We start from the raw sequence: 115,343 nt of genomic DNA on the forward strand, positions 1-115,343 counted from the left end.
GAAAGCGATCACGGCGGGTCTGCTTTTTCTTGCCGGCGTATTCCAGTTCCGAGAAGGTCTTTTGCATGGTTGGCTCTGGGCAATGGCTCTCGGGCTATTTTCGCAATTTGGCTCGGAGGTGGCGAATAAATCAGTGCTTCCTTAAGTAAGAAAGTCCCGCCATCCCCGGTGAAAAATGCTTCGCAGTTTTCCACCCTACACGCATCACAAATGACCCAACTCAAGGTGCAAGGCAAACCTAGGGTGGGCAACGCGCAGCTTGCCCACCAGCTTTTCCCAAGCCATGAGCCTTCGACAAAAGCAAATCCAACCCATAAAAAAACGGGCCTCACGGCCCGTTCCTTTACCAATCCAAAACCCGTCTCAGCGGCTGATCTCAGACCTTGTGGTACAGCTCGCTGCCTTGGGATTTGAACTCCTCGGCTTTGGCCTGCATGCCCAGTTCTACCGCTTCCTTGTCCAAGTCCAACGCGGCGATGCGTTGTTCTTCGGCGTAGACGCGCACTTCCTGGGTGATTTTCATCGAGCAGAATTTCGGGCCGCACATGGAGCAGAAATGCGCGACCTTGCCCGAGTCTTTCGGCAGGGTTTCGTCGTGGTAGCTACGGGCGGTGTCCGGGTCTAGGCCCAGGTTGAACTGGTCGTTCCAGCGGAACTCGAAACGCGCCTTGCTCAAGGCATTGTCGCGAATCTGCGCACCCGGATGGCCCTTGGCCAAGTCGGCCGCGTGGGCGGCGATCTTGTAGGTGATGATGCCGGTCTTGACGTCATCCTTGTTCGGCAAGCCCAGGTGCTCCTTAGGCGTCACGTAGCAGAGCATGGCGCAACCGAACCAGCCGATCATCGCCGCGCCGATGCCGCTGGTGATGTGGTCGTAGCCCGGCGCAATGTCGGTGGTCAGCGGCCCGAGGGTGTAGAACGGCGCCTCGTCGCAGCATTCCAGCTGCTTCTCCATGTTCTCTTTGATCAGCTGCATCGGCACGTGGCCGGGGCCTTCGATCATCACCTGGACATCGTGCTTCCAGGCGATCTTGGTCAGCTCGCCGAGGGTTTCCAGCTCACCGAACTGGGCTTCGTCGTTGGCGTCAGCAATCGAGCCCGGACGCAGGCCATCGCCCAGGGAGAAGCTGACGTCATAGGCCTTCATGATCTGGCAGATTTCGTCGAAGTGGGTGTAAAGGAAGTTCTCTTTATGGTGCGCCAGGCACCACTTGGCCATGATCGAACCGCCACGGCTAACGATGCCGGTGACGCGCTTGGCGGTCATCGGTACATAGCGCAACAACACGCCGGCGTGGATGGTGAAGTAGTCGACGCCCTGCTCGGCTTGCTCGATCAGGGTGTCGCGGAACAGCTCCCAGGTCAGGTCTTCGGCGGCGCCGCCAACCTTCTCCAGTGCCTGGTAGATCGGCACGGTACCGATTGGCACCGGCGAGTTGCGGATGATCCACTCGCGGGTTTCATGGATGTGCTTGCCGGTGGACAGGTCCATGACTGTGTCCGAGCCCCAGCGAATACCCCAGGTCAGCTTGGCGACTTCTTCTTCGATGGAAGAACCCAGCGCCGAGTTGCCGATGTTGCCGTTGATCTTCACCAGGAAGTTGCGGCCGATGATCATCGGCTCCAACTCAACGTGGTTGATGTTGGCCGGGATGATGGCGCGGCCACGGGCAATTTCTTCGCGGACGAATTCGGCGGTGATTTCTTTCGGCACGCTGGCGCCGAAGCTTTGGCCGGCGTGCTGCGCGGTCAACAGACCGGCGGCGCGAGCCTCTTGCAGCTTCATGTTTTCGCGGATGGCGACGTATTCCATCTCGGCGGTGATGATGCCTTGGCGGGCGTAGTGCATCTGGCTGACGTTGGCGCCGGCTTTGGCGCGACGCGGGTTGCGCACGTGGGCGAAGCGCATGGCGGTCAGTTCAGGATCGGCCAGACGTTCGAGGCCGAAATTGGAACTCAGGCCGTCGAGCAATTCGGTGTCGTTACGGTCGCTGATCCAGCTGGAACGCACGTCGCACAGGCCTTTGCGCACGTCGATGGTCGCGGCCGGGTCGGTGTAAGGGCCAGAGGTGTCATAGACGACCACCGGCGCATTCACCTCACCGCCAAATTCGGTCGGGGTGATGTCCAGGCTGATCTGCCTCATCGGCACGCGGATGTCGGGGCGCGAGCCCTGCACATAGATTTTTTCGGAATTGGTAAACGGCTGTACGGACTGCTGATCAACCTGAGCGCTTTCGCTCAAATTGCTGGCACTCGAGCTCTTACGGCTCAGATTTTTTTCTTCGGCACTCATCAGGTGATTCTCCACAACTGCTGCAAGGCGAGAATTGTCGGAGTAAACCTGAAGCGTTTGGGGCACCAGGGCTGGTGCGAGAGGCTCGTTGGGCGAGCACATCTTGTTCCCTACGCAGGCGTTAACCTGATCAGGTTCAACGGGATCCGAAAAAATTCGATCTCAGCCTCAACTCAAGGCACCCCGACAAGAACCTGGCTAGTCTAATCAAGCCGCCCGGATAAAACCAACCCGCCAGTCAAAAAATCATGACCGTCCGGTCGGAAAGTGCCGCAACCCCCGACGACTCAGACTATTTTTAACGCCGCATAATCGAGCGCAGTAGTTTTTACGCAGCCTGAACTGGCAGATTGTTGCGCTAAAGCAACATAGCTTGTTGCAAACTAGAGGCCCGCCACTAATAGTCCCCTTGACCCCTACAGCAACGCCGCTTAGCCTTGCTGACCATTGCCAATTTCAGGATTACCGCATGTTGCGCAGACTCTCTCTGGCTGTTGCCGTGGCCGCCGCTTCCAGCGCAGCCGTCTGGGCAGCAGAAACCCCGCAATCGAGCAAGACCGACCTGGTTTCTGTCTATCAGGAAGCCGTCAATAACAACGCCGCCCTGGCCGCCGCCCGTGCCGATTACCTGGCCCGTGTCGAAGCCGTGCCCCAGGCGCGCTCGGCCTTGCTGCCCAACCTGTCGGCCGAGGGCACCGTGCAAAGCACCCGCACCGCCCTCGACACGCCGTCGACGACCAGCACGCGCAGCGGCAACAGCTATCAAGCCAACCTCAGCCAGCAGCTGTTCAACGCTGCGGCCTGGTTCCAATTGAAGGCCGCCGAAGCCAGCAGCGAACAAGCCTCGCTGGACTTCTCCGCCACCGAGCAAGACCTGATTCTGCAAAGCGCCCAGGCTTACTTCAACGTGCTGCGCGCCCAGGACGGCTTGGCCACCAGCAAAGCCGAAGAAGCGGCCTTCAAGCGCCAGCTCGATCAGTCCAACGAACGCTTTGATGTGGGCCTGTCGGACAAAACCGATGTACTCGAATCGCAAGCCGGTTATGACACCTCGGTGGCGAACCGGATCATCTCCCAGCAGCAAGTGGACGACGCCTTCCAGGCCCTGACCACCCTGACCAACCGTGATTACAGCGCGGTTGACGGCATGCGCCACAGCCTGCCGATTCTGCCGCCGACCCCCAGCGATGCCAAGGCCTGGGTCGACACCGCCTCGCAGCAAAACCTGCGTTTGCTGTCGAGCAACTTCGCCGTCGACGCGGCCGGCGAAGCCCTGCGGCAGAGCAAATCCGGCCATGCACCGACACTGGCTGCAGTCGCCAGCTACGGCAAAGGCGACAACGACAACTTCGGTTTCAACAACAGCACTGGCTCGCCGGTCCAATACGGCAGCGATGTTGAGCAAAGCACTCTCGGCCTCAAGCTTAACGTGCCGATCTACAGCGGCGGCCTGACCAGCTCGCAAGTGCGCCAGTCGTTCGAGCGCCTCAATCAAAGCGAGCAATCGCGCGAAGAACTGCGCCGCCAAGTGGTGCAGAACACCCGCAACCTGTACCGCGCCGTGACCTCCGACGTGCAACAGGTGCAAGCCCGCAAGCAATCGGTAATCTCCAACCAAAGCTCGCTGGAAGCCACGCAAATCGGCTACCAAGTCGGCACCCGCAATATTGTTGACGTACTCAACGCCCAGCGCTCGCTGTACGCCTCGGTGCGCAACTACAACGACGCGCGCTACGGCTACATCCTCAACAACCTCAGCCTCAAGCAAGCCGCCGGCACCTTAAGCCCAGCCGACCTGAGCGCCCTGGCGACCTTCCTCAACAAGAACTACAACCCGGACAAAGACTACCTGCCGCCAGACCTGGCCAAGGCCGCCGAAGCGCAACTGCGCGGCGACCCGAACTACTGATAGCCCGCCCAATAAAAAAACCGCTGCGGCGGTTTTTTTATTGGCTATGTCTGCGTTAGTGGTTGAAATGCTATCTGTAGGAGGGGCTTTAGCCGCGACAGTTTCGTAGGGTGGGCTTCAGCCCACCACCGCTCGACAAGGGGTTTGGTGGGCTGAAGCCCACCCTACGTTTTGCACTCAACAGGTAACGGGTACAGAGCCTTACGAAAGGCGACAAAGCCTTATCACTTTTGGCTGCAACCCAACAACCCCTGCACCCCAGCGAGCAACCGCTGCAGCGCGCCCTGATTGGCTTTTACTACGGCCAGCCCGGCGGCGGCCATGGCCTCGGCGTGCGCCGGTTGCTGCCATAAATCACTCAGCGCGGCCACCAAGGCCGGTGCATCGGCTACCTCTTGCAAGGCTCCCGCATCCCGCAGCAAGGCGGCGATCTCCGTGAAGTTAAACAGGTGCGGGCCGCTGAGTACCGGCACGCCGAGGGCCGCCGGTTCCAGCAGATTGTGGCCACCATTGGCAACCAAGCTGCCGCCGACCAAAGCGGCATCGGCCAGGGCGTAGAGAAACAGCAACTCGCCCATGGTGTCGCCGAGCAACACGCGGGTGTCCGCCGTCGGCGCCTCGGCCAATGAGCGCCGGCAGGTGCTGAAGCCTTGTTTTTGGCACAGCTCAAACACGCTGGCGAAGCGCTCGGGATGGCGCGGCACCAAGATCAACAAGGCTTGCGGATACTGCAGCAAGAGTTGCCGGTGAGCGGCCAGGACGATTTCATCTTCGCCGGCATGGGTGCTGGCGGCGATCCACAGCGGACGCTGCTCGGCCTGCCAGTCAGCGCGCAAGGCTTGGGCCCGCGGTAACAGCTGCGGGTCCAAGTGCAGATCAAACTTGATCGAGCCAGTCACAGTCACGCACTCGGGCCGGGCGCCGAGTTGGCGAAAACGCTGCGCCTCGACTTCGGTCTGCGCCGCGATCAGGCTCAGCTCGGCCAGCATAGGTGCGGTCAATTTGGCAAAGCGCCCATAGCCACGGGCCGAACGCTGCGACAAGCGCGCATTGGCCAACACCACCGGCACGCAGCGCTTGGCGCATTGGTGAATATGGTTAGGCCATAGCTCGGTCTCCATGATCACCGCAAGCTTGGGCTGCAGCCGCCCGATAAAGCGCGCCGCAGCCCACGGCAAGTCGTAGGGCAGATAGCAGTGCTGCACCCGCGCGGCAAACTCGCCCTGGCAGAACAGCGCGCGAATCCGCTCGGAACCGGTCGGGGTCATGCAGGTGATGGTGATCGGCAAGTCTGGGTAGCGCAGCAGCAACTCACGTACCAAGGGCGCTGCGGCGATGCTTTCGCCCACCGACACCGCATGCAGCCAGATGCCGCCGGGCTTGAGCGCCGGCATGCCAAGGGAAAATCGCTCAGCCAGGCGCTGCCGATAAGCCGGCGCCTGCCAGCCGCGCCAGAGAATGCGCAACGCCAGCAACGGCAAACCGAGATGAAACAACAGGCTGTATAGGGTTCTATTCATGCCGCGCAGTTTACTGGGTTGGCAGGCCGTTGAAAAACTACTGCGCTCGGCCATGCGGCGTTAACCCAGCGCCTGCAGATGCTGGCGCAAGCATTCGGCCAGGCAGCGCGCCGCCGGACCCAGCGCTTCGTCGCGGCGCCAGACCAACTCCACCACCAGGGGCGGCGGCGTCCAGTCGCTGGCCAGTTCCAGCAGTTGTTGCTGATAGGCCGGGTACTGCAACACATGGCGCGGCAGCCAGGCCCAGCCGAGGTTGCGCATCAGCAATTCGGCCATCGAATAGAAGCTATCGGCCCGCCACAGTGACGGGCTGATTTGCTCGCCGCCCGGATAGTGGCTGTCGTGGGGTGCCATCAGCAATTGCCGATGCCGGGCCAGCTCACGGCGGTCGACATAGCTGGCGCCCGCCAAGGGGTGGCCGGCGCCGCAGACCGTGACCATCTCGACGCTGCCCAGGCGTTGGCGCTCCAGCGCTTCGGGGATGCGCTCGTGCTGAAACAGCAAACCCAGGTCGGCGCGCCGCTCCAGCAACATGCGCGCCACCTCACCCTGGGCGCCGCTGGCCAGCTGCACCTCCAACAAGGGGAATTGCCGCGCCAGCGCCTCCAAACTGTCGTGCACCGGACGAAACGGCACGGCCTCATCCTGAGCCAAGCGCAGGGTCGCCTCCTCGCCGCGCACCAGGCCTTGGGCGCGCGCTTCCAAGCGCTGACACTGACGCAAAATCTCCCGCGCATCCTCCAGCAGCACCGTGCCGGCGGCGGTCAAACGTGGCTGGCGACCGCTGCTGCGTTCAAACAGCAACATACCCAAGTCCACCTCCAGCAGGGCCATGGCATTGCTCACCGCCGATTGGGCGCGGCGCAGATCACGGGCCACGGCGGAGAAGGACTGTCCTTCGGCGATGCGCACAAACAGCGTTAGTTGCTCAAGGTTCCAGCGCACAACCCATCTCCCCTGCAGATTGCTATCAACTTTACCCCATCGGGGCAGCCCGTAGAATCGCTGCACATTAAAAGGAGTCAGCAACATGTCCGGCTATCTGTTTCTCGGTATTGCCATCGCCGCCGAAGTTATCGCCACCACCTCCATGAAGGCCCTCGACGGTTTCAATAAACCGCTGCCATTAATCCTCGTGGTGGCCGGTTATGGGTTGTCGCTGTGGTTGTTGTCGGTGGTGGTAAAAACCATCCCAATCGGCATCGCCTATGCGGTCTGGGCTGGCCTGGGGATAGTGCTGGTGAGCATTGCCGCGCTGTTTTTGTATCAGCAAAAACTCGACCTGCCGGCGATTGTCGGCATGAGCCTGATTGTCGGCGGCGTGGTGGTGATTCAGCTGTTTTCCAGCACCGCCGGGCACTGAGCCAACCCATCCTGCAACCTTGTAGCTGGCGATATAGCCGTTAGCGGTTGCAGCGGCCGCCGCCTTTTGTAGGATGCGGTTGAGTGCAGCGATACCCATTGTTCATCCCGCTTCGATCAATTCAGCCATGCCCGCCAGCAACCGCCGGCGCCTGGCAACGCGGCGCCGGCGGTGTGATGGGTATCGCTGCGCTCCACCCATCCTACGGTTGTGTAATCTTGTAGCGCGTGGCTTCCCTGTATACTGCCGGCCTGTTTTCCCGAGTAAGGCAGCGCTATGACCCAGGCCCTTTCTACTGACGTGTTGATCGTTGGCGGCGGTATCGCCGGTCTCTGGCTGCACGCGCGCCTGCGCCAACAGGGCTTTGCCAGCCTGCTGGTGGAGAACGCCAGCCTCGGCGGCGGGCAGAGCGTGAAGTCCCAGGGGATCATCCACGGCGGTGCCAAGTACGCGCTGCACGGCGCCCTGAGCGGCGCCTCGGAGGCGATTGCCGATATGCCGCGGCGCTGGCGCGAAGCCTTGAGTGGCGAGGGCGAACTGGACCTGCGCGGCGTGCGCCTGCTGTCCGACGCCCACTATCTATGGTCTCCCGGCACCCTGGGCGGCAATCTCGCTAGTTTTTTCGCCAGCAAGGCGGTGCGCGGCCGGGTCGATCAGGTCAAGGGCGAGCAACTGCCGCCGGCGCTGCAAGACCCCAAGTTCAAGGGCAAAGTTTATCGCCTGGCCGAGCTGGTGCTGGACGTGCCGAGCCTGATCGCCCGCCTGGCCGAACTGGCCGGCGACAGCCTACTGGCCGGGCAAAACATCGAGCCGCTGCACGACAACGGCGCGCTGGCCGGACTGATCATTGATGGCCGTGAGGTTCGCGCCCAACGCATCGTACTGAGTGCCGGCGCCGGCAATGCCGAGTTGCTCGCCAAGCTCGATATTCAGCAACCCACTCAACAGTTGCGACCGCTGCATATGGTGCTGGCCAAAGGGCCGGCGCTCAAGCCGTTGTACGCCCACTGTTTGGGTGGCGGGCCGAAGCCTCGGGTCACGGTCACCACTCATCCGGCCGCCGACGGCCAATGGGTCTGGTATTTGGGTGGCGACTTGGCCGAAGCCGATGGCGTAGCCCGCGATGAAGCGGCGCAAATTCGCGCCGCACAAAAAGAGCTGGCGGATTTACTGCCCTGGGTCGACCAGTCCGCCACCCACTGGGCGACCTTGCGGGTCAACCGCGCCGAGCCGGCGCAATCGGGTCTGCTGCGCCCGGACAACGCCTTTCTCGCCGAACAGGGCCGCTTGCTGGTCGGCTGGCCGACCAAACTGGCGCTGGCCCCGGACTTTGCCGACCGCGTACTAGTCGCCCTGCACCGGGACGGCATAGCGCCCGGCCAACATCTGCCATGGCCTGAACTGCCGCGCCCGGCCCTGGCCCGCGCGCCCTGGGAGGAGTTGCTGCCATGAGTTTTGCCGCCAGCTTGCACGACCTGCACCGACCACTGGGCAGCACAGGTTTACGGGTCTCGCCGCTCGGCTTAGGCACGGTGAAGCTCGGCCGTGACCAGGGGGTGAAATACCCCAACGGCTTCAGCATCCCAGATGACGCCGCCGCCCGCGCCTTGCTCGCGCAAGCCCGCGAACTGGGCATCAACCTGATCGATACGGCGCCGGCCTACGGCATTAGCGAGGAGCGCCTCGGTCCGCTGCTGCGCGGCCAACGCCAGGACTGGGTGATCGTCAGCAAGGTCGGCGAAGAGTACGAGAATGGCCAGTCGCACTACGACTTCAGCCCGGCGCACACGCGCTTGTCGGTGGAGCGCAGCTTGCGCCGGCTGGAGACCGAGCAGATCGACCTGCTGCTGGTGCATTCCGACGGCCATGACCTGGAGATTCTGCAACACAGTGGCATCTACGCAACGCTTGCCGAGCTCAAACGCGAAGGCAAAATCGGCGCCTTCGGCCTCTCCGGCAAAACCGTCGAAGGCGGCCTGCTGGCCCTGCAGCAAGGAGACTGCGCCATGGTCACCTACAACCTCAACGAGCAAGGCGAGAAGCCGGTGCTCGACTACGCCGCCAAACACGGCAAAGCCATTCTGGTGAAAAAAGCCCTGGCCAGCGGCCACGTATGCCTGGCAGCCGGGGTTGACCCGGTGCGCGCCAGCTTTGAGCTGCTGTTCAGCCACCCCGGAGTCTGCAGCGCCATAGTCGGCACCATCAATCCGCTGCACCTGGCCCATAACGTCGCCACGGCGGCAGCGGTTATTCGTAGTCTGCGCTAGTCGGCAGCGACTATGAATCCCCTACATTTGGCCCATAACGTCGCCACGGCGGCGGCGGTTATTCGTAGGGTGGGTTAGGCGCATGCCACGGGCTATCTACTGACGCTTAGTCTGCTGCGCCGTAACCCACCAGATGGAGCCGGCCGATTACTGCTTGGTGGGTTACGTGGCGCACGCATTCCGCAGTCGATGCTCTGATCCCGCCCTGCGCCACTAACCCACCCTACAAAAGCGCTGTGCAACACGTAACTGGGACATAGCTATTAGCCCATCCGCGGCAATTTGCAGGCTGCGGCCGTTGGTCGCAGCGCTTGCCACCCGTCATCTATTGGGTCGCACACTGACAGCCTGCTAGCCTGTAACTGCCTTCCCCTATGCCGTTGACCGGAGCCGACTATGCCGCAGACCCTCGCACGCAAGCCCCCAGAGAACTTCAAGACCCTGGCCTTGCATGTCGAAGCCAATGCCCATCAGCTCTGCTATCAAGGCATCGGTCAGCCGTTAAACTTCAGCCAGATGCAGGCGCGGCGCAAACCGCTGGCCATCGCCGACAGTCAGAAATTTACCGTGGAGCTGGCCAACCTCGGCGTCTCGGTACGCCTGACCCTGCACCTAGACGGCCGCGATTACTGGGTAGTGGTGCGCCAACAGCGCGAAGACCGTGGCGACACCGTGCTCAAGCTGATCTCCGGCTACGTGCCGGCCCACGAACTGCACCTGCCCTTGCTCACCGCCCTGCAGGAAGTGGCCGAGGAATGCCTGGTGGAGAGCGACTCCGGCTGGCTCGGCGGGCGTTTTGCCCAGACATGGCTGCCTACCCCCTACGCCGACTGCCTGCACTATATCGATGAGCTGCACTTCGACCTGCAGGCGCAAGTGGGCTCGACCCATCCGGTATTCAGCGCTGAGTTGCCGCTACTGGAGCGACCGATGGCTTACGTGCACCTGCCAACCGCCTCCTTGCAACTGATCTACAGCCTACGCCTGGAACTGCCCAGCCTGGCCCGCGACCTCAGTCTGTTCCATGCCGACGAACAGCTCGAAGGCCATGAGCTGATTACTCGCCTGGAACGCCAATACCCCGATCTCTACCTGATTGCCTTGCACAACGAGCGCGCCAGCGGCGAGCTCTACACCCTGCAGCAAGGCCAACTGCAGCGCGCCAGCAGCGATAACCTGTGGTTGTCGGAAGGTTTTGCCGAACGTGATGGCTGGCTGGTGCGCGATGAACGCATCAGCTGGGACGACTGGCTCAAACGCCAGCGCGCTTAAACGCCGATACATCCGGCGGACGTAGGATGGGTTGAGCGCAGCGATACCCATGCCGTGCGCGAGACCTTCAAGACCCCATTGATGGGTTACGCCGCTACGCGGCTAACCCATCCTACCCAGCGCGGTGCATGCAGGTGCGCGCCGACCAGCACAACGCTACTTCAACTCGCTGGAACTCTTGCCCAACAAGCGCCGCGCGACGATCAACAACTGGATCTGCTGGGTGCCTTCGAAGATGTCGAGAATCTTCGAGTCCCGCGCCCATTTCTCCAGCAGTTCGTCTTCGCCGTAGCCCAGGGCGCCGGCCAGTTCGACGCATTTAAGGGTCATCTGATTGGCCATCCGCCCGGCCTTGGCCTTGGCAATCGAGGCTTCCTTGGAGTTGGGCAACTTGTTGTCGGCCATCCACGCCGCCTTCAGAGTCAGCAGCCGCGCCGCCTCCCATTCCGCCTCCAGGCGATAGAGGGTCGCCTCGGCATGGGTGACGGCAAATAGCGGTTTGCTGTAGTCCAACTTGCAGTGCTTCTTCAGCAGCTCGCGGGTGCGATCCAGCGCCGCCTTGGCCACGCCGATGGCCATACCGGCGACCAGCGGGCGGGTGTTGTCGAAAGTTTCCATCACCCCGGCAAAGCCTTTTTGCACGTCGATTTCCGGGTTGCCAAGCAAGTTGGCGGCCGGCACCCGGCAATCGACAAAGCTGATCGCAGCGGTATCGGAAGCCTTGATGCCGAGCTTCTTCTCCAGCCGAGTAACGGTCATGCCCTTTGTTCCGTGCTCAACCACGAAGGACTTGATCGCCGCGCGACCGAGGGCTTTGTCCAGCGTCGCCCAGACCACCACCGAATCGGCCCGCGCACCTGAGGTGACGAAAATCTTCTCGCCATTCAGCACGTAGTGATCGCCGTCTTTAGTCGCCGTGGTGCGGATCGCCGCCGAGTCCGAGCCGCAGCCCGGCTCGGTAATCGCCATCGCCGACCAAGTGCCATTGAAGCGCTGCAACTGCTCATCATTGGCCACGGCGGCAATCGCCGCATTGCCCAGGCCCTGGCGCGGCATGGCCAGCAGCAGGCCGACATCGCCCCAGCACAGCTCCATCACCCCGAGCAGGGCAGAGAGGTTGCCGCCATTCTTGTTGCCCGGCGCCAGCTCCAGGGCGGCTCCGCGCTTGCTCGCCGAGGTGGCACCTATGGCATCCGGGGAGCCGGCGTTCATCCCATCCAGCAAAGCCGCCAGCAGGTCCAGCTCCTGTGGATAGGCATGCTCGGCCTTGTCGTATTTACGCGAGATTGGCCGGAAATAATGGGCCGCCACTTGATGGGCCTGAGTGACCAGGCCACGGAATTTTTTTGGAGTTTCCAGATTCATCGGTGTCGTTCCCTTAAAGCTGAAGGCCGCCGGCCATAATTGCCACGCCGCGCAGATCGCGGTACCAGCGTTCGACCGGGTGCTCTTTAGTGAAACCGTGACCGCCGAGCAACTGCACGGCATCGGTGCCGATCTGCATGGCCTTCTCGCTGCACAGCAGGCGCGCCAAATAGGCCTCGCGCTGGAACGGCAGCCCTTGCTCGGCGCGCGCACAGGCGCGCCAGACCAGCAGGCGCATGGCATCCACCTCAATCGCCATATCGGCGACCATAAAGGCCACGCCTTGGCGATGGCTGATCGGTTCGCCGAAGGCCAGGCGCTCGTTGCAGTAAGGGATCACATAGTCCAGCGCCGCCTGGGCGGTGCCAACCGCCAGCGCACACCAAGCCAGGCCGGCGTGGTCGAGAAAGCTCTGGTAGTTGAAGTGCTCGGCGGCCAAGCGATTTTCCGCCGGCACCTTGACCTTGTTCAGCAGCAGCCGCGCGGTGCCGCTCGCCTTCAGGCCCATGGCCGGCTCGGCTCGGCGCTCAACGCCGGCACTGTCGGCATCCAGCAGAAACAACGCCGGGCCCTGCTTGGTCTGCGCCGCGACTATTAGCTGGCTGGCCTCCAGACCGCGCAACACCAAGCACTTCTCACCGGTCAGCAGATAGTGGCCGGCCTTGCGTTTGGCGCGGGTGGTGAGGCGCTGCGGATCAAACATCACCGTCGGCTCACTCACGGCAATCGCCGTCAGCGGCGCGGCCTGCTCGCCAACAAAGGCCGGCAACCAGCGCGCCTGCTGCTCGGCGCTGGCCCAGCGGCGGATGCAGTTGGCCGCCGACAAAGGCACCAGCAAGGCGGCCGCCAGGGACAGGTCACCCTTGCCCAGCGCCTCGGCGATAAGCGCATTGCTTAAGGTGGTGCGCTCGCCGGCCATGCCGCCGTGCTGCTCGCTAACGCCGTAAAAGGTCAGGCCCAGTTCCTGCGCCTGAGTCAGCAAGGCTGCTGGCACGGCAGCCAACCCATCGGCGTCATGGCCCGCCGGGCGCAGTACCTCAGAGGCGAAACTGTCGAGCATCTCCACCAGCATCTGCTGCTCGTCGGACAGCGACAGGTCGAACAGCGCATCTGGGTCGAGCGGACGCGACCCACGACTGCCCTTGGCCGCGCGGCTGGCGGCCAGGCGAAAGCTGGCCCGGCTGCCACGAAAGATCAGCGTCTCAAAAGGTTTTCGCAGCTTCAGCCGGTCCGGCCAAGCGGCTTGCGCCAAGCGATTCAGTACCGCGAGGGCGCGGCCTTGTACGTCGAGTTTCATCGGTGTCTGCTCAGTACATGATCAAGGTGAGTCGATCATGCACCTGCTGCCGCAAACCCGCCTATGACTGCCACGCCAAAACGATGTGGCAGTTTAGCCATTTGGCCACGCTGCCAATTGAAGGCTCAGGAGCCTTCGCGGATTTTTTCCACAATGGCAGTGGTCGAGCTGTTTGCCACCAGCCCCAGCACCCGCACTTCGCCGCCATAGGCGCGGACAATATCGCCACCGACCACGCCGTCGATGCCGTAGTCGCCGCCTTTCACCAGAACGTCGGGTTTGACCGCGCGCAGCAGGTTTTCCGGGGTGTCTTCGCTGAAGCTCACCACCCAATCGACCGCGCCCAAACCGGCCAGCACGGCCATGCGCCGATCCACCGAGTTGATCGGCCGACCTGGGCCTTTCAGGCGGCTGACCGAAGCGTCGTCATTCACCGCCAGCACCAGCCGGTCGCCTTGGGCGCGGGCCTGCTCGAGGTAGCTGACGTGGCCGGCATGCAGGATGTCGAAGCAGCCATTAGTGAAGACAATTTTCTCTCCGTGGGCGCGGGCATCGCCGATGCTGCACAGCAACTGTTCCAGGCTCAATACGCCACGCTCGGAGCCTTGCTCGCGTTGCACGGCGCGACGCAGTTCCGGCGCGCTGATGGCGGCGGTACCGAGTTTACCGACCACTATGCCGGCGGCCAGGTTGGCCAGGGCCACGGCTTGCGGCAGCTCCTCACCGGCGGCCAAGCTGGCAGCCAGGGTGGAGATCACCGTATCGCCGGCACCGGTCACGTCAAACACTTCACGGGCGCGGGCCGGCAAATGCAGCGCCGGATGCTCCGGGCGCAGCAGGGTCATGCCGTGCTCGCCACGGGTCACCAGCAAGGCGCCCAGCTCAAGCTCATGCATAAGCTTGGCGCCCTTGGCGACCAGCTCGGCTTCATCCCCACAGGCACCGACGATGGATTCAAACTCATGCAAGTTCGGGGTGATCAGGCTGGCGCCACGATAGATGGAAAAGTCCTTGCCCTTGGGGTCGGCCAGCACCGGGATGCCGCGCGCACGGGCCGCTTGTACCAGCACCTGATGGTTCTGCAGCGCGCCCTTGCCGTAGTCCGACAACACCAGCACCTTGACCCCGGCCAGCAGACCCTCAACCGTCGCGGCGATGGCCTGCGCATCGGTAGTGAATGGCTGCTCGAAATCCATCCGCAGCAATTGCTGATGACGGCTGATGACCCGTAGCTTGACGATGGTCGGCTGGCCTGGGATCTGCTGAAAGTGCGCCGCCACCCCGGCCGCCGCCAAGCTGTTGCTTAAGCTGGTGGCCGCTTCGTCCACCCCGGTAACCCCGATCAACAAGGCCGGAGCGCCGAGAGCGGCGATGTTCAGCGCGACGTTGGCTGCGCCACCGGGCCTATCTTCGATCTGCTCGACCTTGACCACCGGCACTGGCGCCTCCGGCGAAATCCGCGAGGTGCCGCCATGCCAGTAGCGGTCGAGCATGACATCACCGACCACCAACACGGCGGCCTGATCGAAACGGGGCATGGACAACTTCATGGAGACTCCAGCGTCGGGCGCAGCAAAAAAATGCCGCGAATCATAACATGGCCGGGGAAATGGGGAGTCGTAGGATGGGTTAGCCGCGCAGCGGTGTTACCCATCAAGCCGGTAAAACGGTTGATGGGTATCGCTACGCTCAACGCCATCCTACAGCTCGACCCCGCCTACAAATGCCGAACCCAGAACAGCTCATGGCGGCGTACCGCCTTGCGCATAAATTCGTTATCGCCGGTCGCCGGCCAACGGCGGCCCAGCAACAGTTGCTGGATCAGCCGGCGTAGACGTTTTTTAAAGGGCAGCCGGCCTTGCAAATCATGCTGCATCTGCAGCGCCATGGCCTTATCCAGCTGTTGCTCGGCGCTCAGGCTCGGGCTCCACAGACCATCGGCGGGCAATGCGCTCAGCGCCGGCGGCAGGGCGATGCCATTGCCCGCCGGACCCATCGGCCAGCGGTCGTTGTCGTGCAGGTGATTGGCATACAGCAGCAAGGTGTGCGGCTGCCAAGCGCTGGCCTGGATGGCGTCGAGCAGCGCCCGAGTGGCGGCAACATGGTCGCTGTGCGGGTCTAATTCTGGGTGCGGGGTGACTACCACCTCCGGGCGAAAATGCTCCAGCAGCGCCAGCAGATCGGCGTGTAAGTTACTGCCGCTGGGCCGACCATCGACATCGCCCGGCAAGCGCAGCGAGTTGTGTTGGCGCACGGAGCGAATGTCGCCTTCGCCCGACTCGCGCGAGGCAAATGCCTGCTCGGGCTGATCGAGCATGGCCGGCAACTGCAGACAGTAATAGCCCAGCTGCACGCACTGGCTTTGTGGCACGCCGCCCCAGAGCGGGATGGCCAGACTGTCCCAGCTGCGCAGGCGCCCCTTCAAGCGCGCGGCCTGGGCTTGATCCAACCCAAGCAGCTGATAATTCTCGGCCTCAATCTCGCCCTGGGTCAGGGTGACGATGCTGACCTGCGCCGCCTGACTGTAGAGGCCATAGGCGGCCAGCTCGGCATCATCGGCATGGGGCGCTATCACCAGCAGGCGCTGCTGTGGGTAATCGGGATTCGTGAACGCATGCAGGGTGGCGGTCGCCGCCAACCGACAAAAGCGTCCGTGCAAGCTCAATTGGCCGGCTTTGAGCGCCGCCGCCAGTTGACCGGATAAATTCAAGTAACGCTGGCCGCAGACACCGCGCTCGAAGTCCTGCCGATCAGTACCGATCTGCACATAAGGATCGAGCCAACGGCCCAACCAGGTGCTGCGCAGCTCAAGTTGCAGGATCAGGGTATCGGCAGCGCCAAGCTCGCCCGCCACCTGTAACTGCCCGCCCTGCAGGCGCACCACTAAAACTTGAGTGCCTGTAGGAAAGGCGTATTGATAATCGTCGCTCGGGGCATAGAACAGATGATCGGCAAACCAGGCTTCATGGCCGATCCAACCGAGTATCAGCAGCACCGGCAACCACCACCATGCGACCAGTACGGCGGGGACCAGCAGCATCGCCAACCCCAGCAACAGGGCGATGCGTTTGTGCCGGCGATGCTGCTTAAGGAGTTGCTGCTTGCGTGCGGACATAGATCACACTTGTAGGTTGGGTTAGCGGCGGATACCGACATCTTAAAAGCAACACATTACCCGAACGCCGCGTAACCCAACGCAGCGCCGGCAAAAGCAGCGGCAGTGTCGGGTTACGCTGCGCTAACCCAACCTACGGGTTTGATTGCATGTTGAGCGCTTACACCTGATACACCGGCAGGCGATTGCACCAGCGATCTTTGTATTCGCGATCCGCGCGGCCGAATGAGTAACGCAGCGGCTTGCCCAGGGCGCGAGCGTCTTCCCAGGCAGTCTGGGTATTGACGAAACTCAGCACGCTGCCGGGGCTGAACTCACGGCTCGTAGGGTCGACGCCGCCATTGATGTATTCCAGGCTAATCCACTGCGGCGCCTCGACGCGGTACAGCACCTGGATGGCCACCGGCTCGTCGTTCAGGTAGATCAGCGAACCGCTCATAAATTCGCGCAACAGGCCAAACACCTCGGCCAGATGGGCCTCGCCGGTGGCGGAAAAACCCCAACGACGCTGGAATAAATCCGCATAAATCGTTGCCTGCTCGACGGCAGAAAGCTCCGCCATCGGCCGAATCACGCCGCCGGCCTCCTCCAGCAAACGTTGTTCGCGGCGCTGGTTGTAGCGGAATTTTTTGCTGTACTGCTCGGGCTCGCGGGCCAACGCCAGGCCTTCCGGCTGCGCACTCAGGGTATTGAACTGCCCGGCATGCAAGGGTGAGACATAGCGCGCCCGATGGCGCAGCGGCAGGCTGGCGCCGGGCGCCACCGGCAGGATGATCTCGGCATTACCCAGATCGAGCAGGCCGCGCTTGCCCTGCTGCTTGAGCACGTCTTTAGACAGCGCCAAATGGCGGCCCCAGGTGGGCAGCGCCGCCTGTAACTCGCCATTTTCCAGCCAACCCAGATAACGCACCGGAATGCCCGCCAGCCCGGCCAGGCGCTCGACCACCTGCGGATGGGTGGCCACACTGCCACCAAAACGCTGCCACACGGCGGCATAATCGGCGTCGGATATCGGCGTCCAGCCGCGCTCACGCCAGGCCCGCAGGCGATTAAGCATCAAGCATTGCTCTCGACAGCCACTTCTTCGTCAGCGTCGGCAAATTGCCGCGAGTGCAGGCGACTGTAGTAGCCGTTCTGAGCGAGCAATTCGGCGTGGCTGCCGCGCTCGACGATGCGGCCCTGATCCATTACCAGAATCAGATCGGCCTTCTCGATGGTGCTCAGCCGGTGGGCGATCACCAGCGTGGTGCGACCTTGCATGACCTTATCCAGGGCGCTTTGAATATGCTGCTCGGATTCGGTGTCCAGCGCCGAAGTGGCCTCATCGAGAATCAGCACCGGGGCGTTTTTCAGCAAGGCGCGGGCAATCGCCAAACGCTGACGCTGGCCACCGGACAGCAGCACGCCGTTCTCGCCCACCAGGGTCTGGTAGGCCTGGGGCATCTTCACAATAAATTCATCGGCATAGGCGGCGGCAGCGGCAAGCTGAACATCCGCCAAGGGCGCGCCGGCCAAATCGCCGTAGGCAATATTGTTCGCCACCGTATCGTTGAACAGCGTCACCTGCTGGGTCACCAGGGCAATATGCCGACGCAGATTACGCAGGCTGTATTCCTCGACATCCACCCCATCGAGCAGTATCTGTCCCTGCTCATGGTGATAGAAACGCGGCACCAAGCTGGCCAGGGTCGACTTGCCGCTGCCGGAGCGGCCCACCAACGCGACCATCTGCCCAGGCTCGGCAGTAAAGCTGATGTCATGCAACACCGGTTGTTCGGTGTCTGGGTATTGAAAGCTGAGGTTGCGCACTTCCAGGCGGCCGGTGACTCGCTCCAGTTCGACGCTGCCGTGATCGACCTCGGAGGGTTCATCCAGCTGCTCGAAGATGCTCTCGGCACCGGCCACGCCCTTCTGAATGGTCGAGCTGACCTCCGAAAGCTGACGGATCGGCTTGGGCAGCAAGCCGGCCATGGTGATATAGGCCACCAGATCGCCGGCCGACGAGTCGCCGCGCAGGAACAAGACCAGGAACATCACCAAGGCCAAGGCGCTGTAAGTCACCAGCTGCAGAGTCGGAGTATAAACAGCGCCGGTTTTGACCATCCGCAACTGCTTATCGGTATTACTCTGGCTGGCACTCTGGAAGCGCGTTTGCTCGTAGCTCTCGCCGCCGAAGCTGCGCACCACCCGATAGCCTTGAATGGTCTCGGAGGCCACATGGGTCACATCGCCCATGGCTACCTGGATCTGCTTGCTCTGCTTGCGGAATTTCTTGCTGGTGCTGCTGACCATCAGGCCAATCAGCGGCAGTATCGCCACCATCACCAGGGTCAGCTTCCAGTTCATCCACAGCAGGGAGGCGAACAGGAACACCACCGTCATGCCCTCGCGAATCACCACCTTGATCGCATCGGTGGCAGCCCCCGTGACCATGGTCACGTTGAAGGTGATACGGGAAATCAGATGGCCCGAACTATGATTATCGAAGTAGCGATTCGGCAGGACCAAAAGCTTGTTGAACAGCACCACCCGCAGGTCATGCACCAAGCCCAGCGACACCCGGGCCAGAAAGAAGTTACCCAAAAATGAGCCGATACCTTGCCAAACCGCGATCAGCACAATTAACAGCGGCACCGCCTGCTGCAGGGGCAAATCGGGAAGATAGGCATTGGGGGGAAACAGGCTGGCACCAGGGTTACTTAGACCATCGACAAAATATTTGAGTATGTAAGCGAGCATTGGTTGGGTTGATGCAAAGATCAAAAAGCCCACGATACTCAACAAAAATATACCAATATAGGGACGCAGATAGGTCAACAAACGCAGATAGACTGCCATCGTTGAGGGTGCACTACGATCTGAACTGCTCATGGGAATCCGCATCGAAAAATGTAGCCCTATGCTAACACAGGGCTCTTTTTAACAACTCAAGCGCCGTGCATGGTTCCGCGTGGCTGATTTGGGTGGTCTGCAGGTAAGATAGCCGTTTTCGAAGAGAGGGACGCCCATGCAAGCACTCGAACACAGCGCCTACTTGGCACTTCGCGAAGGCGCTGAAGTCCTTGAGGCGGATAGCCATGGCGATAAAGTTCTGCGACTGCCTGACGGCGCCTATCTAAAGCTGTTCCGCCGAAAACGCCTACTCTCATCTGCGGCAATCTGGCCTTACGCTCAGCGCTTCGCGGACAATACCAAGGCACTCCAAACCAGAGGAATCCCCTGCCCGGAGATCATCGAGCTCTACCGAATAGCATCCATTGAACGTGATGCAGTTCACTATGCACCGTTACCAGGGCAAACCTTACGCCAGCTTATCCAACAGGAGATTGGCATCGAAAGTTTACGCGCCCAACTTGGAGAGTTCGTGGCAAAACTGCATGCATGCGGCATCTACTTCCGCTCGCTGCATTTAGGCAATATTGTTCTCACACCCGAGAACACCTTCGGACTTATTGATATAGCTGACATGAAATTCTTACGTAGGCCACTGCACAAAGGACAGCGCGTACGTAATTTTCAGCACATGCTCCGCTACAGCATCGATAAGCAGTGGCTGCTTTCAGCCCCATTGAAACCTAATGGTTTTTTTGACAGCTATTTAACCCATAGCCAATTGCAAATGGAACTATCTGCCTTAATCCAGATAGTCGATCAGCATGCGTAGCCCCTGACCAGGGAAAACTTCACTTCTGATCAGCTCGAATTTCAGGCAATAGTTTTTCTTTATCGCTACCGAGTGCAAAAACTAAAGCCAGTGGCAACCAGGTTACAAACCACCCCGGATTGGGCTTTACCCATTGAGCAATACCATCAGTCAACACGACGACACTTGAGTAAACCAGCAAAACAAGCGCCGCCTGCCCCAAGCCTGTAGATCGAAACCGATACGCCCTAGCAATAGCCCAACCCCAAAGTGAAAGCCAAGAAAGCAGCCCGACAAGACCAAAGCGCACCATTATATCAATAAACATATTATGTGGATGATAAGAAACCACACCTGCAGACCCTATACTAATCCTAACCTCCTCGAACCCCACACCAATTAGAAGATTATCAAAAGCATGCATTAACCCGCCCTTCCACAACTCAGACCTATATGACCCCCCCCTAGCAAGAAAAACATTCTCATTCAAGAAGTACACAAAGACTAGCATAGCAACACCCGCTCCAAGCAAAAAATACACACGTCGATTACGTAACAATAAAACAGCCACGACAAAAGCCGAAAGCAGAGCAATCCAAACCCCACGGGTTTGATTTGAAATCAAGAACACACAATAGCCTGCCAAAGAAATGATCAGAGAGACGCGTAACAATGGACGAACGGTTTCTCTTAGCCCAAGACATACGGCCAGCAGCATTAATGCGCCGATTGCTTGAGCGGCAGGAATCACCACATTCCACAAGCCAATAGCTGGATGCCGAGACAATAGCGCCTTCCCTTCAACCAAATAGAAAAATATCCAGGAAGCCCAGGCGCCGAAACCACCGACAATAGCGGAAAATAACAAGAGCCGTTTAACTTTATCTATATCTGCTTCTGCAATTGCGAAAAAACCAAGCAGGGTCAATCCGATATAGAATGGAATTTTGAGTTCACGCAAATCGCCCACGCCTCGAAAATGCATGACAACCACAAACAAAAACCACGTCGCAGCCAAAAAATAAAGACTCGCCCCGCTACGACTCAGCGATTTATAACGCGAAGAAAAACAGCACACATGCACCAAAGCAGGAATCCAAACAAATGCAATTATCAATTTCTGATAGGGGGTATTACTAGACAGTATCCATGGTGCACAAAAAAGAATAAAAAATCCGAAATAAATCACATTAATTATGCACGCCTCTTTAGATAACCCACTCAAAATGCAATCTCCAAATCAAAAGAAAATTAAAAAACCATAGCCAAAAAATTAGCAAAAGAAGGGGAAAGAGGGATTCGCGGACAGCTTCCGGCCTTAGAGACCGAAACCATTCACTTACGAAAAATCAATGCCACCACCAGAAAATGGCGGTAATCTTCTCGAAAAAAACTCTGAAATACGCTTCTAAAAATCTAAAACGCCATTTCTTGATCACCGGATATAGTTCGATAAAATCAAAAACACCAGCATCTCGAATGCTATCCATAATTTTCTGCTGCCTAATTTTCCGATCCCGTCGAGCACGCCTACGACCCAGATCAATTAGCGTGTCTTGCAGAAATCCGGTATAAGAATCAGCAGCCCCTTCGTTACCAAGCACACGTAAACGAGCGATTTCAATTCGGACATTCTCGTATACACGCTCCATATATTCAACAAACGCTATATTCCGGGTGGCACTTCCTGAATGCACCCGTATCAAAACCATAGCTGCTGATTCATCCACACCAGCCATACAAGCTCCCCGCAGAATGCAGCGCAAAAAATAATCCCAATCTTCCAGTGCCCGCATGTCCGAGTCAAAATAACCGACCCGCTGCAGCAAGGCGCGCCGAAACATAGCGGCAGGAAGTGGCAAATTATTCTTGCGAATAAACACAGGAAAAGCCTCTTCCCCGTAGCCGGTAATTGAGCGACTCCACTCTCGTAGCGAATCCAGTCGATAATTGGTGAACAACTCATCCGGGTTAGCATCTGAAAAATAACGGAATTTCGAATAAGAAATATCCACGGCCGCGCAACGCCGGAAGTGCTCAATATGGGCATGCAACTTTGAGGGCGAGAGCAGATCATCGGCATCGAGAAACAACACGAACTCGCCCCGCGCCCGCGCTATACCAGCGTTGCGCGCAGTGGATACACCCTGATTGTGCTGGTGTATATAGATAACCCGGGCATCTTGTTGCGCCAAAACTGCTACTTGAGCCGCCGTATCATCGGTAGAACCATCATCAACGACAATCGCTTCCCAGTGTTTATAGTCTTGCGACTGGAGGCTCGCAATGGTATCTGCGAGATAGGCTCCATAGTTGTAGCTAGGGATTATGACCGAAACCAAATCAACCTGACTCAACTCAGCTTCCCCACTTAATGACGCCAGCCCGTGGCCATCCACTCAGGAGCAGGCGTAAAAAACCGCGCAATGTTTTGCCATTCCAGAAGCGCCAAGGAATCTGCCGCAACAGCCCCCACGCTAGCGCTTTGTCTTGCCGCGCGCACTTGAGCAGCATCGAATTGCGAAAGCTATTGCACACCTGCCCGTAAGCCGGATGATCGCTGAACTGCGCATAGGTGCGCAGGACGTTGTCGACCATAAAGCGGTAGTTCTTGTAGGTGTTGCTGCCATGCACCCGGTACTGCGCCAGCACCTCGCCGAGGATATCGACGAAGTAGCCGGCACGGGTAATCTTCAGCTGAATCAGCAAGTCTTCCAAACGAATCTGCGGATCGAAACCGCCAACTTTCGCCAGGGCCTCGCGGCGAAACATCAGGGTCGGTGCCGGCGCTCCGGCTTTACGATTGAGAAACACATCGTCGAAATCCAGGCGCCGCAGTTGCAGCTCCCGAGGCGCACCTCGGGAGTTACCGGCCGCGTCAATCTCCTCGATATTGCCGGCGCAAATACCCACCTCCGGCTTGCCCTGCAGATAGGCCACTTGCAATGCCAAGCGCTGCGGCAACATCACATCGTCCGAGCCAAAGGACACAATCAGATCACCGCGAACCCGAGCGATACTGTCATTCAAGGTGCGCGACAGCCCCTGGTTTTTCTGCACGATAAAGTCAAAACCATGCAGCTGCTGCAGACGCTGAATGCGTTCGACGCTGTCATCGCTGGAGCCGTCATCCACCACCAGCAACTCGATATTGCCGTAGGTTTGCGCCAGTACGCTGGCGATGCTGGCCTCGATATAGGGCCCGTGATTGTAGGAGGCGATAATCACGCTGACCAAAGGTTGCTCGCCGCTGCCAGCACCCATATTCGACTCGCTCATAACAACCCTTTCAAATAAATCCAAGACGCTGGCATAAGGCGCGCCAGCCAGTGAGCGGCGCGACTAGCGGCCAAGGTTCAGCCAACAGCGCGGCCATCCGCACGGCTAGATGCGGATAACTTAACCGGGCTTCGACAAAGGCGCGGCCGGCATCGGCAATCCGCTGCGCCCGCGCAGGATCGCTGCGCAACGAAGCTATATGCCCACGCAACTCGGCCAGGTTGCTGTACAGCAGCAGATGTTCGCCATCGCGCAGGCCAATGGCCGACTCTTCGCAGCCTTGACGCCAGGCCAGCAGCACACAGCCACAGGCCATGGCCTCGAAATTCTTGGCCATGTACTCGCCCAGTCCAACATCAGCGCTGATAAACAGCCGAATCCGATTGAGCATCTGCCGGTAGGCCTCGCCCGGCTCGGTGCGCAGCAATTGCAATGGCTCGCTGGCGGCCAGCTGCTCCAGCAGCGCTTTGCGCCCGGCATAGGCGGCGCTGGCGGTGCGGCCGATAAACCCCAGCTCAATCTCGCGCCGCTGGAGATCAGCCGCCTCTGGCTGCAAAAACTGCCGCGCCGGGTCGTAGCCCTTGGGCGCAAAGCTCACGGCAAAACCTTCCGCCCGCAGCTGCGCGGCCACGCTGGCGCCTGTCACCAAGATCCGCGCCTGGGGCAAGCGCCGATAGAACTGGCTGAAGGCGCCGTGCCAGCGCGAGTTGCTCAGGTAGTTCTGGCAGGCATCTTCTTCGTAAATCAACAATCCACTGAGCCGCGCCAGATAGCGAGTCTGGCGGTAGATATTCTTGAACGGCAGATCCAGGACTATCCGCTCGAAACTGGCCAGATTTAGATGGGCCAGGGATTTGCACAAATTGCGCTGCGGTTTCTTCTCCAGCCGCAGCACTTCGAGGCTGTGGTGCTGGGCCAGCTCGGCATACAGGGTGCTCAGATCCGGTAGGCGCTGCGCCGCGGTCAGCAATAGCACCCGCATCAGGCCAGCCCCAAACCGAGACGCAGGGCTTTTTTCAGATAACTCCAGCGCAGCGCCTGCAATGGGCTGAGCCTCAATGCATGGCGATAGTAACGCCGCGCACAGGCCTGATCGCCATCCAGCAAGGCCGCGCGAAACAGCGACAGATAACGCTGCGCCTCATAGCGCTGGCGCAGCGGCTGGCATTCGGCCGGCAAGCTGGCGAACACTTCACGCAACATGCCCTGGGCCACCGCCTCTTCGTCGGCGCGGTTATGCCGCAGGCTGTCGGCGTGTTTGTAGATGCGTGCCAGCGGCTGATTGGTCAGGGCCACCGGGGCGCTGACCAGTAGGTAGGCAAATACCGCTATATCTTCACCGCTGCGCAAGCTTTCCGGGTACGGCCGTTGCAGCAGCAGATCGCGGCGAAACAGCGTGCAGCAGTGCGAAATGGAGATTTTCTTGTCCAGCAGATAGCGCTGGATCAGCTGCCGTGGCGTGCCGCTGGCCGGGGTGGGCAAGCGCAGGCGCTCGCGGCCATCTGTAGAGACCGACAGCTGCGCCCCTAGCACCAGGCCAGCCTGCGGGTTGCTCGTCACTACCTCGCGCAGGGTATCCAACGCCGTGGGTAGCAATTCATCATCGGCGTCCAGCAGCAAGGCGTAGCGCCCGCGGGCCAGGCGAATGCCGTGGTTGCGCGCCGCGGCTGCGCCGGCATTGGCCTGATGCACCACCTGCAGCTGTGGATGGTGCGCCTGCTGCGCTAGCTGATAAGTGGCCAAGACCTCGGCGGTGTTATCTCGCGAGCCATCATTGACCACCAGCAGCTCAATATCTTCCGCCCACTGCGCCAGCACCGAGCTCAGTACTCGCGGCAACAGTTGGGCGTAGTTATAGGCCGGAATGATGATGGAAATAAGGGGCTCGGCGGCAACGGGCGTATCGCTCATCAGATAGCCACTTCGTGCAGGGCAACAAACTTTTTGAACGCCCTCTCGACGCGGGAAACGCTGAGAAAAACCATCCAGGCATGCTTGATTGCACCCATCGAGATATATGGCCGCACGACTTTATTGCGACCCCAACCCGGCCGCCAGCAGAAACCATCTCGGCGCTTGCGATAGATCGTCAGCACCGGCACCCCCAAGGCCGAGGCCAAATGCCCCACCCCAGAATCATTGCCAATCACGTAGCCCGACTCATAGAGATAGGCGGCCAACTCTTGGGCATTGGCGAATTGTGGGACGGCGAACTCCGCCTCGAAACGCGGTGCCCATTCAGCCCTTTCCTTGGGTGATAATACGAACTGCGGATCAAACCCTTGCTGTTTCAAGCGGCGCGCGAGGCGCAGGTATTTTTCATAGGGCCAGTTCTTCTTCACGTTGTAAGAGGTCGGATGCAGCATGACGCGCTGCCGATGTCGTCGCGCCACTAAGGTTGGCGGTGCCACGAAACCGACCTCTGCCACCGCATTGGCGATAGCTAACTTGCTTTGGCAAAACACGACAGCCTGCTCAACCATGCTCAGGCTATCGTCATTGAGGGTACGAATCGGCCCGGCGCAGCTGGCCAGTTCGCGTAGCAGCCCGGCCTTAGCAGGACCTAAGCGCGCGGCTAGGCGCTCGCGGTGATCCTGCAGGTAGTCCGGATGGACGCGTAAGGTGCCGACAAAGACAAAGTGTTGAGCTAAATCGGCTGGATCCTGCTTGAGGCTCGCGACTATCCCACCACAATCTGACAGCACCAGATCATAGGTGTCGGCCAGCGCTTGCGTCTGCTCGGGCCGGGGGAAAGGCAAGACGCGAATATTCGGCAACCACTGCGCGAAATGCGCCAAGTGGTTGCTCAGCAGCGTGACGCTATAGCCCGCTCGCGCCAGATTATTCGCCACTATCAGATAGATCAGGCTATCGCCCAAGCCAAGCGACGGCACTACGGCGACATGGCAGTCGGATCGATCGACCACGGCCGTTGTAATTGGATGCAATGTTCCTTCATTCGCTCCGACCGTCATGCCCGTGTTACTCCTTGACCACCAGGATATCCTGCATGATCAGGTACTCAAGGTCCGAGCCGAAGAACATGTCCAGCGCATCGGTTGGTGAGCAGATCATCGCTTCGCCACGGCGGTTCAGCGAGGTGTTGAGCGACACGCCGTTGCCGGTGAGTTTCTCCAGCTCCAGCATCATGTCGTAGTAGCGCGGGTTGTATTCGCGCTTGAGCACCTGGGCGCGGGAGGTGCCGTCTTCGTGCACTACTTCGCCGACGCGTTGCTTCCACTCGTCATTCACCTCGAAGGTGAAGGTCATAAACGGGCTCGGGTGATCGATCTTGAACATCTGCGGCGCGACTGTGTCGAGCATCGACGGGCAGAAGGGCCTCCAGCGCTCGCGGAACTTGATCTGCGCGTTGATCCGATCAGCCACGCCCGGCACGCTTGGGCAGCCGATAATCGAACGACCACCCAGCGCCCGCGGGCCGAACTCCATACGCCCCTGGAACCAGGCCACCGGATTGCCGGCGACCATGATTTGGGCGATGCGTTGCGGCATGTTGTCGATCTGCGTCCACTGCGGCTTATGGGCGTGGCGGGCGCAGGCGGCGATCACGTCTTCGTTGCTGTATTCAGGGCCGAGATAGACGTGCTCCATCTTCTCCACCGGCACGCCGCGCTTGTGCGAAATAAAAGCGGCGGCGCCGACTGCGGTACCGGCGTCACCGGAGGCCGGCTGGACGAACAGCTCTTTGACTTCCGGGCGGGCAATGATCTTCTGGTTAAGCTTGACGTTCAGCGCGCAACCGCCGGCGAACACCAGCTTGCCGGTTTCCTTGAGGATGTCACCGAGGTAGTAATCCATCATCTGCAGCGCCAACTTTTCGAACAGCGCTTGCATGCTGGCGGCGTAATGAATGTACGGATCGTCGGCAATATCGCCTTCGCGCTTCGGCCCCAGCCACTCGATCAGCTTGGGCGTGAAGTAGAAGCCTTTGCCTTTCTCTTTGTAGCGGCGCAGGCCGATGACGTTGGCGTATTCGGTGTTGATCACCAGCTCGCCGTTTTCAAACTTGGCCAAACGCGAGAAATCGTACTTGCTGGCGTCGCCGTAGGGCGCCATGCCCATGACCTTGAACTCGCCATCGAGCATCTCGAAACCGAGGAACTCGGTGATCGCGCCGTACAGACCGCCGAGGGAATCGGGATCGAAGAATTCCTTAATCTTGTGGATCTTGCCGTTCTCGCCGTAGCCGAAGAAGGTGGTGGCGTACTCACCCTTGCCGTCGATGCCGAGGATCGCGGTTTTCTCTTTAAAACCGGAGCAATGGTAGGCGCTGGCGGCGTGCGCCAGATGGTGCTCGACCGCCTCGATCTTGACCTTTTTCAGGTCGAAACCTAGCTGCTCCAGGCACCAGTTGATCTTGGTGCGGTAGCGCTTGTAGCGGCGGTTGCCCATCAGGATCGCATCCAGGGCGCGATCCGGGGCGTACCAGTAGCGCTTGGCGTAGTGCCAACGGGCCTTATCAAAAATGCTGATCGGCGCGAACGGGATCGCCACCACATCGACATCGCTCGGCTTGATCCCGGCTTGCTCCAGGCAGAACTTGGCCGACTCGTAGGGCATGCGATGCTTGGCATGCTTGTCGCGCACGAAGCGCTCTTCTTCCACTGCAGCAACCAGTTTGCCGTCGATGTACAGGGCCGCAGACGGGTCATGGCTCAAGGCGCCGGACAGGCCGAGAATGATCAATGCCACAGGGTTTAGCCTCTTTCAGGGCAGGTGCTGGGCACCTGCGGTAAACGTTGGTCGAGCAGCTGGTGCAATGCCGAATCGGCCGGCCAGTTGCGCAAAAATCGGGTGCGATCCCGTGCATAAGCACGCTTGAAACTGCTGTCATGCCGGTGTTGGCGCATGGCATCCAAATCAATCAACGCCCAGCGGCCGCAGTCGCCGGTGGTCTGCCAGAGCAGGTTATGGCCCTTGAAGTCGCCATGGCTGATGCGCTCGCGCAGCAAGGCGGCAAACAGCTTATCCAGCGCCAGCAGCTCTGTTTCTGGCGGCTGACTGGCGAGATAAGGCGCAAAGCGGGCGATTATATCTTGCCCGGGCAGATATTCGGTAATCAGGTACGCCGGGCCGCGCAACCAGCACCAGCGCCGCTCCAAGACGGCCAGCGGCTTGGGCGTGGCGATGCCAAGCAACTCCAGCCGATTGGCCTCGCGCCAGCTGTGCCAGGCCCGGCTCGGGCGCCAAAAACGCTTAAACCAATGGGCCAGGTCTTTGATGTTGTAGCGTTTGACCAGCAGCGGCTGGCCATTCAGTTCGACCCGCGCCACGGTCGCCGCGCCACCACCTTTAAATTGATAACCTTGCTCGATATAGGCATCCGGGGCGGCCAGCAATGGCTGCAACTGCGGCTCGGTTTCGCGGCGCACCACCCGCAGGCCGAAGGCGCCGACTTTGGCGCTGAACAGGCTGCAATCGCGGCCGACTTTTTTCAGGTAATCGCGCAGGCGCCAGCGCCGTACCTTGGCCACTTCCTTGAGCAGCAACTCCAGCGGCAGGGCGTGCTCGCTGTTGGCCAGCAGGTAATGCACCAGCAATTGTTCCAGCTCGGCCTCCGGCATCGGCGGCAACTGGGCAAACAATACCCCGAGGTTTTCCAGCACCTTATCCAGCGCCAATGGCTGGCCTGGGGTTTGCGCAAACACGCCGCCACCATCGATCAGGTACAGCTGGCCCTGATGCTGCAGCAGGTTGTCCAGATGCAAATCGGCCTGCCACAGGCCACGGCTGTGCAGCCGCGCCACCATCGCCAGGGCGCTGCCCAGCAGCTCCTCGCGCGGCGCGGTCAACTGCTCGCCGGCGCCCAGTTCACGCCAGGCCTGGGCCAGGCTTTGCGAACCGTCTAGGTAGTCAAACAGCAGCCAGCCGCCCTCGCTCTCTTGCAGGCCGTCGGCGAGCAACTGCGGGGTAGCCAGGCCTTGCTCGGCCAACAGTTTGGCGCCGTCACGCTCACGCTGAAAATGTCGCGCGGCCTTGCTGCCCACCAGCAACTTGGCCAGCACGGTACGACCGCGCCACTGCGCCACACCGACATAGCGCTGACCGGGCAGCACCCGCAGCAGGGTCTGCAGGGTCAAAATGGCCGGACCGGCGCCATCTTCCAGTTGCACGTGCAGCGGCAACTTTGGGGTGCGGCCCGCATGGGTCAGCTGGCCAAGAGGCATCGAAGAACTAAGCTTCATCGCCGCGCAACCTTGTGTTGCTGGCGCGCGTCCAGCCGCTGCCGCCAGCCCGGTACATCGCCGCCCGCGCCGACATAAGCCAGCAGCAACTGACTTACTTCCGCCTCACTCCAATTGCCCGCGCGGCGCAGCAGCGGCTCCAGATCCTTGATCCGGTCACGCTTACCGAACAGCAGCGAGTGGGTCTTTTCCAGGTCGATCAACTGCGCACTGAAGCCGCTAGCCTCTTCACGCAAGAAAATATGCTTGGGGTAAAAGCAACCATGTACCTGCCGCGCAGCGTGCAGCCGCCGGGCCAGCTGGCCACACGCCTGCACAATGGCTAGGCGCTGGCCTTCACTGTGTTCACTCCAGTCCTGCAGCCAGTGCTCCAGGTCCTGCCAGCCGTCTAGCGCGCGGGTGAGCAAAATGGCGCACTGCTTGCCGGCTATTTTGCGCTGGGCAAAAAATGCCGCCTGCAGGGCCGGGATGCCGAGCTGCCGGTAATGCTCGATATTGCGCAGCTCACGAGCAAAGGTCGGCTCGCCAAACGGATGGCGCAGGCTGCGAATCAAGTGATTGGTCTGGCGCTTGAGGTAGTAGCCGTGTTCGCCCAGCTGCAGCCGCGACACCGTGCTGTAGCCGCCGCGCTCGGTGTTGGGCTCGTCCACTGCTGGAAGCGTAAGCGCCCACAGGGCCTCGAAGCTGTCGAGTTGGTACTCGGCCAACAGGGCCCGATCTTCGGCGGCAATAAAGTCGCTCATTCGCGGCCCTCAAAAAAACCAATGATCTTGCGCAGACGCTTCTTGTCCGAGTCATTCAAGCGCGCACGGCCGCGGTACTGCAGATAAAAGCGCAAGCGCTGGGTGCGCGACAATTGCTGCTTGGCGACTTTATCCAGGCAGGCCAGATCCTTGATGATCCGATAACTGAGCGCCGGCCCCCACCAGAAACTGCCGGACGGGCAATCGATCAGAAACACCTTGCCGGCCTCATCGACCAGCAAGTTGCGCCACTTCAAATCGTTGTGGGTGAAGTGATGGTCATGCAGGCAGCGGGTCAGCTCGGCCACTTGCTGGCTGACCCCACGCACCCACTCGGCCTGGCGCAAGCGTGGATCATGCCGATCCACCAGCGCGGCCAGGTCTTGGGTGCCGACCAACTCACGGGTAATCAGCGCGCCACGGACGAAGGCGCCTTTGCTGCGCTCCAATCCGGCGGCCACCACCTGCGGGGTCGGCACGTCCCATTTGGCAAAACGTTTGAGGTTGCGGCACTCGCTGGTGACCCGGGTACGCGCCAGGTAACGGCGCAAGCCCTTGCCGGCACTGCGGTAGCGCTTGACGTAATAACGCACGCCGTCGCGCTCGACCCGAATCACTTCGGAGATGGCATCCTTGGTGATACGCGCGCCCTGCAAGGCAAACACCGCCTCCAAATTGCCGAAGTCCGCCGCCAGCTCGCTGTAATTGGCAGCCAGTTTCCACGCCGCCATCAGAGCGCATCCCCGTAACGCTGTTTGCGTTCATAGAGTTTCGCTGCCTTGGCTTCCAGCCAGGCCAGCAGGCGCGCCTCATCGCGCAGAATCTGCCGCAACGAGGACGAGCCTTGAGCAGCGGCAAAATAACCTTTAACAAAGCGCAACTTGTCGCGCTGGGTCAGGCCGATATCCAGCGCCGAGAAATACAGCGCCGCCAGATCCTTGTCGCGCCAGCGGCGGCTGATGCTCGGGCGGCTTTGGGCGCGGTGCAGATCGATCAGCGACAACTTGAAATCGTCCGCCGTCACCGGCTTATCGGTGTGCAGCAGGAAGTGGCAGATATAACAGTCGCGGTGATTGACCCCGGCGCGGTGCATGCTGCCGGTCATCTTCGCCACTTCGGCGATCAGCGCATGCTTGAGTTTTACCGGCGGCGGTTGCTTGACCCAGTCGAGGCTAAAGTCTTCCAGACTGACGGTGGGCGCCAGTTCTTCGGTGACAATAAACGAATGCTGCGCCGCCGGATTGCGCCCGCGCGCGCCGAAGGCCACCGCCGTCATGCTCGGCACGCCGACTTCGCGCAAGCGCTCGATGGCGATCAATTCCTGCTCGGCGCCGAGTACCGGCAGCTTGGCGGTGAGCAGATTCTTGATGATCTCGCCCCAGCCGATGCCGCGGTGGATCTTGACGAAATAGCCACGGCCAGCGACCTCGGTGCGCAGCGTGCGGCGACCTTCCAGCTCGCGATAGACCTGGCCTTGCAAAGCCTCCACGGCGACAAAGGCATCGCGCCCGGCCCACAGGCTTTTAAACGGCTCGCTCAACTTCAACTTCATGGCCGCTCCGCCAAAATCACATCGGCCGCGTGCTGCGGCATGGAATACAGATCGGCCACGTCTGCGAACGCCAGGCCATTCGCCCCCCATTGGGCACGGACAGCATCGTCGGCGAGCATCGCCGCCAGCTGCTGATTAAGCTCAGCCTGGGTAAAAGGCTCGGCCAGCACCCGACCGCAGTCGGCCTCGGCAACATAATGGGCGTAGCCGCACACGGCGCTGACCAGCACTGGCAAGCCGGACACCAGAGCCTCCAGCAGCACGGTGCCGGTGTTTTCGTTATAGGCCGGATGAATCAGCAAATCGGCGCCCAGCAAGAAGCGCGGAATATCGCTGCGACCCTTGAGAATTTCGACCCTATCGCTAATCCCCAGCGCCGCCATTTGCAGCAGAAACGATTTAGGGTCGTCCTGGCCGATGGCGATCAGCCGGGTGCGCTGCTTGAGTTCGCGCGGCAAGGCAGCAAGCGCCTTGAGGCTGCGATCCAGGCCCTTGGTCTTGAAGCCCGAGCCGATCTGCACCAGCAGCAAATCCTCATCACCGAGCTTGAACTCACGGCGGAACTCGGCGCGAATCTCGGCGGCATTGGCCGGCGCGCGGCGGTCCTGGGTGATGCCCGGCGGCAGCAGATGGAAGCGCTCGGCCTGGGTACCGTAGTGTTTGACGAACAGCGGCTGCTGCACCTCGGAGATCATCAGGATGGAGGTAGCAGACTCGTGGGCAAACACCGCCCGCTCGTAGTCGGCGAAATGCTTGTAGCGGCCCCAACGGCGATACAGGCTATTGCGCAGGGTTTGCGCCTTGTCTTCGAAGCAGCCGTCGGCGGCGTAATAGACATCCAGCCCCGGCATCTTGTTAAAACCTATCACCCGATCCACCGGGCGCTTGGCCAAGTCGAGTTTGATCCAGGCGCTGAGCTTTTCATTGCGGCGGTGATTGAACAGCGCCTTGACCGGCACCACCACCACCTCGAAACCGGCCGGCACTTCACCTTCCCAGATCGGCGTATAGACGCGAATGCCGTGGCCACGCTGCTGGCACTCCAAGGCGATGCGCATAAAGTCGCGCTGCAGGCCGCCGTAGGGAAAATATTTGTAGAGGATAAAAGCCAGTTGCATCAGTGCTTCTCCAAACTGGCCAGCAAGCGGTCTAGCTCGGGCGCCACGCGGGCGGCATCCAAACCGTCGAAACAGGCTTGGTTGCGATCACCGCCGCCGGCCAACGGGCCTGTGGCGCACAGGTGCACCTGGCCGCGACCGTAGGCGCCGACCTTGATCGGCAGGGTGGGTCCGTACAACGAGATGCTCGGCACATCCAGAGCCGCGGCCAGATGACCGAGGCCGGTATCCACCGCCACGCAGGCACTGGCGCCGGCGATCACCACTGCCACGCCACGCAGATTCAGTTTGGGCAGCACGGCCGCGTGCTGGAGACCGGCAACGATGCGCTCGGCCCGGGCCTTTTCAGGCTCGCTGCCCCACGGCAGGCGCACGGCTAGGCCACGGCTATCGAGGTGTTCGGCCAGGGCGCGCCAGTCGGCTTCCGGCCAGTGTTTGCTGGCCCAGGTGGTGCCATGTAAAAACAACACATAGGGCTGCCCAGGCGAACCGTCCAGCAAACGCTCACGACTCAAACCGTAATCACCGACACCCGACGGCAGCGGATAACCGAGCGCCTGGGCGAACAACTGTCGCACCCGCTCGACCGCGTGTTGGCCCCAGGCCACCGCTTGCGGGCGATCATAGAAACGGCTGGCCAAGGGCTCGCGGGCGGATTGAGCATCCAGCCCGGCCACCGGCGCCTTGACGTAGCGGGTCAACAGGGCGCTTTTCAGCAAACCCTGGGCGTCGATCACCAGGTCGTATTCGGTCGTTTGCAGGCGCTGTTTGAAGCGCTGCCATTCACCGCTGCGAATCGTCTGCCAGAGGTTCTTGCGCCAGCGCCGCAACGCCACGGGAATCACCTGGGCCACGGCCGGGTGCCAGGCGGGAATCTCGGCGAAGCCTTCTTCCACCACCCAGTCGAACTGAATACCGGGGATCGCCCGCGCCGCGTCAGTCAGGGCCGGCAGGCTGTGAATCACATCGCCGAGAGAGGAGGTCTTGATTAGCAGTACCCGCAAACTACTGCACCTCAACCGGATCGCTGACCAGGCGGTCCAGCGCTTCCATTACCGGGCGCGGCTTCAGTTCGCGCAGGCAGTTGTAGTGCCCGAAGCGGCAGGTGCGATCAAAACAGGGGCTGCATTCGATGCCGAGGCGGACGATTTCCACCTGATCGGCCAGGGGCGGGGTGAACTGCGGCGAAGTCGAGCCATACACCGCCACCAGCGGCCGGTTCAAGGCGGCGGCCACGTGCATCAGGCCGGAATCGTTGGCGACCACCGCCGTGGCGCAGGACATCAGGTCGATGGCCTCGGCCAGCGAAGTAGCGCCAGACAGATTTACGCACTCCTCGCGCAGGCCCGGAATCAGCCGCATGCGGATGTCTTCACCGCCGGGATGATCGTTCTGCGAGCCAAACAACCAGACCTGCCAGCCGGCGCGAATCTTCAGCTCGGCGACCTTGGCATAATGCTCGGCCGGCCAGCGCTTGGCCTCGCCAAACTCGGCGCCCGGGCACAGGGCTAACACCGGCCGATCCAGACCCAGCTCAAATTTGGCCAGGGCCGCGTCACGACTCAGCGGATCGATGCTCAGGGCGGGGCGGGGATAGGGTTTGGGCAGCTCGGCGCCCGGTTCGAAGGCCAGCGCCATAAAGCGCTCGATCATCAGCGGGTAACGCTCTTTGTCCAGGCTGCGCAGGTCATTAAGCAGGCCGTAGCGCATCTCCCCCTTCCAGCCGGTGCGTTTGGCGATGCCGGCGAACCAGGGCAGCAAGGCGGATTTCAGCGAGTTGGGCAGTAAAATCGCCTGATCATACTGACCGGCCAGACCTTTGCCGATGCGCCGGCGGCTGGCGATATCGAGCACGCCATGGCCGAGCGGAAAGCTCAGGGTCTGGCGCACTTCGGGCATCCGCTCGAGAATCGGCCGACTCCATTCAGGCGCCAGCACATCGATCTCGCAACCGGGATGGCGCTGTTGCAGGCACTGAAACAGTGTCTGCGCCATCACCATGTCACCGACCCAGCTTGGGCCTACGATCAGAATGTTCATGTCGAATCCGTAGGGTGGGCAACCGCGAAGCGTTGCCCACCGCAGATATTCAGGCCAATGGGGATTCCGGCCAATCGGTGGACAAGCTGCGCGTTGTCCACCCTACGCCAGCGGAGAATTTATTTAACCAGGGTGCGCCATTCAGAGTGGGCGCTGGTCTGGCCGGTGACCAGATCGAAGTAAGCCTTCTGCAGCTTCTCGGTCACCGGGCCACGGCTGCCGCTGCCGATCTGCCGGCCATCGACTTCGCGAATCGGCGTGACTTCGGCGGCGGTGCCGGTGAAGAAGGCCTCGTCGGCGATATACACCTCGTCGCGGGTAATGCGCTTCTCGATCACCTGAATGCCCAGCTCGGCGGCCAACGTCAAAATGGTGTTACGGGTGATGCCGTTCAGGCAGGAGGTCACTTCCGGGGTGTAAACCACGCCATTGCGCACCAGGAAAATGTTCTCGCCCGAACCCTCGGCCACATAGCCTTCGGTATCCAGCAGCATGGCCTCATCGGCGCCGCCGGAGATGGCTTCTTGCAGCGCCAACATCGAGTTGATGTAGTTGCCGTTGGCCTTGGCGCGGGTCATGGAAATATTCACATGATGGCGGGTAAAGGAGCTGGTGCGCACTTTAATCCCGGTTTTCAGCGCCTCTTCACCCATGTAGGCGCCCCAATGCCAGGCCGCGACTATCACGCGGACTTTCAGGCCGGTGGCGCGCAGGCCCATGGCTTCCGATCCGTAGAACACCATCGGGCGGATATAGGCGCTTTCCAGGTTGTTCTCACGCACGGCGGCGCGGGTGGCTTCGTTGAGCTCTTCCTTGGTGAAAGGAATCTTCATGTTCATGATGTGCGCCGAGTCGAACAACCGATCAGTGTGCGCTTCGAGGCGGAAAATAGCCGTGCCTTCTGGGGTGTTGTAGGCGCGCACGCCTTCAAACACGCCCATGCCGTAATGCAGGGTATGGGTTAAGACGTGGGTGGTGGCATCGCGCCACGGCACCAGTTCACCGTCATACCAGATAACGCCATCACGATCGGCCATCGACATAGTTGCCTGCTCCTCAAGTATTCAATTGGTTGATCAAACGTAGGGTGTACACGCCGCATCGCGGCAGCCCGCCGAATCAATCAGTTCAAGCCCAACTCGTGCCAGATACGCATTACCGCGCGGCGCTCTGGTTGAAACTGTTCGGCGCTCACCAGCCCCGGCTGTTTTTGCAACGCTTGCCGATGGGCCGCCGCGCGATAGGCTTTATAAGCCTCTTGCAGCAGCGCTACATCCGCCGCGGGGAGCAAACCAACCAGCTGTAAACCATCCAGAATGCGCATGTTATCGGTATAACGCAGCAGTTCTGGGTGCTCGCACGACCAGGCCAGGGCCGCGTATTGCACCATAAATTCGATATCAACGATACCGCCGGCGTCCTGCTTGAGATCGAAGGTTGCCGTGGCTTCGAAGGCATTGGCAGCGGTGCCGGCGGCGGTTGACTGGCTGCCGAGGGCGGCGCGCATCTTGGCGCGCATCTCGCTGACCTCCAGGCGCAGCTGATCGAGGTCGCGCTTACGGCCCAACACCTGGGCGCGAATCGCCTCAAAACCGGCACCGACCCGTGGACAACCGACCAATACCCGCGCCCGCACCAAAGCCTGATGCTCCCAGGTCCAGGCCTCGCCCTCCTGATAGCGGGCAAAGGCGCCCAGCGAGCTGACCAGCAAGCCCGCTGCGCCGGACGGGCGCAGGCGCATATCCACTTCATAGAGCTGCCCGGAGTTGGTCTGCGCAGTCAGCAGGTGAATGATGCGCTGGCCCAGGCGAGTGAAAAACTGCGCGCCGTCGATGGATTTGGCGCCATCGGTCTCGGCCTGCGGGTCGCCGTCGTGGATAAACACCAGATCCAGGTCCGAGCCATGGCCCAGCTCGATGCCGCCGACCTTGCCGTAGCCGACGATGATGAAATCCGGATCGCACTGACTGCCATCGATACGCTTGGGCGCACCGTACTTGCTCACCGTCTGGCGCCAAGACAGGGCCAGCACCTGTTCGAGAATGGCTTCGGCCAGCCAGGTCAGGTAGTCGCTGACCTTCATCAGCGGCAGCGTGCCGGCAATTTCCGAGGCAGCCACGCGCAAGCGGTGGGCCAGCTTGAAATTGCGCAGCGCCTCCATCTGCTGCTCCAGATCCTCCTCGGGGATGCGCATCAGCCGCTCGCGCAATTCGGCGGCCAACTCGGGCGCCAAGGGCGGCTTGAACAAGCGGCCCTCGTTAAGCAGCTCATCGAGCAATAAAGGAAAGCGGGTGATCTGCTCGGCAATCCACGGGCTGGCCGCACAGAGGCGCAATAAGCGTTGCAGGGCGGTGGGGTTTTCCGTCAGCAACAATAAATACGCCGAACGGCGCACCACCGCCTCGACCAAGGGCAGCACCCGCTCGAGCACCAGATCCGGCTGATCGTGCTCCACCGCCTGCGCTAGCAGCCGTGGAATAAAAGCGTCCAAGCGTTCGCGGCCGAGGCGCTGCATGGCCCGCACATGGCCGCCATTGCGCAACCCCACCAGCCGCTGCAAGGTGCTCTGCGGATCAATAAAGCCGGCCTCACTGAGCTGATGGCAAGCTGCCTCGTCATCCAGCGAGCTTTCCCACAGCGGCAACCATTCGGCGCCGACGCAGACCACCGCCTCCTCCCCCTCGACTTCATCGGGGTCGGCAATCACCTGGCGAAAGTGCCAATCGACCCGGCCACGCCAGTACAGCAACTGCTGATGGAAACTCGGCCAGTCGGCAAAGCCCATGATAAAGGCCACCCGCTCGCGCTCAGCCGTGCCATCCGGCAGCATCTGGGTCTGGCGGTCGGCCAGCGCCTGCAGGGCGTGCTCGGTGTAGCGCAAAAACTCGTAACCTTCGCGCAACTCGCCGACCACCGCCGGCGGCAAGTAGCCCTGACCTTCCAGCACGCTCAAGACCTTGAGCAGCGGCCGATGCTGCAAGCTGAGGTCGCGACCGCCGTGGATCAGCTGGAACGCCTGGGCGATAAATTCCACTTCGCGAATGCCGCCGGAACCCAGCTTGATATTGTCGGCCATGCCTTTGCGCCGCACTTCCTGCTGAATCAGCTGCTTCATCGCCCGCAGCGCTTCGATCGCGGAGAAGTCCAGATAACGCCGGTAGACAAAGGGCATTAGCATCTCCAGCAACAGCTTGCCGGCCTGCTGGTCGCCGGCCACCACCCGCGCCTTGATCATCGCGTAGCGTTCCCAGTCACGACCCTGATCCTGGTAGTACTGCTCCAGCGCGTTAAAGCTCAGCACCAGCGCGCCGCCGGTGCCGTATGGGCGCAGGCGCATATCGACGCGGAACACAAAACCATCGACGGTAATCGCATCCAGGGCCTTGATCAGCCGCTGACCGAGGCGAATGAAAAACTCCTGGTTATCCAGCGGGCGCTTGATCCCCTGGGTTTCGCCGCCTTCGGGGTAGGCAAAAATCAGGTCGATGTCGGAAGACAGGTTCAACTCATGGGCGCCGAGCTTGCCCATGCCCAGCACCACCATCTGCTGCGGCGTACCGCTACGGGCACCGATGGGTGTGCCGAACTGCTGGCAATGGCGGGGGTACAGCCAGGCGTAGGCCAGATCGATGCAGGCCTCGGCCAGCACCGACAGATCGCCACAGGTCTCGCGTAAATCCGCCAGGCGATTGACTTCACGCCAGATAATCCGCAGCTGCTGACGATTGCGCAGGCGACGCAAACAGCGGCCCAGCGCCTCCTCATCGGCGCATTCGGCCAGCGCTGCCTGCAACTGCTCGCGCAATTCGTTCGGCGCCAAGCTGCACTCCAACTCGCCAGAGTCGGCCAGGGCCAGCAGCATCAGCGGGTCACGACTGGCCTGCTCGCTGACAAATTCACTGACCGCCAAGGCCCGGGTAAACGCCGCCTGACGCGCGGCCGGCCACGCCTGCCAGCGCGCCAGCGCATCAGCCTCCAGCGCCGACACCGCCGCCAGCCAAGTGGTCTCGGCCAGGGCCAGACTGGCGTGCAAAGTGGCAGGCAGGTGGATCAGCGGCGGCAAACTCATGGTCTATCCTTCTGGCTAGTGTGCCCAAGGTTAGCGAACCGGCGTCGCAGCAACCACAGCAAGGCACAATCATTTTGTAGTTTTACTACTAAAGATGTAGCAAAAAAGCTGATTCGAACGTCAATATGTAGTAAAACTACAGAAAGCCGATACTGTCAGGCAGGGTGAAACGTAGCGAGCGAAGGTTAGGCAAGGCAAAACAGGCGAGGACGCGGAGTTTACGAGCTGTAAATGAGCAGTCCGAGCCTGTTTTTAACGCCGCATAACCGAGCGCAGTAGTTTTCACACGGACTGAAACCCGGTAACCCCAAGAATTCACGCAGCCCGCTCACAAGGCCGGCCGCGAACCCAGGCTACCGATTCTGGAAGCCTTTAAGCCCTGGAGCAAGCCATGCAAGACCTCGATCCCGTCGAAACCCAGGAATGGCTGGACGCCCTCGAATCGGTCCTCGACAAAGAGGGCGATGATCGCGCCCATTACCTGCTGACCCGCATGGGCGAGCTGGCCACCCGTAGCGGTGCGCAGCTGCCCTATGCGATCACCACGCCATATCGCAACACCATCCCCGTGACCCACGAAGCGCGGATGCCCGGCGACCTGTTTATGGAGCGCCGAATTCGCTCGCTGGTGCGCTGGAACGCCATGGCCATGGTGATGCGCACCAACCTGCAGGACCCGGATCTGGGCGGCCACATATCCAGCTTTGCCTCCAGCGCGACGCTGTATGACATTGGCTTCAACTACTTCTTCCAGGCGCCAACCGACGAGCATGGCGGCGACCTGCTGTATATCCAGGGCCACGTCTCGCCCGGCATCTACGCCCGGGCCTTTATGGAAGGCCGGATCAGCGAAGAGCAGCTCAATAACTTCCGCCAGGAAGTCGATGGCGGCGGCCTGTCGTCCTACCCGCACCCCTGGTTGATGCCGGACTTCTGGCAGTTCCCGACCGTCTCCATGGGCCTTGGCCCGATCCAGGCGATCTACCAGGCGCGCTTTATGAAGTACCTGGAAGACCGCGGTTATATCCCGGCCGGCAAGCAGAAGGTCTGGTGCTTCCTCGGCGACGGCGAATGCGACGAGCCGGAGTCGCTGGGCGCGATTTCCCTGGCTGGCCGCGAGAAACTCGACAACCTGATCTTCGTGATCAACTGCAACCTGCAGCGCCTGGACGGCCCGGTGCGCGGCAATGGCAAAATCATCCAAGAGTTGGAAGGCGTATTCCGCGGCGCCAACTGGAACGTCAATAAGGTGGTCTGGGGCCGTTTCTGGGACCCGCTGCTGGCCAAAGACACCGACGGCATTCTGCAACGGCGAATGGACGAAGTGATCGACGGCGAGTACCAGAACTACAAAGCCAAAGACGGCGCCTTCGTCCGTGCACACTTCTTCAATACGCCGCAGCTCAAGGCGATGGTTGAAGACCTGTCCGACGATGAGATCTGGAAACTCAACCGTGGCGGCCACGACCCGTACAAAATGTACGCGGCCTATCACCAGGCGGTTAACCATAAAGGGCAGCCGACCGTGGTGCTGGCCAAGACCATCAAGGGTTATGGCACCGGCGCCGGTGAAGCGAAGAACACCGCGCACAACACCAAGAAAGTCGACGTCGACAGCCTGAAGAAATTCCGCGACCGCTTCGACATCCCGGTGAAAGACGACCAGCTGGAAAACCTGCCGTTCTTCAAACCCGAGGAAGGCAGCGCCGAATACAAATACCTGCACGAACGCCGCGCCGCCCTCGGCGGTTATCTGCCGCAGCGCCGCGCGAAGAGCTTCAGCATCCCGACGCCACCCCTGGAGTCGCTCAAGGCGATTCTCGACGGCAGCGGCGAGCGTGAAATCTCCACCACCATGGCCTTCGTGCGGATTCTCTCGCAGCTGGTCAAGGACAAAGAAATCGGCCCGCGCATCGTGCCGATCATCCCCGACGAAGCACGCACCTTCGGCATGGAAGGCATGTTCCGCCAGCTCGGCATCTACTCCTCGGTCGGCCAGCTCTATGAGCCAGTGGATAAAGACCAGGTGATGTTCTACCGCGAGGACAAGAAGGGACAGATCCTCGAAGAGGGCATCAACGAAGCCGGCGCCATGTCGTCGTTTATCGCTGCGGGCACCTCCTACTCCAGCCACAACCAGCCGATGCTGCCGTTCTACATCTTCTATTCGATGTTCGGCTTCCAGCGCATCGGCGACCTGGCCTGGGCCGCCGGCGACAGCCGCACCCGTGGTTTCTTGATTGGCGGCACCGCCGGACGCACCACGCTGAACGGCGAAGGCCTGCAACACGAAGATGGTCATAGCCACTTGCTGGCCTCGACCATCCCCAACTGCCGCACATTCGACCCGACCTATGGCTATGAACTGGCGGTGATCATCCGCGAGGGCATGCGCCAGATGACCGAGCTGCAACAGGACGTGTTCTATTACATCACCGTGATGAACGAGTCCTACATGCAGCCGGCCATGCCGGAGGGTGTCGAAAACGGCATCATCCAGGGCATGTACCTGCTCGAAGAAGACAAGAAAGACGCCGCCTACCACGTGCAACTGCTCGGCTCCGGCACCATCCTGCGCGAGGTGCGCGAAGCGGCAAAGATTTTGCGCGACGAGTTCAACGTCGGCGCCGATGTGTGGAGCGTCACCAGCTTCAACGAACTGCGCCGCGAAGGCCTGGCCGTAGAACGCAACAACCGCCTGCACCCACAGCAGAAGCCGCAACAAAGCTATATCGAGCAGTGCCTGAGCGGTCGCAAAGGGCCGGTCATCGCCTCCACTGACTATATGAAGCTGTTTGCCGACCAGATTCGCCAATGGGTACCGAGCAAAGAATACAAAGTGCTCGGCACCGATGGTTTCGGGCGCAGCGACAGTCGCAAAAAACTCCGGCACTTCTTTGAGGTTGACCGTTATTTCGTTGTGCTGGCCGCCCTTGAGGCACTGGCCGACCGCGGCGATATCGAACCGAAAGTGGTGGCCGAAGCCATCGCCAAGTTCGGCATCGACCCAGAAAAACGCAACCCACTGGACTGCTAAGGAGCTGCGATATGAGTGAACTAATTCGCGTACCCGATATCGGCAACGGTGAGGGTGAAGTGATCGAACTGATGGTTAAAGTGGGCGATCGGATTGAAGCCGAGCAAAGCCTGCTGACCCTGGAGTCGGACAAAGCCAGCATGGAAATCCCGGCGCCCAAGGCCGGGGTGATTAAAAGCCTGAAGGTCAAACTCGGTGATCGCCTGAAAGAAGGCGACGAGCTGCTGGAGCTGGAAGTCGAAGGCGACGCGGCGGCTCCTGCTGCCGCCGAACCTGCGCCACAAGCGGCAGTGGCTGCGCCTGCAACACCGGCCAAAGCCGCCGAACCGGCAGCTGCACCCGCAGCAGCAACCGAGTCGGCGCAGGACATTCATGTGCCGGATATCGGCTCGTCCGGCAAAGCCAAGATCATCGAACTGCTGATCAAGGTCGGCGACACCGTCGAAGTCGATCAGTCGCTGTTGGTTCTGGAATCCGACAAAGCCAGTATGGAAATCCCCTCGCCGGCTGCCGGTGTGGTGACCAGCCTGAGCGTCAAATTGGACGACGAAGTCGGCACCGGCGACCTGATTTTGCAACTCAAAGTGCTTGGCGCCGCCCCTGCGGCGGCGCCGGCTGTGGCACCAACTGCCGCTCCGGCCACCGCGACCGAAGTGCATAAGGTCCCGGCCGGGGCCGACCCGGCCATCGCCGCCGAAGTCAGCGCCATCGCCTCGCTGTCGGCTGCCGCCGCCAAGGCTGCCGCGGCACCAGCGGTAGCCAGCGGTAGCCGCGTGCATGCCGGCCCGGCTGTGCGGCAACTGGCCCGTGAGTTTGGGGTTGAGCTGAACGCCGTCAGTGCCAGCGGCCCACACGGCCGGATTCTCAAGGAAGACGTACAGCTGTTCGTCAAACAGCAGCTGCTGAAGGTCAAGGAAGCGCCGGCCGCTGGCGTCACCGGCGGTTCGGGCATTCCGCCGATCCCGGTGATCGATTTCAGCAAGTTCGGTGAAATCGAAGAAGTGCCGATGACCCGCCTGATGCAAGTCGGCGCCAACAACTTGCACCGCAGCTGGCTGAATGTGCCGCACGTGACCCAGTTCGACGCGGCCGACATCACCGAGCTGGAAGCCTTCCGCATCGCCCAGAAAGCCGTGGCCGAAAAAGCCGGGGTCAAACTGACGGTGTTGCCACTGCTCCTGAAAGCCTGCGCCCACCTGCTCAAAGAGCTGCCGGACTTCAACAGCTCGCTGGCACCGTCGGGCAAAGCCATCATCCGCAAGAAGTACGTCAACATCGGCTTTGCCGTCGACACCCCAGACGGTTTGCTGGTGCCGGTGATCAAAGACGTCGACCAGAAAAGCCTGCTGCAACTGGCAGCTGAAGCAGCGGCGCTGGCGGAAAGAGCCCGCACTAAAAAGCTCTCGGCCGATGACATGCAGGGCGCCTGCTTCACCATCTCCAGTCTTGGCCACATCGGCGGCAGCGGCTTCACGCCGATCGTCAATGCGCCGGAAGTGGCGATTCTTGGTGTCAGCAAGGCGACTATGCAGCCGGTCTGGGATGGTGCGGCATTCCAACCACGACTGATGCTGCCGCTGTCGCTGTCCTACGATCACCGGGTGATCAACGGCGCCGCCGCGGCTCGCTTCACCAAGCGTCTCGGTGACGTGCTGGGCGATATCCGCACTTTGCTGCTGTAGGTTTTAAATGCTCTAACGCAAACCCACAAACCCCGCCGCGTGCGGGGTTTGTTTTGGGCGCCTTACTCGTTAGGTGTTGCAGGCGGTTTTTCGTAGGGTGGGTTAGCGGCGCCACGCTGGCTTAAGACTTCAACTCGCAGTCAGTGCGCCGCGTAACCCACCGAGCGGCTTCAGACTCTTTGCAAAATTAACGAGACATCGGCCCCTATGTTGGGTTACGCGGCGTCTTAAACCGTTGCACGGCTTAGCTCACGCCACCCGCCGCTAACCCAACCTACGAATGCCCGACCTCAGGCAGTTACCAATGTTGCGAGGGGGCAACACATAACTGGGACAGAACCTTTGTTTTGGGAGTGCCCTCAGCCCTTCTGCAAATTGCGAATCAAAAAGCTCAAGGCCTTGGCCAGTTCGGCGGCGCCGTTTTGGTCGCGCAACACGCTGAGCAGCGGGCTGCCGTCGGCGGGATTTTGCAGCACGCAACGGATGCCATTCAGCGGGCAGTCGTAACGAATAAAAGGGTCGACGCCAAACACCGACAGCTGCTGATTACGCACCGCCACTGCCAAGCCTTGCGGGGCGCGCGACTCTTCGCGCAACAACAACTCGCCCGGCGCGCTGATGCTCAGCTGATAGAGCAAATCCCGCGGGTCGGCCTGGCCGAGCTGATAACCGGCGCGTAACGCGTAGGTTTTCAGCAGCTGATTACACTGCGCCAGCAACGCCTGGCGCTCACTGACATTGGGGTGGGCGCGCTGGATGGCGGCCAGATAGCTGACCTGCTCCGGACTGCTTAATCCGCTGTCGATTTCGGCGGCAGAAACACTGCTCAGTAGGCCGGTAAAAAATAGCAAACTCAGCGGCCGTATCAGTCTTGTCAGTTTTGCCAGCATGATGCACCCTTGGGCTGCGCTAAAGAGAGGTGGGCCGAGCCCCCAGTTCGGTCAGCATACTTCAAGCGAGTCATTTGATGAAAAGCCATCCCCATGCCGTCAGTCGTTCGGCGGCCGAGGTTGTGACACAGTTGCCAGTGTCGGCAGGCCTTGGCCTGTTGCGCTTTGAACGACTGCACCAAGACGATTGGACACTGCTGTATTTGGACCCAGCCTGCGAACAGCAACTGGGCCAATCGGCCGTCGAACTCTGCGCCTTTCTCGACGGCCCCTACGCACAGCTGATCTGCGAATGCCGCCAACAACTGCACGCCAGCATTAGCCAACAGCTGAGTCGCGGCAATCATTACCAAGTCCGTTACAGCCTGCAAACACCGTTAGGCCCACGCTACTTACTGGAGTCGGGCGAGGCCTTCGAGCAGCATTCAATGGCCATGCTGCACGGTTACCTGCTGGTCGACGAGCACCCCCAGGAACGCCTGGCGGCCGTCCCGCGCAGCGAGCCAAAACCGTCGTTGGCGTTGTTTCAGCGCGCCATCGAGCAAAGCGCCAGTGCCTTTTTACTGCTTGATCGCGATGGCCTGGTCGAATACATCAACCCCAGCTTCACCGCCATCAGCCTCTACGGCATCGATGAAGTACGTGGGCGCAGCATCTTTGAGCTGCCGGCGCTGGCCAATCTCAATGAGCAATTATTTGCCCCGCACTCGACGCTGAACCACAGCAACCACTGGCAGGGCGAATTTAAGACCCGGCGCAAAAACCTCGACCCTTATTGGGCACAGCTGAGCATCTCCAAGGTCTACGACGAGCACGCCGAACTCAGTCACTACCTGGGCATTTACACCGACATCACCGAGCACAAACGCGCCGAACAGCACCTTGAGCGCCTGGCCTATCACGACAACCTGACCGGGCTGGGCACCCGTCTGACCTTTATCCGCAATCTCGAGCAACGTTTTGCCGCCGATAGCCAAGCGCCCACCTGCCTGCTGCTGGTCGACATCGACAACTTCAAGCGGATCAACGACAGCCTCGGCCACACCACCGGCGACAAATTGCTGGTCAGCCTGGCACTGCGTTTGCGCAACACCCTGAGCCCGCTGGGCAGCCTAGCGCGACTGGCCAGCAATGAATTCGCCGTGCAACTCGACGGCATTGACCTCGCCGAAGGCCAGCTGCTAGCCGAGCAGGTGCTGCAAACCCTGAACAAGCCATTGTTCGTCGACAACCAGCTGATTAGCGTCAGCGGCTCGATCGGCCTGGCCTGCGCGCCGCTGCACGGCAGCGACCCGCAAACCCTGCTGAAACACGCGGGACTGGCGCTGCACAAGGCCAAAGCCAATGGCAAACAGCAACTACAGGTATTTAACCAGGTGTTGAATGCCCAGGCCGACCAGCAACTTTTCATTGAAAACAACCTGCGCCGCGCCTTGCAACAAAACGAGTTGGAGGTGTTTTACCAGCCCAAACTGAACCTCAAAACCGGCCAACTGCAAGGCGTCGAGGCGTTGCTACGATGGAATCATCCCGACAAAGGCATGATTAATCCGGAGCAGTTTATTAGCGTCGCCGAGGAAACCGGGCTGATTATTCCGATTGGCAAATGGGTCGCCAACCAAGCCTGCGGCCTGAGTAAACAGCTGCTGGCGCTGGGTTTGGGCGAGTGTCAGGTGGCGATTAATCTGTCCCCCAAACAGTTTTCCGACCCCGACCTGGTCGGTTCCATTACCGCCATCCTGCAAGAACATCAACTGCCAGCGCACCTGCTCGAACTCGAGCTGACCGAGAGCCTGCTGCTGGAGGCCAGCGACACCACCCGCGAGCAACTGCTGAGCCTCAAGGCACTGGGGCTGACCCTGGCGATGGATGATTTCGGCACCGGCTACTCATCGCTCAGCTACCTGAAAAAATTCCCGATCGACGTGATCAAGATTGACCGCAGCTTTATCCGCGATATTCCCAACGACCAGGACGACATGGAAATCACCGCAGCGGTGATCGCCATGGCCCACAAACTCAAGCTCAAGGTGGTCGCCGAGGGCGTCGAAACCGCCGACCAGCTGGCCTTCCTGCGTCGTCAGCACTGCGACATTGGCCAGGGCTATCTGTTTGATCGCCCGCTGCCGGTGGCCCAACTGATCCAGCGTTTGCAGCGCTATCCGGGGCGTAATAACGCCGCCATTTCAAGGGTAGCAAGCGAATAATCCGCAGCACCAGTTGTCCATTGCGCAGGGAGGGTGCAACCCGCGCGGATAGCGGGTTGCAGCACGCAGATCGCGGCTTGAACCCTACGCTCACCAACCGAGGAAACGCCAATGGTCTTGCGCTCGCAGATTCTGCTCGATAAAAACGCCCTGCCAACCGTTGAACAAGCTCTGCCGGGGCGCAGCACGCCAATGCCGATCAGCGCGCCGCACTTCGTCAACGGCCAGCCGTTACAGCCGCCTTTTGCCGCTGGTCTTGCGCAAGCAATATTCGCCATGGGCTGTTTCTGGGGGGCCGAGCGGCGCTTCTGGCAGCAACCTGGGGTGACAGTCACTGCGGTCGGCTACGCCGGCGGCCACACGCCCAACCCCAGTTATGAGGAAACCTGTTCCGGCCTGACCGGCCACACCGAAGTGGTGCTGGTGGTGTTTGACCCGCAACAGACCAGTTACGCGGCGCTGCTGAAAGTGTTCTGGGAGTCCCACAACCCAACCCAAGGAATGCGTCAGGGCAATGACCAGGGCAGCCAATATCGCTCGGCGATCTATTGCACCAGTCCGGCGCAATTGGCCGAGGCCCAGGCCGGCCAACAGCATTTTCAGCAGCAGCTTGAGCAAGCCGGATTTGGCTCCATCACCACTGAAATCCGCCTGGCGCCGCCCCTCTACTATGCCGAGCAGTATCACCAGCAATACCTGGCTAAAAATCCCGGCGGTTACTGCGGGCTGGGTGGCACTGGGGTTTGTTTAGCGCCCTAACCCAGACCGCGAGCCAGGCCACGCCGGACTCGCACCGCCTCCACCTCGCCCGTCAAGAAGCAAAGCATGAAAAAATCCATTAAGGCGGCACTCTACTCAACCTTGATTTTCCCGGGTGCGGGCTTGTGGTGGCTAAAGCGCTATGGGTTGGCCGCCAGCTTTATTCTGCCGGCGCTGGCCATCAGCGCTTATGTGCTGCGCGCGACCATGGCCACCGCTTACCTGCTCAGCGACCAGATTGTCGAAGGCTCGCTGCCGCTGGAGGTCATGGCGCTGACCCGCGCAGTGCTACAAAGCGCGCAGCAGCTGACGTTGAACCTGAGCGGTGTCATTTGGTTGTTTATCCTCTGCTGGGGGCTCAGCGTCGCGGTTTCCTACCTGGCCGGCGACCAGCTGGACAAAGCCAACCGCTAATCGCCAGCCCCGGCGCAGCGCGTCGGAGCTTTGCGCGGTACGAACGCGCAGGGCTGCCAGCCAGCGTCTAGACTCAGGACATTGTGCCGGAGTCCTGCCGGCCGGGATGATTTGCGCAGAGGACGGCATGCCCGACGAACCGCTCTACATCAATGCTGACCAGCTGTGCATCGGCCTCTACATCCACCTCGACCGCGGCTGGATGGAGCATTCCTTTACCTTCAGCAGCTTCAAGATCAAGGACGAAAAACAGCTCAATAGCCTGCTCGCCCTCGGTTTCCCACGCTTGCGCTATGACCCCAAGCGCAGCGACTGCCGACCACTGCCCACCGCCACCAGCGCCGCGCCAGCGGTTGTCGCCGTACCCGCTGCGCCACCACCGAGCGCCGAAGAACTCGCGGCCATGCAAGCCAAGCAGGCGCGCATCGAACAGCTCAAAGCGTTGCGGCGCAACCTGGCCGAGGTGGATAAAAAATTCCAGCAGGCCAGCAACACAGTGAAAAATATTGGCCGCAACCTGCGCAGCCAGCCGCAAGAGACCCTGCGCCAAGCCGAAGAACTGGTCGAGCAGATGGTCGAAGCCATGCTCGGCGAAGATACCGTGCTGATGCACGCGCTCAACGGCAAAGCCGGTGAAGACGCCTACTTCCACTCCCTCAACGTCACAGTGCTATCGATTATGCTGGCGCGAATTCTGCAGTTTAGCCGCGAGGACACCCTGCAACTGGGTCTCGGTGCCCTGCTGCATGACATCGGCAAGCTCGACATTCCGAGCAAAATCCTGCTCAAGACCGAGCCGCTCAACAAAGCTGAGCTCGGCCTGCTGCACCTGCATTGCGACTACGGCATCAAACTGGCTGCACGCATGGAACTGAGCGAGGCGGCGCAACGGATCATCCGCGAGCACCATGAACTCAGCGACGGCAGCGGCTACCCACGCCAACTTAAAGGCCCGCAGATCAGCCCGCTGGCGCGGGTGGTATGCATCGCCAACCAGTACGACAACCTCTGCAACCCGACAAACCTGGCCGAGGCGCTGACCCCGCACGAAGCGCTCTCGAAGATGTTTACCCAACAACGTGCGCACTTCGACCCCGAGGCCCTGAAGGCGTTTATTCGCTGCCTGGGCGTCTACCCACCGGGCTGTATCATGCAACTGTCGAACGAAATGATCGGCTTGGTACTGGCCGTCAACCCGAATAAACCGCTGCGCCCGACCGTGATTGTCTATGACCCGGAGGTGCCCAAAGAGGAAGCAATCATTCTCGACCTGGAGCGCGAACCCGAGCTCAACATCAGCAAAAGCCTGCGCCCCGGCCAGTTGCCACAAGAGATCTACAATTACCTGAGCCCGCGCCAGCACGTGACCTACTATTTTGACCCACAACAAGCGACGGCCTCTTAGATGACCCAGATTTCGCCCAGTGCCATCGCCCAAGCGCTGCTGGTGCATTACGAGCAAGCGCTGCTGGTGGTCGACCCCCACAGCCTGTTGATCGTCGAAGCCAACCAGCCGGCGTGCCAGGCCCTGGGTTATAGCCGTGAAGTGCTGCTACAACTGCCGATCACCGAGGTCGAAAACTCGATTCAAGACATGTTCTTCTGGGATGACGTGCGCGCCGGGCAGATTAGCGATCTGAGCGCCGTCGACAGCCAATACAAACGCCAGGATGAGTCATTAATCAACGTCACCAAGTCGCTGCGGCAAATCCAGGTCGAGGAACACTGTTTACTGCTACTGAGCTTCCAGGATGCGACGCCGCAACAAGCCACCAGTCAGGCGCTGGAACACACCAGTTCACTGCTGTCGGCCACCTTGGAGGCCACCGCCGATGGCATTTTGGTGACCACTCTGGACGGCGGCATCAGCAATATGAACCGCCATTTCGCCCGTTTGTGGCAGATCCCCGAGGCGCTGCTGAGCGCCGGCGTCGACAGCGTCGTGTTGCGCTTCCTCGACAGCCAACTGCTCCCCGGCCAGTACGCGCTGACCGAGCTGGACCAGCATGCCTGTGACGACCCCGGTCAATTTGACATCCTGCGCCTGCACGACGGCCGCTACTTCGAGCGCCATCGCGTCCCGCTGTTTATCAATCGGCAATTACAGGGGCAGGTGTTTAGCTTTCGCGACATCACCCAACGCAAGTTCAAAGAAACCGAACTGCAACAGGCCATTCAGCAAGCCGAGACGGCTAACCGGGCCAAAAGCACCTTCCTGGCGGTGATGAGCCATGAGATCCGCACACCGATGAACGGCATCCTCGGCATGCTGGAGCTATGCCTCGATGGCCAGCTCAACGCCGAACAACGCCACTACCTGGACATGGCCAAATTCTCCGCGGACGCCTTGCTCGGCATCATCAACGACATCCTCGATTTCTCGAAAGTCGAGGCTGGCAAGCTGGAGCTCTGCGCGGAGCCCTTCGACTTCGCCGCCTGCAGCTGGGAAGCCATGCGCCTGTTGGCCGTGCGCGCCGAAGAAAAAGGCCTGGAGCTGATTCTCGACATCGACCCAGCCGTGCCCCAGCAACTGCTCGGCGATGCCGGTCGGCTGCGGCAGATACTGCTCAACCTGCTCGGCAATGCGCTCAAGTTCACCGCCCATGGCAGCGTCCGCTTGTGCCTTGCAGTCAGCTCCCAGGATGCGCACAGCAGTGAGCTGCACGGGCGCGTGATCGACACCGGGATTGGCATCGCGACCGAGGCGCAAGCCGGGATTTTTGATGCCTTTGGCCAGGCCGACAGCTCGATTGCCCATAAATTTGGCGGTACCGGCTTGGGCCTGCCGATCGCCGCCCGCCTGCTCAAATTGATGCAAGGCTGGCTGTGGCTGGAAAGCACTCCAGGCGCGGGCTCAACCTTCCACTTCAGCTTGCGCCTGCCCCACTGCGGCACCGCCAGCACGCCACAACCGCGCCCCAGCCCAGAGCAGAGCAAACAGCTACAGGGGCTGGCGGTATTAGTGGTGGAAAGCCAACCCGCGCTGCGCCAACTGCTGGAAAACTGCCTGAGCGACTGGCAACTGCAACCCATAGGCGTCGCCAACCTGGCCCAGGCGCAGGCGCTGTTGGCGCAACCACCGGCAACTTTGCCGACCTTCGGCGCAGCACTGATCAACGCGCAGCTGAGTGACGGCGACGGTTTCCAGCTGCTCGAACAGCTGCCCAAGGCGCTGCACCCGTACTGCATCATGCTGCTCAATGCCAGCCAACAAGGGCTGGGCCACCCGCGCTGTAACCAATTGGGCGTGGCCTCACTGAGCACGCCCCTGGCCAAGCCCGAACTGCTGCAAAGCCTGTTGCAGGTGCGCGGCCTGCGCAGCAACCAGCACTCACCGGCAGCCACCGACAACCATCACGAACAGCCGCTGCCATCGCTGCACGTGCTGCTGGTGGAAGACAACCCGATCAACGCCATTCTGGCCAGCAAGTTGCTCGAACGGCATCAGCACCAGGTGGTGCTGGCCGGCAACGGCAAACAAGCCATTGCGCTGATTGCCCAGCAACACTTCGACCTGGCCTTGATGGACATGTTTATGCCCGAGCTGGGCGGACTGGAAGCCACCCAACTAATCCGCGCCGCCGAGACCGACAACCGTCATCTGCCGATCATCGCCATGACCGCCAATGCCATGGACAGCGACCGTGACGCTTGCCTGGCGGCCGGCATGGACGGTTACGTCAGCAAACCGATCAATCGCCAGCAGCTCTATGCCGAAATCTCCCGGGTCTTGACCGGCAGTGGCCCAGCACCAACGCTGGCCGAGCCGGGCGCTGACACGCTGCGCGGTGTGGCGTTCAATTACGCCGCCGCGCTCAGTCAAGTTGACCCGTTGATCTTGCAGACGATTGGCGCGCCGTTTCTGCTCAGCTGCCGCAGCGACTATCTGGACAAACTGCAGTTGGCGTTGCAGCAAGGCAATGGCCACAACCTGCAGCAGACCGCCCACGCGCTCAAGGCGCTGCTCGGCAGCTTTGCCCTAACCCCGGCGCAACTCTTGACCGAACAACTGGAATACCTCGGCAAGCACGGTGAACTGGCCGACGCCGGCGCTTTACTGACGCAACTGACCGAACAGATCGAATACTTCTTGCCGCTGCTGGCACAACGCCTAAACAGCCGCTAGTAATCCAGCGAAGGCAAAACCTAAAGATCTGTACCCGTTACGTGTTGCACGCAGCTTTTGTAGGGTGGGTTAGTGGCGCAGAGCAGGGTCAGGGCATCCACCGCGCAATATGTGCGCCACGCCATCAAGCGGTGATCGGCCGGCCCCCTCTGGTGGGTTACGGCGCAACTGAATAAGCATCAGCCGATAGCCCGTGGTTCGCGCAATCCCCATGGAGGGGGTGAATGCCGCAAGCCCGCCGGCGACCCCATGGATGGGGGAGGTAGGAAAAACGCCGGGAGCGTTTTCGAGAGCGGGCGCGGCCTAACCCACCCGACAAAATCGCTCTCCAACTTATAACGGGAACATAGGCAAAGCCTAAGCCGCCGGTTTTTCCTCAATCAACCAATCACAGCGCCAGCCGCCCTGGGTTTGCCCCAGAACATTGGTCAGCCAGGGCAGCAATTGATTGAGTTCTTCTTCCAGACCCCAAGGCGGATTGGCGATGATCAGGCCCGAGCCATTCAGGCGCTGGGCATCGTCGGCCGGGTGCACATAAAGCTCAACCCGCAGCAGTTTCGGCGCGCCGGATTTCTCCAGGTCCTGATAGAAGCGCCGCAAGGTGCGCTGCTCCTTGATCGGGTACCAGATGGCAACCACCGCCTGACGCATCCGACCGATGGTTTCTTTCAGCGCCACGGCGCAGCGCTCCAGCTCATCGTCCTGCTCAAACGGCGGATCGATCAGCATCAACGCGCGCTTTTCCGCCACCGGCAGCAAGGCCCGCGGGATATGCCAGCCCTCGCCCAGGTGCACGGCCACGCGGCGGTCGCGCTTCATATTGTCTTTCAGCAGGCGGCCGTCTTCGGGGTGTTTTTCATTTAGGTGCAGGCGGTCTTGCTCGCGGCACAGTTGCCGCGCCAGCTCGGGCGAACCCGGGTAGTAGCGCAACTGGCCATCGGGGTTAAGCTCGCGCAGCACTTTCAGGTAGTCGGCGGCCAGCGCCGGGGCTTTTTTCGCCTCCCAAATCCGCGCAACGCCTTCCAGCCATTCGCCGGTGCGGGTGGACTGATCGCCCCTGAGGTCATACAGGCCAACGCCGGCATGACTGTCGAGGTAGGCAAAGGGCGCCTCCTTGCGGCTCAGCAGGGCAATCAGCCGGGACAGGGTCAGGTGCTTGAAGACATCGGCGTGGTTGCCGGCATGGAAGGCGTGGCGGTAGTTCATTGGGCAAATTCCTCGTGTCGCAGCGCGCATGCATGATCCATGCAGCGTAAAGCCGCACAGTTTAACAGCCACCGCCGCGGGCTGCGGGATTGAAACTGGCGACGCGCTTTAGCCCATTATCAACCGCTTGGATGATCCTAGGCGGCCTCCGCCGGCCGGCCTAAACTCGGGCTTATCAGCCAAGGTATGGCCCACTTCACACGGTCTGACTTCCCACTTCCCACTTCCCGTATGCATAAAGGTACGTCCGATGTCCGAGACTCTGCTCAGCGCCCGCAACCTGGCCTTCGAACTCTATGAAGTGCTCGACGCCTGCGCCCTCACCCAGCGCCCGCGTTTCGCCGAACACAGCCGCGAGACCTTCGACGCCGCCATCGGCACCGCCCGCAGCATCGCCGAAAACCTGTTCGCCCCGCACAACCGCAAAGGCGACGAGCACGAGCCGCAGTACGTGGACGGCGCCGCAGTGCTGATCCCCGAGGTCAAACCGGCGGTGGACGCCTTTCTCCAAGCCGGCTTTCTGAATGCCACTCGCGAGTTCGAGGCCGGCGGCATGCAGCTGCCCAACCTGCTGTCGCAAGCCTGCTTCGCGCATTTTCAGTCGGCCAACGCGGCGACCACCTCCTACCCCTTCCTGACCATGGGCGCCGCTAACCTGATCGAAAGCTTCGGCAGCGATGAGCAGAAAGCCCGCTTCCTGCAGCCGATGATCGACGGCCGTTTCTTCGGCACCATGGCCCTGACCGAACCGCATGCAGGCTCATCCTTATCGGACTTGCGCACCAAAGCCGAACCGGCCAGCGACGGCAGCTACCGGATCAAGGGCAACAAGATCTTTATTTCCGGTGGCGATCATCCGCTCTCCGAGAACATCGTGCACATGGTGCTGGCCCGCCTGCCGGACGCGCCGCCTGGGGTCAAAGGCATCAGCCTGTTTATCGTGCCCAAGTTTCTGGTCAAGGATGACGGCTCACTGGGCCCGCGCAACGACGTGATCCTCGCCGGTCTGTTCCACAAAATGGGCTGGCGCGGCACCACCTCCACCGCGCTGAATTTTGGTGATAAAGGCGAGTGTGTCGGCTACCTGGTGGGCAAGCCCCATGCCGGCCTCTCCTATATGTTCCAGATGATGAACGAGGCGCGCATCGGCGTCGGCATGGGCGCGGTGATGCTCGGCTACGCCGGCTACCTGTACTCGCTGGACTACGCCCGCCAGCGCCCGCAAGGCCGGTTGCCGGATGGCAAGGACGCGACCAGCCCGCAAGTGGCGATCATCGAACACGCCGATGTGCGGCGCATGCTGCTGACCCAGAAGGCCTACGTCGAAGGCGCTTTCGACCTCGGCCTGTATGCCGCCCGGCTGTTCGACGACACCCAGACCCTGGACACCGAAGATGAGCGCAAGACTGCCCTGGAGCTGCTCGACCTGCTCACCCCAATCGTCAAATCCTGGCCCTCGGAGTTCTGCCTCAAGGCCAACGAACTGGCGATTCAGATTCTCGGTGGCCACGGCTACACCCGCGAATACCCGGTGGAGCAGTATTACCGCGACAACCGCCTCAACCCGATCCACGAAGGCACCCACGGCATCCAATCCCTCGACCTGCTGGGCCGCAAGGTGGCGATGAACAACGGCGCGGCGCTTAAGCAACTGGTCAAGCTGATTCAAGGTTGCTGCCAGCGCGCCGGCCAGTTCGACTCACTCACCACGCTGCGCCAGCCGTTGGAGCAATTGTTGGCGCGCCTGTCGGTCGTCACCCTGGCGCTGCTGGGCGATCTGCTGAGCGGCAAGGTCAATCAAGGCCTGGCCAATTCCGCGCTGTACCTGAAAGTCTTTGGCCATATGGTCATCGGCTGGCGCTGGCTGGAGCAGGCGATCCGCGCCGAAGCAGGCCTGGCACTGATCAGCAACGGCCAGGGCAACCCGGCCGATGTGGCTTTCTACCAAGGCAAGCTGCAAGCCGCCCGCTACTTTCTGACTTGGGAAGTGCCCAGCTGCCACCACGAGTTAGCCATCCTCGAAGCCCGCGACGACACCTGCCTGGGCATGCAGGACGCCTGGTTCTAAACCAGGCTGAGCAGCGCATTCCGAGCCAATCACGCCCCGCCCAGTTCAGACTGTGTGGCGGGGCGTTTTTTTGACAGTCCGCTCAAGCCACAGGTTAGAATTCGGCATGCGCCCTGCATAGCAGAGCCAACCCCGTTTTTTATCTCGGAGTACGCCTGTGGACGCCAGCGCCATCAACAGCCTGTTTTTTATCGGCGCGTTGCTGGTGGTCGCCAGTATTTTGGTCAGCGCCTTCGGTTCACGTTTTGGCATCCCGATTTTGGTGGTGTTTCTCGCAGTCGGCATGCTCGCCGGCAACGATGGCATTGGTGGCATTGAGTTTGCCGACTACTCCACGGCTTATCTGGTCGGCAACCTGGCGCTGGCGATCATCCTGCTGGACGGTGGCATGCGCACCCGGGTGGAGAGCTTTCGTGTGGCCCTGTGGCCATCCCTCTCCTTGGCCACCGTCGGGGTGCTGGTCACCGCCGGGCTGACCGGCATTGCCGCCGCCTGGCTGTTCAAATTGAGCATCATGGAGGGCATGCTGATTGGCGCTATCGTCGGCTCCACCGATGCCGCCGCGGTGTTCAGTCTGCTCGGTGGCCGCGGCCTGAACCAGCGAGTCACGGCCACCCTGGAGATCGAGTCCGGCAGCAACGACCCGATGGCGGTATTTCTCACCGTGACCCTGATCGAGCTGTTGGCCAGCAGCGATCAGGCCATCGGCTGGCAACTGGCCCTGCACCTGCTGCGCGACTTTTCCATCGGCGCGGTACTGGGCCTGGGCGGCGGCTGGCTGTTGTTGCAGGTCATCAACCGCCTGCACCTGGCCAACGGCCTCTATCCGCTATTGGTAGTCAGCGGCGGCCTGGTGATTTTTGCCAGCACCAACGCGGTCGGCGGCAGCGGCATTCTGGCGATTTATCTGTGTGGTCTGCTGCTGGGCAATCGGCCGATCCGCTCGCGCCACGGCATTTTGCACATGCTCGACGGCCTGACCTGGCTGGCCCAGATCGGCATGTTCCTGGTCCTCGGCCTGCTGGTCACTCCCCACGAACTGCTGCCGATCGCCTTGCCGGCCCTGGCCCTGGCCCTATGGATGATTCTGTTCGCGCGGCCACTGTCGGTGTTTCTCGGGCTGATGCCGTTTCGAGCCTTCCACGACCGCGAGAAAGCCTTTATCGCCTGGGTCGGCCTGCGCGGCGCGGTGCCGATCATTCTCGCGGTGTTCCCGCTGATGGCCGGCTTGGCCAATGCCCAATTATTTTTTAACGTGGCATTTTTCATCGTGCTGGTCTCGCTGGTCTTGCAAGGCACCAGCCTGCCCTGGGTGGCCAAATGGTTGCGGGTCACGGTGCCGCCCGATCCGGCGCCGATCTCCCGGGCGGGCCTGGAGATCCACCCCACCAGCGAGTGGGAGTTGTTTGTCTATCGCCTGGGCGCCGAGAAATGGTGCATTGGCGCGCCGCTGCGCGAGTTGAAAATGCCCGAGGGCACCCGCATCGCCTCCTTGTTTCGCGGGCAAAAACTGCTGCACACCTCGGGCAGTACCCGGCTTGAAGCCGGCGATATTCTCTGCGTGGTCGGCCACGAACATGATCTGCCGGCGCTGGGCAAACTCTTTATCGAGGCGCCCAAACGCGGCCAGGATTTGCGCTTTTTTGGCGACTTTATTCTCGAAGGCGATGCCCAGCTGGGCGCGGTCGCCGCCCTGTATGGCCTCAAACTTGAGGGTGCCGAAGGGCAGTTGCACCTCGGCCGCTTTATCGCCCACCAGATCGGCGGTCAGCCGGTGATCGGCGACCAGGTGGAGTGGAATGGCCTGACCTGGACTGTTGCGCTGATGGATGGGAACAAAATCCGCAAAGTCGGGGTCAAGTTTCCTGAAGGTGGGCGCCCCGGCCCCGGCCTATTCCTCTAAACTCCCCACTCTTTCAAGAGCCTTACGAAGCGCCACCATGCCCTCTTTTTTGCGTAATCTTTTCGTTGCCACCCTGCTCGGGCTTTGCCTGTCCATTCAACCCGCGCAAGCAGCAGAACTGCCGTCCAGTGCCCAGCTGCAAAGCACGCTGGACAGCCTAGCCGAGCGCAAACTGCCGGAAGCCGAGCAAAAGGCGCTGCAGAAGACCCTTGAGCAAACCCTGAGTTTTATCAATCAGGCCGACGCCAGCAACAAGGCGCTGGCCCAGCTGAAAATCCAACTGGCCAGCGCGCCGCAGCAGATCAACGACGCCCAACGTGAGCTGGCCCGCCTGCAGGCCAGTCCCGCCAAACCGGTGGCGCAGCGTTATGGCAGCGCCCCCGCAGCGCAACTGGAGGAGTTGCTGAGCAAGCGCAGCAGCCAGCTGAGCGGCTGGCAAGCAGCGCTGAGCGACGCCAATAGCCTGCTGATCACCTCGCAAACCCGGCCGGAACGCGCCCAAGCGGAAATCAGCAACAGCCAGATCCGCCTGCAGGCCATCAGCAGCCAGCTCAAAAATGGCAAAGACAGCGGCAAAGTCAGCAGCCCCGAGCAGCGCACTTTACTGCTGGCCGAACAAGCCGCATTGAATGCCCAGTTACTGCTGCGTCGCAGTGAACTGGCCGGCAACAGCCAGTTGCAGGATATCGGCAGCAGCCAGCGCGACCTGCTGACCGCGCGGATTACCCGCAGCGAGCAGGAAACCCGTGAGTTGCAGACGCTGATCAACGACAAGCGCCGCCTGCAGTCGGAAAAAACCGTCGCCGAACTCTCGGCCGAGGTGCAGAACGCCGGCGCCGGCAGCGTGCTGGCCAGCGAAAGCGCGGCCAACCTGAAAATTTCCGACTATTTGCTGCGCACCACCACGCGCCTCAATGAGCTGACCGAACAGAACCTGCAAACCAAGCAACAACAGGACAACCTCAACCAGAGCGATCAGGCCCTGGACGAACAGATCAGCGTGCTCAAGGGCAGCCTGCTGCTGGCCAAAATCCTCAACCAGCAAAAACAGGCGCTGCCGCAGATTCGGGTGGAAAAAAACCTCGCCGATGAAATCGCCGATATCCGCCTCTATCAGTTCGAACTGGGCCAGCAACGCGAAAAAATCAGCAGCCCCAGCCTGTATGTCGATCAGCTACTGGCCAGCCAATCCGCCGAACAGGTCACCCACGAGCTGCGCAAAGCCCTGCTGGAACTGGTGCTTAGCCGCAGCGCACTGCTGGAGCAGTTGAACCGCGAACTCAATGAGCTGCTCAACCAGTCGATCACCCTGCAACTGAGCCAGAAGCAGCTGCAAAGCACCGCGAAAACCCTGCGCACCACCCTCGACGAGCAACTGTTCTGGATTCCCAGTAACAAACCCCTCGACCTCGCGTGGCTGAAACAAATACCGCACCAGCTGGAACGCCAATTCGGCGCCATCCCCTGGGGCTCGGCGGCCAAAGAGCTGTGGGCCGGGCTGATCAATCAACCCTTGCTGTTTCTGCCGCTGCTGTTGCTGATCGGCGTGCTGCTGTGGAAGCGCAGCTACCTGTACCAGAAGCTTGACGAGCTGCATCAGGACATTGGCCATTTCAAGCGTGACAGCCAACTGCACACGCCCCTGGCCTTGCTGTTGAACCTGCTGCTAGCACTGCCGGTCGGACTGTTTTTGGCGCTCTGTGGCTTTGCCCTGCAAATCGATGCCCGCGGCCAGAACGCCAGCCTCGGCGCCGCACTGATGCAGATGGCCGAGACCTGGATGCTGTTCTACACCACCTACCGGATACTCAGCCCGGGCGGGGTGGCCGAACTGCATTTCCGCTGGAACCGCCCGCAAGTGGCCTTTTTGCACTCCAAGGTGCGCCTGCTCGGCCTGATCGTCATGGCCCTGGTGGCGGTGAGCACCGTGGCCGAACACCAGCAAGACGTCCTCGACAAGGACGTGATGGGCATCGGCATCGTGCTCACCTGCTTCTTAGGGATGGCCTGGCTGCTGACCAAAATGGTCTTCAGCGACCCCGTCCGCGAACACGCATCCCCCTTGCGCCAAGCCATAGGTATAGGTTTTATCGCCTTGCCGCTATGCCTCAGCGTGGCCGTGATGCTCGGCTACTTCTACACCGCACTGAAGCTCAGCGACCGGCTGATCGAAACCCTCTACCTGCTGATCGTCTGGCTGATGATCGAAGCCACCTTCGTCCGCGGTCTGGGCGTCGCGGCGCGGCGCTTGGCTTACCAGCGCGCGCAGAGCAAACGTCAGGCACAGGCCAAAGACGGCGCCGATGGCAGCGAGGCCGGCGAAGAGCCAGCCCTGCATATCGACCAGGTCAATGAGCAGTCCTTGCGCCTGATCAACTTGGCCCTGTTCGGTCTGTTTCTCGCTGGCCTGTACTGGGTGTGGGCCGACCTGATCAGCGTGTTCGCCTACCTCGACAACGTCACCCTCTACGAGTATTCCAGCGGCACCGGCGATACCGCCAGCATGGTGCCGATCAGCCTCAGCGACCTGCTCGGCGCCCTGGTGATCATCGTCATTTCCGCCGCCCTGGCGCGCAACCTGCCGGGCCTGCTTGAGGTCTTGGTGCTGTCGCGACTGAACCTCGGCCAAGGCAGCGCCTACGCCACCACCACCCTGCTGTCCTATGCGATTGCCGCCCTCGGTTTTGTCGCCACCCTGTCGACCCTCGGGGTCAGCTGGGACAAGCTGCAATGGCTGGTCGCCGCCCTGTCCCTGGGCATTGGTTTCGGCATGCAGGAGATCTTCGCCAACTTTATCTCCGGCCTGATCATTCTGTTCGAGCGCCCGGTACGCATCGGCGACACCGTGACCATCGGCGCGCTGTCGGGCACCGTGAGCCGGATTCAGATCCGCGCCACCACCATCACCGATTTCGACCGCAAAGAAATCATCGTGCCGAACAAGACCTTCGTCACCGATCAGCTGATCAACTGGTCACTGACCGACACCGTGACCCGCGTGGTACTGAACATCGGCCTAGCCTACGAGACCGATCTGCCGCTGGCGCGCAAGCTGATCATGGCCGCCGCTCAGAGCAACGTGCGGGTATTGCGCGAGCCTGAGCCGCAGCTGTTCTTCGTCAATATCGGCCCCAGCGCCTTCAACTTCGACTTGCGTATCCATGTGCGCGATCTGGGCGATCGCCTGCCAGCCAGCGACGAACTGCTCAGCGAGATTGTCGAGCGCTTCCGCGAGCACAAGGTGGAGATGGCCTTCAACCAGATGGATATCTTCGTCAAGAACCTGCAAGGCCAGGAGGCGCAGCTGGGTAGCACTCAGCAACCCTTGGCTGCCCTGCCGAAAGCCGCCGCCGAGCCCGGCGACGACGCCTGAGTCTGGACGCCGACCGGTAACTCCTAGGCCACGTCCGTTCCTGACGGACGCACGGCATTTCCCACGTCCATGTGGGTCACTACTACACGGAATTGCCGGAGCCCCACCTTGAAGTCACTCACCGACCTGACCTTCGATAACCGCTTCGCCCGTCTGGGCGACGCGTTTTCCACCGCCGTGCTGCCCGAGCCGATTGCCGAACCGCAATTGGTGCTGGTCAGTCAGGCCGCCTTGGCGCTGCTGGACTTGCCCCCAACGGCGGCCGAAGCCGAAGAATTCACCCAGTTATTTGCCGGCCATAAGCTCTGGGCCACGGCCGAGCCACGGGCCATGGTCTATTCGGGCCATCAGTTCGGCAGCTACAACCCGCGCCTGGGCGACGGCCGTGGCTTGCTGCTCGGCGAAGTACTCAATGCCGCAGGCGAATACTGGGACCTGCACCTCAAGGGCGCCGGACAAACCCCCTACTCGCGCTCCGGCGATGGCCGCGCGGTGCTGCGCAGCTCGATCCGCGAGTTCCTCGCCAGCGAAGCCTTGTTCGCCCTCGGCATCCCCAGCTCGCGGGCGCTGTGCGTCACCGCCTCCAGCACCCCGGTGTGGCGCGAGCGCCAGGAAAGTGCGGCGATGCTGCTGCGCCTGGCGCCCAGCCATGTGCGCTTTGGCCACTTCGAGTACTTCTATTACACCAAGCAGCCGGAACAACTGCAGACCTTGGCCGCCCATGTGCTGGCCTGTCACTTTGCCGACTGCAGCGAGCAGGCCGAACCCTACGGGGCGATGTTTACCCAGGTAGTCGAACGCAACGCCGAGCTGATCGCCTATTGGCAGGCCTATGGTTTCTGTCACGGGGTGATGAACAGCGACAATATGTCGATTCTCGGCATCACCTTCGATTTTGGCCCCTACGCCTTTCTCGACGACTTCGACGCCCAGCACATCTGCAACCACTCCGATGACGCCGGCCGTTACAGCTTCAGCAACCAGGTGCCCATCGCCCACTGGAACCTCAGTGCCCTGGCCCAAGCCCTGACCCCGCTGGTAGAAGTAGAAGCACTGCGGGCCAGCCTCGGGCTATTTTTGCCGTTGTACCAAGCCCACTACCTCAGCCTAATGCGCCAACGCCTCGGCCTGCTCGGCACAGACGACAGCGACCAGGCGCTGGTGGAGCGCCTGCTGCAACTGATGCAAGGCAGCGCGGTGGATTACAGCCAGTTCTTTCGCCGCCTCGGCGAGCAGCCGGCAGAAATTGCCCTGGCCAGCCTGCGAGACGATTTTGTCGACCTGGCCGGTTTCGATCAGTGGGCCGCCGATTACTGCAACCGCGCCACCAACACCGCCGATAGCCAGGCCGAGCGGCGCGCCCGCATGCATGCCGTCAACCCGCTGTACGTGCTACGCAATTATCTGGCGCAGCAAGCCATCGAAGCCGCCGAACAAGGTGACTATGCCCCGGTGCGCGAACTGCACGCGGTGCTTAGCCGGCCGTTCGAGGAACAGCCAGGTATGCAGCGCTACGCCGAACGCCCACCGCAGTGGGGCAAGCACTTGGAAATCAGCTGCTCGTCTTAGCTCGCGGGACACTCGAGACCGCAAGCTCAGCCCTTAAGGCGCAGTGCACCTCGAACCAGGCAACCAATCTACAGGTCACTTACCCTGGAACTTTGGCCTTGTGCGGCGGCATGCCCTTGAGGCCAGCTACAATTTGCCCAGCGGTACGCGGATCACTGGGGCAGCGCCACACCGCTGACCGAGGTTAATCCGCCCGCCTCAGCACAAAACCCGAGGCAACCCAACGAGCCCCATAATCTCGGTGGCACTTAGCTGTGGCGTGCCAAGCACTGCCTCCCCGGCCAAACAAGGAGTTCCAATGAACAGCGCAGGCGTTCGTGACATGGCCGCCGCCCTACTGCTGATCCCTGGGGGGTTCTCGCCCCAGACACAGGCCGCCGAGCAGCTGCGTATCGCCTCGGACGACTGGTGCCCTTATGTCTGCGCAGCAGAACATCAACTGACTGGCGGTTTTCTGGTTGAGCTGGTTAGTCGAGCCATGGCGTCCCAGGGTTACCGCGTCGAACCTCTGCTGCTGCCGCTCAGTCGCGCCATAGCGTCGACCGAGAATGGCAAGGTGGAAGGCGTATATGCCCCCCCCATAGATGCAAGGTTGCGCCTTAGTGCACCACTGGCGTACTCCCGCGCCTGTTTCTACACCCGCACCGACGAGAACTGGTCTTACCTGGGGCTCGACTCGCTGCGCTCAATACAACTCGGGGTGATCCCTGACTACGGCTACGACGATGGCCCCATGGATGCGTACATCCTGAACAATCAGAACAATCACTCGACGATTAGCTTTTCATACGGTGAAAAAGCCAGTAGCAATAACCTGCAAAGACTTCTCGGCAGGCGCTTTCCGGTATTGCTGGAACATGCGACGGTCATACAGCACTTAAGCAGCGCATTGGGGGTGAGCAACAAGATTCGCCTCGCCGGCTGCCTCGAGCAGCCATTGCCGCTGACCATCGGTTTTGCCAAAGCGGATATTCGCGCGGGCGCCTGGCTGCAGGCGTTGCGCCTCGGGCTGCAGAAGGTCACCGCTGCGGGTGAGCTGCGCGAGTTACAGCGCAAGTACCAGCTCTCGAACGATGGCTCTGCCAGCCCCTAAAAAAGGTGGCGCAAGACCACCCTGTTCTTGTCGCATCCGCCCGCCCTGAGCGGCTAACCTGGCTCGGCTCTAGCAGGCCAACTAGGTCAGCACCGACAGCTGTCTGCCGCGAAGTCTCAAGGCATCAGCAGCCACTCCAGCCCCATGGCCACATGCAGTTCGGCGCTATCAAACAAAGGCAGGGGCGGACTGCAACCATCGAGCAACAAGCCGATTTCGGTGCAACCCAAGATCGCCGCCTCGGCTCCTTGCGCCTGCAGGGCTTGCAGCTGTTGCAGATAGAACACGCGCGAGGCATCGGTGAATTGCCCGCAGCAGAGTTCGGCAAAGATAACCCGGTCGATCTCGGCCATGGCCGCCGGCTCCGGCACCAACACCTGAATACCGAAGCGTTCAAGGCGCAGGCGGTAGAAGTTCTCCTGCATGGTAAAGCGCGTGCCGAGCAGTGCCGCGCGGCGGACTCCCGCTTGCTGCAAGGCCTGGCCGACCGCATCGCCGATATGCAGCAACGGAATGCTCAGCGCCGCTTCCAGCGCCGGCGCGACCTTGTGCATGGTGTTAGTCGCCAACAGCAAAGCCGTGGCCCCGGCCTGTTGCAAACCCTGCGCCGCGACCACTAGTTGCTCAGCCGCCGCATCCCAAGCGCCGGCCTTCTGCAACGCCGCAATGCCGGCAAAATCCACCGAATGCAGCAGCAACGGTGCCGAATGCAGGCCACCCAGGCGCTCACGCACGCCCTGATTGAGCAGGCGATAGTAGCTGGCCGTGGACTCCCAACTCATGCCGCCCAGTACACCGAGATAACGCATAACCAGCCCCTCCGCGAAACCAACAGGCTAGGTTGCTGCGGCTGTGGCGACCAGTAACAGCCGCGCGCGGATTGGCAGGTACAGCCGATCTGCCAAACAAAAAAGGCATATAAACCCTCATAAACATTCTTAGACGGCATAAGCAAAGCCGCTTATCTTTGCCCGCCTGCCCGCTCAACTCCCACTTCCCAGGCCGCTTTAGATGAAAATTCGCGATCTCGATCTCAGCCCAAGCCCACTGAATGCCGAACACCAGGCGCTCGGGCTGCCACCGGTGGAAGATTTTGTTAGCCACCCGGACGACCACCCGGTACTGCGCGCGGCCATGTGGATAGCCATCCTGACCCTGGCCAGCCTGTTGCTGTTCCTCGCCTGGCGCCTGTTCTTCAACGGCAGCGGCAGCAGCGGCCTGCAAATCATCGAGACCACGCTGCACAGTCCGACCTTCTGGAGCGCGCTGGCCGTGGGCTTCCTCGCCCAGGCCATCGACGGCGCACTGGGCATGGCCTACGGCGTCACCGCCACCACTTTCCTGCTCAGCGCCGGCGCCTCCCCGGCTGCCGCCAGCGCCAGCGTGCATATCGCCGAGGTGTTCACCACCGGCCTGTCGGGGATTTCCCACGTCAAGCTGGGCAACGTCAATAAGTCGCTGTTCCTGCGTCTGCTGCTACCCGGCATCATCGGTGCGGTGCTGGGCGCGGTGCTGATCACCCAGATCGATGGCAAGGCGCTCAAGCCGATCATTTCCGCCTACCTGCTGCTGATGGGCCTGTATATCCTCAGCAAGGCCTATCGCCATGTGGTCAAGCGCAAGCAGCCCAAGCATGTGGCCAAGCTGGCGCTGTTCGGCGGCTTCGTCGATGCCGCCGGCGGCGGTGGCTGGGGCCCGGTGGTCACCAGCAGCCTGATCGGCTCGGGCAGCGATCCGCGCACCACCATAGGCTCGGTGAATTTCGCCGAGTTCTTCCTGACTATCTCCAGCGCCACCGCCTTCATCATGCTGGCCGGCCAGCCGGACACCTGGACCCTGGTCGCCGGTCTGGTGCTCGGCGGGCTGTTCGCCGCCCCCTTCGCCGCCCTGCTGTGCAAGAAGCTGCCGGCACGCGCACTGCTGACCATAGTCGGTTGCCTGATCACCCTGATCAGCGCCTACAACATCTACAGCAGCCTGGTTTGAGCCTCCCGCCGGCGACCACTCTCCTGTCCCAAGTCATTGACCAAGTTGACCGTTTTGCCGATGCTGGGGCCCTCTTAACTGCCCCGAAGGAACGCCCCCATGAAACTGGAAACCCTGGCCATCCACGCCGGTTACAGCCCTGACCCGACCACCAAGGCAGTCGCTGTGCCAATTTATCAGACCAGCTCGTTCGCCTTCGACAGTACCCAGCACGGCGCCGATCTGTTCGACCTCAAGGTGCCGGGCAATATCTATTCGCGGATCATGAACCCCACCAACGACGTGCTGGAACAACGCGTTGCGGCGCTGGAAGGCGGCGTCGGCGCCCTGGCCGTGGCCAGCGGCATGGCGGCCATCACCTATGCGATCCAGACCATTGCCGAAGTCGGCGACAACATCGTCTCGGTGGCCAAGCTGTATGGCGGCACTTACAACCTGTTCGCCCACACCTTGCCGCGCTCGGGCATCGAAGTGCGCTTCGCCAGCCACGACGACATCGCCGGCCTCGAAGCGCTGATCGACAGCCGCACCAAGGCGGTGTTCTGCGAGTCCATCGGCAACCCGGCCGGCAATATCGTCGACCTCAAAGCGTTGGCCGAAGCCGCCCACCGCCATGGCGTGCCGCTGATCGTCGACAACACGGTAGCCACGCCGATTCTCTGCCGGCCGTTCGAGCACGGTGCCGACATAGTCGTGCACTCGCTGACCAAATACATGGGCGGCCACGGCACCAGCATCGGCGGCATAGTGGTCGACTCGGGCGCCTTCCCCTGGGCCGAGCATAAAGAGCGCTTCCCGCTGCTGAACACCCCGGACCCGTCCTACCACGGCGTCACCTACACCGAAGCCTTTGGCCCGGCGGCCTTTATCGGTCGCTGCCGGGTAGTGCCGCTGCGCAACATGGGCGCCGCGCTGTCACCGTTTAACGCCTTCCTGATTTTGCAGGGGCTGGAAACCCTGGCCCTGCGCATGGAACGCCATTGCGAGAACGCCCTGAAGGTGGCCACCTACCTGCAAAACCACCCGCAAGTGGCCTGGGTGAAATACGCAGGGTTAGCCGATCATCCCGAACATGAACTGGCCCAGCGCTTCACCAGCGGTGCCCCGGCCGGCATCCTCACCTTTGGCATTAAAGGCGGCGAGGCGGCCGGTGCGCGCTTTATCGACGCCTTGCAACTGGTGGTGCGCCTGGTGAATATCGGCGACGCCAAGTCGCTGGCCTGCCACCCGGCCTCGACTACTCATCGGCAATTGAATGAAGAGGAGCTGGCCAAGGCCGGCGTCAGTCAGGACATGATCCGCTTGTCGATCGGCATCGAGCATATCGACGACATCCTGGCCGACCTCAGTCAGTCGCTGGTCGCCGCTGAGGGCTGACTTGATATCCGCCACAAAGACTCCAGATAGTTGTTAACCCTATCTGGAGTCATGCATGTCCACCTCACTGACGATTCCCTGCCCGCACTGCAATGGCCTCAATCGCATCCCCGGCGAACGTATGGCCGATACGCCGCGCTGTGGCCGCTGCAAAAAACCATTACTGCTCAGTCAACCGTTCGAGCTGAGCCAGAGCAACTTCGCCAGCCAGACCAAGGGCGATCTGCCGTTGCTGGTGGATGTCTGGGCCAGTTGGTGCGGACCCTGCCAAGCCTTTGCGCCGACCTTCCAACAGGCGGCCGGCACGCTGCTCGGTCGTTGCCGGCTGGCCAAGCTCGACAGTGAAGCCCACCAACAGCTGTCGGCGCAGCTCGGCATTCGCTCAATTCCCAGTTTGTTGCTGTTCAAGAATGGCCAGGAGCAAACCCGCCAAAGCGGCGCCATGGCCTTACCACAGCTGCTGGCCTGGTTACGCCAGCAGGGGATTTGAGCATTTGCGTCAGCCCCGGCGAGCGGCACGGTCATTGTTCCTGCCGCCAGCGCGGCTAGGCTGGGGGGCACTTACCCGCAGGAGCACGACATGCCACTCCCAGTAGAAATCGCCAGGCAACTCACCGAAGAGCAGATCGCCTTTGTTAAGCGCAGCAACCTCAAGGCCCTGGTGCTCGAGCCGGGGTTTGTCCGCCTGCAAATGCCGCTGGCCGGCAATCAAAATCACCTTGGCAGCATGTACGCCGGCGCCCTGTTTACCTTGGCGGAGATCCCCGGTGGCGCCTTGTTTATGACCAGTTTCGACGTGACGCGCTTCTATCCAATAGTCAAAGAAATGAACCTGCGGTTTCGCCGCCCGGCCACGGGCGACATTTACGTCGAGGCGCGCATGAGTGCCGAGCAGATCGAACAGCTGCAAAGCGAGGCGCAAATCCAGGGTAAAGCCGACTATCTGCTGGAGCTGGAACTCACCGATGCCAGTGGCGAAGTAGTCGCCCTCAGCCGCGGACTCTATCAATTGCGCAAGCACTGACGGATGACCTTGCTCATCGGGCGAATGGGGGCTATTGGGTAGAGGTTAGGCTTGCACAATTGAGTCGGTAACCCATCTACCGGAGTTACGCCATGGCCATCAACCATATTTTAGTTGCCCATGATTTACGCAGTACCGCCGACCTCGCCCTGCGCCGCGCCGCGCAACTGGCACGCCAACATAATGCCCAACTGACTCTGCTGCATGTCAGCGAACAGGCGCAGCCAGACGCCGAGCGCGAGCGCGCCGAACAATTGCTCGATAGCAGCCTGAGCCGTTTCGCCCCCACCGGCAGTCAACTGCGTTTGCGCCAGGGGCGCGCGGCAGACGTGATACTGAGCCAGATCGATGAGCTGCAGGCCGACTTACTGGTGCTCGGCGCCCACCATCAGCGCCACGAATTCTTCAGCGGCACCACCCTGGACCGCATCGCCCAGGGCTGCCATATCCCGCTGCTGCTGGCCTCAATCGATGACGACCAGCCTTACCAGCGCGCCCTGGCGGCACTGAATTTCTCGCTGTGCGCCTGCGCCGCTTTCGCCCATGTCTATCGCCTACTGCCGGCGCAGGCGGAGCTGCATGCCCTGCATGTGCTGGAAACACCGCGCGGTAACGCGGCCGAGGTCGATGAGCTACTGAGCACCCAGCGCTTGTTGTTCGAGCAGTTATTGCTCGACGAAACCCGCAACCTGCCGGCCACCGGCCCGACACTCAGTCACTCGGTGCAGCCGGGCAACATGCCGAGTGAGCTGCAGGCCGCCATCAACAGCTATCAGCCGCAACTACTGGTGCTCGGCTGCCATGGTCGCGGCGCCTTGTCGCAAGCGCTGCTGGGCAGCTTGGCGCAACACTACCTGCACAAGGCGCCGTGCGATGTGCTAGTGGTGCGTTAACCCGGCGGCCGGCACTCAGTCCACAAACAGGCCGCCGCTGCAATAATCTGCAACAGCAACTGACTATTGAGGGCTGCCTGGATCAGGCTCAAGGGTGCGCATGCCAAGGGCTCTACCAACGATGGCAATAACTGACTATTGAGGTTGCCTTGGATCAGGCTCAAGGGTGCGCATGCCAAGGGCTCTACCAACGATGGCAATAACTGACTATTGAGGGTTGCCTTGGATCAAGGTGGCGTGCGTAACTTCAGCCAAACTGCCACGTCTCACGGAGGAACCTATTTTGTTCAAGCACATCTTGATTGCTCACGACCTCAGTCATCAAGCCGACGTGGCGCTGCGCCGGGCCGCGCAATTGGCCAACCAACACAAGGCCCGACTGACGCTGCTACACGTGGTTGAAACCCCGCAGTCCGCCAGTGAATTGGCCAGCCTGCGCACCGCCGCCGAACAGGTGCTGGGGCGTCTGGCCAGCTTCAACCACTGCGAGGCCGATGTGCGCCTTGAGCAGGGCAAGCCGAACGAGATCATCCTCAAACTGCTCAACGAGGAAAATGTAGATCTGTTGGTACTCGGCGCGCACCACAAAAATCAGCCCGAACTGTTCAGCGGCACCAACCTCGACCGCCTCGCCCGTTTAAGCACGGTGCCGGTGCTGCTGGCCGTCAATGAAGACGGCCAGCCTTACCAGCAAGGCGTGGTGGCGATAGATTTTTCTTTGTGTGCCTGCAACGCCTTGCAGCATGCCTATCAACTGCTGCCGAGCAGCGCCGAGCTGTTGGCGCTGAATATATTCTCGACCAGCAGCCGCTTAGCCAAACGCGATGCCGAAGAACGCCTGAGTATGCAACGGCTACTGATTGAGCAGTTGATTGCCGACGAGTCCAGTCGTTTGCCCAAAGCTGGCCCGCAGTTAAAGCACGAAGTCATGCCCGGCACGCTATCGGCCAGCCTTGATGCGCTAATCGCCAAGCGCCGGCCGCAACTGCTGGCCCTCGGCCGGCACAATCGCGGGATACTGGCGCAAGCCTTGCTCGGCAGCCTGGCTCAGCACTACCTGAACAAAGCGCCCTGCGACGTGTTGCTGGTGCGCTAACGCAAAGCCTGGGCCGGCCAGCCGCTTAGAGAGCGGCTAACCGAGCGCAGCAGGGTTCACCCAGGGGGTCAGGCGTAGCTGTTTTCCAGCAGGTGGTAGAGCTCGACAAACTGCTGAGTGAGTTTGTGCTTGGGTTCGAGGAAGATCAGCGGTGTGCAGGCCTGATGGGATTCGCGCATCTTCACCGAACTGGTCAGATACACCGGCAACACCGGTAAGTCTTCGGCCAGCAACTCGTCGAGCAACTGCTGCGGCAACGTTGCCCGCGGCTGGAACTGGTTGACGACTATGCCCTCCACTTCCAGGTCTTCGTTGTGATCCTCTTTGATCTCTTCGATCTCGCGCAGCAGGCTGTACAGCGCCTGACGCGAGAAGCTGTCGCAGTCAAAAGGGATCAGGCAGCGATCGGCGGCAATCATCGCCGACACCGTGTAGAAGTTCAGCGCTGGCGGCGTGTCGAGGTAGATCCGGTCGTAATCTTCCGACAGGTCATCGAGCAGTTTGCGCAGTTTGTTGATCTTGTGTTTGGACTCAAGCTTGGGCTGCAAATCGGCCAACTCAGCCGAAGCCGTGACCACATGCAGGTTTTCGAAGGGAGTTTCATAGATATCGACCTGGCCCTTCTTCGACAGCAGGCCGGACGTGAGGCTCTGCTTGAAGAACTCGGCGATGCCCTTGGGCACGTCGTCGCCGGTCAGCCCGGTCAGGTAATGGGTCGAGTTGGCCTGTGCATCGAGGTCGATCAACAGCGTGCGATAGCCCTGCGAGGCGCTCACCGCCGCGAGGTTGCACGCAATGCTGGATTTACCCACGCCGCCTTTCTGATTAAACACCACGCGCCGCATGCCACACCTCCCTGAGTCATCGAGTAGCCCCGATTCTAAGCAATGCGCGCAGCGAGGGCGAGGTATTAAGACCGTTAGCGGGCCTTAATACCGCAGGTACCGAGGGTCAATCAGGACGCTTGGTGGTACTGCGCCGAATACTCATGCACCGCTTCCATAAAGGTGCCGGCGTGGGCCGGGTCGACTTCTGGGGTGATGCCGTGGCCAAGGTTGAACACATGGCCGCTGCCTTTGCCGTAGCTGGCCAGGATGCGCGCTACTTCGGCGCGAATCGCTGCGGGCTTGGCGTAGAGCACGGTGGGGTCCATGTTGCCTTGCAGCGCCACGCGGCCGCCAACCCGGCGCCGGGCATCGCCCAGATCGCAACTCCAATCCAGACCCAAGGCATCGGCGCCGCTGTCGGCAATCGACTCCAGCCACAGCCCGCCGTTTTTGGTGAACAAGATCACCGGCACCTTGCGACCGTCGTGCTCGCGGATCAGGCCGCTGACGATTTTGTTCATATAGGCCAGCGAGAACTCTTGGTAAGCCGCCGCCGACAAGTTGCCGCCCCAGGTATCGAAGATCTGCACCGCTTGCGCACCGGCCAGAATCTGCCCATTCAGGTAGCTGGTGACCGATTGGGCGAGCTTGTCGAGCAACAGGTGCATGGTTTGCGGTTCGTCGTAGAGCATGGCTTTAGATTTACGAAAATCTTTAGAAGAACCGCCTTCGACCATATAGGTCGCCAGGGTCCAGGGACTGCCGGAAAAGCCAATCAGCGGCACCCGGCCATTCAAGGCGCTGCGGATGGTGCGCACGGCGTCCATCACATAACCCAAGTCTTGCTCGGGATCGGGAATCGGCAGCGCCTCGACATCGGCCAGGCAGCTGATGACTTTTTTGAAGCGCGGGCCTTCGCCGGTCTCAAAATACAGGCCTTGGCCCATGGCATCCGGGATGGTCAGGATGTCGGAGAACAGAATCGCGGCGTCCAGCTGCGGATAGCGGTCCAGCGGCTGCAGGGTGACTTCGCAGGCAAATTCTGGGTTCTGCATCAGCCCCATAAAGTTGCCGGCCTTGGCGCGGCTGGCGCGGTACTCCGGCAAGTAACGACCGGCCTGGCGCATCATCCACACCGGGGTGACATCCACAGGTTGCTTGAGCAAGGCACGCAGGAAACGGTCGTTCTTCAGGACAGTCATAACAGCATCCGGGATAAAGGTATGGCTATTGTCGCAAAGCGCAAAACAAAAGGCACGGCGAGTGCCGTGCCTTTTATCTATCGAGTTGACTCAGGTCAGCCGTAGGATGGGTTGAGCGAAGCGATACCCATCAAGCGTCTGCAGTCGAGCCTTGCGCTAAGCGTCGCGAGCGAAGGTCAGTGCGACGCCCGCTCCTACGGGCCAGCTGCATTCCCCACATCCATGTGGGTCACAAGGCGCAACGCAGCATCACGTGCGAAGCCCGCAGCAGCTTAGATTTCCAGATAGTCGAGGATGCCTTCGGCCGCCTGCCTACCCTCGAAAATCGCCGTCACCACCAAGTCAGAACCGCGCACCATATCGCCACCGGCGAAAATTTTCGGGTTACTGGTTTGATGCTTGAACGGGCCTTGCTCGGGTGCAATCACTCGACCTTGGCTGTCGATCTGGATTTCAAACTGCTCGAACCATGGCGCCGGGCTTGGCCGGAAACCAAAGGCAATCACCACCGCATCGGCCGGGATGATTTGCTCGGAGCCCGGAATCGGCTCAGGGCTGCGACGGCCACGGGCATCTGGCTCGCCGAGACGAGTCTCGACGACTTTCACACCTTCAACTTTGTCTTCGCCAACGATGGCGATGGGCTGGCGGTTGTAGAGGAACTTAACGCCCTCTTCCTTGGCGTTCTTAACCTCTTTGCGCGAGCCGGGCATGTTTTCTTCATCGCGGCGATAGGCGCAGGTGACCGCCTTGGCGCCCTGACGAATCGCGGTGCGGTTGCAGTCCATGGCGGTATCGCCACCACCGAGCACCACGATCTTCTTGCCCTTCATGTCGACAAAATCGGCGGCAGATTTTTCGAAGCCGAGGTTGCGGTTGACGTTGGCCACCAGATAATCCAGCGCGTCATGCACGCCCGGCAAATCTTCACCAGGGAAGCCGCCCTTCATATAGGTGTAGGTGCCCATGCCCATAAATACGGCATCGTAGTCGGCGAGCAATTGCTCAACGGTCACGTCCTTGCCGACTTCGGTATTCAGGCGAAACTCGATACCCATGCCGGTGAAGACTTCACGGCGATTACTCAGTACGGTTTTTTCCAGCTTGAATTCTGGGATACCAAAGGTCAGCAAGCCGCCGATCTCGGGGTTCTTGTCGAACACCACAGGTTTGACGCCATTGCGCACCAAGACATCGGCGCAACCCAAGCCCGCAGGCCCGGCACCAATGATCGCGACCTTCTTGCCAGTCGACTTGACCTTGGACATATCTGGACGCCAACCCATGGCGAAGGCGGTATCGGTGATGTACTTCTCCACCGAGCCGATGGTCACGGCGCCAAAACCGTCATTCAGGGTGCAAGCGCCCTCGCACAGACGGTCTTGCGGACAGACGCGGCCGCAGACTTCCGGCAAGGTATTGGTCTGATGCGCCAGTTCGGCGGCGGCCAGGATATTGCCTTCCGACACCAGCTTGAGCCAGTTGGGAATGTAGTTGTGCACCGGGCACTTCCACTCGCAATACGGGTTACCGCAGCCCAGGCAGCGATGCGCCTGATCGGCCGCTTGCGCCGGCTTGAAGGGTTCGTAGATTTCCACGAACTCCTTTTTACGCTGGCGCAGCAGCTTCTTTTTAGGATCCGCGCGCCCGACTTCGATGAACTGGAAGTCGTTATTTAGACGTTCAGTCATGAACAAAACCTCATTACGGCTGGGGAGTAGGGAGCTGGGAGTGGGAAGTAGGGCGTTATGGCAACATTATTTGCCGCACCGCCACTTCCCAACTCACCCACTGCCCACTTCACACTAATCATTGCGGGTTAGCTCGGGTGCTCGAGAGCAAGGAGCCCAGGCTTGCGGCCTTAGGTTTAACCAGCCAGAACTTACGCACGTAATCGTCCAGGTTCTCCAGCAGGTTACGACCCCAGGCGCTGTCAGTCTCGCGCACATACTCGGTCAGCACACGCTGCAGATGACTGCGATGGGCTTCCGTGGCCTCGTTGTTAATCCGCTGCATTTCCACCAACTCATGGTTCACGCGGTCAACAAAGCTGTTGTCTAGGTCCAGCACGTAGGCGAAACCACCGGTCATGCCCGAGCCGAAGTTGTAGCCGGTTTTGCCCAGTACGCAGACGAAACCACCGGTCATGTATTCGCAGCAATGATCGCCGGTGCCTTCAACCACGGTGTGAGCACCGGAGTTACGCACGGCGAAACGCTCACCCGCGGTACCCACGGCGAACAACTTGCCGCCGGTGGCGCCATACAGGCAAGTGTTGCCGATGATGGCGCTGTCCTGGGTTTTGAACGGGCTGCCAATCGGCGGCACTATCACCAGCTTACCGCCAGTCATGCCTTTGCCTACGTAGTCGTTGGCATCGCCTTCCAGGTACATGTTCAGGCCACCGGCGTTCCACACGCCAAAGCTCTGCCCGGCCGTGCCCTTGAAGCGGAAGGTGATCGGCGCCTTGGCCATGCCCTGGTTGCCATGCAATCGGGCGATTTCACCGGACACGCGGGCACCAATGGAACGGTCGCAGTTGCAGATATTCAGCGCGAACTCGGCACCGGCCAGGCCGTCGATAGCCGGACGGGCCAACTTGACCATTTCTTCGGCGAGCAAGCCCAGATCGAACGGCGGGTTGTTTTCAACCTGGCAGAACTGTGGCTTGTCGGCCGGAATATGGTCGCTGCCCAGCAACGGCGTCAGATCCAGGTGTTGCTGCTTGTCGGTTTCGCCCGGCAGCATGTTGAGCAAATCGGTACGGCCGATCAGCTCTTCGAGGCTGCGCACGCCCAACTTGGCCAGCCACTCACGGGTCTCTTCGGCCAAGAAGGTGAAGAAGTTCATCACCATCTCGACGGTACCGATGAAGTGATCTTTGCGCAGCTGCTCGTTCTGGGTGGCCACGCCGGTGGCGCAGTTGTTCAGGTGACAAATGCGCAGGTACTTACAGCCCAGAGCGATCATCGGCGCGGTGCCGAAGCCGAAGCTCTCGGCGCCGAGGATTGCCGCCTTGATCACGTCGAGACCGGTTTTCAGGCCGCCGTCAGTCTGCACCCGCACCTTGCCGCGCAGGTCATTGCCGCGCAGGGTTTGGTGGGTTTCGGCCAGGCCGAGCTCCCAAGGCGCGCCGGCATACTTGATCGAACTCAGCGGCGAAGCGCCGGTGCCACCGTCGTAACCGGAGATGGTGATCAAGTCCGCATAGGCCTTGGCCACCCCGGCGGCGATCGTACCAACGCCGGCTTCCGCCACCAATTTGACCGAAACCAACGCCTGCGGATTGACCTGTTTAAGGTCGAAAATCAGCTGCGATAAGTCTTCAATCGAGTAAATGTCGTGGTGCGGCGGCGGTGAAATCAGGGTCACGCCCGGCACTGCATAACGCAGCCGTGCGATCAGACCGTTGACCTTGCCGCCCGGCAACTGGCCACCCTCACCGGGCTTGGCGCCCTGGGCGACTTTAATCTGCAGCACTTCGGCGTTAACCAGGTATTCCGGCGTCACGCCGAAACGGCCAGTGGCCACCTGCTTGATCTTCGAGCTGCGCACAGTGCCGTAACGCACCGGGTCTTCACCGCCCTCACCGGAGTTGGAGCGCGCACCGAGGCGGTTCATCGCCTCGGCGATGGCTTCATGGGCTTCTGGCGCCAAGGCACCGAGGGAAATCCCGGCCGAATCGAAGCGCTTGAGAATCGCCGCCACCGGCTCCACCTGATCGAGCGTCAACGGCTGCTCGGCCAGCTTCACTTGCAACAGGTCGCGCAGCATCGACACCGGACGGGTATCCACCAGCGTGGTGTACTGCTTGAAAATCTCGTAATTTCCTTGCTGCACAGCCGCCTGCAGGGTGTTAACCACGTCCGGGTTGTAGGCGTGGTACTCGCCGCCGTAGACAAACTTGAGCAGGCCGCCTTGCTGGATCGGCTTGCGGTTGTTCCAGGCTTCCTTGGCCAACAGCTTTTGCTCGGCCTCGATATCGACGAAGCGCGCGCCCTTGAGGCGGCTGGCAACGCCACGGAAGCTCAACTCAACCACATCATCGGCCAGACCCACGGCTTCAAACAGCTGGGCGCCACGGTAAGAGGCGATGGTCGAGATGCCCATCTTCGACAGGATCTTCAGCAGGCCCTTGGAGATGCCTTTGCGGTAATGCTTGAACACTTCATCCAGATCGCCCAGAACTTCGCCGGTACGGATCAGGTCCGCCAGCACTTCATAGGCCAGGAATGGATAGACCGCAGAGGCACCAAAACCCACCAACACGGCAAAGTGATGGGGGTCGCGAGCGGTGGCGGTTTCGATCAGGATATTGCAATCGCAACGCAGGCCTTTTTCCACCAGGCGGTGGTGGGCGGCGCCAACAGCCAGCGAGGCATGCACCGGCAACTTGCCCGGGGCGATATGCCGATCAGTCAGTACCAGCAAGGTTTTGCCGGCCCGCACCGCTTCTTCGGCCTGATCGGCAATGCTGCGCACGGCGGCTTCCAGGCCGAGGCTTTCGTCGTAGTTCAGGTCGATAACCTGCCGCTCAAAGCCCGGCGCGCTGAGACTCATCAGCGCCTGCCACTTGGCCGGCGAGATCACCGGCGAGCTGAGAATCACGCGGCTACCGTGGGCCGGCGACTCTTCGAAAATATTGCGCTCGGCACCGAGGCAAATCTCCAGCGACATCACTATGGCTTCGCGCAGCGGATCGATTGGCGGGTTGGTGACCTGGGCAAACTGCTGACGGAAGTAGTCGTAGGTCGAACGCACGCGCTGCGACAAGACGGCCATCGGCGTGTCATCGCCCATCGAGCCGACGGCCTCCTGGCCTTGCTCGGCGAGCGGGCGCAGCACCTGATCACGCTCTTCGAAGGTGACCTGGAACATCTTCATGTATTGCTTGAGCTGATCGGCGTCATAGCTGGCCGCGCCCTGCTCGTCATCCAGGCTGGCCTGAATGCGCACGGCGTTGCCGCGCAACCACTGCTTGTAGGGGTGACGCGACTTGAGGCGGTTGTCGATGTCGTCGGTATGTAGCACTTGGCCGGTTTCGGTGTCCACGGCCAAGACCTGACCCGGCCCAACACGGCCTTTGGCAATCACGTCTTCGGGCTGATAGTTCCACACGCCAATTTCGGAGGCGATGGTGATGTAGCCATTGTTGGTGGTGACCCAGCGCGCCGGCCGCAGACCATTACGGTCGAGCAGGCACACGGCGTAACGACCGTCGGTCAGCACTACGCCGGCCGGACCATCCCAGGGCTCCATGTGCATGGAGTTGTATTCGTAGAAAGCGCGCAGGTCGGCGTCCATGGTTTCGACGTTCTGCCACGCTGGCGGAATGATCATGCGGATGCCACGGAACAGATCCATACCACCGGTGACCATCAACTCGAGCATGTTGTCCATGCTCGAGGAATCCGAACCCACGCGGTTAACCAGCGGGCCCAACTCGGCCAGATCAGGCAGCAGATCATTGGCGAACTTGGTGCGCCGGGCTTGCGCCCAGTTACGGTTGCCGGTGATGGTGTTGATTTCACCGTTGTGCGCCAAGAAGCGGAACGGCTGAGCCAGCGGCCACTTCGGCAAGGTGTTGGTGGAGAAGCGCTGGTGGAACACGCAAATTCCGGTTTGCAGGCGCGCATCACCCAGGTCCGGGAAGAACTGGGCGAGGTCGACCGGCATCATCAAGCCTTTATAGATGATGGTCTTGGCCGAGAAACTGCAAATGTAGTGGTCGGTGTCGGCAGCATTGCTCACCGACGAACGCCGACGGGCGCAGAACAACTTGATCGCAAACTCTTGGTCACTGAGACCGGCGCCGCCGACGAACACCTGCTCAATTTGTGGCAGGCGCTCTAATGCCAGACGGCCGAGTACCGAAGTATCGATTGGCACTTTGCGCCAACCAATGAGCTGCAAGCCGGCGGCCAGAATCTCGCGATTCATGTTTTCGCGGGCAGCATCGGCCTTGGCCACATCCTGATTGAGGAAGACCATGCCGACGGCATATTGCGCCGGTAACTCGACAGAAAATTCTTGCACGGCAATGGCGCGCAGAAACATATCGGGTTTCTGCATCAACAGCCCGCAACCGTCACCGGTCTTACCGTCGGCGTTAATACCGCCGCGGTGCGTCATGCAGGTCAGCGCTTCAATAGCTGTCTGCAGCAGGTGATGGCTAGCCTCGCCCTGCATATGGGCAATTAGGCCGAAGCCGCAGTTATCCTTGAACTCATCAGGATGGTACAGACCTGCTTTCATAGACACTCTCACCAGACAAACTTTTGCTAAATCAATCACTTACCGTGCGCGCAGGACTAATCGCCAGCTTTTGCGCAGGCAAAAGGGAGGTTATTGTACACATCCACCTTAAGGGTCACAAATCGGTGCGGCGGCGCACTGTAAACTTATGTCGCCCATACAAAGGCGATGACCCGCTAGCCGTGTTAGCGACTAGCGGGTCATCAATCTAAAGCAAGCGGCGAGCCAGCGGCCAGAGCGACTACTTTATTTCCTGCTGAACACTGGCAACTGTGCGCGGCCAAGGCTTACTAGCCTTGACCTTGGCCGGCAAATTGTTAATTGCCGACTGCGCCGCTGCGCGCGAGGCGAAGCTGCCATAGGTCACCACATAGATGGGCTTGCCCTGCAGCAGCTTCTTAAAGTAGTGGTAGTCCGCACCCTGCTGGCGCACAAACGCCTGCGCATTCGCCTCAACACCAGTACCCAGCACCTGCACAACATAGTGACCAGGTGCCTGGGAGCCGTACCAGCCCGCACTTGCAGCAGCAGACTTAGGTACAGCAGCGACTTTCGCCGCAGTAGCCACCTTAGCCGCAGCTACCGGCGGCTTTTCAGTCGACTTGACCGCCGCGCCTGGAGTAACCACTGGTGCAACTGGCGGCTTGGATGCAGCAGCGATCACCGGCTTAGTCACAACTGGAAGCTCGGCTTTGGCAATTGGCGGCACGGTCGCAACGGTCGGCGCAACCCGAACAGACTCAACCGCCGCGACAGTTGCTGCCGGAGCGCTTGCCACTGCAGCAGGTAACGCTGCGCTCGATTCTGCGGCGCCAGGCTCTTCAGCTTCAGCGTCACCAGCAGCCTGCGCGAGCGGCTGGCGAATAACCGGCTGCGCCTCACCCGCCAATGGCAAAGGTAGTGGCTGACTAGAACCGGCAAAATCTATCTTAGGTCCAGCCTGTGCCTGCCCATCATCAGCCACAGCCGGGCCAGCCGGACTTGCCGGCACTACAGCCTGATCCAAGGGCAACTGCGTAACCGTTGGCGCTGGCTGGCTGCTTTCGCTGCGGCCTTGCATCATCCAGGCCCCGCCCACACCTGCGGCCACCACCACCAACGCCAATAGATGCTTAATCGGCAACTTAAAACCCGCGCCAGAACCCGCGCGCTGAGCGGCGCCACGCTGCACCAGCATGGCGTCAATCAGCCCCTCGCGGGCAATATGATTAATGGCTCCCGGCCAGCCAGCCGATGCCAAATGAATGTCAGCGATCTGCCGATCAGAGAGCAACTCAATGCCCTGACCCGCACCCTCAAGGCGCTGGGCCAGATACTCGCGGGTTTCTTCTTCGCTGTAAGGTTGCAACTCGATTACGTGAAAGCACTCAGCGCCATCGGCATACAACTCAAGCCGCGGCACCAGATTCGAATCAGCAAACAAAAACACATGGGCGCGGCCATCGGCATTCCCCGCCGCCAGCGCCATCATGGCATCCAGCGAAACGTCATCCAGCTGATCCGCATCATCAACCAGCAGATACACCTCTTGCCCGGTTGCCACCAACTGCGCGACGCGCTGCAACACATCGCCCACATCAGCCTGCGGCACATTCAGACCCTGACTGATCAAGCGCAGCACACCGCCCGCCTCAACCGCACCGCGCGCCGAAACCACAACACTGTGGACCGACTGCTTATTGGTACTGGCCACCAACGCCTGACGCAAAAGGGTTTTCCCGCTGCCTTTAGGCCCGGTGACCACCAGCAGCAACTGACTGTAACGCGCCAAATGATGCAACTGCCCCAAGACCGGCTTACGCTGCGCCGGGAAAAACTTGAAGCCAGGGACCCGCGCAGCAAAAGGGTCGTGGCTTAGCTGGTAGTGGCCAAGAAAGGCGTCATCGGCATGCAAACTGGTCATAGAATTCTCATTCATTTCTAAGCTGATCGACCATGGCGCGGTAATCTGCGCGCAAGGTAGCGTCCAAAACTTCACGGGGAAAATCGCTCGTTACCACTGCAGCACCAAGGCCCTTCAGCAACACCAAGCGCAAGCGACCATCGAGCACTTTTTTATCAACGGCCATGTGCTCAAGAAAATTGTCTGGGGTCATTTCAGTCGGTGGCACCACCGGTAGTCCGGCCCGCAGCAGCAAGCGGATACCGCGATCTCGTTCCGCCTGCGTTATCCAACCCAATCGCTGTGACATCTCAAGCGCCATAACGGTTCCTGCTGCAACCGCCTCGCCATGCAACCACACGCCATAACCCATATGGGTTTCGATCGCATGACCAAAGGTATGACCCAGATTGAGCGTGGCGCGCAAGCCTGACTCGCGCTCATCCACACCAACCACGGCAGCCTTCGCAGCGCAGGAGCGCGCAATTGCCTCGCCCAACAAAACTTGGTCAAGCTCAAGCAGCGCATCAATATGCAACTCCAGCCAGGCGAGAAACGGCATATCGCAAATCAAGCCGTACTTTATAACTTCAGCCAACCCAGCTGACAGCTCACGCGCAGGTAAAGTTCGCAAAGTTGAAGTATCGATCAGCACAGCCTTGGGCTGATAGAAGGCACCGATCATATTCTTACCCAGCGGGTGATTTATGCCGGTCTTGCCGCCCACCGAGGAATCGACTTGCGACAACAAGGTGGTCGGGATTTGAATAAACTCGACACCGCGCTGATAGCAGGCGGCAGCAAAGCCAGCCATATCACCTATTACACCGCCCCCCAAGGCAATAACCGTAGTGCCGCGATCATGCCGCGCAGCCAGCAGACCATCAAAAATCAGCTGTAAGGTTGCCCAGCTTTTGAAGGCTTCGCCGTCGGGAAGAGTTATCGGGGTAACAGAAAGGCCAGCCAACACAGCCAACAAAGACTCAAGATAGAGCGGCGCTACCGTCTCATTAGTAACCACTGCCACTTGCCGACCGGCAATATGCGAAAGAAGTAAATCTGGGCGCGCTAGAAGGCCATCGCCGATATAGATCGGATAACTGCGCTCAGCGAGTTCAACTTGAAGAGTCTGCATGCGGCCCCCATTAGAAAGGGCGCTAGGATAGCGCAGATTTGCCTGCGCTTTAACGGGAAGCAAGCGTTTCGAGGCGCTCAATTATTTCTTGCACCACCAAACGCGGTGGACGCTCATCGGTTTCGATGACAATGTCCGCTATTTCACGGTACAGCGGATCGCGCACCGCCATTAGATCGGCCAATACTCTGCCCGGATCACTGGTGCGCAATAGCGGGCGGTTGCGGTCACGAGAGGTCCGATCAAGCTGCTGCTCGACCGTGGTATGCAAGTACACCACTCGACCGCCCGCGTGCAACGCCAAACGGTTTTCTGGCCGCAACACGGCACCGCCGCCAGTGGCAATTACCAGCCCTTCAAGCTCGCAGAGCTCAGCCAGCATCGCCTGCTCACGCTCACGAAACCCCGCCTCACCCTCAACATCGAAAATCCAAGGAATATCAGCACCCGTGCGCTGCTCAATTTCCTTGTCCGAGTCTTTAAAAGGCCAGCGAAGCTCTTTGCCAAGCAAGCGACCGATGGTGCTTTTACCTGCCCCCATCGGCCCAACCAAGATCAAATTTCGCACAGAATCAACGACTCACCGAAGCTGCCTGACTGTTTAGAATGCGCGGAGTCAGAAACACCAGCAGCTCGCTCTTCTGATCTTGAACGATATCCCGGCGGAACAGGCGTCCCAAGTAAGGCAGATCGCCAAGGAATGGCACTTTCTCAACCGATTTAATTTGAGTATTGGAGAACACCCCACCAATCACTATAGTTTCACCGTCGGCAACCAAAACTTTAGCATTAACTTCATTCTTTTTGATCGGTGGCACGCCATTAACCGCCTGAGAGAAATCAGGCTCATCCTTAGTGATTTTAACTTCCATAATAACTCTGTTGTCCGGGGTAATTTTGGGTGTTACCTCGAGAGAAAGCGCAGCCTCTTTAAACGACGTTGTTGTCGCGCCACTAGAACTTGCTTCCTGATATGGAATCTCAGTACCCTTCAAGATTTTTGCAGTTTCGTTGTCCGAAGTTACCACTTTCGGCTGAGAAATAACCTCGCCATTACCAGTTTTCTCCATTGCCGACAGCTGCAAATCCAGAATTAAATTATCAGTAATCATGCCAATACCGATACCAGAAGTGCTATTCACAACACCCAAATCTACAAATGGCGTAGGACTCTTGGCATCAGTTACAGGCAATGTACACTGCCCCTCAAACGGACCACAGCGACGATCTTTATCATCTTTAATTCCAATATTACCATTCTTACCAAAGCCTCTAGCCTCACCACTTTGAAAGGTCCCACCCCAGCGCACACCCAGGCTCTTGTCATAGTTAACTCCAGCCTCAACAATCCGCGCTTCAATCATCACCTGACGAACTGGAATATCCAATTGAGTGACGATCCGGCGCAGCTCATCGATACGCTCCTGAGTCAAGGTCACAATCAAACTATTGGACCTGTCGTCAAATATGACATTACCTCTCATCTCATCCTTAAGAACGCCTTTCTGCGCATCGTCCTCATAGATTTTTGCTATATCGGAAGCCTTTGCATAATTTAGCTGAATGATTTCCTTGCGCAACGGCGCCAGCTCAGCAACTTGCTTATTTGTTTCCAGCTCCTGACGTTCGCGCGCGGCGATCTCATCGGCGGGTGCGACCAACAACACATTCCCTATTTTACGCTTATCCAGACCCTTGGTCTTCAACACCAGATCCAAGGCCTGATCCCAGGGAACATTCTGCAGACGCAGCGTAATATTGCCCTGCACCGTATCGCTGGCCACCAAGTTTAAATCCGTAAAGTCTGCAATTAATTGCAGCACCGAACGGACATCAATATCCTGAAAATTCAGCGAAAGCTTTTCCCCCGAATAAGCAAAGCTCTCAGCCTTACGCTTATCCTTCTCCTCCTTATTTAGCGGCTTAATGCTAACAATTAATTTACTATCAGTCTGATATGCCAAATAATCATACAAGCCAGTAGGCTCAATACTAATTACTGCCTTATCACCCTGACTTTGTGCATTTACAAACTGCACCGGGGTGGCGAAATCCTTCACATCCAGACGTACACGCAAAGCATCAGGCAGCTGCGTTTTAGCAAACCCCAAGGTTATTTTCCCACCTTGATCCTGAATATCTGGGCTCACCGTCGGATCCGAAAGTTCAATTACAACATTCCCCGCCCCCTGCTCACCTCGCTGAAAATCAACACTTTTAATTGCCTTCGCAGTAGACACATACGCCTTTGGCGTCGACTTAATCGGCGCAGCAACCGCCGGCGTCCGTACCGACGAAGCACTGGCAGCGCCATCACCAATCACCACAAATAAATTATTACCTTCGACTCGCGTATTATAAGCAGCCAAATTGGTTAAATTAACAATTAAGCGCGTGCGGTCCCCCGCCTCGACGACCGTGACACTACGTGCATTACCAACGCCAAGCTCGCGATTCTTCGCACCCAACTTATTTACAACCCCAGGCAAATCAAGCGCAATACGCGCGGGCTGCTCAATCGTATAACCCTTCGGAACTGCAACCGGCTCATCAAAAGTCAATTTCAGCTCAACTTTATCGCCAGGTAACGCAGCAACATCAAGCGCCTGAAGATCCGCAGCAAACAATGACTGCGACATTGAAGCCAAGAACAGTGAAATACTTAGGCGCGACAGGGTGTTTTTCATTGTGTGATTCCGTTGTGCTGACCGGTAATTGTTGTTCATAGTAGACCTTACCCTTTCGTAGTCTCACTGAGCGCAAGGCTACGTGGGCGCTCTAGCCAACCACCTTCGCCGTCGGGAACAATTTCAACCATATCAATTTTAGATTCATTGATAGTCAAAATTCGTCCATGATTGGTCCCCAGATAGTCACCCACCTTGACCCGATACACACCACCCGCCCCCTTTACCAATGCAAAGACACCAGTAGCACCGGAAAGAGTCCCTACCATTTGAAAGGCTTCGAGATTGAAACCCTCAAGAAATTGCTTAACCCGCACATCATCAGGCTTTATATCTTTTGAACCTTTCTGCTGACTCGCAACATCGATCTTAACTGGCTTCTGAAAAGGGCTGCGCATCCCTCCCGCCTGATAGGTAAAGGGCTCATAAGGCTGAAATTGCGGCAAGGGTTCAATCGAGCCCTTGGGGCGCGCACGGACCTCATCCATATAAGCCTGAAGATCGTTGAATTCCCGACTTGCATCACAACCACTCAACGCAATCAGAAACGCCACACACAAAGCGACCTGGGCATAATTCATTTTTTTAGCCCCTTGCCATTAGCCGGTAAACCCTTAGCATTAGCCGGCAAACCCTTATCATTATACCTATACGTTTTAGCCAAAATATTCATGCGCAACCTTGATGCGCTATCACCGCCATCCGGCTTTAACTCAAAATCATGCAATGTCACAATCCGTGGCAGACTCGCAACAGCACTGGCAAAAGTAGCCAAATCTTCATAACGACCCAAAACGCTTATCTGAATTGGCAGCTCGATGTAAAACTGCTGAGTAACTTCCGGCAGCAACTTGATTTCTTCAAATTCCAAGCCGCTATTGAGGCCGGTACGCGTCACATCCTCAAGCAGGCCTGGAACCTCAGTATCGCTAGGCAATTGACGCAACAAACCTGCGAATGAAGACTCCATCTCAACCATCTGATTTTTATAAGCATCTAAATTTGCCGCCTGAAATGCCTTGCTTGCAAACTGCTCCTTTAGCGTCACCTCCTCCGCAGCCCGCCGCTCAAGATCGGCCTGCCTATCCTTAAGCTGAAACTGGTAGCCAAGGCCAAGCACTGCAATCAACAGTAAAAAACACGCAATCGCCTTTACCGCCACAGGCCAAGAACCAATGTTATTCACATCAAGATCAGACACATCTAGTTTTTTTAAATCATTGAGAGCGTCGGCAAAACTCATTTTTTAGCCCCCTGCACTTCAACAATCGGCAGTGTTTGCTGCACGCTCAACTGAAAGATATTCGACTGCCCCATTTCTCCGGGCGTGTCCGCTTTAACTTCAGTCAAATTTGGCGTCATCAACCAATCTGAACCATCGAGATTACGCATCAAGCTTGAAACACGATTATTCGATTCAGACGCACCAACAATCGCGATATTTTTACCGGTCATTTTTAACCCAGTAAAATACACACCATCAGGCAGCGTGCGAATCAACTGATCAAACATCCGACCAATGATAGGTCGATTGCCTTGCAAGTCCTGAATAATTTTCATCCGTTCCAGCAACTGCTGACGACGAGTTTTCAGCTCGCTGATTTCTTTGATTCGCGCATCCAGCACAGCAATTTCTTTGCGCACAAAGTCATTGCGCGCACTTTGCTGCTCAATTGCACCGCTCAGATACTGATCACCAAGGAACACCACGCCAGCAGCAACAATCAACACGCCCGCGAGCGTTACGAGAAATCGCTGCTTGCGCTCCTCGCGTAACTGCTCACGCCATGGGAGTAAGTTAATCCGCGCCATTAGTCGAAACTCCTCATCGCTAAACCGCACGCGATCATCAAGGCAGGCGCATCGCTAGCCAAGGCACCGGCGTTAACTTTACTGCTCAAGGCCATTTCAGCAAACGGATTGGCCACCAGTGTCGGCGTGCCTATTTTCTGCTGAATCAATCGATCCAAATCAGGAATAGACGCGGTGCCGCCAGCCAAAAGAATGTAGTCCACATCATTAAACTGACCCGCCGCAAAAAAGAACTGCAGCGAACGTGAAACTTGCTGCACTACAGCTTCTTTGAACGGCTGCAACACTTCGCTGTCGTAATCGTCAGGCAAGCCACCTTGCTTCTTGGCTAAACCCGCCTCCTCAACCGACAAGCCATAGCGGCGCTGAACTTCTTCGGTAAGCTGCTTGCCACCAAAGAGCTGTTCGCGGGTATAGATGGTTTTGCCGTTATGCAAAACGCTAAGCGTAGTCATGGTCGCGCCGATATCGACGACTGCAACGGTCAAATCATCCTGACCATTGCTCAGTTGCGAAACCAACAAACCATAGGCGCGTTCAAGCGCGTAGGCTTCAACATCAACAACTTTTGCAGTAAGACCGGCCAAGGCCAAAGCAGCCTCGCGGACTTCAACGTTTTCTTTGCGGCAGGCGGCCAACAAAACCTCTATCCGCTCAGGATTACGCGCAGAAGGACCTTGAGCCTCGAAATCAATCGCAACTTCTTCAAGCGGATAAGGGATGTACTGATCAGCCTCAACCTTGAGCTGGTTTTCCAACTCATCGTCAGAAAGGCCAGCTTCCATTTCGATGGTTTTGGTGATCACGGCAGAGCCAGCGACTGCGACCGCAACAAACTTGACGCCCGTTTTGGCTTTTGCCAACACGCGGGCGAGCGCTTGCCCCACTCCCTCAAGCTCTGCAATGTTCTTCTCGACCACTGCGTTTGGTGGCAGCGGCTCCACAGCGTAGGCCTCTACCTTGTAGCGGCTGCCTGAGCGACTCAGTTCAAGGAGCTTGACCGAGGTCGAACTAATGTCGATCCCCAGCAGCGTGTTCGCTTTCTTATTGAAGAGCCCTAGCACGACTGATTTCCTATCTGCATCCGCGACTTACGGAGGATTTATGTTTTTTTACATTAAATAACAGTCTTGACAGAAGCGCAAATGGCTACCTAGCAAAAAACCCGCTTATAATGTGATCAGTTTCGTTTTTCAGCTTCAGCTTCCGCTTAACTCATTCTTTTATCTGGAAATCCAAGAATCTTGATGCGCTTGCTTAAGTTTATTTGCTGGTCTGGATTCGCCATTTTTTGCGGGTTGCTACTCAGCATCAGCGGCGCGTACCTCTATCTTAGCCCCGGCCTGCCATCCGTCGAGTCACTGCGGCGCATCCAATTGCAGATCCCACTACGGGTCTTCAGCAGTGACGGCAAGCTGATCGCCGAATTTGGCGAAATGCGCCGCAGCCCGATCCGCATTAATGACGTTCCGCCCGACTTTATCTCCGCCCTACTTTCTGCCGAAGATGACAACTTCGCCAACCATTATGGCGTCGACCCCAGCAGCCTGATGCGGGCCGCCTCGCAATTATTGAAAAGTGGTCATATTCAGTCAGGCGGCAGCACCATCACCATGCAGGTGGCGAAGAACTTTTTCCTGAGTAGCGAGCGCAGCTTCTCACGCAAAATCAACGAAATCTTGCTGGCATTGCAGATTGAGCGTGAGCTGAGCAAAGATGAAATCCTCGAGCTTTACGTCAATAAGATTTATTTGGGCAATCGCGCCTACGGCATTGAAGCCGCAGCCCAGGTCTATTACGGCAAATCGATCCGCGACATCAGCCTGGCGCAAATGGCCGCCATCGCCGGCTTGCCCAAGGCACCATCGCGGTTTAATCCGCTGATTAATCCGACCCGCAGCAAAGAGCGGCGCGACTGGATTCTCGGCCGCATGCTCAAGCTGGGAAAAATTGACCAATCCCGCTATCAGGCCGCCATCAGCGAGCCAAGCAACGCCTCTTATCACGGGCCAACACCCGAACTCGACGCCCCCTATATTGCCGAAATGGCCCGTGCCGAAATGGTCGGCCGCTATGGCAGCGATGCCTACACCGAAGGTTTTCGGGTAACCACTACGGTTTCCAGTGAACTCCAACAAGCGGCCAGTAACGCGGTGCGCACAGGCCTACTGAGCTATGACCAGCGCCACGGCTACCGTGGTCCGGAAACTCGCCTGGTCGGAATGACCCGCGAGTCCTGGCAAGCCGAGCTGAGCAAGTACCGCTCAGTCGGCGGGCTTGAACCGGTTATCGTGACCCAGGTGGAAAAAAGCGGCCTGCTGGTCATCAATCGTAGCGGTGCCGAGGAAGCCGTGAGCTGGGACAGCATGAAGTGGGCACGGCCTTTTCTTGGCCCAGACAGCATGGGCGCACGCCCGCAACAACCGGCCGACGTCGCACACATTGGCGACCTTATTCGCGTGCAACGCCAAGCCGACGGCAATCTGTTGTTCAGCCAAATCCCCACAGCGCAAGCAGCCCTCAGCTCGCTCGACCCGCAAAACGGTGCGATCCAAGCCTTGGTTGGCGGCTTCTCCTTTGAGCAAAGCAATTACAACCGCGCCACCCAAGCCAAACGCCAGCCGGGCTCAAGCTTTAAGCCCTTTATTTACAGCGCAGCCCTGGATAACGGCTTCACCGCCGCCAGCCTGGTCAATGACGCGCCGATTGTGTTCCAAGAAGCCGGCATGGAAGAAGCGTGGCGGCCGAAAAATGACAACAACACCTTCCTCGGCCCCATCCGCCTGCGCGAGGCGCTGTACAAGTCGCGCAACCTGGTTTCAATTCGCGTACTACAAGCCATAGGCATCGATTACGCCCTGAAATACGTCGCCCGCTTTGGCTTCAACAAGCAAGATTTACCGCGCAATTTCTCGTTGGCACTGGGTACCGCTAACCTAACCCCGCTGGAAATCGCCACCGGCTGGTGCACCTTCGCGAACGGTGGCTACAAAGTTGCGCCCTACTTGATTGCCCGTATCGACAGCCGCGAAGGCAAGCCCCTATTCGTCGCCAATCCACCCAGCGTGCCGCAAAACACGCCACCCGCTGAAGCCAGCGATGAGGACATCGACACAACTAGCAGCGCAACACCCAGCTATGAGCCAGCGGCAGCCGAGCGCATCGTTGACGCCCGCACCGCATTTATCCTCACCAGCATGCTGCAGGATGTTATCAAGCGCGGCACCGCCCGCCGCGCACTGGCGATGGGCCGCAGCGACCTGGCCGGCAAAACCGGCACCACCAACGAATCTAAAGACAGCTGGTTCTCCGGCTTTAACGCCGACTACATGACCACCGTCTGGACCGGCTTTGATCAACCCGAAAGCCTCGGCCGCAACGAGTTTGGCGGCACTGTCGCGCTGCCGATCTGGATGAATTACATGAGTGCGGCACTCAAAGACAAACCCGCCCACATGCTTCCCGAGCCGCCCGGCATACTCAGCCTGCGGATTGATCCACTGACCGGGCGCACCGCCGCGCCCGGCGCGGAGAATGCTTATTTCGAGCTATTCAAGAGCGAGGATTCGCCACCGGCAATGAGCGAACTGGATCCCAACCAAAGCGCGCCTGGCAGCCCTTTACCGGAAGACGAGGCAACACCCATCGATCTGTTCTGAGCCAAAGAAGCAGCAGCGTCACGGCCCGCAGATGGACTAATCAACGCACACAAAAAAACCGCTCACCGATGAAAGTGAGCGGTTTTTTTAATTGCGCTAAGGGTTAGCGCATCCAACTGCGGCCATTAACCGTTGAACACATCATCAACGGATTGCAGCGGGTAGTGCTTCGGGTAAGGCAGAGTCGCCACACCGCTCTCAATCGCCGCCTTGGCCACAGCATCGCAGACCACGGTGATCAGACGCTTGTCCATCGGCTTCGGAATGATGTATTCGCGGCCGAACGATAGGGGCGCGCCACCATAGGCGTCGCACACGTCCTGCGGCACCGGCTGCTTGGCCAGGTCACGCAGGGCCAGGGCCGCTGCGATCTTCATCTCTTCGTTGATGCGGGTCGCGCGAACATCCAGGGCGCCGCGGAAGATGAAGGGGAAGCCCAGCACGTTATTGACCTGGTTCGGGTAGTCCGAACGGCCGGTGGCCATGATCACATCGTCACGGGTGGCATGAGCCAGGGCCGGGCTGATTTCTGGATCAGGGTTAGAGCAGGCGAACACAATCGGGTTCGCCGCCATGCGCTTCAGGCCGTCGGCCTCCAGCAAGTTGGCGCCCGACAGACCAACAAACACGTCAGCACCATCCAAAGCATCAAACAGGCTGCGCTTGTCAGTTGCGTGGGCGAACACCGCCTTGTACTGGTTCAGATCGTCACGACCGGCGTGGATCACGCCTTTGCGGTCGACCATAAAGATGTTTTCGATATTGGCGCCCATGCTCACCAGCAACTTCATGCAGGAAGTCGCGGCAGCGCCGGCGCCCAGGCAGACGATCCTGGCTTCGGACAGGGTCTTGCCGACGATTTCCAGAGCGTTGAGCATGCCTGCCGCGGTGACGATGGCGGTGCCGTGCTGGTCATCGTGGAATACCGGAATGTCGCACTGCTCGATCAGCGTGCGCTCGATCTCAAAGCACTCGGGCGCCTTGATGTCTTCCAGGTTAATGCCGCCGAAGGTGATGGAAATGCGCCGCACCGTGTCGATAAACGCCTGCGGGCTCTCGGCTTCCACTTCGATGTCGAACACGTCGATGCCGGCGAAACGCTTGAACAGCACACCCTTGCCTTCCATCACCGGCTTGGACGCCAGCGGGCCAAGATTGCCCAGCCCAAGGATCGCCGTACCGTCTGAAATGACCGCGACCAGATTGCCCTTGCCGGTGTACTTGTAGGCCAGCTCGGGGTCACGGGCGATTTCGCGCACCGGCTCAGCCACACCCGGGCTGTACGCCAGCGCGAGATCGCGAGCAGTCGCAGTAGGCTTGGTCAGCTCGACGCTGAGTTTCCCCGGACGGGGCTTGGCGTGATATTCGAGAGCGGCCGTTTTCAGATCAGACATGGTGGCATTTCCGCTTTTTGGGGCTGTTATACAGACGGGGGGACGAGGATACGCAAGATGCCGAAACCTCACAAGACCGATCAGTCAGCCTATTGAGAAGGCTCTAGCGCAAGATTTTGAGCCAGTCACCCGGACGTGACTCGCCACTTGGGTAGAGCCCATTAAGTAGTCGCAAATTCAGCTCTGGGTCATCTTGCAGCTTGCTCTCCTTAGCCAGCGCCGCCATGCCCTGCCCTGCCTTAGCTTGCTGCAGATGCAAGCGCAGCGGCTGTGCCAACTTCAATTGCGCGGCGGGCAAGGGGCGAAAACTGCTGATCATCGCCATAAACTTATCGTCTTCGCTGTCCAACGAGGCGCGGCCTTTAACCGCACCGACAAACACATAGGCGCGCGGGCCCAGATAAATAACCGCCACCCGTTTGGCGCTAACGCCAGGAATTATTGCAGTGTAGCCCTGCAAACCACTTTGCTGCAGCGTTGCGTCCTGCACCAAGCGTTGACCGCCGACTTTCTTGCGCAACCACTGTTCTGGGGTCAAAGCTGAATTGGCCGGCTCCACCGTCATCGCCATAAAGGCCTGCTGATCCGCCGCATGGGCGATCAGCGCATCCGCTCGATTCAACAGCGTCCAGCCCTGCGGATAACTCAGGGAGAAGCCTAAATCGGCATGATAAAACTGCTGACCACGGCGCACGCCAGTGGCGGCCGAATCGCCAAAGGGCAAACCCTCGAGATGCTGCAAAAACTGCTCGCGATTGACCTCCTGATGCCCGCTGACCAGCGCGCTGGCGGGGCCTACCACCTGCTGCAGACGCTGATCGTTAGCGGGGTGACTATCGAACACACCGTGATAACTGCTCTCCGGTACCGCCTGGCCGCGCTTAAGCGCCTGATCGCGGGCGAACAGTTCCTGATTCTTCAGCACTTTGATGACTTCAATCATCGCCTGCGGGTCATAACCACTGCGCGCCAGGTACTGTGCGCCGAGGCCATCGGCCTCCAGCTCCATGTCGCGGCCATAGCCCTTGGTCACCACCGAGCCCAAGGCATTGGTCACATCGGCCGCCGCACCAACGCCGGTGCCGATGGCGACTGCCTGACCGAGAATGCCCCAGGCGCTTGCCTGGCTTTGCTGCTGCACGCTGTGCCGCGCCGTGACATGGCCGACCTCATGGCCCAGCACGGCGGCCAACTCGGCTTCGGAGTTCAGGTACGCAAGCAAGCCACGATTGATATAGATGTACCCCCCCGGCAGGGCGAAGGCGTTGATATCAGGCGAGTCGACCACCGTGAAGTGGTACTGCAAATTACTGCGATGGCTGTGCTTGGCGACCCGCTCGCCGACTTGCTGGACGTAGGCCTGCAATTTCTCGTCGGCATAGCGCGGATTTTCCTTGAGCACTTGCTGACTGTAACTGCGGCCCATCTCCAGCTCTTGCGACTCGCTCATCATCACAAAATCGGTACGGCCGGTGGCCGGATTATGCGCACAGCCCGCCAGCAGCCCGAAGCTGCAGAGTAAAATGACAATCCGTAACGTCATGGCAACACCTCAAGCATCGCAGCTGCGGTCAAGGGCAACATCCAGCGCGCCTGACCTTTCTTTACCGAGCCACGCTGACTGCGATCAATGACCCAGCCGCGCGCTTGAATATTTCGTCCAACCAAATGTTGCAGGCCCGCCAAGTCAAATTGTGCGAGGGACTTCGGCGCTATATGCAGCACCAGCGGCCCGTCCACTTCAAGCCAGACGCCGCCTCGGTTGCGCTCAACGCTTGTCACCCGCGCGGCCACCAAGGCAAAACCACCCGCAACCAACTGCTCCGGTGTTTGCAGTGCAGATTTACCCCACAGCCCCGCATGGGCGTCACGGGCAACCCGCTCGGCCGCCTGCTGGCAAACCACCAAAGCGGTATTAGGCGCCACCGCCACCAGATAGCCCAAGCCCTCTTCGAGCAACCGCGCCTCGAGGTTTTGCCCCTGCCGATCATAAGCATGGGCCAAGGTGCGAGCGTAGTGATCGCGCGACTCGCGACCCAGCTGCAAGCTGATGCGCCCACCACTGTCATTCACCAGCGCTTGCAGACGACTGCGCGCCGCCTCGGCGAAGGCTTCGGTATTGCGACCATGGTGGGCCAGCTCGGGAGCATTAATGCCGATCAAGCGTACGCTGCGACCGTCAACCAGCTTCAGCGTGTCGCCATCCACCACCCGCTGCACGTCGACCACTGGCAAGCCGCTCGGCGCCGGGCAAAAGGCCAGCGCCGGCCAGGCGCAAAGCACAGAAACGAAAAAGGCGCCCGCTAGGGACGCCTTTTTCAGTCGCATTGCACCACTCATAGGAGCGGGCGTTGCTAAGCGCAATCTTAGGCTTTGGAGCCGAACACACCGAAACGCTGCTTGAACTTGTCGACGCGACCACCGATGTCCAACACTTTTTGCTTACCGGTGTAGAACGGGTGGCATTCCGAGCACACGTCCAAGCTCAATGGCTTGCACAGAGTCGAACGGGTTTGGATTACGTTGCCGCAGCTGCAGGTAGCAGCAATGGCGTCGTATTGCGGATGGATTTCAGCTTTCATGGTGTATTCCTCAGGTTTAAGTGTGCCGCCACCCGACCCTTGTCGAGTACCGCACGGATTTAGGCCGGGGATAATACCAGAGCAGCCGCCCCTTGCAAGCGACCAACCCACCTAGGCGACGCATGACCCACAAGGATGTGGGAAATGCAGCAAGCCCGTCGGGAGCGGGCGCTGCCGGCCGGAGGCTCTGTTGATGTAAGCGCGGGATGTTCGCTCACATCAACAGAGCCTATGATTGCAGACTTGCTTCGGAGCCTGCTGTGCCCGCCACTATTTTACGCCTCGCCCTGCCCTCGCCCTTGCGCCGTCTGTTTGACTATCTGCCCCCAGCCGAATCGCAGGGCATCAGCTGGCAGCCGGGCATGCGCCTGCGCGTACCTTTTGGCCGCCGGGAAATCATCGGCATTTTGATCGAGGTAAGCAGCCACAGCGAGGTGCCCACCGATAAACTCAAGCCCGCCCTGGCGTTGCTCGACGCCCAGAGCCCGATGCCGCCGGCGCTGTTTAAGCTGTGTTTGTGGACCGCCCAGTATTACCAACACAGCCTCGGCGACACCCTCAACTGGGCGCTGCCGATCCTGCTGCGCCAAGGCGAACCGGCCGAAGTGCGCCAGCAACGCTTCTGGCAGATCGCCCCTGACGCCCAGCTCGACGACCCGCGCCTGAGCCGCGCGCCACGCCAGCGCGATGCCCTGAAGATTCTCGCCCAGCATCCCCATGGCGTGCCCCATCAGCTGCTCAGCAAGTTGCAACTGAACAAAGACAGCCTCGACCTGCTGCTGGAAAAAGGCTTAGTCAGCTGCGAAAGCCGCCAACAGGCCGCCGCGCCGCGCCACAGCAACTGGCTGGCGCAACCGGAACTGCCGCTGAATCCCGAGCAACAGGTGGCGGTGACGGCAATCCAGTCGGCGCCCGAGCACTTCACCGCCTTCCTGCTGGCCGGGGTCACCGGCAGCGGCAAGACCGAGGTGTATTTACAGCTGATCCGCCAGTGCCTGGAGGCCGGCAAGCAAGCGCTGGTGCTGATCCCGGAGATCAATCTGGGGCCGCAGACGTTGGCGCGTTTCGAGCAGCGTTTCAACGCGCGCATCGCCCTGGTGCATTCGGCGGTGAACGACCGCGAGCGGCTGGATGCCTGGCTGACCGCCCGCGATGGCGAGGCCGACATCATCATCGGCACCCGCTCGGCGCTGTTTACGCCGATGAAGAGTCCGGGGCTGATCATCATCGATGAGGAGCACGACGCCTCCTACAAGCAACAAGAAGGCCTGCGTTACCACGCCCGCGACCTGGCCCTGGTGCGCGCCCGCCAGGAAAACATTCCGATCATCCTCGGCTCGGCCACGCCGTCGCTGGAGAGCCTGCATAACGCCTATGCCGGCCGCTACGCCCTGCTGCGCCTGACTCAACGGGCCGGTGGCGCCCAGCAGCCGCGCTTTCTGCGTTTGGATGTAAAAAGCCTGCCGCTCGACAGCGGCATCTCCGGGCCGATGCAGCAAGCAATCAAACAAACTCTGGCGGCCGGCCAACAGGTGCTGGTGTTTCTCAATCGCCGTGGCTTTGCGCCGACCCTGCTCTGCCACGATTGCGGCTGGATCAGCCAGTGCCCGCGCTGCGATGCGCGGATGACCGTGCACCAGCGCTCCGGCGAGCTGCGCTGCCATCATTGCGGCTACAGCGAACGCTCGCCACGCAACTGCCCGGACTGCGGCAAGGTCGACCTGCGCCCGGTCGGCGCCGGCACCGAGCGCGCCCAGGAGCGCCTGGAGATTCTGTTTCCACAAACGCCTGTGTTGCGCATCGACCGCGACAGCACCTCACGCAAGGGCGCGATGGATCAGCTGTTTACCACCATCCAGCGCGGCGAACCGTGCATTCTGGTCGGCACCCAGATGCTCGCCAAGGGTCACCACTTCCCGCGAGTGACCCTGGTGGCGATTCTGGATGCAGATGGCGGGCTGTTTTCCGCCGACTTTCGCGCCAGCGAGCGCATGGCGCAATTAATCGTGCAGGTCGCCGGCCGCGCGGGACGCGCCGAAGAGCCGGGACGGGTGATTATCCAGAGCCACCTGGCCGACCATCCGCTGCTAGTGCAATTGACCGAGCAAGGCTATTTCGCCTTTGCCGAACAAGCCTTAAGCGAGCGACGCAGCACCGGCCTGCCACCCTTCTCGCACCTGGCGTTGCTGCGCGCCGAGGCGCACAAACCCGGGCAAGCCGAGGACTTTCTCGACCAGGCCTGCGGCGAAGCCGAATACCTGCTCGGCGAGTTAAACCTCGGCGGCATCGAGTTGCTCGGGCCGATTCCGGCGCCGATGGAGCGCCGCGCCGGGCGTTACCGGGCGCAACTGCTACTGCAAGCCAACGCCCGCGCACCACTGCACCGACTGCTCAGCGCCATGCTGCCGGCCCTGGAGCAAATGCCCAGCGGCCGGGCCGTGCGTTGGTCGCTGGATATCGATCCGATTGACTTGTTCTAGACCGTTTTCCCAAGCAGATAAACACCATCCACCGCTTAACCCTTGAAGCGCTGGGTGAAGGGCGCCGATAATGCCCGGCTTTAATCCCGCGCCCAGGCGCCGCCGCCCGCCGGCCAGAAGAGCAGACCATGAAAGACACCATTCGCCAGCTAATCCAACAAGCCCTCGCGCGCCTGACCACCGCAGGTGTGCTGCCGCAAGGCCTGAGCCCGGCGATTCAGGTGGAAAACAGCAGAGACAAAACCCACGGCGACTTCGCCAGCAATATCGCCATGATGCTGGCCAAACCGGCCGGTCTGAAACCGCGCGAGCTGGCCGAGCAGCTGATTGCCGCGCTGCCGGCCGACCCGCAAATCAGCAAAGTGGAAATCGCCGGCCCCGGCTTTCTGAATTTCTATCAAGACCAGCAAGGCCTGGCGCAACGCCTGGACGCGGCCCTGGCCGATGCCCAGCTGAATGTGCGCAAAGCCGGCCCGGCCCAGCGGGTGGTGGTCGACCTGTCCTCACCGAACCTGGCCAAAGAGATGCACGTCGGCCATTTGCGCTCGACCATCATCGGCGACGGCGTGGCGCGGGTACTGGAGTTTCTCGGCGACACGGTGATCCGCCAGAACCACGTCGGCGACTGGGGCACCCAGTTCGGCATGCTGTTGGCCTATATGGAAGAAAATCCCAGCGCCGCCGACAGCGAGCTGAGCGATCTTGAGCAGTTCTATCGCGCCTCGAAAAAACGCTTCGACGACAGTCCGGAGTTCGCCGAGCGCGCCCGCGAGCTGGTAGTTGCCCTGCAAGCCAACGACGCCGACTGCCTGCGCCTGTGGAACCGCTTTAACGAGATTTCCCTGTCGCACTGCCAGCACGCCTACGACCGTCTCGGCGCCAAACTCAGCCCGGCCGATGTCAAGGGCGAGAGCGCCTACAACGACCAGCTGGCCGACATAGTCCACGCCCTCGGCAGCAAGGGCCTGCTCAGCGAAAGCAACGGCGCCCAGTGCGTGTTTATCGATGAGTTCAAAAACGCCGAAGGCAATCCGCTGCCGGTGATCGTACAAAAAGCCGGCGGCGGCTATCTGTACGCCACCACCGACCTGGCAGCCATGCGTTATCGCAGTGAGCAGCTCAAGGCCGATCGCGCCCTGTATTTTGTCGATCAGCGCCAGGCCCTGCACTTCCAGATGGCCTTCGAAGTGGCGCGGCGCGCCGGCTTCGTGCACCCCGGCATGCAGCTGGAACACATGGGCTTTGGCACCATGAATGGCGCCGACGGCCGCCCGTTCAAGACCCGCGACGGCGGCACGGTGAAGCTCATTGATCTGCTGGATGAGGCCGAAGAGCGCGCCTACAGCCTGGTCAAAGCGAAGAACCCGGAGCTGGATGACGCCGAGTTGCGGAAAATCGGCCACGTCGTCGGCATCGGCGCGGTGAAGTACGCCGATTTATCCAAGCACCGCTCCAGCGACTACAGCTTTAACTTCGAACAGATGCTGAGTTTTGAGGGCAACACCGCGCCTTACCTGCTGTATGCCTACACCCGCGTCGCCAGCGTATTTCGCAAGCTGGAGCGCTCGATGGATGGCAGCCTCGACGGCCAGATCCGTCTCGAGGCAACCCAGGAAATCGATTTGGCCAGCAAGCTGGCGCAATTTACCGAGGTGCTGAATAACGTCGCCGACAAGGGCACCCCGCATATTCTCTGCACCTACCTGTACGAGCTGGCCGGGCTGTTCTCCAGCTTCTACGAGCATTGCCCGATTCTCACCGCCGCCGATGCGGCCACCCAGCAAAGCCGTCTGCGCCTGGCCGCGCTGAGCGGTCGCACCCTGCAGCAGGGTCTCGAGCTGCTCGGCCTGCAAACCCTGGAGCGGATGTAACTTGGCCGCACCCAGCAGTCACATCCCCAAGCCAGGCCTAGAACTGCCCAGCCTGCAACCCTTGGAGCGCATATAATTTGGCCGCCAAAAAACCCGCCGCCAAACGCGGCGCAAGCCGCTACCAAGCCCCCGCCAAACCGCCGATACCCGGCTGGGTGTGGCTGGCGTGTGGCTTGCTGATCGGCGCTTTTGTGGTGTTTCTGATGAAGCTTGAGCCGGGGCGTGGCGAGATCAAGCGAGTTAAAGAAGAAGTCACCCGCCCAGCCAATAATCCGGCGGCAAAACCGCAGACCAACAGCCCAACACCGAGCGCCGCAACCGCCAAGCCCAAGTACGATTTCTACACCCTATTGCCGGAGTCTGAGGTGATAGTGCCAATGGATGCGCCAGCAGAAAAACCGCCGGCCGCCCTCACCCCCGAGGAGCTGGCCAAGGCCGATGCCGCCCGTGCCCTGGCCGCGCTCAGCGGGCAAACGCCGCCGCCACTGCCAGCTGCCAGCGACGCAGCAGTCACGCCGCCAGCGACCCTGGCCAAGGCGCCGCTGAGCACCCAGTTCTTTCTGCAGGCCGGTTCGTTTCGTAAACAAGCCGACGCCGACAAGGTGCGCGCGCAAATCATCATGCTCGGCCAAAGCGTGCAGGTTGAGTCGGGCAATGTGCGCGAAGAAACCTGGTACCGGGTACTGGTCGGCCCCTTTGCCAGCCGTGAGCAGCTCACCCAGGCACAAAAATCCCTGGCCGCCGGCGGCTTTAGCAATCTGCTGTTACAGCAGCGGCAAAGCCGCTGAGTGGGGAGCGGGAAGTAGGAAGTGGGGCGGGGGACCGATGCGCCCTGACTTGAAGCTTGCAGCCAGCATCCCCATATCAATTGGCATTAGGGCATTTCGCCCCGCTGCATGGAGACGCTCCCCTTGACCACCATCGTTTCAGTGCGCCGCAACGGCAAAGTCGTCATGGGCGGCGACGGCCAGGTTTCCCTTGGCAATACCGTGATGAAAGGCAATGCCAAAAAAGTCCGCCGCCTCTATCACGGCCAGGTACTGGCCGGTTTTGCCGGCGCCACCGCCGACGCCTTCACCCTGTTTGAACGCTTCGAAGGGCAGCTGGAGAAACACCAGGGTCACTTGGTGCGCGCCGCCGTCGAGCTGGCCAAAGAATGGCGTACTGATCGCTCCCTGAGCCGCCTGGAAGCCATGCTGGCGGTGGCCAACAAAGACGCATCTTTGATCATTACCGGCAATGGCGATGTGGTGGAGCCCGAGCACGGGCTGATCGCCATGGGCTCCGGCGGTGGTTTCGCCCAGGCCGCCGCCATGGCACTGCTGCAGAAGACCGAGCTGAGCGCCCGTGAAATCACCGAAACCGCGCTGAACATCGCCGGCTCCATCTGTGTCTTCACCAACCAGAATTTGACCATTGAGGAAGAGGACTGCGTCGATCAGGTCGTTTAAAGCTACTGCGCTCGGCCAGGCGGCGTTACAAGCGGGCTCGGACTGCTCATTGACCACTAGTCAACTCCGCGTCCTCGCCCACTTGCTCCTTGCCTGGCCTGCGCTCGCGACGCTTTAACCAGCCTGTTGCCTGTCTATTCTTGGAGTACACCTGATGCCTATGACCCCCCGCGAAATCGTCCACGAACTCAATCGCCATATCATCGGCCAGGACGATGCCAAACGCGCCGTGGCCATCGCCCTGCGCAATCGCTGGCGGCGCATGCAGCTGCCGGCCGAACTGCGCGCCGAAGTAACGCCGAAGAACATCCTGATGATCGGCCCCACCGGCGTCGGCAAAACCGAAATCGCCCGACGCCTGGCCAAGCTGGCCAACGCGCCCTTTATCAAGGTGGAAGCCACCAAGTTCACCGAGGTCGGCTATGTCGGCCGCGACGTCGAGTCGATCATCCGTGACCTCGCCGATGCGGCGATCAAGATGATGCGTGAGCAAGAGATCGTCAAAGTCCGCTTCCGCGCCGAAGACGCCGCCGAAGAGCGCATCCTCGACGCCCTGTTGCCGCCCGCCCGCGCAGGCTTCGGTGATGAGCCGGTGCGCCATGAAGACTCCAACACCCGCCAGCTGTTTCGCAAACGTCTGCGTGAAGGCCAGCTCGACGACAAAGAAATCGATATCGAGGTGGCGGAAACGCCAGCCGGCGTCGAGATCATGTCGCCGCCGGGCATGGAGGAAATGACCAATCAACTGCAAAGCCTGTTTGCCAACATGGGCAAAGGCAAAAAGAAGAGCCGCAAGCTCAAGGTCAAAGACGCCTTAAAACTGGTGCGCGAAGAAGAAGCCGCGCAACTGGTGAACGAGGAAGAACTCAAAGCCGCTGCCCTGGAAGCCGTCGAGCAACATGGCATCGTGTTTATTGACGAGATCGACAAGGTCGCCAAGCGCGGCAACAGCGGCGGCATCGACGTGTCCCGCGAGGGCGTGCAGCGCGACTTGCTGCCGCTGATCGAAGGCTGCACGGTGAACACCAAACTGGGCATGGTCAAAACCGACCACATCCTGTTTATTGCCTCGGGCGCCTTCCACCTGAGCAAACCCAGCGACTTGGTGCCCGAGCTGCAAGGCCGCCTGCCGATTCGGGTTGAGCTCAAAGCCCTGACCCCGAATGACTTCGAGCGCATCCTCAGCGAACCGCACGCCTCGCTGACCGAGCAATACTGCGCGCTGCTGAAAACCGAAGGCCTGCACATCGAGTTCGCCGCGGACGGTATTCAGCGCATCGCCGAGATCGCCTGGCAGGTCAACGAGAAAACCGAAAACATCGGCGCCCGGCGCTTGCACACCCTGCTCGAACGCCTGCTGGAGGAGCTGTCCTTCGGCGCTGGCGAGCTGGCCAATGAGCACGGCAGCCCAATTAAAATCGACGCCGCTTACGTCAACAGCCATCTCGGCGAATTGGCCGAGGACGAGGATTTATCGCGCTATATCCTCTAAGCGACCAGCACTTACTTAGCGACATCAGCAGCCGCAGACCTTATGTCTGCGGCTGGCTACTTTCAGCAGGAGGATAAAATGCGTATTCCTACGGCGATCGAGCTGCACAAAGCCTCGAAGACCCTGACCCTCAAATACGCCAACGGCGATATTTACCAGCTGCCGGCCGAGTTTTTACGGGTCCACTCGCCTTCCGCCGAAGTCCAGGGTCACGGCAAACCCATTTTGCAAACCGGCAAGCTCGGCGTCGGTCTAACCCGCATCGAACCGGCCGGGCAATATGCACTAAAACTGTGCTTCGACGACGGTCATGACAGCGGCTTGTTCACCTGGGACTACCTCGACGGCCTCGGCCAACGACAAACACAACTCTGGCAGGATTATTTAGCCGCCCTAAGCGCCGCTGGAAAATCGCGCGACCCCGATGAATCCGTGGTCAAGCTACTGCTCTAGCAGGCCGCTGAAAAACTACTGCGCTCGGCTATGCGGCGTTGAAACCAGCCTCAAAATGCTCATGTACAACCCGTACACTGCGCTTTTTCGGCTGATTTCGCCTTGCCTAGCCGTCGCTCGCTACATTTCTCAGCGACCTGCTAATCCGCAGTTAGGGCGAGTTTTCTAATTGCCTTAGGCATAATCTGTCATACATCGGCGATAACATGCCGAACTTGCACAATCGCGCTAACTCGGGTAACCAAGGTGCTGGCAGGTTTCATGCATTCAGGCAGACTGAGTGCAGTGCAACCCATGGAGTTCACTCCGCCGCCCGCTAACCCAATCAGTATCCGGTTTTTCGCCCTGTGTCTGCGCTTAGCCGCACAGCTGCCCGACAGGTACTGCCTAGGACAATGGAGTGTTGTAGATGACCAATAAAGACAACAAAGCAAACGAAGATCTAAAAACCCAAGCGATGGATAACACGCTTGGTCTAAACCCGGTGATTGGCATTCGCGGTAAAGATATTCTCACCGCTGCCCGCACGGTAATGCTGCAGGCCATCAAACAACCGATCCACAGCGCCAAACACCTGACCCACTTCAGCCTGGCGCTGAAAAACGTCTTGCTCGGTCAGTCGCAGATGGAACCCGAGGCCGGCGACCGCCGCTTCGCCGACCCGACCTGGAGCCAAAACCCGCTGTACAAACGCTATATGCAGACGTACCTGGCGTGGAACAAAGAACTGCACGACTGGATTGAAGACAGCAAGCTGGCCGAGCAGGACATCAATCGCGGCCACTTCGTGATCAAGCTGATGACCGATGCGATGGCTCCGACCAACAGCATGGCCAACCCTACGGCGGTTAAACGCTTCTTCGAAACCGGAGGCAAAAGTCTGCTGGATGGCTTGAGCAACTTGGCCAAGGACATCGTCAACAATGGCGGCATGCCCAGCCAGGTCAATATGTCGGTATTTGAAGTCGGCAAATCGCTGGCCAATACCGAAGGCGCGGTGGTGTTTCGCAACGACGTTCTGGAGCTGATCCAATACACGCCTGCGACCGAGCAAGTGCACGAGCGCCCGCTGTTGGTGGTGCCGCCACAAATCAATAAATTCTATGTATTCGACTTGTCGCCAGAAAAAAGCGTGGCGCGTTTTTGCGTGCGCAATCAGCTGCAAACCTTCGTGGTCAGCTGGCGCAACCCGACCAAGGCACAACGTGAATGGGGCCTGTCGACCTATATCGAAGCGCTGAAAGAAGCCATCGAAGTAGTCTGCGCGATCACCGGCAGCAAAGACCTGAACATGCTCGGCGCCTGCTCTGGCGGCATGACCACCGCCTCATTGCTGGGCCACTATGCGGCCATTGGCGAGCAGAAGGTGCATGCCCTGACCTTGCTGGTCAGCGTGCTGGACAACCGCCTGGAATCGGATATTTCGCTGTTCGCCGACGAGAAGAGTCTGGAGAGCGCCAAGCGCCGCTCCTATCAAGCCGGCGTACTCGAAGGCAAGGACCTGGCCAAGGTGTTTGCCTGGATGAGGCCAAACGATTTGATCTGGAACTACTGGGTCAATAACTACCTGCTCGGCAACGAGCCACCGGTGTTTGACATCCTGCACTGGAACAACGACACCACGCGTCTGCCAGCGGCCTTGCATGGCGAATTTATCGACATGTTCAAGAACAACCCACTGACCCGCGCGGGCGCACTGGAAGTCTGCGGCACCCCGGTCGACCTCAAGCAAGTCACTTGCGATCTGTTCTGCGTCGCCGGCACCACCGACCACATTACCCCCTGGGAGTCGTGCTACAAGTCGGCCAACCTGTTCGGCGGCAAGTGTGAGTTCGTATTGTCGAGCAGCGGCCATATCCAAAGCATTCTGAATCCGCCGGGCAATCCAAAGTCGCGCTATATGACCAACAGCGCAATGCCAGCCGATCCAAAAGCCTGGCAAGCCAGCGGCACCAAGCACGCCGACTCCTGGTGGCTGCATTGGCAAAGCTGGCAGGCAGAACGCGCCGGCAAACTGAAAAAAACCCCAACCACGCTAGGCAACAAAGCCTTCCCGCCACGCGAAGCCGCGCCCGGCACTTACGTGCATGAGCGCTAGGCAACAGGCTAACAGGCCTTTGAAAAATGTAGCGAGCGACGGCTAGGCAAGGCGAAATCAGCCGAAAAAGCGCAGTTTACTGGTCGTAAATGAGCATTTTGAGGCTGATTTCAACGCCGCATAGCCGAGCGCAGTAGTTTTTCAACGGCCTGTTAATCATCTGGCGCGCCCCGAGGCGCGCCAGAGACCCTGATCGTGCAGTAGGGATTGCGCCGCGTGAGGGCATCGGCGACCGTCTACGCCAATCCGGGAGGGCTTTGCGCAATGCCTCCTGGCAGTACAACCTTTAGGGCCACAGCTATGTCGCAAGGATTTATTTTTCGCACCATTGACCTGGATGGCAACACCATCCGTACCGCCGTGCGCCCGGGCAAACCGCACCTGACTCCGCTGCTGGTATTTAACGGCATTGGCGCCAACCTGGAGCTGATCTTCCCGTTCGTCCAGGCGCTGGACCCCGACCTCGAAGTTATTGCCTTTGACGTGCCCGGCGTTGGCGGCTCGTCCACTCCGAACACGCCGTACCGCTTCCCCGGCCTGGCCAAACTGGCCGCGCGCATGCTCGATTACCTCGACTATGGCCAAGTCAGTGTTATCGGCGTGTCATGGGGAGGCGCCTTGGCGCAACAGTTCGCCCATGACTACCCAGAGCGCTGCAAAAAACTGATTCTCGCCGCCACCGCGGCGGGCGCAGTAATGATCCCTGGCAAGCCGAAAGTGCTGATGTTGATGGCCAGTCCGCGGCGCTATATCCAGCCGTCCTACGGCGCGCACATTGCGCCGGAGATCTATGGCGGGGCCTTTCGCCGCGACAAGACCCTGGCACTGTCGTTTGCCAGCAAGGTGCGCTCCTCGGGCAAGCTGGGTTACTACTGGCAGTTATTCGCCGGCATGGGCTGGACCAGCATTCATTGGCTGCACAAGATCAAACAACCGACACTGGTGTTGGCCGGTGACGACGATCCGCTGATCCCGCTGATTAACATGCGCATGATCGCCTGGCGAATCCCCAACTCGCAGCTGCATGTACTCGATGACGGTCATTTGTTTTTGATTACCCGCGCCGAAACCGTGGCGCCAATCATCATGAAGTTCCTGCAAGAAGAACGGCAACGCGCGGTTATGCACCCACAGCAAAGCATCTCACCGACTCACTGACACGCGCAGCACAGCAAGGAGCCCAAACACTTGACCGACAAGCGAGGCAGGTGTAACAAAGTCGATCGCACATGCAACTGCCAACGCAGCAGTTGCATGCACAGAAGCACAAGCCTTGCAGCTTGATTCTTGGCGGTATGACGACGGAGTGTTGCCCCCATGCAAGAGAAACCCGAAACAGATGCCTTGCCCGCACCGCTGGCGCATATGAATGTACAAAATGCCATGCTCGGTTTGCGCGGTAAAAACCTCACTTCAACGCTGCGCCTGCTGGCCTTCCAAGGCCTACGCCAGCCAGTACATAGCGCTCGTCACGCGCTAAGTTTGGGCGCCAAACTGACGCGGGTTCTGCTCGGTGACAAGCTTTACCAACCAGACCCCAAGGATTCGCGCTTTGCTGACCCGACTTGGCGGCAAAATCCCCTCTACAGTCGTAGCTTGCAGGCCTACCTGGCTTGGCAAGCGCAAACTCAAGACTGGTTAGAGCAGAGCAACTTGTCCGCCGATGATCGCGAACGCTCGCGCTTTATCCTCGCACTGCTCAGCGATGCACTGGCCCCCTCCAACAGCCCACTTAATCCACTGGCCGTTAAAGAGCTGTTTAACACCGGCGGTAGCAGTCTCGGCAAAGGCCTGCGCGAACTCGCCGATGATCTGCTGCACAACGGCGGCATGCCCAAGCAGGTGCACAAGCAAGCCTTTGAGGTCGGCCGCAACCTGGCCAACACCCCTGGAGCGGTGGTGTTTCGCAACGAGTTTGTCGAGCTGATTCAATACAAATCGATGAGCGAAAAACAGCACGTCATTCCGCTGCTGATAGTGCCGCCACAAATCAACAAGTTTTATATCTTCGATCTCAGCCCAGAAAAAAGCTTCGTCCAGTACGCCCTGAAAAACAGCCTACAAGTGTTTGCCCTGAGCTGGCGCAACCCCGACCCGCGGCACCGCGAATGGGGCTTGTCGACCTACGTGCAAGCGCTGGAACAAGCCATCGATGTGTGCCGTGAGATTTGCGTCAGCCCTTCGGTAAACCTGCTCGGCGCCTGCGCCGGCGGCCTCACCAGTGCCGCCCTGCAAGGTCACCTGCAAGCCAAGAAGCAACTGCGCAAAGTTAACAGCAGCACCTACTTGGTCAGCCTGCTGGACAGCCAAACCGACAGCCCTGCCATGCTGTTTGCCGACGAGCAAACGCTGGAGGCGGCCAAGCGCCACTCCTATCAGCGCGGCGTACTCGATGGCCGTGAGATGTCCAAGGTGTTTGCCTGGATGCGCCCCAATGACTTGGTCTGGAACTACTGGGTCAACAACTACCTGCTCGGCAAACAACCGCCAGCCTTCGATATTCTGTACTGGAACAACGACAACACTCGGCTGCCGGCCGCGCTGCATGGGGATTTTCTCGACTTCTTCAAAATCAACCCACTCAAGCACGCGGGCGGCATGGAGGTGTGCGGCACCCCGATCGATCTGAAAAAGATCACTATCGACAGCTTTAGTGTTGGCGGCATCAACGATCACATCACCCCTTGGCGGGCGGTGTATCGCTCCTCGCAACTGCTGGGCGGCAACAAACGTTTTCTACTGTCCAACAGCGGCCACATCCAAAGCATTCTCAATCCACCCAGCAACCCGAAAGCCAACTATTACGAAAACCCAACACTCTGCTACGAGCCGCTGAACTGGCGGGCGGATGCTCAGCAGGTCGCAGGCAGCTGGTGGACGCCCTGGTTGGAATGGATTCAGCAGCGCGCCGGCGAGCGCCGGGAACCCTTGAAGACCCTTGGCAATCAGCATTACCCGCCCATGGAAGCGGCACCCGGCACCTACGTACATTTACGCTAACCACAACCTGGCTGGCAGCGCAAAAGCCAGCGCAGCGCCCTCCGACCACCACCACTAAGAAGACTGGATGAAGACCCGCGACCGCATTCTTGAGTGTGCCCTGAGCCTGTTCAACCAGGAGGGCGAACCCAATGTTTCGACCCTGCAAATCGCCAACGAGCTCGGCATTAGCCCCGGCAATCTGTACTACCACTTCCACGGCAAAGAACCGTTGGTGCTGGAGTTATTTGAACGCTTTCAGGCGGAAATGGCACCGTTGCTCAACCCGCCGGCCGACGCCCAACTGGATGTGGAGGATTACTGGCTGTTCCTGAATTTGATTGTCGAGCGCTTAGCGTTGTTTCGCTTTCTGTTCCAGGACCTGTCCAACTTGGCCGGGCGACTGCCCAAGCTGGCCCGCGGCATTCGCCACTGGCTCAACGCCCTAAAGCGCACCTTGGCCGAGTTACTCGCGGGCCTGAAAGCCCAAGGGCAACTCGAGAGCGACACCCTCGCGCTCGGCCAACTGGTCGAGCAGATCAGCCTGACCCTACTGTTCTCACTCGACTACCAGCGCATTCTTGGCAACCGCGGTGAAAACCGCTTGGTGGTCTACCAAGTGATGATGCTGGTCGCACCGCACCTGGTCGATGGCGCCCGGCACACCGCCGAACAACTGGCACAACGCTATCTAAAAGCCTAAGCCGCACAAGCCACCAAACAATTTAATTCGCCCAAACGCAAACGCCCGGCACTAGGCCGGGCGTTGGTGCAGCCTGAACTAATCAGGCCTGGGTAGCAGCGCTCGCAGGTGCGGCAGCAACTGCTGGCGCTGCTGCAACTACCGGTGCAGCGGCGGGCTTGGCCGCAACTGGCTTGGCAGCAGCCAGCTTAGCCACTGGCTTAGCAACCGCTTTAACTGCGGGTTTAGCCGCAGGCTTGGCAGCGGCAGGTTTAGCCACAGCTTTAACTGCTGGCTTAGCCGCAGGTTTGGCAGCAACTGGCTTAGCCACTGGTTTTTTGACCGCAGGCTTAGCTACAGCTTTAGCCGCTGGCTTAACCGACTGGGCCGAAATACCGGTCAGCTTTTCAATTTGCTTGGTCAGTACTTCAACCTTGCTGTGCAGTTCTTTAACTTCATTGCGGCTCGGTACACCAAGGCGCGAAATAGCGTTGTTCAGGCGCTTGTCGAAAGCATCTTCCAGCTCACTCCACTTGCCCCAAGCTTTTTCTTTCACTTCTTCAACTTTCGACTTGGCCGAGTCTACGGAGGACTTCACCACGCCAACTTGCTTAGTCACTTCAGCCTTAGCCAGCTTCTCAGCTTTCTCGCCATCAGTAACCAGGCCATCAAACAGCTTCTCGCCGTCCTTGCTGACCTTGGAGTAAGCACCAAGACCTGCCAGCCAAATTTGCCGCGAATACTTTTCTACTTCGTTAACCCAAGTAGTGACTTCTTTTTCGATCTTCTTCTTGCCAGCCATATGATTCCCCTTATTTAGCTTTAGCCGCGCGCTCGAGCATTGCATTGAGCACATCGAGCTTAGCAGAGAGCGCGTCAACGTCCTGCTTGGACGGAATGCCGAGACGATTCAGACCGCTAGCAACGCGACGATCAAAGGCTTGCTCGACTTTTTCGAACTGCACTTCAACCTTGCCTTTAACGCCTTCGACGCGGTCTTTAACACTTACTTTAACGCTGTCGATTTGGCTGTTAGCGGCTTCAACTTGTTGATTTACCAGCTTCTTGCCTTGCTTCTCAACGCCTTCACCGGCCTTAACCAGATCCAGCAAGTAGCCCGCGCCTTCTTTGCCCGCTTTAGCGTAAGCGCCAAGACCGGCCAGATAGATTTTGCGCGCATAGCCTTTAACATCGGCCAGCACTGTGGTTTCGCTAGCGACGTTGCTGACGGCTTTCTTAACGGCGATTTTTTTCGGAGCAGTAGCCATGATGCACCTCACACTAAGTGATAAAAGAGTCGCCCTTGCTCAGGGCTTATCACCAAGGTAGCGAGGAAAATTAGAATCCACATACTAAGCCGCAAAATAATTGACTTAGGCCTGCAGCGACTCATCCAGGGTCTTTTCAATTTCACGTTTGATACTGCCGCCCATGGCAGACAGCAACAGGCCCAGGTTTAACTCAACCCGCACCTGATCTTCAGTGACGGCGATCAGCCCATCGGCGCCGCTGCGTTTAAATTCCAGGCTGTTGCCAACCCAGCGGTAACGCACGTCGTACTCGCTGGCCAAGCGTTCGGCGAGCTGCTCGGCTTTCGCCCGTGCGCCGGCCAGACCGAGCGAATGTGGGCGTTCAATTTTAATCCGGGCCATCGATAATTCCTGACTGCGACCTTAGGTCGCGCAACTATAACAGGCCGCCGCAGCCCTCTAAACGAATGCAGCAGCGCGCCGCCAAGACAAAGCCGGTCGCCGGGATTAGAATGGCCGGCACTTTCTTGCGGTGACAGTGAAATGAACGATCCACGCAAAGCCGGCGACGGCGAACCGACCACCCACTTCGGCTATCAAAACGTACCGGAAAGCCAAAAGGCGCAAAAGGTCGCTGAAGTGTTCCACTCGGTCGCAGCCAAATACGACCTGATGAACGACCTGATGTCCGCCGGCGTGCATCGCCTGTGGAAGCGCTTCACCATCGAACTATCGGGTGTACGCAGCGGCAATCGGGTGCTGGATATCGCCGGCGGTACCGGTGACTTGAGCAAACAGTTCTCGCGCCTGGTGGGTCCAACCGGCGAAGTGGTACTGGCCGACATCAATGCCTCGATGCTGCAAGTGGGTCGCGACCGTCTGCTCGATTTGGGCGTGGCGGGCAATATCAAATTTGTGCAGGCCGATGCCGAGAAGCTGCCCTTTCCGGACAACTACTTTGACGTGGTGACCATCGCCTTCGGTTTGCGCAACGTCACCCATAAAGAAGACGCCCTGCGCTCGATGCTGCGGGTGCTGAAACCCGGCGGTCGTTTGTTGGTGCTGGAATTTTCCAAGCCCACCAGCGCCTTGCTGTCCAAGACCTATGACGCCTACTCGTTCAGCCTGCTGCCAATGATCGGCAAACTGATCACCGGCGACGCCGACAGCTACCGCTATTTGGCCGAATCGATCCGCATGCATCCGGATCAGGAAACACTCAAGGCGATGATGGTCGAGGCCGGTTTCGAGCGCACCAGCTATCACAATATGACCGGCGGCATCGTCGCCCTGCACCGCGGCATCAAGCCCTGATGCTGCTTGCCGGATTGCTGGCCGGCGTTGAGCTAGGCCTCAATCGCCTCTTGCGGATGGACAGCACCGCGCTGCCGCGCCTGGCCAGTTTGAGCGGCAAAGTGATTGCCATCGACGGCCAAAGCCCGGCGTTGCAGTTGTTTATTCTGCCCAGCGCCGAGGGCTTACAACTCGCGAGCAATTGGCTGGCACCAACCGATTGCTGCCTGCGCGCCAGTCCCGCCAACCTGCTGCAATTGGCCCTGGCCAAAGACAAGACGGCAGTGCTGCATCGCCCGCAGGTCAGCCTCAGCGGTGACAGCGCAGTGCTGCTGGAACTGGTGGCGGTATTGCAAGACCTGGAGCTGGACTGGGAGTACGAACTCTCGCGCTGGCTCGGCCCGGTGGCCAGCCAACTGCTTGGCGGTCACCTGCGCAGTCGCGCTCACTGGGGCACGCAAAGCGTTGCCAGCCTGCGCCAGGACTTGGCGGATTACCTCAGTGAAGAATCCCGCAGCCTGGTTGGCCAGCGCGAAGCCGAGGCTCGCTTCGCCGAGCTTGACCGTCTGAAGCTCGATCTCGACCGCCTCGACGCCCGTGTGGCGCGTCTGTCTATGCCGCCTGCGCGGCCCATGCCCCTCACGCCTAGCGATCCCGTATGAAGCTGCTTGCCGTTCGCCGTCTGTTCCGAATCCTGCGCGTCGTAGTCCGCTATCGCCTCGACGATTTGCTCCTCGCGCTGCCGCTGCCCTGGTGGTTGCGTGCCTTAAGCCTGCTGCTGCCGTGGCGCTGGTTGCCGCGCAAAACCCTGGACATCTCACGGGGCGCCCGCCTGCGCTTGGCCCTGGAGGACCTCGGGCCGATCTTTATCAAGTTTGGCCAACTGCTCTCCACCCGCCGCGACTTGCTGCCCATCGACATCGCCGACGAACTGGCCAAGCTGCAAGACCAAGTGCCACCGTTCGACGCCGCGCTCTCGGTGGCGCGCATCGAGGCGCAACTCGGCGCCAAAGTCGGCGACGTGTTTGCCCGCTTCGATAACCAACCCCTGGCCTCGGCCTCGGTCGCCCAGGTACACGCCGCGCAGCTAAAAAGCGGCGAAGAGGTGGTGGTTAAAGTTATTCGTCCGGGACTCAAACCCATCATCAAGCAAGACCTGGCCTGGCTGTATTTACTGGCCAAACTGGCCGAAGCAGTGTCCAGCGAAGCGCGACGCTTGCATCCGGTGGAAGTGGTCAGCGATTACGAGAAGACCATCTACGACGAACTCGACCTGCTGCGTGAAGCCGCCAACGCCAGTCAGTTGCGACGCAACTTTAGTGGCTCGGAAATGCTATACGTGCCGCAGGTGTACTGGGATCTGTGCCGGCCAAAAGTGCTGGTCATGGAGCGTATTTACGGCATTGCGGTGACGGATCTGGCCACCCTCGCCGACCAGCGCACCGACATGAAATTGCTCGCCGAGCGCGGCGTGGAAATCTTCTTCACCCAGGTGTTCCGCGACAGCTTCTTCCACGCCGACATGCACCCCGGCAACATCTTCGTCAGCACCCGCACGCCGTGGAACCCGCAATACATTGCCATCGACTGCGGCATCATCGGCAGCCTCACACCCGAAGACCAGGACTATCTGGCGCGCAACCTGATCGCTTTTTTCAAACGCGATTATCGCCGCGTCGCGCAACTGCATATCGACTCCGGCTGGGTGCCCGCCGACACCAAGGTCAACGACTTTGAAGCGGCGATTCGCACTGTGTGTGAGCCGATTTTTGAGCGCCCGCTGAAAGACATCTCCTTTGCTCAGCTGCTGTTGCGGCTGTTCCAGACCGCACGACGCTTCAATATGGAAATCCAGCCGCAGCTGGTGCTGCTGCAGAAAACCCTGCTAAACATCGAAGGCCTCGGTCGCCAGCTGTATCCCGACCTCGACTTGTGGAACACCGCGCAACCGTTCCTCGAACGCTGGATGCGCGAACGCATCAGCCCCTTGCAGCTGCTGCGTAACCTGCAGAGCCAAGCCGAGCAAGTGCCGCATCTGTCGCAAATGGCCAAAGAGACCCTCGAACGCCTGCGCCAGCCAACCGTCACTAGCGCCCCCGCCAGCGCCGCTGGCCTGACGTGGCCGGGACGGCTGCTAGGGGCCTTATTGATCGCCGGCGCCGTCAGCCAAGGATTGGCCCTGACGCTGGTCACGTGGCCCGGCTGGGCCATGCTGGCCGGCGGGCTGTACTTGGTCGTGCGCCGATAGCCCGGCCGCCGACAAACTGGCAGACTAGTTCAATATTTTTTACGGCCACCAACCGCTGGCCGCAACGGAACTGATATGAGCAATTGGTTAGACAGCATCAAGTGGGACGCCGACGGCCTAGTGCCGGCCATCGCCCAGGACCATAAAACCGGCCGTATCTTGATGATGGCCTGGATGAACCGCGAGGCGTTGCAACTTACCGCCACCGAGCAGCGCGCCATCTATTGGTCACGTTCGCGTGGCAAGCTTTGGCGCAAGGGCGAAGAGTCCGGCCACGTGCAAAAACTCCACGAGTTGCGCCTGGACTGCGACGCCGACGTGATCGTGCTGATGGTTGAACAACTGGGCGGCATCGCCTGTCACACCGGCCGCGAAAGCTGCTTCTATCGCGTCTTCGAGAACGGCGCCTGGCAGATTGTCGAGCCGGTGCTGAAAGACCCCGCCGCCATTTATGCCAGCGCACCGAGCGCACCAGGACACCGCCATGACTGACACCCTCAGCCGCCTCGCCGCCGTATTGGAGGCGCGTAAAGGCGCCGCCGCCGACAGCTCCTACGTCGCCAGCCTGTACCACAAGGGCCTGAACAAGATTCTCGAGAAAGTCGGCGAAGAGTCGGTAGAAACCATTCTCGCCGCCAAAGATGCCGCCATTAGCGGCGACTGCAGTGACCTGATCTACGAAACTGCCGACCTGTGGTTTCACAGCATGGTGATGCTGGCCGCTCTCGGGCAACATCCGCAGGCGGTGCTCGACGAACTGGACCGGCGCTTTGGCTTGTCGGGTCACGACGAAAAAGCAGCACGCGCAAACACCACCGAATAAACAACTTAACGAGGCGAAACTGTCATGGGTATTTTTGACTGGAAACACTGGGTCGTTATTCTGATCGTGGTGGTCTTGGTGTTCGGCACCAAGAAACTCAAAGGCTTGGGCACCGATATTGGCGAGTCGATCAAAGGCTTTCGCAAGGCCATGAACGACGAAGACAAGCCCGCAGAACCTAGCCCAACGCCGACGCCAACGGCTGCACCACTCAATCAGCCCAACACCATCGACGTGCAGGCACAAAAAGTCGAACAGCCGGCCCACAAGGAATAACCCCTAATGTTCGGCATCAGTTTTGGCGAATTACTGCTGATCGGCCTGGTCGCCTTGTTGGTGCTCGGGCCCGAGCGCCTGCCAGGCGCGGCGCGCACCGCCGGCCTGTGGATTGGCCGGTTAAAGCGCAGCTTTAACTCGATCAAGCAGGAAGTGGAGCGCGAGATCGGCGCCGACGAAATTCGCCGCCAGCTGCATAACGAAAACATCATGGCACTGCAAAGCAAGTCGCAAAGTACCAATGCCGCACTGCACGATGGCGAGCAAATGACCGCACTGGAAACTTCGCCGGTGGCCAACAACGAACCGCCTCAACCGCCGCGTGCCCTATGAGCAGCCAACCCGCTGACAAGCCTGAAGTCGAGGCGCAAATGCCCTTGGTTTCGCACCTCACCGAATTGCGTACGCGCCTGTTGCGTTGCGTGGCCGCGATCTTTTTGATCTTTGCCGGGCTGTTTTATTTCGCCCAGGACATTTACACCTTCGTATCCGCCCCGCTACGCGCCTACCTGCCGCCCAACGCCACCATGATCGCCACCGACGTGGCCTCGCCGTTTATCGCGCCCTTTAAGCTGACCATGATAGTCGCGCTGTTTCTGGCCATGCCGGTGATCCTGCAACAGGTCTGGGGCTTTATCGCGCCCGGCCTGTACAAGCATGAGAAACGCATCGCCATGCCGCTGCTGGCCTCGAGCATTGTGCTGTTCTATGCCGGCATGGCCTTCGCCTATTACCTGGTGTTTCCGATCATTTTCCACTTCTTCGCCAGCGTCACCCCCGAAGGCGTGTCGATGATGACCGACATCAACAGCTACCTGGATTTTGTGCTGACGCTGTTCTTCGCCTTTGGCGTCGCCTTCGAGATCCCGGTCGCGGTGGTGCTGCTGATCTGGATTGGCGTGGTTGATGTGGCCTACCTGCGCAAGATCCGCCCTTACGTGGTGATTGGCTGCTTCGTGGTCGGCATGGTGCTGACGCCACCGGATATCTTCTCGCAAACCCTGCTGGCCGTACCTATGTGGATGCTGTTTGAAGTGGGCATTTTGTTCGGCAGCCTGGTGCATAAGCGCGGCGAGCATCCTGAGGATGAGTCTGCCGACAGCAACAGTGGCGACCAGCCGCCCGCCACCCAGCCGTGACTCTTTAGCCATGAACCTGCTGCTACTGGAAGACGCCGACTTTATCGGCGCCGACCGCGTACTGCTGCAAGGACGGCGCCTCAAGCACCTGCAAGACGTGCATCGCGCAGCCGTCGGTGACAACCTGCGGGTCGGCCGCATCAATGGCCTGATGGGCCAAGGCCAACTGCTGCGTCTCGACACTGCCGAGGCCGAGCTGCAAATCAGCCTCGACCAGCCGCCACCGACCAAGCTGCCCCTGACGCTGCTCTTGGCCCTGCCGCGACCCAAGATGCTCAAGCGCGTGCTGCAGACCGTGGCCAGCATGGGCGTGCCCAAGCTGATTTTGCTCAACAGTTATCGGGTGGAAAAAAGCTTCTGGCAGACGCCATTCCTGCAACCTGAAGCGATTCGTGAGCAGCTGATTCTCGGCCTGGAGCAGGCCCGCGATACCGTGTTGCCGGAAGTCATCATCGAGAAACGCTTCAAGCCTTTCGTCGAAGATCAGCTCAGCGAACTGGCCCAGGGCAGCCTCGGCCTGGTCGGCCACCCCGGCGATTACCCCAGTTGCCCGCGCGCGGTCAGCCAGACAGTAACTCTGGCCATCGGCCCCGAGGGCGGCTGGATTCCTTACGAAGTGGAAAAACTCCAAGCCGCGGGCCTTGCGCCAGTGCAACTGGGGACGCGGATTTTGCGGGTGGAAACCGCAGTGACGGCATTGCTGGCGCGGCTGTTCTAACCGCCGAGAACAGGGCTAAGCTTGCTCCACACCCTTACTCTAGGTTGTCTGTCATGCGCCCCTTGACCATCGATCTCGACGAACTCGCCTTCGCCCTCAACAGCCACAACACCGAGCACTACCTTGATCTGCAGACCGGCCAGGTGCTGATGTTTGCCGAAGAAGGCATCGACCCGGAACTGGACGAACTGCTGCAAGACGACCCTGATCGGCTGCTACTCATCGATCCGCTCGGCTCCAGCGAAGGGTTTGCGCTGATGGCACAGTTCCTTCAGGACGTAACCCAGCCCGCGGCATACCAGGTGTTGGAACAGGCCCTGGCCGGGCGCAAGCCCTTTCGCACCTTCAAGCATGCGTTAGGCGCCTACCCCGACCTGCTCCAGGCTTGGTACGATTTCGAGAATACCCGGCAGCGCGAACAGGCCCTGACCTGGCTGATCGAGAACGATATTCAGCAGATCTAGCTCGGTAGGATGGGTTGAGCGCAGCGATACCCATCAATACATCGGGCAACCGCTCGATGGGTTACGCCGCTGCGTGGCTAACCCATCCTACTGGGCTCGCCCTACGTCCGCCTGAGGGTTCAAAGCCTTACAACACCTGACGCAAAAACGCCTGGGCACGCGGGTCTTGTGGCTGACTGAAGAACTGCGCGGGCGCCGCATCTTCCAGCAGTTTGCCGTGATCGAAGAACAGCACGCGGTCGGCCACCTCCCGGGCAAAACCCATTTCGTGGGTCACGCAGACCATGGTCATGCCTTCCAGAGCCAGGGTCTTCATCACGTCGAGTACTTCGCCGACCATTTCCGGGTCGAGCGCCGAAGTCGGCTCGTCGAACAGCATGACTTTCGGCTCCATCGCCAACGCCCGGGCGATGGCCACCCGCTGCTGTTGGCCG

92 protein-coding genes, 1 pseudogene and 1 riboswitch (1 of these 94 running past the window's edge) are annotated in these 115,343 nt (G+C 60.1%); of the genes and pseudogenes, 45 read left to right on the forward strand and 48 right to left on the reverse strand.

Annotation, left to right across the window (positions count from 1 at the left end):
- Nucleotides 1–376: 376 nt before the first annotated feature.
- Entirely contained in the window at nt 377–2,296 is a 1,920-nt protein-coding gene (gene thiC / locus Q8R10_RS04465; RefSeq protein ID WP_305651406.1) for a phosphomethylpyrimidine synthase ThiC, read from the reverse strand.
- Between the two features lie 90 nt (nt 2,297–2,386).
- Nucleotides 2,387–2,492, reverse strand: a riboswitch (TPP riboswitch).
- A 273-nt stretch (nt 2,493–2,765) separates the two neighbouring features.
- On the opposite strand from thiC, the gene Q8R10_RS04470 reads away from it, so the two are divergent.
- On the forward strand, nt 2,766–4,205 hold the full coding sequence (locus tag Q8R10_RS04470) for a TolC family outer membrane protein (RefSeq protein WP_305651408.1): 1,440 nt from the start codon (nt 2,766–2,768) through the stop codon (nt 4,203–4,205).
- A 224-nt stretch (nt 4,206–4,429) separates the two neighbouring features.
- Here Q8R10_RS04470 and waaA read toward each other — a convergent pair whose 3' ends face one another.
- Both waaA and Q8R10_RS04480 read right to left on the reverse strand, forming a co-directional pair.
- Nucleotides 4,430–5,725, reverse strand: a complete 1,296-nt coding sequence (gene waaA / locus Q8R10_RS04475; RefSeq protein WP_305651410.1) for a lipid IV(A) 3-deoxy-D-manno-octulosonic acid transferase — start codon at nt 5,723–5,725, stop codon at nt 4,430–4,432.
- Between the two features lie 60 nt (nt 5,726–5,785).
- Complete coding sequence (locus Q8R10_RS04480) at nt 5,786–6,670, reverse strand: LysR family transcriptional regulator (RefSeq protein ID WP_305651411.1); 885 nt, start codon at nt 6,668–6,670, stop codon at nt 5,786–5,788.
- An 85-nt stretch (nt 6,671–6,755) separates the two neighbouring features.
- On the opposite strand from Q8R10_RS04480, the gene Q8R10_RS04485 reads away from it, so the two are divergent.
- From Q8R10_RS04485 to Q8R10_RS04500, 4 genes are all read left to right on the forward strand, one after another.
- A complete protein-coding gene (locus Q8R10_RS04485; RefSeq protein WP_305651412.1) occupies nt 6,756–7,088 on the forward strand; it encodes a multidrug efflux SMR transporter in 333 nt (110 codons plus the stop codon).
- Between the two features lie 276 nt (nt 7,089–7,364).
- Nucleotides 7,365–8,540 (forward strand): FAD-binding oxidoreductase, encoded by a 1,176-nt coding sequence (locus Q8R10_RS04490; protein WP_305651413.1) that lies wholly within the window; start codon nt 7,365–7,367, stop codon nt 8,538–8,540.
- Entirely contained in the window at nt 8,537–9,355 is an 819-nt protein-coding gene (locus Q8R10_RS04495; protein WP_305651414.1) for an aldo/keto reductase, read from the forward strand. Before Q8R10_RS04490 ends, Q8R10_RS04495 begins: the two co-directional genes overlap by 4 nt.
- Nucleotides 9,356–9,751: 396 nt before the next feature.
- Nucleotides 9,752–10,627 (forward strand): metal ABC transporter ATPase, encoded by an 876-nt coding sequence (locus tag Q8R10_RS04500; protein WP_305651416.1) that lies wholly within the window; start codon nt 9,752–9,754, stop codon nt 10,625–10,627.
- Nucleotides 10,628–10,783: 156 nt separating this feature from the next.
- Here Q8R10_RS04500 and Q8R10_RS04505 read toward each other — a convergent pair whose 3' ends face one another.
- The 6 genes from Q8R10_RS04505 to msbA form a co-directional block, all read right to left on the reverse strand.
- The gene (locus Q8R10_RS04505; RefSeq protein WP_305651418.1) at nt 10,784–11,992 is read right to left on the reverse strand and encodes an acyl-CoA dehydrogenase family protein; all 1,209 of its coding nucleotides are present in this window, start codon (nt 11,990–11,992) and stop codon (nt 10,784–10,786) included.
- Between the two features lie 13 nt (nt 11,993–12,005).
- Nucleotides 12,006–13,289 carry an acyl-CoA dehydrogenase family protein gene (locus tag Q8R10_RS04510; RefSeq protein ID WP_305651420.1) on the reverse strand — a complete coding sequence of 428 codons (1,284 nt, stop codon included), beginning with the start codon at nt 13,287–13,289 and terminating at the stop codon, nt 12,006–12,008.
- Nucleotides 13,290–13,414: 125 nt separating this feature from the next.
- Nucleotides 13,415–14,839: a bifunctional D-glycero-beta-D-manno-heptose-7-phosphate kinase/D-glycero-beta-D-manno-heptose 1-phosphate adenylyltransferase HldE gene (gene hldE / locus Q8R10_RS04515; protein ID WP_305651422.1), complete on the reverse strand. Its 1,425-nt coding sequence runs from the start codon at nt 14,837–14,839 to the stop codon at nt 13,415–13,417.
- A gap of 167 nt (nt 14,840–15,006) precedes the next feature.
- Entirely contained in the window at nt 15,007–16,404 is a 1,398-nt protein-coding gene (locus Q8R10_RS04520; protein ID WP_305651423.1) for a PIG-L deacetylase family protein, read from the reverse strand.
- A gap of 160 nt (nt 16,405–16,564) precedes the next feature.
- Nucleotides 16,565–17,461: a GNAT family N-acetyltransferase gene (locus Q8R10_RS04525; RefSeq protein WP_305651424.1), complete on the reverse strand. Its 897-nt coding sequence runs from the start codon at nt 17,459–17,461 to the stop codon at nt 16,565–16,567.
- A complete protein-coding gene (msbA, locus tag Q8R10_RS04530; protein ID WP_305651426.1) occupies nt 17,461–19,275 on the reverse strand; it encodes a lipid A export permease/ATP-binding protein MsbA in 1,815 nt (604 codons plus the stop codon). Before msbA ends, Q8R10_RS04525 begins: the two co-directional genes overlap by 1 nt.
- Nucleotides 19,276–19,411: 136 nt before the next feature.
- Here msbA and Q8R10_RS04535 point away from each other — a divergent pair, with 136 nt between their 5' ends.
- Entirely contained in the window at nt 19,412–20,068 is a 657-nt protein-coding gene (locus Q8R10_RS04535) for a toluene tolerance protein (protein ID WP_305651428.1), read from the forward strand.
- Between the two features lie 19 nt (nt 20,069–20,087).
- Here Q8R10_RS04535 and Q8R10_RS04540 read toward each other — a convergent pair whose 3' ends face one another.
- The 16 genes from Q8R10_RS04540 to glnE form a co-directional block, all read right to left on the reverse strand.
- Nucleotides 20,088–21,272 carry an O-antigen ligase gene (locus tag Q8R10_RS04540; RefSeq protein ID WP_305651430.1) on the reverse strand — a complete coding sequence of 395 codons (1,185 nt, stop codon included), beginning with the start codon at nt 21,270–21,272 and terminating at the stop codon, nt 20,088–20,090.
- A gap of 124 nt (nt 21,273–21,396) precedes the next feature.
- Complete coding sequence (locus Q8R10_RS04545) at nt 21,397–22,404, reverse strand: glycosyltransferase (protein WP_305651431.1); 1,008 nt, start codon at nt 22,402–22,404, stop codon at nt 21,397–21,399.
- Between the two features lies 1 nt (nt 22,405).
- Entirely contained in the window at nt 22,406–23,326 is a 921-nt protein-coding gene (locus tag Q8R10_RS04550; protein WP_305651433.1) for a glycosyltransferase, read from the reverse strand.
- A gap of 10 nt (nt 23,327–23,336) precedes the next feature.
- Entirely contained in the window at nt 23,337–24,308 is a 972-nt protein-coding gene (locus Q8R10_RS04555; protein ID WP_305651435.1) for a glycosyltransferase, read from the reverse strand.
- A complete protein-coding gene (locus tag Q8R10_RS04560) occupies nt 24,308–25,237 on the reverse strand; it encodes a glycosyltransferase family 2 protein (protein ID WP_305651437.1) in 930 nt (309 codons plus the stop codon). Before Q8R10_RS04560 ends, Q8R10_RS04555 begins: the two co-directional genes overlap by 1 nt.
- Complete coding sequence (locus Q8R10_RS04565; protein WP_305651439.1) at nt 25,237–26,301, reverse strand: glycosyltransferase family 9 protein; 1,065 nt, start codon at nt 26,299–26,301, stop codon at nt 25,237–25,239. The genes Q8R10_RS04560 and Q8R10_RS04565 overlap by 1 nt, the downstream gene beginning before the upstream one ends.
- A gap of 7 nt (nt 26,302–26,308) precedes the next feature.
- Nucleotides 26,309–28,039 carry a carbamoyltransferase gene (locus tag Q8R10_RS04570; protein WP_305651441.1) on the reverse strand — a complete coding sequence of 577 codons (1,731 nt, stop codon included), beginning with the start codon at nt 28,037–28,039 and terminating at the stop codon, nt 26,309–26,311.
- A 5-nt stretch (nt 28,040–28,044) separates the two neighbouring features.
- Entirely contained in the window at nt 28,045–29,514 is a 1,470-nt protein-coding gene (locus Q8R10_RS04575) for a lipopolysaccharide kinase InaA family protein (RefSeq protein ID WP_305651695.1), read from the reverse strand.
- 14 nt (nt 29,515–29,528) lie between these two features.
- The gene (locus tag Q8R10_RS04580) at nt 29,529–30,275 is read right to left on the reverse strand and encodes a lipopolysaccharide kinase InaA family protein (RefSeq protein ID WP_305651442.1); all 747 of its coding nucleotides are present in this window, start codon (nt 30,273–30,275) and stop codon (nt 29,529–29,531) included.
- Nucleotides 30,272–31,006 carry a lipopolysaccharide kinase InaA family protein gene (locus Q8R10_RS04585; RefSeq protein ID WP_305651443.1) on the reverse strand — a complete coding sequence of 245 codons (735 nt, stop codon included), beginning with the start codon at nt 31,004–31,006 and terminating at the stop codon, nt 30,272–30,274. Before Q8R10_RS04585 ends, Q8R10_RS04580 begins: the two co-directional genes overlap by 4 nt.
- The gene (gene rfaP, locus Q8R10_RS04590; protein WP_305651444.1) at nt 31,006–31,827 is read right to left on the reverse strand and encodes a lipopolysaccharide core heptose(I) kinase RfaP; all 822 of its coding nucleotides are present in this window, start codon (nt 31,825–31,827) and stop codon (nt 31,006–31,008) included. Before rfaP ends, Q8R10_RS04585 begins: the two co-directional genes overlap by 1 nt.
- Nucleotides 31,824–32,945, reverse strand: a complete 1,122-nt coding sequence (locus Q8R10_RS04595) for a glycosyltransferase family 4 protein (protein WP_305651446.1) — start codon at nt 32,943–32,945, stop codon at nt 31,824–31,826. The genes rfaP and Q8R10_RS04595 overlap by 4 nt, the downstream gene beginning before the upstream one ends.
- Nucleotides 32,945–33,949: a lipopolysaccharide heptosyltransferase I gene (gene waaC / locus Q8R10_RS04600; RefSeq protein ID WP_305651447.1), complete on the reverse strand. Its 1,005-nt coding sequence runs from the start codon at nt 33,947–33,949 to the stop codon at nt 32,945–32,947. The genes Q8R10_RS04595 and waaC overlap by 1 nt, the downstream gene beginning before the upstream one ends.
- A 1-nt stretch (nt 33,950) precedes the next feature.
- Entirely contained in the window at nt 33,951–34,985 is a 1,035-nt protein-coding gene (gene waaF, locus Q8R10_RS04605) for a lipopolysaccharide heptosyltransferase II (RefSeq protein WP_305651448.1), read from the reverse strand.
- A gap of 119 nt (nt 34,986–35,104) precedes the next feature.
- Entirely contained in the window at nt 35,105–36,028 is a 924-nt protein-coding gene (locus Q8R10_RS04610; protein ID WP_305651450.1) for a branched-chain amino acid transaminase, read from the reverse strand.
- Between the two features lie 80 nt (nt 36,029–36,108).
- Entirely contained in the window at nt 36,109–39,054 is a 2,946-nt protein-coding gene (gene glnE, locus Q8R10_RS04615; protein WP_305651452.1) for a bifunctional [glutamate--ammonia ligase]-adenylyl-L-tyrosine phosphorylase/[glutamate--ammonia-ligase] adenylyltransferase, read from the reverse strand.
- A 391-nt stretch (nt 39,055–39,445) separates the two neighbouring features.
- On the opposite strand from glnE, the gene aceE reads away from it, so the two are divergent.
- Together aceE and aceF are read left to right on the forward strand one after the other, a co-directional pair.
- Nucleotides 39,446–42,091 carry a pyruvate dehydrogenase (acetyl-transferring), homodimeric type gene (gene aceE, locus Q8R10_RS04620; RefSeq protein WP_305651454.1) on the forward strand — a complete coding sequence of 882 codons (2,646 nt, stop codon included), beginning with the start codon at nt 39,446–39,448 and terminating at the stop codon, nt 42,089–42,091.
- A gap of 11 nt (nt 42,092–42,102) precedes the next feature.
- On the forward strand, nt 42,103–43,773 hold the full coding sequence (aceF, locus tag Q8R10_RS04625) for a dihydrolipoyllysine-residue acetyltransferase (protein WP_305651455.1): 1,671 nt from the start codon (nt 42,103–42,105) through the stop codon (nt 43,771–43,773).
- Nucleotides 43,774–44,132: 359 nt separating this feature from the next.
- Here aceF and Q8R10_RS04630 read toward each other — a convergent pair whose 3' ends face one another.
- Nucleotides 44,133–44,663, reverse strand: coding sequence for a hypothetical protein (locus Q8R10_RS04630; protein ID WP_305651457.1), 531 nt, complete (start codon nt 44,661–44,663; stop codon nt 44,133–44,135).
- Nucleotides 44,664–44,740: 77 nt separating this feature from the next.
- Here Q8R10_RS04630 and Q8R10_RS04635 point away from each other — a divergent pair, with 77 nt between their 5' ends.
- From Q8R10_RS04635 to Q8R10_RS04655, 5 genes are all read left to right on the forward strand, one after another.
- Nucleotides 44,741–46,870 (forward strand): bifunctional diguanylate cyclase/phosphodiesterase, encoded by a 2,130-nt coding sequence (locus Q8R10_RS04635; protein WP_305651458.1) that lies wholly within the window; start codon nt 44,741–44,743, stop codon nt 46,868–46,870.
- A 111-nt stretch (nt 46,871–46,981) separates the two neighbouring features.
- Nucleotides 46,982–47,629, forward strand: a complete 648-nt coding sequence (gene msrA, locus Q8R10_RS04640) for a peptide-methionine (S)-S-oxide reductase MsrA (protein ID WP_305651459.1) — start codon at nt 46,982–46,984, stop codon at nt 47,627–47,629.
- Nucleotides 47,630–47,695: 66 nt separating this feature from the next.
- A complete protein-coding gene (locus tag Q8R10_RS04645; RefSeq protein WP_305651461.1) occupies nt 47,696–48,043 on the forward strand; it encodes a hypothetical protein in 348 nt (115 codons plus the stop codon).
- Nucleotides 48,044–48,170: 127 nt separating this feature from the next.
- Entirely contained in the window at nt 48,171–49,448 is a 1,278-nt protein-coding gene (locus Q8R10_RS04650; RefSeq protein WP_305651463.1) for an HD-GYP domain-containing protein, read from the forward strand.
- On the forward strand, nt 49,449–52,169 hold the full coding sequence (locus tag Q8R10_RS04655; protein WP_305651465.1) for a response regulator: 2,721 nt from the start codon (nt 49,449–49,451) through the stop codon (nt 52,167–52,169).
- 357 nt (nt 52,170–52,526) lie between these two features.
- On the opposite strand, the gene Q8R10_RS04660 is transcribed toward Q8R10_RS04655, so the two are convergent.
- The gene (locus tag Q8R10_RS04660) at nt 52,527–53,375 is read right to left on the reverse strand and encodes a 23S rRNA (adenine(2030)-N(6))-methyltransferase RlmJ (protein WP_305651467.1); all 849 of its coding nucleotides are present in this window, start codon (nt 53,373–53,375) and stop codon (nt 52,527–52,529) included.
- Nucleotides 53,376–53,625: 250 nt separating this feature from the next.
- On the opposite strand from Q8R10_RS04660, the gene Q8R10_RS04665 reads away from it, so the two are divergent.
- The 5 genes from Q8R10_RS04665 to Q8R10_RS04685 all read left to right on the forward strand — a co-directional run bounded on the left by Q8R10_RS04665 (nt 53,626) and on the right by Q8R10_RS04685 (nt 63,381).
- Nucleotides 53,626–55,443 (forward strand): acyl-CoA dehydrogenase, encoded by a 1,818-nt coding sequence (locus Q8R10_RS04665; protein WP_305651469.1) that lies wholly within the window; start codon nt 53,626–53,628, stop codon nt 55,441–55,443.
- 157 nt (nt 55,444–55,600) lie between these two features.
- A complete protein-coding gene (locus tag Q8R10_RS04670; protein ID WP_305651471.1) occupies nt 55,601–57,346 on the forward strand; it encodes a potassium/proton antiporter in 1,746 nt (581 codons plus the stop codon).
- Between the two features lie 37 nt (nt 57,347–57,383).
- A complete protein-coding gene (gene mscK / locus Q8R10_RS04675; protein WP_305651473.1) occupies nt 57,384–60,719 on the forward strand; it encodes a mechanosensitive channel MscK in 3,336 nt (1,111 codons plus the stop codon).
- Between the two features lie 108 nt (nt 60,720–60,827).
- The gene (gene selO / locus Q8R10_RS04680) at nt 60,828–62,288 is read left to right on the forward strand and encodes a protein adenylyltransferase SelO (protein ID WP_305651475.1); all 1,461 of its coding nucleotides are present in this window, start codon (nt 60,828–60,830) and stop codon (nt 62,286–62,288) included.
- A 298-nt stretch (nt 62,289–62,586) separates the two neighbouring features.
- Entirely contained in the window at nt 62,587–63,381 is a 795-nt protein-coding gene (locus Q8R10_RS04685) for an ABC transporter substrate-binding protein (protein ID WP_305651476.1), read from the forward strand.
- A gap of 116 nt (nt 63,382–63,497) precedes the next feature.
- Here Q8R10_RS04685 and Q8R10_RS04690 read toward each other — a convergent pair whose 3' ends face one another.
- Nucleotides 63,498–64,190, reverse strand: a complete 693-nt coding sequence (locus Q8R10_RS04690; protein WP_305651478.1) for an aspartate/glutamate racemase family protein — start codon at nt 64,188–64,190, stop codon at nt 63,498–63,500.
- A gap of 202 nt (nt 64,191–64,392) precedes the next feature.
- Here Q8R10_RS04690 and Q8R10_RS04695 point away from each other — a divergent pair, with 202 nt between their 5' ends.
- The 6 genes from Q8R10_RS04695 to Q8R10_RS04720 all read left to right on the forward strand — a co-directional run bounded on the left by Q8R10_RS04695 (nt 64,393) and on the right by Q8R10_RS04720 (nt 69,757).
- Nucleotides 64,393–65,367: a sulfite exporter TauE/SafE family protein gene (locus Q8R10_RS04695; RefSeq protein WP_305651480.1), complete on the forward strand. Its 975-nt coding sequence runs from the start codon at nt 64,393–64,395 to the stop codon at nt 65,365–65,367.
- A 99-nt stretch (nt 65,368–65,466) separates the two neighbouring features.
- Nucleotides 65,467–66,744, forward strand: a complete 1,278-nt coding sequence (locus tag Q8R10_RS04700; RefSeq protein ID WP_305651482.1) for a bifunctional O-acetylhomoserine aminocarboxypropyltransferase/cysteine synthase — start codon at nt 65,467–65,469, stop codon at nt 66,742–66,744.
- Nucleotides 66,745–66,799: 55 nt separating this feature from the next.
- A complete protein-coding gene (gene trxC / locus Q8R10_RS04705) occupies nt 66,800–67,234 on the forward strand; it encodes a thioredoxin TrxC (protein ID WP_305651484.1) in 435 nt (144 codons plus the stop codon).
- Nucleotides 67,235–67,324: 90 nt separating this feature from the next.
- Nucleotides 67,325–67,768, forward strand: coding sequence for a YiiD C-terminal domain-containing protein (locus Q8R10_RS04710; protein ID WP_305651486.1), 444 nt, complete (start codon nt 67,325–67,327; stop codon nt 67,766–67,768).
- A gap of 92 nt (nt 67,769–67,860) precedes the next feature.
- Nucleotides 67,861–68,661, forward strand: a complete 801-nt coding sequence (locus Q8R10_RS04715) for a universal stress protein (RefSeq protein WP_305651488.1) — start codon at nt 67,861–67,863, stop codon at nt 68,659–68,661.
- A gap of 283 nt (nt 68,662–68,944) precedes the next feature.
- A complete protein-coding gene (locus Q8R10_RS04720; protein WP_305651490.1) occupies nt 68,945–69,757 on the forward strand; it encodes a universal stress protein in 813 nt (270 codons plus the stop codon).
- A 68-nt stretch (nt 69,758–69,825) separates the two neighbouring features.
- Here the strand turns inward: Q8R10_RS04720 and Q8R10_RS04725 are convergent, their stop codons facing one another.
- The 12 genes from Q8R10_RS04725 to Q8R10_RS04780 form a co-directional block, all read right to left on the reverse strand.
- Nucleotides 69,826–70,602: a ParA family protein gene (locus Q8R10_RS04725; RefSeq protein WP_305651492.1), complete on the reverse strand. Its 777-nt coding sequence runs from the start codon at nt 70,600–70,602 to the stop codon at nt 69,826–69,828.
- A gap of 110 nt (nt 70,603–70,712) precedes the next feature.
- Nucleotides 70,713–71,786 carry a uroporphyrinogen decarboxylase gene (gene hemE, locus Q8R10_RS04730; protein WP_305651494.1) on the reverse strand — a complete coding sequence of 358 codons (1,074 nt, stop codon included), beginning with the start codon at nt 71,784–71,786 and terminating at the stop codon, nt 70,713–70,715.
- A gap of 272 nt (nt 71,787–72,058) precedes the next feature.
- Nucleotides 72,059–73,477: an FAD-dependent oxidoreductase gene (locus Q8R10_RS04735; protein ID WP_305651496.1), complete on the reverse strand. Its 1,419-nt coding sequence runs from the start codon at nt 73,475–73,477 to the stop codon at nt 72,059–72,061.
- Nucleotides 73,478–73,595: 118 nt separating this feature from the next.
- Nucleotides 73,596–78,041 carry a glutamate synthase large subunit gene (gltB, locus tag Q8R10_RS04740; RefSeq protein ID WP_305651497.1) on the reverse strand — a complete coding sequence of 1,482 codons (4,446 nt, stop codon included), beginning with the start codon at nt 78,039–78,041 and terminating at the stop codon, nt 73,596–73,598.
- 241 nt (nt 78,042–78,282) lie between these two features.
- On the reverse strand, nt 78,283–79,944 hold the full coding sequence (locus Q8R10_RS04745) for an SPOR domain-containing protein (protein WP_305651499.1): 1,662 nt from the start codon (nt 79,942–79,944) through the stop codon (nt 78,283–78,285).
- Between the two features lie 7 nt (nt 79,945–79,951).
- Nucleotides 79,952–81,058: a 3-dehydroquinate synthase gene (gene aroB / locus Q8R10_RS04750; protein WP_305651501.1), complete on the reverse strand. Its 1,107-nt coding sequence runs from the start codon at nt 81,056–81,058 to the stop codon at nt 79,952–79,954.
- A 49-nt stretch (nt 81,059–81,107) separates the two neighbouring features.
- A complete protein-coding gene (aroK, locus tag Q8R10_RS04755) occupies nt 81,108–81,626 on the reverse strand; it encodes a shikimate kinase AroK (protein ID WP_305651503.1) in 519 nt (172 codons plus the stop codon).
- A 4-nt stretch (nt 81,627–81,630) separates the two neighbouring features.
- Entirely contained in the window at nt 81,631–83,745 is a 2,115-nt protein-coding gene (gene pilQ, locus Q8R10_RS04760) for a type IV pilus secretin PilQ (protein ID WP_305651505.1), read from the reverse strand.
- 47 nt (nt 83,746–83,792) lie between these two features.
- The gene (locus Q8R10_RS04765) at nt 83,793–84,326 is read right to left on the reverse strand and encodes a pilus assembly protein PilP (protein WP_305651507.1); all 534 of its coding nucleotides are present in this window, start codon (nt 84,324–84,326) and stop codon (nt 83,793–83,795) included.
- Nucleotides 84,323–84,988: a type 4a pilus biogenesis protein PilO gene (gene pilO, locus Q8R10_RS04770; protein ID WP_305651508.1), complete on the reverse strand. Its 666-nt coding sequence runs from the start codon at nt 84,986–84,988 to the stop codon at nt 84,323–84,325. The genes Q8R10_RS04765 and pilO overlap by 4 nt, the downstream gene beginning before the upstream one ends.
- A complete protein-coding gene (locus tag Q8R10_RS04775; protein WP_305651510.1) occupies nt 84,985–85,557 on the reverse strand; it encodes a PilN domain-containing protein in 573 nt (190 codons plus the stop codon). The genes pilO and Q8R10_RS04775 overlap by 4 nt, the downstream gene beginning before the upstream one ends.
- A complete protein-coding gene (locus tag Q8R10_RS04780; protein WP_305651512.1) occupies nt 85,557–86,621 on the reverse strand; it encodes a pilus assembly protein PilM in 1,065 nt (354 codons plus the stop codon). The genes Q8R10_RS04775 and Q8R10_RS04780 overlap by 1 nt, the downstream gene beginning before the upstream one ends.
- Before the next feature lie 183 nt (nt 86,622–86,804).
- On the opposite strand from Q8R10_RS04780, the gene Q8R10_RS04785 reads away from it, so the two are divergent.
- The gene (locus Q8R10_RS04785; protein ID WP_371133291.1) at nt 86,805–89,216 is read left to right on the forward strand and encodes a penicillin-binding protein 1A; all 2,412 of its coding nucleotides are present in this window, start codon (nt 86,805–86,807) and stop codon (nt 89,214–89,216) included.
- Nucleotides 89,217–89,341: 125 nt separating this feature from the next.
- Here the strand turns inward: Q8R10_RS04785 and Q8R10_RS04790 are convergent, their stop codons facing one another.
- The 4 genes from Q8R10_RS04790 to rpmE form a co-directional block, all read right to left on the reverse strand.
- Nucleotides 89,342–90,610, reverse strand: a complete 1,269-nt coding sequence (locus Q8R10_RS04790; protein ID WP_305651516.1) for a malic enzyme-like NAD(P)-binding protein — start codon at nt 90,608–90,610, stop codon at nt 89,342–89,344.
- 103 nt (nt 90,611–90,713) lie between these two features.
- Nucleotides 90,714–92,153, reverse strand: a complete 1,440-nt coding sequence (locus tag Q8R10_RS04795; protein ID WP_305651518.1) for a M48 family metalloprotease — start codon at nt 92,151–92,153, stop codon at nt 90,714–90,716.
- Nucleotides 92,150–92,938, reverse strand: coding sequence for a thermonuclease family protein (locus tag Q8R10_RS04800; RefSeq protein ID WP_371133292.1), 789 nt, complete (start codon nt 92,936–92,938; stop codon nt 92,150–92,152). Before Q8R10_RS04800 ends, Q8R10_RS04795 begins: the two co-directional genes overlap by 4 nt.
- Nucleotides 92,939–92,976: 38 nt before the next feature.
- Nucleotides 92,977–93,192 carry a 50S ribosomal protein L31 gene (gene rpmE / locus Q8R10_RS04805; RefSeq protein WP_305651522.1) on the reverse strand — a complete coding sequence of 72 codons (216 nt, stop codon included), beginning with the start codon at nt 93,190–93,192 and terminating at the stop codon, nt 92,977–92,979.
- A gap of 260 nt (nt 93,193–93,452) precedes the next feature.
- Here rpmE and Q8R10_RS04810 point away from each other — a divergent pair, with 260 nt between their 5' ends.
- The 10 genes from Q8R10_RS04810 (at nt 93,453) to Q8R10_RS04855 (ending at nt 106,719) form a co-directional block, all read left to right on the forward strand.
- A complete protein-coding gene (locus Q8R10_RS04810) occupies nt 93,453–95,672 on the forward strand; it encodes a primosomal protein N' (protein ID WP_305651524.1) in 2,220 nt (739 codons plus the stop codon).
- Nucleotides 95,673–95,800: 128 nt separating this feature from the next.
- Nucleotides 95,801–97,543 carry an arginine--tRNA ligase gene (gene argS, locus Q8R10_RS04815; protein WP_305651526.1) on the forward strand — a complete coding sequence of 581 codons (1,743 nt, stop codon included), beginning with the start codon at nt 95,801–95,803 and terminating at the stop codon, nt 97,541–97,543.
- A 77-nt stretch (nt 97,544–97,620) separates the two neighbouring features.
- Nucleotides 97,621–98,331: an SPOR domain-containing protein gene (locus Q8R10_RS04820; protein WP_305651528.1), complete on the forward strand. Its 711-nt coding sequence runs from the start codon at nt 97,621–97,623 to the stop codon at nt 98,329–98,331.
- Nucleotides 98,332–98,454: 123 nt separating this feature from the next.
- Nucleotides 98,455–98,994, forward strand: a complete 540-nt coding sequence (hslV, locus tag Q8R10_RS04825; protein ID WP_305651529.1) for an ATP-dependent protease subunit HslV — start codon at nt 98,455–98,457, stop codon at nt 98,992–98,994.
- A gap of 154 nt (nt 98,995–99,148) precedes the next feature.
- Nucleotides 99,149–100,486 (forward strand): HslU--HslV peptidase ATPase subunit, encoded by a 1,338-nt coding sequence (gene hslU / locus Q8R10_RS04830; RefSeq protein WP_305651531.1) that lies wholly within the window; start codon nt 99,149–99,151, stop codon nt 100,484–100,486.
- A gap of 78 nt (nt 100,487–100,564) precedes the next feature.
- Nucleotides 100,565–100,939, forward strand: coding sequence for a DUF971 domain-containing protein (locus Q8R10_RS04835; protein ID WP_305651533.1), 375 nt, complete (start codon nt 100,565–100,567; stop codon nt 100,937–100,939).
- 409 nt (nt 100,940–101,348) lie between these two features.
- Entirely contained in the window at nt 101,349–103,037 is a 1,689-nt protein-coding gene (gene phaC / locus Q8R10_RS04840; protein ID WP_305651535.1) for a class II poly(R)-hydroxyalkanoic acid synthase, read from the forward strand.
- 300 nt (nt 103,038–103,337) lie between these two features.
- Nucleotides 103,338–104,195 (forward strand): poly(3-hydroxyalkanoate) depolymerase, encoded by an 858-nt coding sequence (phaZ, locus tag Q8R10_RS04845; protein WP_305651537.1) that lies wholly within the window; start codon nt 103,338–103,340, stop codon nt 104,193–104,195.
- Between the two features lie 159 nt (nt 104,196–104,354).
- The gene (phaC, locus tag Q8R10_RS04850; protein WP_305651539.1) at nt 104,355–106,037 is read left to right on the forward strand and encodes a class II poly(R)-hydroxyalkanoic acid synthase; all 1,683 of its coding nucleotides are present in this window, start codon (nt 104,355–104,357) and stop codon (nt 106,035–106,037) included.
- 67 nt (nt 106,038–106,104) lie between these two features.
- A complete protein-coding gene (locus Q8R10_RS04855) occupies nt 106,105–106,719 on the forward strand; it encodes a TetR/AcrR family transcriptional regulator (protein ID WP_305651541.1) in 615 nt (204 codons plus the stop codon).
- Between the two features lie 100 nt (nt 106,720–106,819).
- Here the strand turns inward: Q8R10_RS04855 and Q8R10_RS04860 are convergent.
- The 3 genes and pseudogenes from Q8R10_RS04860 to Q8R10_RS04870 form a co-directional block, all read right to left on the reverse strand.
- Nucleotides 106,820–107,500, reverse strand: a pseudogene (locus Q8R10_RS04860) (phasin family protein); the annotation flags it as partial.
- A gap of 10 nt (nt 107,501–107,510) precedes the next feature.
- Complete coding sequence (locus Q8R10_RS04865; protein WP_305651544.1) at nt 107,511–107,966, reverse strand: phasin family protein; 456 nt, start codon at nt 107,964–107,966, stop codon at nt 107,511–107,513.
- 105 nt (nt 107,967–108,071) lie between these two features.
- Nucleotides 108,072–108,350 carry a polyhydroxyalkanoic acid system family protein gene (locus Q8R10_RS04870; RefSeq protein WP_305651546.1) on the reverse strand — a complete coding sequence of 93 codons (279 nt, stop codon included), beginning with the start codon at nt 108,348–108,350 and terminating at the stop codon, nt 108,072–108,074.
- A gap of 141 nt (nt 108,351–108,491) precedes the next feature.
- Between Q8R10_RS04870 and ubiE the strand changes: the two genes are divergently transcribed.
- From ubiE to Q8R10_RS04920, 10 genes are all read left to right on the forward strand, one after another.
- Nucleotides 108,492–109,262, forward strand: a complete 771-nt coding sequence (gene ubiE, locus Q8R10_RS04875) for a bifunctional demethylmenaquinone methyltransferase/2-methoxy-6-polyprenyl-1,4-benzoquinol methylase UbiE (protein ID WP_305651548.1) — start codon at nt 108,492–108,494, stop codon at nt 109,260–109,262.
- Entirely contained in the window at nt 109,262–109,903 is a 642-nt protein-coding gene (locus Q8R10_RS04880) for an SCP2 domain-containing protein (RefSeq protein WP_305651550.1), read from the forward strand. The genes ubiE and Q8R10_RS04880 overlap by 1 nt, the downstream gene beginning before the upstream one ends.
- Nucleotides 109,900–111,489, forward strand: coding sequence for a ubiquinone biosynthesis regulatory protein kinase UbiB (gene ubiB / locus Q8R10_RS04885; protein WP_305651552.1), 1,590 nt, complete (start codon nt 109,900–109,902; stop codon nt 111,487–111,489). The genes Q8R10_RS04880 and ubiB overlap by 4 nt, the downstream gene beginning before the upstream one ends.
- A 75-nt stretch (nt 111,490–111,564) precedes the next feature.
- Complete coding sequence (hisI, locus tag Q8R10_RS04890) at nt 111,565–111,981, forward strand: phosphoribosyl-AMP cyclohydrolase (protein ID WP_305651554.1); 417 nt, start codon at nt 111,565–111,567, stop codon at nt 111,979–111,981.
- Complete coding sequence (locus Q8R10_RS04895; protein WP_305651556.1) at nt 111,974–112,312, forward strand: phosphoribosyl-ATP diphosphatase; 339 nt, start codon at nt 111,974–111,976, stop codon at nt 112,310–112,312. The genes hisI and Q8R10_RS04895 overlap by 8 nt, the downstream gene beginning before the upstream one ends.
- 24 nt (nt 112,313–112,336) lie before the next feature.
- The gene (locus Q8R10_RS04900) at nt 112,337–112,588 is read left to right on the forward strand and encodes a twin-arginine translocase TatA/TatE family subunit (RefSeq protein WP_305651558.1); all 252 of its coding nucleotides are present in this window, start codon (nt 112,337–112,339) and stop codon (nt 112,586–112,588) included.
- Nucleotides 112,589–112,594: 6 nt separating this feature from the next.
- On the forward strand, nt 112,595–112,921 hold the full coding sequence (tatB, locus tag Q8R10_RS04905) for a Sec-independent protein translocase protein TatB (protein WP_305651559.1): 327 nt from the start codon (nt 112,595–112,597) through the stop codon (nt 112,919–112,921).
- A complete protein-coding gene (gene tatC / locus Q8R10_RS04910; RefSeq protein ID WP_305651561.1) occupies nt 112,918–113,727 on the forward strand; it encodes a twin-arginine translocase subunit TatC in 810 nt (269 codons plus the stop codon). The genes tatB and tatC overlap by 4 nt, the downstream gene beginning before the upstream one ends.
- Nucleotides 113,728–113,737: 10 nt before the next feature.
- A complete protein-coding gene (locus Q8R10_RS04915) occupies nt 113,738–114,445 on the forward strand; it encodes a 16S rRNA (uracil(1498)-N(3))-methyltransferase (RefSeq protein ID WP_305651563.1) in 708 nt (235 codons plus the stop codon).
- A 53-nt stretch (nt 114,446–114,498) separates the two neighbouring features.
- Nucleotides 114,499–114,909, forward strand: a complete 411-nt coding sequence (locus Q8R10_RS04920; RefSeq protein ID WP_305651565.1) for a UPF0158 family protein — start codon at nt 114,499–114,501, stop codon at nt 114,907–114,909.
- A gap of 127 nt (nt 114,910–115,036) precedes the next feature.
- Here Q8R10_RS04920 and Q8R10_RS04925 read toward each other — a convergent pair whose 3' ends face one another.
- On the reverse strand, nt 115,037–115,343 hold the 3' portion of the coding sequence (locus tag Q8R10_RS04925) for an amino acid ABC transporter ATP-binding protein (protein ID WP_305651567.1). Its footprint extends 428 nt past the window's final position; the window shows 307 of its 735 coding nt (coding positions 429–735); its start codon lies beyond the right edge, outside the window; its stop codon occupies nt 115,037–115,039.

This window comes from Pseudomonas sp. (assembly GCF_030698175.1).
In the GTDB taxonomy this organism is placed as follows: domain Bacteria; phylum Pseudomonadota; class Gammaproteobacteria; order Pseudomonadales; family Pseudomonadaceae; genus Aquipseudomonas.

What these genes read in the sequence shown, in the direction of transcription:
- thiC (WP_305651406.1), bottom strand. Translation starts at nt 2,296, where the DNA reads ATGAGTGCCGAAGAAAAAAATCTGAGCCGTAAGAGCTCGAGTGCCAGC.
- Q8R10_RS04470 (WP_305651408.1), top strand. Translation starts at nt 2,766, where the DNA reads ATGTTGCGCAGACTCTCTCTGGCTGTTGCCGTGGCCGCCGCTTCCAGC.
- waaA (WP_305651410.1), bottom strand. Translation starts at nt 5,725, where the DNA reads ATGAATAGAACCCTATACAGCCTGTTGTTTCATCTCGGTTTGCCGTTG.
- Q8R10_RS04485 (WP_305651412.1), top strand. Translation starts at nt 6,756, where the DNA reads ATGTCCGGCTATCTGTTTCTCGGTATTGCCATCGCCGCCGAAGTTATC.
- Q8R10_RS04490 (WP_305651413.1), top strand. Translation starts at nt 7,365, where the DNA reads ATGACCCAGGCCCTTTCTACTGACGTGTTGATCGTTGGCGGCGGTATC.
- Q8R10_RS04495 (WP_305651414.1), top strand. Translation starts at nt 8,537, where the DNA reads ATGAGTTTTGCCGCCAGCTTGCACGACCTGCACCGACCACTGGGCAGC.
- Q8R10_RS04500 (WP_305651416.1), top strand. Translation starts at nt 9,752, where the DNA reads ATGCCGCAGACCCTCGCACGCAAGCCCCCAGAGAACTTCAAGACCCTG.
- Q8R10_RS04505 (WP_305651418.1), bottom strand. Translation starts at nt 11,992, where the DNA reads ATGAATCTGGAAACTCCAAAAAAATTCCGTGGCCTGGTCACTCAGGCC.
- Q8R10_RS04510 (WP_305651420.1), bottom strand. Translation starts at nt 13,289, where the DNA reads ATGAAACTCGACGTACAAGGCCGCGCCCTCGCGGTACTGAATCGCTTG.
- hldE (WP_305651422.1), bottom strand. Translation starts at nt 14,839, where the DNA reads ATGAAGTTGTCCATGCCCCGTTTCGATCAGGCCGCCGTGTTGGTGGTC.
- Q8R10_RS04520 (WP_305651423.1), bottom strand. Translation starts at nt 16,404, where the DNA reads ATGTCCGCACGCAAGCAGCAACTCCTTAAGCAGCATCGCCGGCACAAA.
- Q8R10_RS04525 (WP_305651424.1), bottom strand. Translation starts at nt 17,461, where the DNA reads ATGCTTAATCGCCTGCGGGCCTGGCGTGAGCGCGGCTGGACGCCGATA.
- msbA (WP_305651426.1), bottom strand. Translation starts at nt 19,275, where the DNA reads ATGAGCAGTTCAGATCGTAGTGCACCCTCAACGATGGCAGTCTATCTG.
- Q8R10_RS04535 (WP_305651428.1), top strand. Translation starts at nt 19,412, where the DNA reads ATGCAAGCACTCGAACACAGCGCCTACTTGGCACTTCGCGAAGGCGCT.
- Q8R10_RS04550 (WP_305651433.1), bottom strand. Translation starts at nt 23,326, where the DNA reads ATGAGCGAGTCGAATATGGGTGCTGGCAGCGGCGAGCAACCTTTGGTC.
- Q8R10_RS04555 (WP_305651435.1), bottom strand. Translation starts at nt 24,308, where the DNA reads ATGCGGGTGCTATTGCTGACCGCGGCGCAGCGCCTACCGGATCTGAGC.
- Q8R10_RS04560 (WP_305651437.1), bottom strand. Translation starts at nt 25,237, where the DNA reads ATGAGCGATACGCCCGTTGCCGCCGAGCCCCTTATTTCCATCATCATT.
- Q8R10_RS04565 (WP_305651439.1), bottom strand. Translation starts at nt 26,301, where the DNA reads ATGACGGTCGGAGCGAATGAAGGAACATTGCATCCAATTACAACGGCC.
- Q8R10_RS04575 (WP_305651695.1), bottom strand. Translation starts at nt 29,514, where the DNA reads ATGCCTCTTGGCCAGCTGACCCATGCGGGCCGCACCCCAAAGTTGCCG.
- Q8R10_RS04580 (WP_305651442.1), bottom strand. Translation starts at nt 30,275, where the DNA reads ATGAGCGACTTTATTGCCGCCGAAGATCGGGCCCTGTTGGCCGAGTAC.
- Q8R10_RS04585 (WP_305651443.1), bottom strand. Translation starts at nt 31,006, where the DNA reads ATGGCGGCGTGGAAACTGGCTGCCAATTACAGCGAGCTGGCGGCGGAC.
- rfaP (WP_305651444.1), bottom strand. Translation starts at nt 31,827, where the DNA reads ATGAAGTTGAAGTTGAGCGAGCCGTTTAAAAGCCTGTGGGCCGGGCGC.
- Q8R10_RS04595 (WP_305651446.1), bottom strand. Translation starts at nt 32,945, where the DNA reads ATGCAACTGGCTTTTATCCTCTACAAATATTTTCCCTACGGCGGCCTG.
- waaF (WP_305651448.1), bottom strand. Translation starts at nt 34,985, where the DNA reads ATGAACATTCTGATCGTAGGCCCAAGCTGGGTCGGTGACATGGTGATG.
- Q8R10_RS04610 (WP_305651450.1), bottom strand. Translation starts at nt 36,028, where the DNA reads ATGTCGATGGCCGATCGTGATGGCGTTATCTGGTATGACGGTGAACTG.
- glnE (WP_305651452.1), bottom strand. Translation starts at nt 39,054, where the DNA reads ATGAGTTTGCCGCCGCTGATCCACCTGCCTGCCACTTTGCACGCCAGT.
- aceE (WP_305651454.1), top strand. Translation starts at nt 39,446, where the DNA reads ATGCAAGACCTCGATCCCGTCGAAACCCAGGAATGGCTGGACGCCCTC.
- aceF (WP_305651455.1), top strand. Translation starts at nt 42,103, where the DNA reads ATGAGTGAACTAATTCGCGTACCCGATATCGGCAACGGTGAGGGTGAA.
- Q8R10_RS04630 (WP_305651457.1), bottom strand. Translation starts at nt 44,663, where the DNA reads ATGCTGGCAAAACTGACAAGACTGATACGGCCGCTGAGTTTGCTATTT.
- Q8R10_RS04635 (WP_305651458.1), top strand. Translation starts at nt 44,741, where the DNA reads ATGAAAAGCCATCCCCATGCCGTCAGTCGTTCGGCGGCCGAGGTTGTG.
- msrA (WP_305651459.1), top strand. Translation starts at nt 46,982, where the DNA reads ATGGTCTTGCGCTCGCAGATTCTGCTCGATAAAAACGCCCTGCCAACC.
- Q8R10_RS04645 (WP_305651461.1), top strand. Translation starts at nt 47,696, where the DNA reads ATGAAAAAATCCATTAAGGCGGCACTCTACTCAACCTTGATTTTCCCG.
- Q8R10_RS04650 (WP_305651463.1), top strand. Translation starts at nt 48,171, where the DNA reads ATGCCCGACGAACCGCTCTACATCAATGCTGACCAGCTGTGCATCGGC.
- Q8R10_RS04655 (WP_305651465.1), top strand. Translation starts at nt 49,449, where the DNA reads ATGACCCAGATTTCGCCCAGTGCCATCGCCCAAGCGCTGCTGGTGCAT.
- Q8R10_RS04660 (WP_305651467.1), bottom strand. Translation starts at nt 53,375, where the DNA reads ATGAACTACCGCCACGCCTTCCATGCCGGCAACCACGCCGATGTCTTC.
- Q8R10_RS04665 (WP_305651469.1), top strand. Translation starts at nt 53,626, where the DNA reads ATGTCCGAGACTCTGCTCAGCGCCCGCAACCTGGCCTTCGAACTCTAT.
- mscK (WP_305651473.1), top strand. Translation starts at nt 57,384, where the DNA reads ATGCCCTCTTTTTTGCGTAATCTTTTCGTTGCCACCCTGCTCGGGCTT.
- Q8R10_RS04685 (WP_305651476.1), top strand. Translation starts at nt 62,587, where the DNA reads ATGAACAGCGCAGGCGTTCGTGACATGGCCGCCGCCCTACTGCTGATC.
- Q8R10_RS04690 (WP_305651478.1), bottom strand. Translation starts at nt 64,190, where the DNA reads ATGCGTTATCTCGGTGTACTGGGCGGCATGAGTTGGGAGTCCACGGCC.
- Q8R10_RS04695 (WP_305651480.1), top strand. Translation starts at nt 64,393, where the DNA reads ATGAAAATTCGCGATCTCGATCTCAGCCCAAGCCCACTGAATGCCGAA.
- Q8R10_RS04700 (WP_305651482.1), top strand. Translation starts at nt 65,467, where the DNA reads ATGAAACTGGAAACCCTGGCCATCCACGCCGGTTACAGCCCTGACCCG.
- trxC (WP_305651484.1), top strand. Translation starts at nt 66,800, where the DNA reads ATGTCCACCTCACTGACGATTCCCTGCCCGCACTGCAATGGCCTCAAT.
- Q8R10_RS04710 (WP_305651486.1), top strand. Translation starts at nt 67,325, where the DNA reads ATGCCACTCCCAGTAGAAATCGCCAGGCAACTCACCGAAGAGCAGATC.
- Q8R10_RS04715 (WP_305651488.1), top strand. Translation starts at nt 67,861, where the DNA reads ATGGCCATCAACCATATTTTAGTTGCCCATGATTTACGCAGTACCGCC.
- Q8R10_RS04725 (WP_305651492.1), bottom strand. Translation starts at nt 70,602, where the DNA reads ATGCGGCGCGTGGTGTTTAATCAGAAAGGCGGCGTGGGTAAATCCAGC.
- hemE (WP_305651494.1), bottom strand. Translation starts at nt 71,786, where the DNA reads ATGACTGTCCTGAAGAACGACCGTTTCCTGCGTGCCTTGCTCAAGCAA.
- Q8R10_RS04735 (WP_305651496.1), bottom strand. Translation starts at nt 73,477, where the DNA reads ATGACTGAACGTCTAAATAACGACTTCCAGTTCATCGAAGTCGGGCGC.
- gltB (WP_305651497.1), bottom strand. Translation starts at nt 78,041, where the DNA reads ATGAAAGCAGGTCTGTACCATCCTGATGAGTTCAAGGATAACTGCGGC.
- Q8R10_RS04745 (WP_305651499.1), bottom strand. Translation starts at nt 79,944, where the DNA reads ATGACCAGTTTGCATGCCGATGACGCCTTTCTTGGCCACTACCAGCTA.
- aroB (WP_305651501.1), bottom strand. Translation starts at nt 81,058, where the DNA reads ATGCAGACTCTTCAAGTTGAACTCGCTGAGCGCAGTTATCCGATCTAT.
- pilQ (WP_305651505.1), bottom strand. Translation starts at nt 83,745, where the DNA reads ATGAAAAACACCCTGTCGCGCCTAAGTATTTCACTGTTCTTGGCTTCA.
- Q8R10_RS04765 (WP_305651507.1), bottom strand. Translation starts at nt 84,326, where the DNA reads ATGAATTATGCCCAGGTCGCTTTGTGTGTGGCGTTTCTGATTGCGTTG.
- pilO (WP_305651508.1), bottom strand. Translation starts at nt 84,988, where the DNA reads ATGAGTTTTGCCGACGCTCTCAATGATTTAAAAAAACTAGATGTGTCT.
- Q8R10_RS04775 (WP_305651510.1), bottom strand. Translation starts at nt 85,557, where the DNA reads ATGGCGCGGATTAACTTACTCCCATGGCGTGAGCAGTTACGCGAGGAG.
- Q8R10_RS04785 (WP_371133291.1), top strand. Translation starts at nt 86,805, where the DNA reads ATGCGCTTGCTTAAGTTTATTTGCTGGTCTGGATTCGCCATTTTTTGC.
- Q8R10_RS04790 (WP_305651516.1), bottom strand. Translation starts at nt 90,610, where the DNA reads ATGTCTGATCTGAAAACGGCCGCTCTCGAATATCACGCCAAGCCCCGT.
- Q8R10_RS04795 (WP_305651518.1), bottom strand. Translation starts at nt 92,153, where the DNA reads ATGACGTTACGGATTGTCATTTTACTCTGCAGCTTCGGGCTGCTGGCG.
- Q8R10_RS04800 (WP_371133292.1), bottom strand. Translation starts at nt 92,938, where the DNA reads ATGCGACTGAAAAAGGCGTCCCTAGCGGGCGCCTTTTTCGTTTCTGTG.
- rpmE (WP_305651522.1), bottom strand. Translation starts at nt 93,192, where the DNA reads ATGAAAGCTGAAATCCATCCGCAATACGACGCCATTGCTGCTACCTGC.
- argS (WP_305651526.1), top strand. Translation starts at nt 95,801, where the DNA reads ATGAAAGACACCATTCGCCAGCTAATCCAACAAGCCCTCGCGCGCCTG.
- hslU (WP_305651531.1), top strand. Translation starts at nt 99,149, where the DNA reads ATGCCTATGACCCCCCGCGAAATCGTCCACGAACTCAATCGCCATATC.
- Q8R10_RS04835 (WP_305651533.1), top strand. Translation starts at nt 100,565, where the DNA reads ATGCGTATTCCTACGGCGATCGAGCTGCACAAAGCCTCGAAGACCCTG.
- phaC (WP_305651535.1), top strand. Translation starts at nt 101,349, where the DNA reads ATGACCAATAAAGACAACAAAGCAAACGAAGATCTAAAAACCCAAGCG.
- phaZ (WP_305651537.1), top strand. Translation starts at nt 103,338, where the DNA reads ATGTCGCAAGGATTTATTTTTCGCACCATTGACCTGGATGGCAACACC.
- phaC (WP_305651539.1), top strand. Translation starts at nt 104,355, where the DNA reads ATGCAAGAGAAACCCGAAACAGATGCCTTGCCCGCACCGCTGGCGCAT.
- Q8R10_RS04855 (WP_305651541.1), top strand. Translation starts at nt 106,105, where the DNA reads ATGAAGACCCGCGACCGCATTCTTGAGTGTGCCCTGAGCCTGTTCAAC.
- Q8R10_RS04865 (WP_305651544.1), bottom strand. Translation starts at nt 107,966, where the DNA reads ATGGCTACTGCTCCGAAAAAAATCGCCGTTAAGAAAGCCGTCAGCAAC.
- Q8R10_RS04870 (WP_305651546.1), bottom strand. Translation starts at nt 108,350, where the DNA reads ATGGCCCGGATTAAAATTGAACGCCCACATTCGCTCGGTCTGGCCGGC.
- ubiE (WP_305651548.1), top strand. Translation starts at nt 108,492, where the DNA reads ATGAACGATCCACGCAAAGCCGGCGACGGCGAACCGACCACCCACTTC.
- Q8R10_RS04880 (WP_305651550.1), top strand. Translation starts at nt 109,262, where the DNA reads ATGCTGCTTGCCGGATTGCTGGCCGGCGTTGAGCTAGGCCTCAATCGC.
- ubiB (WP_305651552.1), top strand. Translation starts at nt 109,900, where the DNA reads ATGAAGCTGCTTGCCGTTCGCCGTCTGTTCCGAATCCTGCGCGTCGTA.
- hisI (WP_305651554.1), top strand. Translation starts at nt 111,565, where the DNA reads ATGAGCAATTGGTTAGACAGCATCAAGTGGGACGCCGACGGCCTAGTG.
- Q8R10_RS04895 (WP_305651556.1), top strand. Translation starts at nt 111,974, where the DNA reads ATGACTGACACCCTCAGCCGCCTCGCCGCCGTATTGGAGGCGCGTAAA.
- Q8R10_RS04900 (WP_305651558.1), top strand. Translation starts at nt 112,337, where the DNA reads ATGGGTATTTTTGACTGGAAACACTGGGTCGTTATTCTGATCGTGGTG.
- tatB (WP_305651559.1), top strand. Translation starts at nt 112,595, where the DNA reads ATGTTCGGCATCAGTTTTGGCGAATTACTGCTGATCGGCCTGGTCGCC.
- tatC (WP_305651561.1), top strand. Translation starts at nt 112,918, where the DNA reads ATGAGCAGCCAACCCGCTGACAAGCCTGAAGTCGAGGCGCAAATGCCC.
- Q8R10_RS04915 (WP_305651563.1), top strand. Translation starts at nt 113,738, where the DNA reads ATGAACCTGCTGCTACTGGAAGACGCCGACTTTATCGGCGCCGACCGC.
- Q8R10_RS04920 (WP_305651565.1), top strand. Translation starts at nt 114,499, where the DNA reads ATGCGCCCCTTGACCATCGATCTCGACGAACTCGCCTTCGCCCTCAAC.